Annotated in this window: 106 protein-coding genes and 3 tRNA genes (1 of these 109 cut by a window edge); 61 read left to right on the forward strand and 48 right to left on the reverse strand. The window is 68.4% G+C overall.

Annotation, left to right across the window (positions count from 1 at the left end):
* The 5 genes from KGQ91_RS10110 to KGQ91_RS10130 form a co-directional block, all read left to right on the forward strand.
* On the forward strand, positions 1-241 hold the end of the coding sequence (locus KGQ91_RS10110; protein WP_163650690.1) for an ABC transporter permease. The gene continues 533 nt to the left of window position 1, outside the view; the window shows 241 of its 774 coding nt (coding positions 534-774); its start codon lies off the left edge, out of view; its stop codon occupies positions 239-241.
* 1 nt (position 242) lies between these two features.
* Positions 243-1,073, forward strand: coding sequence for an NADPH-dependent 7-cyano-7-deazaguanine reductase QueF (queF, locus tag KGQ91_RS10115; protein WP_224415243.1), 831 nt, complete (start codon positions 243-245; stop codon positions 1,071-1,073).
* A gap of 52 nt (positions 1,074-1,125) precedes the next feature.
* Entirely contained in the window at positions 1,126-1,686 is a 561-nt protein-coding gene (locus KGQ91_RS10120) for a nitroreductase family protein (protein ID WP_163650688.1), read from the forward strand.
* 4 nt (positions 1,687-1,690) lie between these two features.
* Positions 1,691-2,197 carry a YiiD C-terminal domain-containing protein gene (locus KGQ91_RS10125; protein WP_224415242.1) on the forward strand — a complete coding sequence of 169 codons (507 nt, stop codon included), beginning with the start codon at positions 1,691-1,693 and terminating at the stop codon, positions 2,195-2,197.
* A gap of 93 nt (positions 2,198-2,290) precedes the next feature.
* A tRNA-Ser gene (locus KGQ91_RS10130) sits at positions 2,291-2,378 on the forward strand.
* 432 nt (positions 2,379-2,810) lie between these two features.
* On the opposite strand, the gene KGQ91_RS16805 is transcribed toward KGQ91_RS10130, so the two are convergent.
* Both KGQ91_RS16805 and ytfE read right to left on the reverse strand, forming a co-directional pair.
* The gene (locus KGQ91_RS16805; protein WP_163650686.1) at positions 2,811-3,950 is read right to left on the reverse strand and encodes a methyl-accepting chemotaxis protein; all 1,140 of its coding nucleotides are present in this window, start codon (positions 3,948-3,950) and stop codon (positions 2,811-2,813) included.
* Positions 3,951-4,028: 78 nt separating this feature from the next.
* Positions 4,029-4,685, reverse strand: coding sequence for an iron-sulfur cluster repair protein YtfE (gene ytfE, locus KGQ91_RS10145; protein ID WP_224415241.1), 657 nt, complete (start codon positions 4,683-4,685; stop codon positions 4,029-4,031).
* A 165-nt stretch (positions 4,686-4,850) separates the two neighbouring features.
* On the opposite strand from ytfE, the gene norR reads away from it, so the two are divergent.
* Positions 4,851-6,374, forward strand: coding sequence for a nitric oxide reductase transcriptional regulator NorR (gene norR, locus KGQ91_RS10150; protein ID WP_224415240.1), 1,524 nt, complete (start codon positions 4,851-4,853; stop codon positions 6,372-6,374).
* A gap of 119 nt (positions 6,375-6,493) precedes the next feature.
* Here the strand turns inward: norR and KGQ91_RS10155 are convergent, their stop codons facing one another.
* From KGQ91_RS10155 to tmpA, 12 genes are all read right to left on the reverse strand, one after another.
* Positions 6,494-6,934 (reverse strand): DUF411 domain-containing protein, encoded by a 441-nt coding sequence (locus KGQ91_RS10155; RefSeq protein ID WP_224415239.1) that lies wholly within the window; start codon positions 6,932-6,934, stop codon positions 6,494-6,496.
* Between the two features lie 891 nt (positions 6,935-7,825).
* Positions 7,826-9,103: a Y-family DNA polymerase gene (locus KGQ91_RS10160; protein ID WP_224420937.1), complete on the reverse strand. Its 1,278-nt coding sequence runs from the start codon at positions 9,101-9,103 to the stop codon at positions 7,826-7,828.
* Positions 9,104-9,110: 7 nt separating this feature from the next.
* On the reverse strand, positions 9,111-9,551 hold the full coding sequence (locus KGQ91_RS10165) for a LexA family protein (protein WP_224420938.1): 441 nt from the start codon (positions 9,549-9,551) through the stop codon (positions 9,111-9,113).
* A 219-nt stretch (positions 9,552-9,770) separates the two neighbouring features.
* Complete coding sequence (locus tag KGQ91_RS10170) at positions 9,771-11,228, reverse strand: aldehyde dehydrogenase family protein (RefSeq protein ID WP_224420939.1); 1,458 nt, start codon at positions 11,226-11,228, stop codon at positions 9,771-9,773.
* A gap of 15 nt (positions 11,229-11,243) precedes the next feature.
* Positions 11,244-11,975, reverse strand: a complete 732-nt coding sequence (locus tag KGQ91_RS10175) for an ABC transporter permease (RefSeq protein ID WP_224420940.1) — start codon at positions 11,973-11,975, stop codon at positions 11,244-11,246.
* Positions 11,976-11,985: 10 nt separating this feature from the next.
* Positions 11,986-12,690, reverse strand: coding sequence for an ABC transporter permease (locus KGQ91_RS10180; protein WP_163650679.1), 705 nt, complete (start codon positions 12,688-12,690; stop codon positions 11,986-11,988).
* An 89-nt stretch (positions 12,691-12,779) separates the two neighbouring features.
* Complete coding sequence (locus tag KGQ91_RS10185) at positions 12,780-13,568, reverse strand: transporter substrate-binding domain-containing protein (protein WP_224420941.1); 789 nt, start codon at positions 13,566-13,568, stop codon at positions 12,780-12,782.
* Between the two features lie 71 nt (positions 13,569-13,639).
* On the reverse strand, positions 13,640-14,419 hold the full coding sequence (locus KGQ91_RS10190; protein WP_224420942.1) for an ABC transporter ATP-binding protein: 780 nt from the start codon (positions 14,417-14,419) through the stop codon (positions 13,640-13,642).
* 111 nt (positions 14,420-14,530) lie between these two features.
* The gene (locus KGQ91_RS10195; RefSeq protein WP_224420943.1) at positions 14,531-15,727 is read right to left on the reverse strand and encodes a pyridoxal phosphate-dependent aminotransferase; all 1,197 of its coding nucleotides are present in this window, start codon (positions 15,725-15,727) and stop codon (positions 14,531-14,533) included.
* A gap of 31 nt (positions 15,728-15,758) precedes the next feature.
* Positions 15,759-17,354, reverse strand: coding sequence for a 5-guanidino-2-oxopentanoate decarboxylase (locus tag KGQ91_RS10200; RefSeq protein ID WP_163649958.1), 1,596 nt, complete (start codon positions 17,352-17,354; stop codon positions 15,759-15,761).
* On the reverse strand, positions 17,351-17,932 hold the full coding sequence (locus tag KGQ91_RS10205) for an HD domain-containing protein (RefSeq protein ID WP_163649957.1): 582 nt from the start codon (positions 17,930-17,932) through the stop codon (positions 17,351-17,353). Before KGQ91_RS10205 ends, KGQ91_RS10200 begins: the two co-directional genes overlap by 4 nt.
* On the reverse strand, positions 17,929-19,089 hold the full coding sequence (tmpA, locus tag KGQ91_RS10210; protein WP_224420944.1) for a 2-trimethylaminoethylphosphonate dioxygenase: 1,161 nt from the start codon (positions 19,087-19,089) through the stop codon (positions 17,929-17,931). Before tmpA ends, KGQ91_RS10205 begins: the two co-directional genes overlap by 4 nt.
* A 125-nt stretch (positions 19,090-19,214) precedes the next feature.
* Between tmpA and KGQ91_RS10215 the strand changes: the two genes are divergently transcribed.
* Complete coding sequence (locus KGQ91_RS10215; RefSeq protein ID WP_224415227.1) at positions 19,215-20,258, forward strand: GlxA family transcriptional regulator; 1,044 nt, start codon at positions 19,215-19,217, stop codon at positions 20,256-20,258.
* Positions 20,259-20,275: 17 nt separating this feature from the next.
* On the opposite strand, the gene KGQ91_RS10220 is transcribed toward KGQ91_RS10215, so the two are convergent.
* Both KGQ91_RS10220 and KGQ91_RS10225 read right to left on the reverse strand, forming a co-directional pair.
* Complete coding sequence (locus tag KGQ91_RS10220; RefSeq protein WP_163649954.1) at positions 20,276-21,544, reverse strand: TauD/TfdA family dioxygenase; 1,269 nt, start codon at positions 21,542-21,544, stop codon at positions 20,276-20,278.
* A gap of 99 nt (positions 21,545-21,643) precedes the next feature.
* Positions 21,644-22,618: a GlxA family transcriptional regulator gene (locus tag KGQ91_RS10225; protein ID WP_163649953.1), complete on the reverse strand. Its 975-nt coding sequence runs from the start codon at positions 22,616-22,618 to the stop codon at positions 21,644-21,646.
* A 180-nt stretch (positions 22,619-22,798) separates the two neighbouring features.
* Between KGQ91_RS10225 and KGQ91_RS10230 the strand changes: the two genes are divergently transcribed.
* Together KGQ91_RS10230 and KGQ91_RS10235 are read left to right on the forward strand one after the other, a co-directional pair.
* The gene (locus KGQ91_RS10230; protein ID WP_163649952.1) at positions 22,799-23,359 is read left to right on the forward strand and encodes a L,D-transpeptidase family protein; all 561 of its coding nucleotides are present in this window, start codon (positions 22,799-22,801) and stop codon (positions 23,357-23,359) included.
* A 136-nt stretch (positions 23,360-23,495) separates the two neighbouring features.
* A complete protein-coding gene (locus KGQ91_RS10235) occupies positions 23,496-23,759 on the forward strand; it encodes an Lpp/OprI family alanine-zipper lipoprotein (RefSeq protein WP_163649951.1) in 264 nt (87 codons plus the stop codon).
* Between the two features lie 98 nt (positions 23,760-23,857).
* Here the strand turns inward: KGQ91_RS10235 and mfd are convergent, their stop codons facing one another.
* Complete coding sequence (gene mfd, locus KGQ91_RS10240) at positions 23,858-27,307, reverse strand: transcription-repair coupling factor (protein ID WP_224420945.1); 3,450 nt, start codon at positions 27,305-27,307, stop codon at positions 23,858-23,860.
* 243 nt (positions 27,308-27,550) lie between these two features.
* On the opposite strand from mfd, the gene KGQ91_RS10245 reads away from it, so the two are divergent.
* From KGQ91_RS10245 to KGQ91_RS10295, 11 genes are all read left to right on the forward strand, one after another.
* Entirely contained in the window at positions 27,551-29,005 is a 1,455-nt protein-coding gene (locus tag KGQ91_RS10245) for a glyceraldehyde-3-phosphate dehydrogenase (RefSeq protein ID WP_163649949.1), read from the forward strand.
* 284 nt (positions 29,006-29,289) lie between these two features.
* Entirely contained in the window at positions 29,290-30,642 is a 1,353-nt protein-coding gene (locus KGQ91_RS10250; protein ID WP_224420946.1) for a Na(+)-translocating NADH-quinone reductase subunit A, read from the forward strand.
* Positions 30,642-31,874, forward strand: coding sequence for an NADH:ubiquinone reductase (Na(+)-transporting) subunit B (locus KGQ91_RS10255; protein WP_224420947.1), 1,233 nt, complete (start codon positions 30,642-30,644; stop codon positions 31,872-31,874). The genes KGQ91_RS10250 and KGQ91_RS10255 overlap by 1 nt, the downstream gene beginning before the upstream one ends.
* The gene (locus tag KGQ91_RS10260; protein ID WP_377172976.1) at positions 31,874-32,659 is read left to right on the forward strand and encodes a Na(+)-translocating NADH-quinone reductase subunit C; all 786 of its coding nucleotides are present in this window, start codon (positions 31,874-31,876) and stop codon (positions 32,657-32,659) included. Before KGQ91_RS10255 ends, KGQ91_RS10260 begins: the two co-directional genes overlap by 1 nt.
* Positions 32,660-32,662: 3 nt before the next feature.
* Positions 32,663-33,331, forward strand: a complete 669-nt coding sequence (locus KGQ91_RS10265; RefSeq protein WP_224420948.1) for an NADH:ubiquinone reductase (Na(+)-transporting) subunit D — start codon at positions 32,663-32,665, stop codon at positions 33,329-33,331.
* Complete coding sequence (gene nqrE / locus KGQ91_RS10270; RefSeq protein WP_224420949.1) at positions 33,332-33,952, forward strand: NADH:ubiquinone reductase (Na(+)-transporting) subunit E; 621 nt, start codon at positions 33,332-33,334, stop codon at positions 33,950-33,952.
* A gap of 26 nt (positions 33,953-33,978) precedes the next feature.
* The gene (gene nqrF, locus KGQ91_RS10275; protein ID WP_224420950.1) at positions 33,979-35,211 is read left to right on the forward strand and encodes an NADH:ubiquinone reductase (Na(+)-transporting) subunit F; all 1,233 of its coding nucleotides are present in this window, start codon (positions 33,979-33,981) and stop codon (positions 35,209-35,211) included.
* Between the two features lie 53 nt (positions 35,212-35,264).
* Entirely contained in the window at positions 35,265-36,275 is a 1,011-nt protein-coding gene (locus KGQ91_RS10280; RefSeq protein WP_224415217.1) for an FAD:protein FMN transferase, read from the forward strand.
* Position 36,276: 1 nt separating this feature from the next.
* Positions 36,277-36,534, forward strand: a complete 258-nt coding sequence (gene nqrM, locus KGQ91_RS10285) for a (Na+)-NQR maturation NqrM (protein ID WP_163649942.1) — start codon at positions 36,277-36,279, stop codon at positions 36,532-36,534.
* A 70-nt stretch (positions 36,535-36,604) separates the two neighbouring features.
* Positions 36,605-37,996, forward strand: coding sequence for a Si-specific NAD(P)(+) transhydrogenase (gene sthA / locus KGQ91_RS10290; RefSeq protein ID WP_163649941.1), 1,392 nt, complete (start codon positions 36,605-36,607; stop codon positions 37,994-37,996).
* Positions 37,997-38,078: 82 nt separating this feature from the next.
* Positions 38,079-38,363: a YrhK family protein gene (locus KGQ91_RS10295; protein ID WP_163649940.1), complete on the forward strand. Its 285-nt coding sequence runs from the start codon at positions 38,079-38,081 to the stop codon at positions 38,361-38,363.
* Positions 38,364-38,370: 7 nt separating this feature from the next.
* On the opposite strand, the gene KGQ91_RS10300 is transcribed toward KGQ91_RS10295, so the two are convergent.
* The 4 genes from KGQ91_RS10300 to KGQ91_RS10315 all read right to left on the reverse strand — a co-directional run bounded on the left by KGQ91_RS10300 (position 38,371) and on the right by KGQ91_RS10315 (position 42,428).
* Positions 38,371-39,237 (reverse strand): DNA replication terminus site-binding protein, encoded by an 867-nt coding sequence (locus tag KGQ91_RS10300; protein ID WP_163649939.1) that lies wholly within the window; start codon positions 39,235-39,237, stop codon positions 38,371-38,373.
* Positions 39,238-39,342: 105 nt separating this feature from the next.
* Complete coding sequence (gene trhO, locus KGQ91_RS10305) at positions 39,343-40,281, reverse strand: oxygen-dependent tRNA uridine(34) hydroxylase TrhO (protein WP_224415216.1); 939 nt, start codon at positions 40,279-40,281, stop codon at positions 39,343-39,345.
* A 178-nt stretch (positions 40,282-40,459) separates the two neighbouring features.
* Entirely contained in the window at positions 40,460-41,359 is a 900-nt protein-coding gene (locus KGQ91_RS10310; RefSeq protein WP_224415215.1) for a carbon-nitrogen hydrolase, read from the reverse strand.
* Position 41,360: 1 nt separating this feature from the next.
* The gene (locus tag KGQ91_RS10315; RefSeq protein ID WP_163649936.1) at positions 41,361-42,428 is read right to left on the reverse strand and encodes an agmatine deiminase family protein; all 1,068 of its coding nucleotides are present in this window, start codon (positions 42,426-42,428) and stop codon (positions 41,361-41,363) included.
* 155 nt (positions 42,429-42,583) lie between these two features.
* Between KGQ91_RS10315 and KGQ91_RS10320 the strand changes: the two genes are divergently transcribed.
* Positions 42,584-43,825, forward strand: coding sequence for a lipoprotein-releasing ABC transporter permease subunit (locus KGQ91_RS10320; protein WP_163649935.1), 1,242 nt, complete (start codon positions 42,584-42,586; stop codon positions 43,823-43,825).
* Positions 43,818-44,540 carry an ABC transporter ATP-binding protein gene (locus KGQ91_RS10325; protein WP_224415214.1) on the forward strand — a complete coding sequence of 241 codons (723 nt, stop codon included), beginning with the start codon at positions 43,818-43,820 and terminating at the stop codon, positions 44,538-44,540. Before KGQ91_RS10320 ends, KGQ91_RS10325 begins: the two co-directional genes overlap by 8 nt.
* A 31-nt stretch (positions 44,541-44,571) precedes the next feature.
* On the opposite strand, the gene KGQ91_RS10330 is transcribed toward KGQ91_RS10325, so the two are convergent.
* Entirely contained in the window at positions 44,572-45,126 is a 555-nt protein-coding gene (locus tag KGQ91_RS10330; protein ID WP_163649933.1) for a DUF2062 domain-containing protein, read from the reverse strand.
* A gap of 95 nt (positions 45,127-45,221) precedes the next feature.
* On the opposite strand from KGQ91_RS10330, the gene KGQ91_RS10335 reads away from it, so the two are divergent.
* From KGQ91_RS10335 to murB, 9 genes are read left to right on the forward strand one after another with little or no spacing between them, the layout of a single operon-like run.
* The gene (locus KGQ91_RS10335) at positions 45,222-47,549 is read left to right on the forward strand and encodes a DNA internalization-related competence protein ComEC/Rec2 (protein WP_224420951.1); all 2,328 of its coding nucleotides are present in this window, start codon (positions 45,222-45,224) and stop codon (positions 47,547-47,549) included.
* Between the two features lie 38 nt (positions 47,550-47,587).
* A complete protein-coding gene (locus tag KGQ91_RS10340; protein ID WP_224420952.1) occupies positions 47,588-48,241 on the forward strand; it encodes a MotA/TolQ/ExbB proton channel family protein in 654 nt (217 codons plus the stop codon).
* On the forward strand, positions 48,238-48,669 hold the full coding sequence (locus tag KGQ91_RS10345) for an ExbD/TolR family protein (RefSeq protein ID WP_224420953.1): 432 nt from the start codon (positions 48,238-48,240) through the stop codon (positions 48,667-48,669). The genes KGQ91_RS10340 and KGQ91_RS10345 overlap by 4 nt, the downstream gene beginning before the upstream one ends.
* Positions 48,666-50,408 (forward strand): lipid A export permease/ATP-binding protein MsbA, encoded by a 1,743-nt coding sequence (gene msbA / locus KGQ91_RS10350; RefSeq protein WP_224420954.1) that lies wholly within the window; start codon positions 48,666-48,668, stop codon positions 50,406-50,408. Before KGQ91_RS10345 ends, msbA begins: the two co-directional genes overlap by 4 nt.
* Positions 50,405-51,442 carry a tetraacyldisaccharide 4'-kinase gene (lpxK, locus tag KGQ91_RS10355; protein WP_224415210.1) on the forward strand — a complete coding sequence of 346 codons (1,038 nt, stop codon included), beginning with the start codon at positions 50,405-50,407 and terminating at the stop codon, positions 51,440-51,442. Before msbA ends, lpxK begins: the two co-directional genes overlap by 4 nt.
* Complete coding sequence (locus KGQ91_RS10360; RefSeq protein ID WP_224415209.1) at positions 51,435-51,650, forward strand: Trm112 family protein; 216 nt, start codon at positions 51,435-51,437, stop codon at positions 51,648-51,650. The genes lpxK and KGQ91_RS10360 overlap by 8 nt, the downstream gene beginning before the upstream one ends.
* Positions 51,647-52,420, forward strand: coding sequence for a 3-deoxy-manno-octulosonate cytidylyltransferase (kdsB, locus tag KGQ91_RS10365; protein WP_224415208.1), 774 nt, complete (start codon positions 51,647-51,649; stop codon positions 52,418-52,420). Before KGQ91_RS10360 ends, kdsB begins: the two co-directional genes overlap by 4 nt.
* Entirely contained in the window at positions 52,420-52,890 is a 471-nt protein-coding gene (locus tag KGQ91_RS10370; RefSeq protein WP_224416791.1) for a low molecular weight protein-tyrosine-phosphatase, read from the forward strand. The genes kdsB and KGQ91_RS10370 overlap by 1 nt, the downstream gene beginning before the upstream one ends.
* Complete coding sequence (gene murB / locus KGQ91_RS10375) at positions 52,887-53,915, forward strand: UDP-N-acetylmuramate dehydrogenase (protein ID WP_224415207.1); 1,029 nt, start codon at positions 52,887-52,889, stop codon at positions 53,913-53,915. Before KGQ91_RS10370 ends, murB begins: the two co-directional genes overlap by 4 nt.
* A gap of 74 nt (positions 53,916-53,989) precedes the next feature.
* On the opposite strand, the gene KGQ91_RS10380 is transcribed toward murB, so the two are convergent.
* The 9 genes from KGQ91_RS10380 to KGQ91_RS10420 all read right to left on the reverse strand — a co-directional run bounded on the left by KGQ91_RS10380 (position 53,990) and on the right by KGQ91_RS10420 (position 61,285).
* Positions 53,990-54,066 (reverse strand) — tRNA-Met (locus KGQ91_RS10380).
* A 227-nt stretch (positions 54,067-54,293) separates the two neighbouring features.
* The gene (gene ychF / locus KGQ91_RS10385; RefSeq protein ID WP_224415206.1) at positions 54,294-55,385 is read right to left on the reverse strand and encodes a redox-regulated ATPase YchF; all 1,092 of its coding nucleotides are present in this window, start codon (positions 55,383-55,385) and stop codon (positions 54,294-54,296) included.
* A gap of 166 nt (positions 55,386-55,551) precedes the next feature.
* The gene (pth, locus tag KGQ91_RS10390) at positions 55,552-56,136 is read right to left on the reverse strand and encodes an aminoacyl-tRNA hydrolase (RefSeq protein WP_224420955.1); all 585 of its coding nucleotides are present in this window, start codon (positions 56,134-56,136) and stop codon (positions 55,552-55,554) included.
* 42 nt (positions 56,137-56,178) lie between these two features.
* Entirely contained in the window at positions 56,179-56,835 is a 657-nt protein-coding gene (locus KGQ91_RS10395; RefSeq protein WP_224415204.1) for a 50S ribosomal protein L25/general stress protein Ctc, read from the reverse strand.
* 114 nt (positions 56,836-56,949) lie between these two features.
* The gene (locus KGQ91_RS10400) at positions 56,950-57,891 is read right to left on the reverse strand and encodes a ribose-phosphate pyrophosphokinase (RefSeq protein ID WP_224415203.1); all 942 of its coding nucleotides are present in this window, start codon (positions 57,889-57,891) and stop codon (positions 56,950-56,952) included.
* Positions 57,892-57,957: 66 nt separating this feature from the next.
* Positions 57,958-58,032, reverse strand: a tRNA-Gln gene (locus KGQ91_RS10405).
* Between the two features lie 71 nt (positions 58,033-58,103).
* Positions 58,104-58,955, reverse strand: coding sequence for a 4-(cytidine 5'-diphospho)-2-C-methyl-D-erythritol kinase (gene ispE / locus KGQ91_RS10410; RefSeq protein ID WP_224415202.1), 852 nt, complete (start codon positions 58,953-58,955; stop codon positions 58,104-58,106).
* Positions 58,952-59,563 carry a lipoprotein insertase outer membrane protein LolB gene (lolB, locus tag KGQ91_RS10415; protein ID WP_224415201.1) on the reverse strand — a complete coding sequence of 204 codons (612 nt, stop codon included), beginning with the start codon at positions 59,561-59,563 and terminating at the stop codon, positions 58,952-58,954. Before lolB ends, ispE begins: the two co-directional genes overlap by 4 nt.
* 3 nt (positions 59,564-59,566) lie before the next feature.
* A complete protein-coding gene (locus KGQ91_RS10420) occupies positions 59,567-61,285 on the reverse strand; it encodes a tetratricopeptide repeat protein (protein ID WP_224415200.1) in 1,719 nt (572 codons plus the stop codon).
* Positions 61,286-61,619: 334 nt separating this feature from the next.
* On the opposite strand from KGQ91_RS10420, the gene hemA reads away from it, so the two are divergent.
* From hemA to KGQ91_RS10490, 14 genes are all read left to right on the forward strand, one after another.
* Entirely contained in the window at positions 61,620-62,894 is a 1,275-nt protein-coding gene (gene hemA, locus KGQ91_RS10425) for a glutamyl-tRNA reductase (RefSeq protein ID WP_224415199.1), read from the forward strand.
* Between the two features lie 8 nt (positions 62,895-62,902).
* Positions 62,903-63,988 carry a peptide chain release factor 1 gene (gene prfA / locus KGQ91_RS10430; protein WP_224415198.1) on the forward strand — a complete coding sequence of 362 codons (1,086 nt, stop codon included), beginning with the start codon at positions 62,903-62,905 and terminating at the stop codon, positions 63,986-63,988.
* On the forward strand, positions 63,988-64,842 hold the full coding sequence (prmC, locus tag KGQ91_RS10435) for a peptide chain release factor N(5)-glutamine methyltransferase (protein ID WP_224415197.1): 855 nt from the start codon (positions 63,988-63,990) through the stop codon (positions 64,840-64,842). Before prfA ends, prmC begins: the two co-directional genes overlap by 1 nt.
* Before the next feature lie 171 nt (positions 64,843-65,013).
* Positions 65,014-65,514 (forward strand): Lrp/AsnC ligand binding domain-containing protein, encoded by a 501-nt coding sequence (locus tag KGQ91_RS10440; protein ID WP_163649917.1) that lies wholly within the window; start codon positions 65,014-65,016, stop codon positions 65,512-65,514.
* Positions 65,515-65,537: 23 nt separating this feature from the next.
* Entirely contained in the window at positions 65,538-66,287 is a 750-nt protein-coding gene (locus KGQ91_RS10445) for a HesA/MoeB/ThiF family protein (RefSeq protein ID WP_224415196.1), read from the forward strand.
* A 160-nt stretch (positions 66,288-66,447) separates the two neighbouring features.
* Entirely contained in the window at positions 66,448-67,737 is a 1,290-nt protein-coding gene (locus tag KGQ91_RS10450; RefSeq protein WP_224420956.1) for an NAD(P)/FAD-dependent oxidoreductase, read from the forward strand.
* Positions 67,738-67,811: 74 nt separating this feature from the next.
* A complete protein-coding gene (locus tag KGQ91_RS10455) occupies positions 67,812-68,942 on the forward strand; it encodes an ABC transporter ATP-binding protein (RefSeq protein WP_224415194.1) in 1,131 nt (376 codons plus the stop codon).
* Between the two features lie 15 nt (positions 68,943-68,957).
* On the forward strand, positions 68,958-69,878 hold the full coding sequence (locus KGQ91_RS10460; RefSeq protein ID WP_224415193.1) for an ABC transporter permease: 921 nt from the start codon (positions 68,958-68,960) through the stop codon (positions 69,876-69,878).
* Complete coding sequence (locus KGQ91_RS10465) at positions 69,875-70,672, forward strand: ABC transporter permease (RefSeq protein ID WP_224420957.1); 798 nt, start codon at positions 69,875-69,877, stop codon at positions 70,670-70,672. The genes KGQ91_RS10460 and KGQ91_RS10465 overlap by 4 nt, the downstream gene beginning before the upstream one ends.
* Positions 70,673-70,710: 38 nt before the next feature.
* Positions 70,711-71,775 (forward strand): ABC transporter substrate-binding protein, encoded by a 1,065-nt coding sequence (locus KGQ91_RS10470; protein ID WP_224420958.1) that lies wholly within the window; start codon positions 70,711-70,713, stop codon positions 71,773-71,775.
* 65 nt (positions 71,776-71,840) lie between these two features.
* Positions 71,841-73,205 (forward strand): glutamine synthetase family protein, encoded by a 1,365-nt coding sequence (locus tag KGQ91_RS10475; RefSeq protein ID WP_224420959.1) that lies wholly within the window; start codon positions 71,841-71,843, stop codon positions 73,203-73,205.
* A gap of 30 nt (positions 73,206-73,235) precedes the next feature.
* A complete protein-coding gene (locus tag KGQ91_RS10480) occupies positions 73,236-74,309 on the forward strand; it encodes a polyamine ABC transporter substrate-binding protein (RefSeq protein ID WP_224420960.1) in 1,074 nt (357 codons plus the stop codon).
* A gap of 59 nt (positions 74,310-74,368) precedes the next feature.
* On the forward strand, positions 74,369-75,661 hold the full coding sequence (locus tag KGQ91_RS10485) for an NAD(P)/FAD-dependent oxidoreductase (protein ID WP_224420961.1): 1,293 nt from the start codon (positions 74,369-74,371) through the stop codon (positions 75,659-75,661).
* A 209-nt stretch (positions 75,662-75,870) separates the two neighbouring features.
* Positions 75,871-76,428, forward strand: a complete 558-nt coding sequence (locus KGQ91_RS10490; protein ID WP_163649907.1) for a glycine zipper 2TM domain-containing protein — start codon at positions 75,871-75,873, stop codon at positions 76,426-76,428.
* A 64-nt stretch (positions 76,429-76,492) separates the two neighbouring features.
* On the opposite strand, the gene KGQ91_RS10495 is transcribed toward KGQ91_RS10490, so the two are convergent.
* Positions 76,493-77,872: a glutamine synthetase family protein gene (locus KGQ91_RS10495; RefSeq protein ID WP_224420962.1), complete on the reverse strand. Its 1,380-nt coding sequence runs from the start codon at positions 77,870-77,872 to the stop codon at positions 76,493-76,495.
* Between the two features lie 253 nt (positions 77,873-78,125).
* On the opposite strand from KGQ91_RS10495, the gene KGQ91_RS10500 reads away from it, so the two are divergent.
* From KGQ91_RS10500 to KGQ91_RS10510, 3 genes are all read left to right on the forward strand, one after another.
* Complete coding sequence (locus KGQ91_RS10500; protein WP_263478952.1) at positions 78,126-79,520, forward strand: aspartate aminotransferase family protein; 1,395 nt, start codon at positions 78,126-78,128, stop codon at positions 79,518-79,520.
* Positions 79,517-81,010: an aldehyde dehydrogenase gene (locus KGQ91_RS10505; protein WP_224420963.1), complete on the forward strand. Its 1,494-nt coding sequence runs from the start codon at positions 79,517-79,519 to the stop codon at positions 81,008-81,010. Before KGQ91_RS10500 ends, KGQ91_RS10505 begins: the two co-directional genes overlap by 4 nt.
* A 120-nt stretch (positions 81,011-81,130) precedes the next feature.
* On the forward strand, positions 81,131-82,825 hold the full coding sequence (locus KGQ91_RS10510) for an endo-1,4-beta-xylanase (protein WP_224415183.1): 1,695 nt from the start codon (positions 81,131-81,133) through the stop codon (positions 82,823-82,825).
* A gap of 26 nt (positions 82,826-82,851) precedes the next feature.
* Here KGQ91_RS10510 and KGQ91_RS10515 read toward each other — a convergent pair whose 3' ends face one another.
* From KGQ91_RS10515 to gatC, 4 genes are read right to left on the reverse strand one after another with little or no spacing between them, the layout of a single operon-like run.
* Positions 82,852-83,403, reverse strand: coding sequence for a cupin domain-containing protein (locus KGQ91_RS10515; protein ID WP_163649902.1), 552 nt, complete (start codon positions 83,401-83,403; stop codon positions 82,852-82,854).
* Positions 83,404-83,456: 53 nt separating this feature from the next.
* Complete coding sequence (gene gatB, locus KGQ91_RS10520) at positions 83,457-84,908, reverse strand: Asp-tRNA(Asn)/Glu-tRNA(Gln) amidotransferase subunit GatB (protein ID WP_224420964.1); 1,452 nt, start codon at positions 84,906-84,908, stop codon at positions 83,457-83,459.
* Positions 84,908-86,368 carry an Asp-tRNA(Asn)/Glu-tRNA(Gln) amidotransferase subunit GatA gene (gatA, locus tag KGQ91_RS10525; protein WP_163649900.1) on the reverse strand — a complete coding sequence of 487 codons (1,461 nt, stop codon included), beginning with the start codon at positions 86,366-86,368 and terminating at the stop codon, positions 84,908-84,910. Before gatA ends, gatB begins: the two co-directional genes overlap by 1 nt.
* Before the next feature lie 48 nt (positions 86,369-86,416).
* The gene (gatC, locus tag KGQ91_RS10530) at positions 86,417-86,704 is read right to left on the reverse strand and encodes an Asp-tRNA(Asn)/Glu-tRNA(Gln) amidotransferase subunit GatC (RefSeq protein WP_163649899.1); all 288 of its coding nucleotides are present in this window, start codon (positions 86,702-86,704) and stop codon (positions 86,417-86,419) included.
* Between the two features lie 221 nt (positions 86,705-86,925).
* Here gatC and KGQ91_RS10535 point away from each other — a divergent pair, with 221 nt between their 5' ends.
* The 7 genes from KGQ91_RS10535 to tldD all read left to right on the forward strand — a co-directional run bounded on the left by KGQ91_RS10535 (position 86,926) and on the right by tldD (position 96,898).
* Positions 86,926-87,963 (forward strand): rod shape-determining protein, encoded by a 1,038-nt coding sequence (locus KGQ91_RS10535; RefSeq protein ID WP_163649898.1) that lies wholly within the window; start codon positions 86,926-86,928, stop codon positions 87,961-87,963.
* Between the two features lie 77 nt (positions 87,964-88,040).
* A complete protein-coding gene (mreC, locus tag KGQ91_RS10540) occupies positions 88,041-88,943 on the forward strand; it encodes a rod shape-determining protein MreC (protein ID WP_224416790.1) in 903 nt (300 codons plus the stop codon).
* Entirely contained in the window at positions 88,940-89,425 is a 486-nt protein-coding gene (gene mreD, locus KGQ91_RS10545) for a rod shape-determining protein MreD (protein ID WP_224415180.1), read from the forward strand. Before mreC ends, mreD begins: the two co-directional genes overlap by 4 nt.
* A 62-nt stretch (positions 89,426-89,487) precedes the next feature.
* The gene (locus KGQ91_RS10550) at positions 89,488-90,081 is read left to right on the forward strand and encodes a Maf family protein (protein ID WP_224415179.1); all 594 of its coding nucleotides are present in this window, start codon (positions 89,488-89,490) and stop codon (positions 90,079-90,081) included.
* Positions 90,082-90,115: 34 nt separating this feature from the next.
* Positions 90,116-91,579, forward strand: coding sequence for a ribonuclease G (rng, locus tag KGQ91_RS10555; RefSeq protein WP_163649894.1), 1,464 nt, complete (start codon positions 90,116-90,118; stop codon positions 91,577-91,579).
* A 19-nt stretch (positions 91,580-91,598) separates the two neighbouring features.
* Positions 91,599-95,447: a YhdP family protein gene (locus KGQ91_RS10560; RefSeq protein WP_224415178.1), complete on the forward strand. Its 3,849-nt coding sequence runs from the start codon at positions 91,599-91,601 to the stop codon at positions 95,445-95,447.
* A complete protein-coding gene (gene tldD, locus KGQ91_RS10565) occupies positions 95,444-96,898 on the forward strand; it encodes a metalloprotease TldD (protein ID WP_224415177.1) in 1,455 nt (484 codons plus the stop codon). The genes KGQ91_RS10560 and tldD overlap by 4 nt, the downstream gene beginning before the upstream one ends.
* A gap of 171 nt (positions 96,899-97,069) precedes the next feature.
* Here tldD and yjgA read toward each other — a convergent pair whose 3' ends face one another.
* The gene (gene yjgA, locus KGQ91_RS10570) at positions 97,070-97,585 is read right to left on the reverse strand and encodes a ribosome biogenesis factor YjgA (protein WP_224415176.1); all 516 of its coding nucleotides are present in this window, start codon (positions 97,583-97,585) and stop codon (positions 97,070-97,072) included.
* 64 nt (positions 97,586-97,649) lie between these two features.
* Between yjgA and pmbA the strand changes: the two genes are divergently transcribed.
* Positions 97,650-98,990 carry a metalloprotease PmbA gene (gene pmbA, locus KGQ91_RS10575; RefSeq protein WP_224415175.1) on the forward strand — a complete coding sequence of 447 codons (1,341 nt, stop codon included), beginning with the start codon at positions 97,650-97,652 and terminating at the stop codon, positions 98,988-98,990.
* Positions 98,991-99,033: 43 nt separating this feature from the next.
* On the opposite strand, the gene mgtE is transcribed toward pmbA, so the two are convergent.
* The 11 genes from mgtE to KGQ91_RS10630 form a co-directional block, all read right to left on the reverse strand.
* Positions 99,034-100,389: a magnesium transporter gene (mgtE, locus tag KGQ91_RS10580; RefSeq protein ID WP_224415174.1), complete on the reverse strand. Its 1,356-nt coding sequence runs from the start codon at positions 100,387-100,389 to the stop codon at positions 99,034-99,036.
* Positions 100,390-100,482: 93 nt separating this feature from the next.
* Positions 100,483-100,752: an HPr family phosphocarrier protein gene (locus KGQ91_RS10585; RefSeq protein WP_224415173.1), complete on the reverse strand. Its 270-nt coding sequence runs from the start codon at positions 100,750-100,752 to the stop codon at positions 100,483-100,485.
* Positions 100,739-101,629 carry an RNase adapter RapZ gene (rapZ, locus tag KGQ91_RS10590; protein WP_224415172.1) on the reverse strand — a complete coding sequence of 297 codons (891 nt, stop codon included), beginning with the start codon at positions 101,627-101,629 and terminating at the stop codon, positions 100,739-100,741. Before rapZ ends, KGQ91_RS10585 begins: the two co-directional genes overlap by 14 nt.
* A gap of 40 nt (positions 101,630-101,669) precedes the next feature.
* Positions 101,670-102,158 (reverse strand): PTS IIA-like nitrogen regulatory protein PtsN, encoded by a 489-nt coding sequence (gene ptsN / locus KGQ91_RS10595; protein WP_224415171.1) that lies wholly within the window; start codon positions 102,156-102,158, stop codon positions 101,670-101,672.
* 11 nt (positions 102,159-102,169) lie between these two features.
* Positions 102,170-102,478, reverse strand: a complete 309-nt coding sequence (hpf, locus tag KGQ91_RS10600; RefSeq protein WP_224415170.1) for a ribosome hibernation-promoting factor, HPF/YfiA family — start codon at positions 102,476-102,478, stop codon at positions 102,170-102,172.
* Between the two features lie 126 nt (positions 102,479-102,604).
* A complete protein-coding gene (locus KGQ91_RS10605) occupies positions 102,605-104,014 on the reverse strand; it encodes an RNA polymerase factor sigma-54 (RefSeq protein WP_224415169.1) in 1,410 nt (469 codons plus the stop codon).
* A 114-nt stretch (positions 104,015-104,128) separates the two neighbouring features.
* The gene (gene lptB, locus KGQ91_RS10610; RefSeq protein WP_163649883.1) at positions 104,129-104,854 is read right to left on the reverse strand and encodes an LPS export ABC transporter ATP-binding protein; all 726 of its coding nucleotides are present in this window, start codon (positions 104,852-104,854) and stop codon (positions 104,129-104,131) included.
* A 22-nt stretch (positions 104,855-104,876) separates the two neighbouring features.
* Positions 104,877-105,392, reverse strand: a complete 516-nt coding sequence (gene lptA, locus KGQ91_RS10615) for a lipopolysaccharide transport periplasmic protein LptA (protein WP_163649882.1) — start codon at positions 105,390-105,392, stop codon at positions 104,877-104,879.
* Positions 105,392-105,976, reverse strand: a complete 585-nt coding sequence (gene lptC, locus KGQ91_RS10620; protein WP_224415168.1) for an LPS export ABC transporter periplasmic protein LptC — start codon at positions 105,974-105,976, stop codon at positions 105,392-105,394. Before lptC ends, lptA begins: the two co-directional genes overlap by 1 nt.
* Before the next feature lie 4 nt (positions 105,977-105,980).
* Complete coding sequence (locus tag KGQ91_RS10625; protein ID WP_163649880.1) at positions 105,981-106,538, reverse strand: KdsC family phosphatase; 558 nt, start codon at positions 106,536-106,538, stop codon at positions 105,981-105,983.
* A 41-nt stretch (positions 106,539-106,579) separates the two neighbouring features.
* Positions 106,580-107,560, reverse strand: coding sequence for a KpsF/GutQ family sugar-phosphate isomerase (locus KGQ91_RS10630; RefSeq protein ID WP_224420965.1), 981 nt, complete (start codon positions 107,558-107,560; stop codon positions 106,580-106,582).
* A gap of 175 nt (positions 107,561-107,735) precedes the next feature.
* Here KGQ91_RS10630 and KGQ91_RS10635 point away from each other — a divergent pair, with 175 nt between their 5' ends.
* The 5 genes from KGQ91_RS10635 (at position 107,736) to KGQ91_RS10655 (ending at position 110,848) form a co-directional block, all read left to right on the forward strand.
* Positions 107,736-108,548 carry an ABC transporter ATP-binding protein gene (locus tag KGQ91_RS10635; protein WP_163649878.1) on the forward strand — a complete coding sequence of 271 codons (813 nt, stop codon included), beginning with the start codon at positions 107,736-107,738 and terminating at the stop codon, positions 108,546-108,548.
* 56 nt (positions 108,549-108,604) lie between these two features.
* A complete protein-coding gene (mlaE, locus tag KGQ91_RS10640; protein WP_163649963.1) occupies positions 108,605-109,372 on the forward strand; it encodes a lipid asymmetry maintenance ABC transporter permease subunit MlaE in 768 nt (255 codons plus the stop codon).
* A complete protein-coding gene (mlaD, locus tag KGQ91_RS10645; RefSeq protein ID WP_163649877.1) occupies positions 109,369-109,833 on the forward strand; it encodes an outer membrane lipid asymmetry maintenance protein MlaD in 465 nt (154 codons plus the stop codon). Before mlaE ends, mlaD begins: the two co-directional genes overlap by 4 nt.
* 62 nt (positions 109,834-109,895) lie before the next feature.
* Positions 109,896-110,516: an MlaC/ttg2D family ABC transporter substrate-binding protein gene (locus KGQ91_RS10650; protein WP_377173048.1), complete on the forward strand. Its 621-nt coding sequence runs from the start codon at positions 109,896-109,898 to the stop codon at positions 110,514-110,516.
* Positions 110,513-110,848: an STAS domain-containing protein gene (locus KGQ91_RS10655; RefSeq protein WP_224420966.1), complete on the forward strand. Its 336-nt coding sequence runs from the start codon at positions 110,513-110,515 to the stop codon at positions 110,846-110,848. The genes KGQ91_RS10650 and KGQ91_RS10655 overlap by 4 nt, the downstream gene beginning before the upstream one ends.
* Positions 110,849-110,946: the final 98 nt, after the last annotated feature.

A 110,946-nucleotide genomic window follows, 5' to 3' on the forward strand; every position in this document is an offset into this window, starting at 1 on the left:
GCTGACACCGCTGACCTATCTCGGCGGGGTCTTCTACTCGATCGACATGCTGCCCGACTTCTGGCAGGGGGTGTCGATGGTCAACCCCATCCTCTACATGGTGAACGCCTTCCGCTACGGTATCCTCGGGGTCTCCGACATCCCGGTCGGTGGGGCGCTGGTCGCCGTGGCCCTGTTCATCGTGGCCTTCTTTGCCGTGGCGTTGTGGATGCTGGAGCGCGGCAAGGGCATTCGGAGCTGACATGAACCGTCCCGATACCTTGAAGGATGCCCCGCTGGGGCGCGAGTCGGATTATCCCGAGCGCTATGACCCGGGCTTGCTCTACCCGATTCCGCGTGCCGCCAATCGCGCGCCACTGGGGATCGAGAAGGGCGGTCTGCCGTTCGTCGGCGAGGACGAGTGGCACGCCTTCGAGCTTTCCTGGCTCAATGCCAGGGGCAAGCCCAGCGTGGCCGTGGCGCGCTTTCGCCTGCCGGCGGACTCGCCGAACCTGATCGAGTCCAAGTCCTGGAAGCTCTATCTCAACGGCTTCAACCAGACCCGCTTCGCCGGCCGTGACCAGGTGGCCGAGACGCTGGCGAGGGATCTCGGCGAGGCGGCGGGCGCGACCCCGGATGTGGCGCTGCTAGACGTGGATGCTCCCGAGCTGATGCCTCGCGCGTTGCCCGGCGAATGCATCGACGGGCTCGATATCGCCGTCGACCGCTACACGCCGAATCCGGATTGCCTGCGTGCCGAGGGGGAGGTCGTCGAGGAGACCCTGCACTCGCACCTGCTCAAGTCCAACTGCCCGGTGACCGGCCAGCCCGACTGGGGCAGCGTGCTTATCCGCTATCGCGGGCCGCGCCTCGACCGTGAAGGCCTGCTGCGCTACCTGATCGGCTTCCGCCAGCATCAGGATTTCCACGAGCACTGCGTCGAGCATATCTTCACCGACCTCATGGCCCGGGCGCGGCCCGAACGCCTGCTGGTGATGGCGCGTTACGTGCGCCGCGGCGGGCTGGACATCAGCCCCTGGCGGGCGACCCCGGGCGAACGGCCGCCGCAGCCGCTGCGGCTGGCACGACAGTGAGCGAATGGGGTACATTGACGAGAAATATTCTTGTTTGTAGAGAGGTTGCGCCATGGATGCACTCACGCTGCTTCACCAACGTAGCTCGATAGGCAAGCTGGCCGGCCCTGCGCCGAGCCGGGAACAGCTCGATGGCCTCTACCGGGCGGCCCTGCGTGCGCCGGATCACAAGGGCCTGACCCCCTGGCGTTTCATCGAGTTCAGCGGCGCGGGCATCGACCGCCTGGGCGAGCTGTTCGCCGAGGCGGAGTACCAGGCCAACCCGCACATCGACGATGCCACGCTCGACGCCGTGCGCAAGAAGCCCAAGCGCGCCCCGCTGATCATCGCCGTGATCGCCAAGGTGACCCCCGACCAGCCCAAGGTGCCGCCAGTGGAGCAGGTGCTGTCCGCCGGTTGTGCCGCGCATGCCATCCTGCTTGCCGCCCAGGCGATGGGGCTCGGCGCCATGTGGCGCACCGGCAGCTTCGCCTTCGACAGGACGGTGCGGCGCGGCCTGGGGCTGGGCGAGCACGACGAACTGGTCGGCTTCCTCTACCTGGGGCAGCCCGGCGGTCGCCTGCCGACGCCACCCCGGCGCGACCCGGCGGACTTCGTCGAGCGCTGGGACTGATCGTATGCGCGAAATCGGCCAACCCTACCCCCGACTGCCGCTGCCCGAGACGGCGCAGGCCGAAGACCTGGACGCCTTCCAGGACTGGCTGCAACAGGCCATCCCGCTGGTGGCGCACCTGGGGCTCAAGCGCATGACGTGGCAGGGCGACACCCTGCTCTGGCAGCTCTCTCTGGCGCCCAATCTCAACGACAAGGGCAGCGGTTTCGGCGGCTCGCTGGCGGCGCAGACCACGCTGATCGGCTGGTGCTGGACGACCCTCTGGCTGCGAGGCCAGGGCCGGGCGCAGGACGTGGTCGTCGCCAGCGCGGAGCAGCGCTACCTGGCACCGGTGACCGGCGATTACCGGCTCGAATGCCGTCCCGCTACAGCGGATGCCGTGGATGGTTTGCAGGCTCGTCTGGCCGAGCGCGGCAAGGGGCGGCTGCCCCTGGTGCAACGGCTGAGTGTCGGCGATACCTGCTGCCTGGAAGCGCAGGGCGACTACGCCATACTCCCGCTGCGGGATTGATCCAGAAAACCGCTTGCAATCGCGGGGTTAGCTCGTTACTATATGCGCCGTTCTGACGCCGAAACCAAGCCGGCGCGCAGGGCGACAATTTGCGGAGGGGTGTCCGAGTGGTCGAAGGAGCACGCCTGGAAAGTGTGTAAGTCGAAAGGCTTCGAGGGTTCGAATCCCTCCCCCTCCGCCATAGAATATCGAGAAGGCCGCTGATTCCAGCGGCCTTTTCTTTTTCCGTACCTGCAACTCTACCCACAATAAAGAAAGCCCGGACCCCTGAGGCAGGGGCCGGGCCAGTCCAGGCTTTCATCGGGCTTTCTTGAGCGCTTCGAGCGCCGTCTTCCTTGATGCTCTTTCGCGGGCGTCCTGCCCGCGCATCCCTGGCAACCTGAGCCATCCTGGCTCGTTCTTCCCTGAGCTGGGCTTCCTGCCCAACGAGGGTGATATTGCCGAATTTAAACTCGGTGATGAATAACCCATGTTATGAAGATCTGTAGGATTTTGCCTACAAGAATGAGAGGCGTCGCGTTCCAGCGCCGTGTCCCTGAGTATATGCCGCCGGACCTCCACAGATGACGAGGGTGCGAATGGCATGCGCCCGGAACCGACCGACTGGGGGCATTCATGCGCCTGCCGGCAATGCGTCGGGGACCGGGGTGGCCGACGTCGGTTCGGCCGTGGCGAGGCTGGTTTGGTGCATATCCGGACGATACTTGCGCATGATGTAGCGCAGCCGTTTCATGACATCCAGATTCGCGGACTCCATCGTCGCCAGGGCGTCCATTGCCGCATCCATGCGCCCCTCCTGGTAAAGGGTCACGGCTTCGATGGCGCGCTGGTGTACTTCACGGTGCCGTGCCTCCAGCGCCTGAAAGTCCGTGTCACTATAGAATTGCTGGCTTGCCGTTCCCGAATAGTACCAGCGGCCCAGGGCGCACTGGGTTTCGTCGGGTAGATCCGCGGCCGTCTTGTCCGAGAGACCCATGAGGATACGATAGACCTCCAGCTTGATTTCCAGCTCTTCCAGGTTGGCCAGCTCGACTTCGCTGAGCATGGCCGAGAAGGCCAGCGCCTGGCTGCTTTCGTCGCTCAGTTCCAGCAATTGGTCGGTGCGCTGCATCACGCGGCTGGCCTCGGCGCTCAGACGCTCAGCCTTGCGGGCATTGTCGTCCATCACGCCGTCGACCTGATCGGCCTGGTCCAGAATGCTGCCGTTGAACCCGCCGATCTCGTCGGTGGCGTCGTTGGTGCGCCGGGCGAGCTGACGAACCTCGGTGGCCACCACCGCGAAACCACGGCCGGCATCGCCGGCCCGGGCCGCTTCGATGCTGGCGTTGAAGGCCAGCAGGGTGGTCTGCATGGAGATGTCGTTGATGACGGTGACAAAGTTGTCGATGCGACCTGCATCGCAGCGCAGCGAGGTGACCTGTTCGGCGGCCTGACCGATGCGGGCATTGAGAGCGCGCAGCTCATCGACCATGGCATTCAGGGCGTCCTGGCTGCGCTTCGATTCGCTGGTCGTGAAGTCGGTGACCTGCCGGTTGCCCTTCAGCAGCTCCGAGAGGTCCGAGAAGGACTCGCGCAGGGCGACCACGGAGTCGCCGAACCCGGTGAGGTTGGTGAACAGGTGCTGGTGCAACCGCTGTTCGGACTCCAGGGTGTCGATGCGGGCTTGAAGATGATCGCGCTCGGCGCGCAGCGCGTCGGTGGTGGCATTCGTGGCATCTCGAGCAGACGATGGGCTACGTCGAAAGAATCGCATGCGGTCTCCGGATGGGGCTGAGGCAGGGGGCACGGCTTCCCGACAGGGGGCGCGGGGCCCCCGTCGGTGGAGGATGTGTCAGCCGGCGCGTTCGAACAGCAGGTTGTTCTCCAGGTGGATGTGCTGCATCAAGTCGTCGCGGAACTCGCGCAGTCCGGCATAGAGCGCTCGCCAGGTGGTGCAGGCGCCCTTCGGGACGGTGATGTCGTCGGTCAGTGCCATCAGCCGCTCGAGGTGTTCGCCGTGGTCGCCGTGTTCCTGGCGCATCACCGCGATGGGGCCCCGGGCCTGTGCGCCCATGCCCTGGCGCAGCATGGGGAAGAGGATTTGCTCCTCCTTCTGCATGTGGCTCTCCATCTCCTGATGGAGCTCGGTGAGCAAGTCGGCCAGGCCGTCAGGGCAGGTATCACGGCTACCGTGAACGTGTTCGACGCGGCGTGCCATGCGGATCAGCTCGGGCAGCTGCTGGCGGTGAACGTCGTGATAGCGGCTCAGGATATGGTCGATCAGCTCGTCGTTGCTGGCCGACTGCCAGTCGCGCTCGTCGCTCTCGCCCTTCGCCAGCGTTTCGAGCTCGGCGACCAGAGCCTCGGGGGCCAGGCCCGCCCGCTCGGCGGCCTCGCGCAGGCTGATGCGACCGCCGCAGCAGAAGTCGATGTTGTGGTCGTGGAATATCCGGGTCGCGCCGGGCAGGGTGAGGGCGGTGCGGCCGACGCTCTGTTCGATCAGGTTCATGGCGGTCGTTCCTTGGCTGGGTGTGTGGCAGGGAAGGCATGTACTCTTTATTAGCAATCGGCATGCCAGTTCGCGGAGGCCCATTTTGTGGGGCCTCGAGGCCGGGATGGTGAAATATACCCAGATCGATTAGGGTAGATTGAACCCTTAAAGGTATCGATCACCATGCTCGATGAGACCCTGCTGGCGGACCTGGTTGCCGATCTGCCCAGCGCCGTGCGGCTGCAGCGTCTGGTGCGAACCCTGCGCGAGGGATTTTGCTGCGGCGCCGTCTGTCTGCTGCGCCTGGAGGAGGGCAGACTGGTGCCGGTGGCCGTGGATGGCCTGGTGCGCGAGGCGCTGGGGCGACGCTTCGAGGTGGCCCAGCATCCGCGCCTCGCCACCATCCTGGCCAGCCGGCGCCCCACCCTCTTTCCGTCCGATGCCGGCCTGCCCGACCCCTACGATGGCCTGGTGGAGCAGCAGCCCGGCCAGCCGCTGCATGTCCATGACTGCATGGGGGTCAGCCTGCACGTCGAGGGCGAGCCCTGGGGGGCACTGACGCTGGATGCCCTGGAGGCCGGGACCTTCGATGCCGCCGATCGGATGGCCCTGGAGCGCTATGCGTTGCTGATCGAGGCGGCGGTGCGGGTCAGTCGCCTGGAGCGTGACCTGCGAGCCCTGCGCATGGCCCAGCCGGAGAGTGGCCTGCCGCTGGCGGTACCCGACGCCCGGGACATCCTCGGCCATAGCGCCGTCTTGAAGCGGCTGTTGCGAGAGCTCGATGTGGTGGCCGCTTCGGACCTTGCGGTGCTGTTGCATGGCGAGACCGGTGTCGGCAAGGAGCTCTTCGCCCGACGCCTTCACCGCCGCTCCGCGCGTCACGCCGCGCCGCTGGTCCAGGTCAACTGCGCCGCGCTGCCGGAGTCGCTGGCCGAGAGCGAGCTGTTTGGCCATGTGAAGGGCGCCTTCTCCGGTGCCACGGCCGAGCGCGCCGGGCGCTTCGAAGCGGCCGACGGCGGTACCCTGCTGCTCGACGAGGTGGGCGAACTGTTGTTGCCGGTCCAGGCCAAGCTGTTGCGTGCCCTGCAGGAGGGGGAGGTCCAGCGACTGGGAGAGGACGTTCCGCGGCGTGTCGATGTGCGCATCATCGCCGCCACCAACCGGCACCTGGGCGAGGCGGTGCGCGAGGGCAGCTTCCGTGCCGATCTCTATCACCGGCTGTCGGTCTATCCGGTGGCGATCCCGCCCCTGCGCGAACGAGGCAGCGACGTGCTGATACTGGCCGGCCACTTCCTGGAGATCAATCGTACCCGGCTCGGGGTACGCAGCCTGCGTCTCTCGCCTGAATCGGAGGCGGCGCTGTCGCGCTATGACTGGCCCGGCAATGTACGTGAACTGGAGCACGTGATCAGCCGTGCGGCGATCAAGGCCTTGAGCCAGGGCGCTCGGCGTGACGACATCGTGACGCTGGAGCCGGAGTGGCTCGATCTGCCCTTGATGGAAAACGGGAGAGGCGTTCTCGAAGACCCGGAGCGCACGGAGGAATCCGTTCCGGCCACCCTGCGCGAGCGCGTGGAGCATGCCCAGCGACGGGCCATTCGCGAGGCTCTCGGGGACTGCCAGGGGCGCTGGGCAGCGGCCGCCCGCCGCCTGGAGGTCGATCCCAGCAATCTGCACAAGCTGGCCCGGCGTCTGGGGTTGAAATAGAAGGTTCTTCGACAACCGACCGATGGGATCGTCCGTGCCCCCGATCATGCCGGCATTGCCGTTCGCGCCGATGCCCGTTGGCGAGCCGAGCCGACGGGCGGCGGCGTTTTACGACTGCGTCACAGCGTCATGAAGGGGGAGGCCTCCTGATTCTGGAACTGGTAGACCTTGTAGGGTTCCTGCTGCGGCCCCGGCATGCCGGGAGTGCCGTTCGGCATACCGGCCAGTCCGATGCCGTCGATTTCGGGCTGCTGCTCGAATAGGGCCTTTACCGCCGCCAGCGGCACATGGCCTTCGATGGTGTAGTCGCCCATCTTGACGGTGTGACAGGCGCCCAGGCCATAGGGGACGCCGGCGGCCTTCTTGATTCCGGCGAGTTCTCGGTCGTCGACGATGGTGACGTCGACCCCCATGTCTTCCAGGTGACGGGCGTAGCCGTCGCAGCAACCGCATTGCGGGTTCTTGTACAGAGTGGCTTCGTGCGGCAGGGCGGCATTGGCACTGGTGGCGCCCATCAGCAGGCCGGTAGTGATCAGAAGGCGAGACAGAGTGATTTTCATGCGGGATAACCCTCGTTGACGATAAACAAGTCTGTGATGTGGGGTTCGAGACGCCGCAGGGCGGCACGGAGCATCAGTTCATCCGACCGCCATGGGGCACGGCACGACAGGAGATCGTGAGCGGAGCCTGGCGCTCGCGACACGGCTGCCGGTGAGCGGATGACAGTTGGCCTTGCCCGGCCGCCAGAGGCTGTCGGGCGGGGGAACTCAGGCTCTGGGAGGGCGACGCGGGGGCTCGGGGACATGTTCGCTCACGGTGACGGCGGCCATGAGCGGGCGAGCGAACGGGGGAGTGACCGCGGGCTGTAACGAGGCCACGGGAGGCGCACAAGCCGAGCCGCAGTCCGCCTGCATGTCCGGCGTCTGTCCCTGGGCGAGCATCTTGCCCTGAAGCGGGGAACAGTCGTTCCGGCAGGTAAGCGTGGCTGCGTGGCTCGTGGGGAGCGTGACCAGGACCAGCAGCAGGACCAGCGGCAGCGCCAGCAGGCGTGGCCGGGTCTGTCGGTTCGGCAATGTCCAGGTCCGCAATGGCATGGTGGGCTCCCCCGAGGCGTCGAGATTCATTGAACCCGAGACGCCCGGACGATGCAATCCTCGGCAACCAGGGGCGCGGGCGGCGGCAGTCGTAATCCAGTCGGACGGAGGAGTGGCAAATTCCCTAAGACGAATTAACCATTTTTCGATGTTCTTAACATGGGTTATCTATAAGCGCCCGGGCAGGGCATGTAGGGTAGGACTGGACAGGGATGCCGGCCAGGGAAGAATGGGCACAGGACGCTCGCAATGCCAGGGATGCACGAGCAGGACGCTTGTGGTGAGCTTGCAGGGAGGCGCGACGATTGAAGGCCTGCTCCGAGAGGGGCAGGCCTTTTCTTTGCTCATGCATGACGCTCAGTGGACCTTCGCCACGGGCAGTTCCGCCCAGCGGGTCGTCCAGCGGTGGCTGCGGTTCGCGCAGCGCAGCGGCCAGGCGGCGCCGGGGCGGGGCATGCCGAAGGCCACGGTATCACGTCCCAGGTGCCGGTTGAGGCGGTCCAGCGTGGCCATCAGCGCTTCACTGCGTCGCCGCTCGGAATCGCCCTGCGGCGCATCGAGCAGCGACAGCTGGTAATGGTCGGCATCGATCAGGTCGAACAGCATCACGCCGCCCTTCAGGAACCGATACCCCCGACGGTGAATGCGCTCGAGCGCAGCCAGCGCCGCCTGCAGGATCAAGCGGCTGTCATCGGTGGGACGATCCATCTCGATGACGAGGCTTGGTGCGTACTGAGGCAGATCAACCCGATGGGGAGGTGTGCGGAGAAACACCTGCACCGCACGGCACAGGCTGCGCTGCTGCCGCAGCTTTTCCGCACCCCGCTGGGCGTGCTGTCGAATCGCCTCGCGCAGCTCCCCGAGTTCATGGATCAGCTGCCCGAAGCTGCGCGAGGTCATGATGCGCTGTCTGGTTGCAGCGGTGTCGTTCATCTCGATTGCCGCAATGCCGCGCAATTCCAGCACGGTACGCGAGAGCGGGGCGCCGAAGCGCCGGCGAATCGCGCGGGAGGCGGCATGGCGCAGCTGCGCGGCGGTGCGGATGCCCGCCAGGAACAGGCGTTCCGCCAGCCGTCGGCCGACACCCCAGATCTCCTTCAGGTCGGTGCGCGAAAGCAGCGCCCGGGTTTCGGGGCCGTCGGCGGTGAGCACGCAGACGCCGTCATGCTCCTCCTTCTTGGCCGCGCGGTTGGCCAGCTTGGCCAGGGTACGCGTGGGCGCGACTCCCACGGACACCGGAATGCCGGTGTACTGGCGCACCCGTCGATGCAGCCTGCGCGCCAGGGCGAGCGTGCCGTCGGCATCGAGACCGTCGAAGCGCACGAACATCTCGTCGATCGAGTAGGGCTCGACCCCCGGGGCAAGCTCCTCGAGCACCGCCTGAACCCGGGCGGACATGTCGCCGTAGAGCTCGTAGTTGGACGAGAGCAATACCGCGCCGTGGCGTGTCGTCAGGTCGCGCAACCGAAAGGCCGGGACGCCCATCCCCACGCCCAGCGCCTTGAGTTCCTCCGAGCGGGCGATGACACAGCCGTCGTTGTTGGAAAGCACGCCCACCGGGGTGCCTTCCAGGCGTGGCTGGAAGACGCGCTCGCAGCTGACGTAGAAGTTGTTGCAGTCGACCAGGCCGAACATGACCGCCTCACACCGGGTACTGGTGAATCACGGCGCGGACCACGCCCCAGATCTGGCAGTCGTGCTCGACAAGGGGGATCGGGGCATAGCGCGGATTGCCGGAGACGAGACAGGGGCGGCCGTGATGCATCTCGTAGCGCTTGACGATGATTTCGCCGTCGACGAGGGCGGCCACCATGTGCCCGGGGCGCGGGTCCAGCGAGCGATCGATGATCAGCAGGTCGTCCTCGTGCATGCCGAAGCCGTCCATGCTGTCGCCGCTCACGCGCATGAAGAAGGTGGCACTGGGGCGCTTGACCAGGTGTGCGTTGAGGTCGAGCCGGTCGCTCGCGTAGTCCTGGGCCGGCGAGGGAAAGCCGCTGAGGCCGGCGCGGATGCGGATCGTGGAGACGGGCAGGGCAAGCGGCATGGCCGGTTGCCGGGGGCGATAGAGAGCGTGTCGCGACATGGCCGAATCCCTGTCGTTTCGAAAGCTGTATTTATATACAGTATTCGGCGGAATTCCTGTCATGGCAACCCTGGCGTGCCGGGTCATCCCCCCGCTGCTCGAGCGACGTATTGTCGGCGGTGACGGACATTTTGCATGGGCCCCACCGGCGGTGGGGCTATTGAGAGTAGTCGTGAGAGTACCCGGTGGATCGCCTGCGCGGCTTCGAGCGGGCCGCGTTCAGGCGGGCCCTGTGCCGGGCCAATAAAGCTGCTGGACTTCCTGAAAGGCGGCCAGCCCCAGAGGGCCCAGCTCGCGGCCGAGGCCGCTGCGCTTGACGCCCCCCCAGGCGCCCTGGGGCGGGGCGAGCTGGTCGGTGTTGATCCACACATTGCCGGCCTCGAGCCGCCGGGCGACCGAGGCGGCGCGGTCGGCGTCACCGCCGACCACGCTGGCGGCGAGGCCGAAATCGCTGTCGTTGGCCAGCGCGATCGCCTTGGCGTCGTCGTCCACCGATCGCGTGCAGAGCACCGGACCGAAGATCTCCTCGCGCCAGAGCCGGCTGGTGACGGGGACGTCGCGATAGAGCGTCGGCGCGATGAAGTAGCCGTGCCCGGGCAGGTCACGATGGCGGGGATCGCGTACCGCCGTGAGGCCTTCCTCCCGGGCGATGGCCAGATACTGCATGACCCGTGCCCGCTGACGGTCGTTGACCTGGGGGCCGAGCGTGGTCGCGCTCTCCAGCGGGTCGCCGAGTACCAGGGCGTCGATGCGGCTCGCCAGGGCGTCGTGAAGCGGCTCGGCGAGCGAGCGATGGACCAGCAGGCGCGAGGTGGCCGAGCACATCTGCCCGGCATTGAAGAACAGGCCGTTCATCACCAGCTCGGCGGCCTGGTCGACATCGGCGTCGTCGAGCACCAGGATCGGCGACTTGCCGCCCAGTTCCAGGGACAGGTTGCGGGTGCCCGCGGCGGCGGCGCGCATGACGGCCTCGCCGGCACGGTTGCTGCCGGTGAAGGAGAGCTTGTCGATGCCGGGATGACGGCTCAACGGGATGCCCACCCCCTCGGCATCGCCGTTGACCAGGTTGAGCACGCCGGGCGGCAGGGCGATCGCCGCGGCGATCTCGGCGATCGCCTGCTCGGGCAGCGGCACGACCTCGGAAGGCTTGAAGACCACCGTGCAGCCGGCGGCCAGCGCCGGGGCGAGCTTCCAGGCGCCGGTCACCAGGGGGAAGTTCCAGGGCGTGATCAGCCCCGCCACGCCCACCGGGTTGCGATAGCCGCGAGCCCGGATGCCGTCGGCCTCGATCGGCACGACCTCGCCCTGGCGGGCATCCAGGTCTCGCGCCTGCGTGGCGTAGTAGCGGTAGCAGGCGACGGCATCGTCGACGTCGATGGCGGCTTCGCCGAGGGGCTTGCCGCCGTTGCGGGCGATGGTTTCCACGAGGCCGGCATGGCGGCCGGCCAGCGCATCGGCCATGGCGTCGAGATAGGCGGCGCGCTCGCTGCCGGGCCGCTCCCGCCAGGCGGGCAGGGCACGACGGGCCGCGGCGACCGCGGCCTCGACGTCACGGGCATCGCCGGCGGTGACATGTCCCAGGAGGGTCTCGCGATAGGGGTCGATGATCGCCAGGCGGCGGGTGGCCCGGCTGGTCACCCAGCGGCCATCGATGAACTGATGAAGGGAGTCGGACATTCTGGGGTCCTCAGGCTAGCCGGGCAGCAGGCGCCGGCGGCGTATCGCCGCCGGTCGCGCGCCCGGGAATCGATGTTCGATGAGGCGCATCGCGCCGGTGAGGATCAGCGTCAGGGCGATGTAGATGCCGGCGATCAGCAGCAGCGGTTCGTAGACCAGAAACGTCTCGTCGCGCACCAGATTGGCCGCCTTGAGCAGATCCATCATGGCGATGGTCGAGACCAGCGGCACTGACTTGAGCAGCAGGATCGCCTCGCCGGTCAGCGTCGGCAGGCACAGCTGGAAGGCGCGGGGCAGCCACAGGCGATGGAGAATCTGCCAGCGGCTCAGGCCGAAGGCGCGCCCGGCGGCCAGTTCGCCGTCGGGCACGCTGAGCAGGGCGCCGCGGATCACCTCGCCGGTATAGGCGCCGACGCTGATGGTGAAGATCAGCGCGCCGTAGAAGAAGGGATCGCGCAGCATCGGCCAGATCAGGCTGTCGCGCACGCCGGGGATTTCCGGCAGCAGGCGGCCGACGCCGTCGTAGAAGAAGAACAGCTGGACCAGCAGCGGCGTGCCGCGGATCACCGTGGTGAAGCCGTGCACCAGCATCGCCAGCGGGCGCGGCCCCTGAATCCGGGCCAGGGCCAGGGCGACGGCCAGCGCCAGGCCCAGCGTGCCGGAGACCGCCACCAGCCACAGGGTGTTGACGAAGCCCGTCCACAGGTACCGCTGGTAGAAGGGGTCGGAAAGCCAGGAAAAGTCCATCGTTGCCCTCCTAGAGGCCCGGCTGGCCGCGGCGCACGTGGCGCTCCGCCCGGGCGAAGAGGGCGTTGGAGCCCAGCGTCATCACCAGATAGAGCGCGCCGGCGGCGGCGTAGAAGAGAAAGTAGTCGCGGGTGCTGGCCGCCGCCTGTTGGGCGGTGAAGAACAGCTCCTCGAAGCCCACCACGCTGATCAGCGCGGTGTCCTTCACGAGGATCAGCCACAGGTTGGACATGCCCGGCAGGGCATTGGGCAGCATGGCGGGCACCACGATGCGGTGAAAGCGCGTCCAGCGGGTGAAACCGTAGGCATCGGCGGCCTCCAGCTGACCGCGGGGGATGGCCAGGATGGCGCCCCGGAACACCTCGGTCATGTAGGCGCCCTGGACGAAGGCCAGCACGCCGACCGCACAGACGAAGCCGCCGATCTCGACATGGGTGTCGTCACCCAGTGCATTCAGCAGGGCATTGAGTGCCTGGGTGCCGGCGTAGTAGAGCAGGATGATCAGCAGCAGTTCGGGCACGGCGCGAACCAGCGTGGAGTAGAGCGTCCCCAGGGCACGCAGTGGCGGCCAGGCGCTGAGTCGGGCGCCGGCGCCCAGCAGCCCCAGGCCGAGGCCGATGGCGTAGGCCAGCAGGGCGATCTCGAGGGTCACCAGGGCGCCGTGCAGGATCGGGGCCGCCCAGTCGAGCAGCCCGGCATTCTGATAGCTAGACATGGTTGCAGCCTTGGTCGATGAAGAGGGGCCCGCCGCCATTCACTGGCGGGCGGGCCGTTCGCCGGGGAGCGCGGCTCCGGCGGCGATCTTCAGTCGCTGCAGATGTCGGTATTGAAATATTTCTGCGAAAGTTCGGCACACTGGCCGCTTTCCAGCACGCTGGCGATGGCGGTGTTGAGCTTCTTGCGCAGGGCGTCGTCCTCCTGGCGCAGGCCGATGCCCACCCCCTCGCCGAAGGCCGGGTCGTGGGGCGCGGTGGCACGGATCTCGTAGCCCTGTGCCTCGTCGCGCTTGACGAATTCGGTCATGGCGATCTTGTCGGCGAGAATGGCATCGACGCGGCCGGCCAGCAGGTCGCGGTTGGCCTGCTCCTGGCGGTCGTAGATCTTCAGCTCGACGCCGGTGTCGGCCAGCTTGCGACGCGCGAAGGTGGCGTTGGTGGTCGAGCCCTGCACGCCGAGGATCTTGCCGTCGAGCCCGTCGGGAATCTGCAGGTCACTGTCCTTGGCGGTGACGTAGGCCGCCGGCGTGTAGTAGTACGGGTCGGTGAAGTCGATGACCCGCTTGCGCTTGTCGGTGATCGACAGCGAATTCATGATCATGTCGATCTTGCCGCTGGCGAGTGCCGGGAAGATGCCGCTCCAGCCGGTCGGCGTGATCGCGCAGTCGGCCTGCATCTGATCGCACAGGGCCTGGCCGAGCTCTACCTCGAAGCCGGTCCAGCTGCCGTCGGCGTCCTTGTAGGTGAACGGCGGGTAGGGCTCCGCCGAGATGCCGATCTTGAGCGGCTCGGCGGCCGGGGCCGTGGTGGCGGACAGCGCCAGGGCGGCGATGCCGGCGGTATGGATCAGGCTTCGGGTCAGGGTCTTGGTCATCATGGTTTCCCCATCATTGTTGTCGCGGGCCCTCGGGCCCGAAGAAAGGCAATGCCGTCGGGCATTGCGCGAAGTCATGCCGCGCCGGCGACGAACTGCCGGCAGCGCTCGCTGGCGGCGTTCTCGAACACCTCGCGCGATGTGCCGGTCTCCTCGACGAGCCCCTGGTGGAGGAACACCACCTGATGGGAGACGTCGCGTGCGAAGCGCATCTCGTGGGTGACCAGCAGCATGGTGCGGCCCTCGTCGGCGAGCCCGCGGATCACGCCGAGCACCTCGCTGACCAGCTCCGGGTCGAGGGCCGAGGTTGGCTCGTCGAACAGCAGCACGCGCGGCTCCATGGCCAGCGCCCGGGCGATCGCCACGCGCTGCTGCTGGCCGCCGGAGAGGTAGGCGGGGTACTGGTCGCGCTTGTCGGCGAGTCCCACCCGTTCCAGGTAGTGCTCGCCGATCGCCACGGCCTCGCGGCGGCGCAGGCCGCGCACGCGCAGCGGGGCCTCGATGACGTTGCCGAGCACGGTGAGGTGGGGCCAGAGGTTGAACTGCTGGAAGACCATGCTCACCCGGGCGCGCAGGTGCTGCAGCCGGCGCCGATCGAGGCCGGCGTCGCGCCCCCCGCTGCCGAAGTCCAGGGTCTCCCCGGCGATGGTCAGCCGGCCGCCGTCGGGGCGCTCGAGCAAGTTCATGCAGCGCAGCAGGGTGCTCTTGCCGGAACCGCTGGAGCCGATGATCGAGACCACGCTGCCTTCGTTCACGGTCAGCGAGATGTCCTTGAGCACTTCCAGCTCGCCGTAGCGCTTGACCAGATGGCGCGCCTCGACGGCCGGAGCGTTGTTGTCGATGTGATGGGTCATGGGCGATGTCGGGGGTGGAGTGTCGTGCTGGCCATACCCCTCCTGAATTCCGGTGGAAAGATCGCGGCCCCGGGCGCATGGCGCTCGAGGGGCCGCCCGTGTCGTTGTGGTTCAGTCCGGCGCGGCCACTGTCGCCAGGCAGGACGCGGCGCAGTGTTCCAGGCGCCGGCAGGCCTCGCGCAGGCGCTCGGCGTCGACCGTCAGGCTGAGTCGCACGAAGCCGGCGGCCGAGGGGCCGAAGGCCTCGCCCGAGAGCACCGAGACGCCGTGTTCCTCGAGCAGGCGGTCGGCGAAGTCCGCCGCGGACAGGCCGGTACGGCGGATGTCGATCATCATGAACATGCCGGCTTCGGGGCGCAGCACATCGAGTGTGGCGCTGTCGGCGAGGGCCGCGAAGACGGTATCGCGCCGGCTCCGGTAGGTCTCGCGCATGGCGGCGAGTTCCGCCGGCGGGTGGGCCAGCGCCTCGCAGGCGGCATCCTGGATGAAGTCCGGGCTGCCGTAGAGCATGCACAGCGCCAGGTTGGACAGGTGGCCGACCAGTGTCTCGGGGCCGATCACCCACCCCAGCCGCCAGCCGGTCATGGCATGGGACTTCGACAGGCTGCTGATCACCGCGGTGCGCTCGGCCATGCCGGGCAGCGCATCGGGGCAGTGGTGAGCCTCGTCGAAGATCAGCGAGGCGTAGACCTCGTCGGACAGCAGCCACAGGTCGTGTTCGCGGCACAGCGCGGCCAGGGCCGCCCAATGCTCGCGGCCGAGGATCTGCCCGGTGGGGTTGTGGGGGCTGTTGAGCAGCATCGCCCGGGTACGCGGCGTCACCGCCGCGGCGAACTCGGCCGGGTCCGGCTGGAAGGCGTTCCCGGCACGCAGCGGTACGCGCACCAGGCGGGCGCCGGCGGCCTGCAGTGCCGCCTCGTAGGTGACGTACATCGGCTCGGGGACCAGCACCTCGTCGCCCGGCTCGAGCACGCACTGGGCCACGGCGTAGAGGCCGCACTGGGCGCCGGCCATCACCGCGACGTTGGCGGCGGTGGTCGTCGCCGCGCCGCCCTGACGGCGGTGGGTGTCGGCGATCAGTTCACGAAGGCGCTGCTTGCCCTGCACGTCGGCATAGTGGGTGGCCCCGCCGCGCAGGCTGGCCACGGCGCTCTCGACGATCGGCTCGGGCGTGGTGAAGTCCGGGTCGCCCACCGAGAGGATGATGACGTCGTCGCCGCGCGCCTGGCGTTCGAGCGCCCGGTAGTGGATGTTCCAGGCGGCGGCGCCGTCGCCGGCGATGCGTTCGGTGAGTCGGGAGTAGTGCATGTCGGCTCCTTGAGGAAAGCGGGCGAATCCGTCAGACGCCCTGCCAGGCGTCGGCATCGATCTCGATCAGCGTGGGCCGGTCGGCATGCCGGGCGGTGATCAGGGCGTCATGCAGCGCCGCCGGTGTGGTCAGGCGCCGGCCATGGCAGCCGAAGCTCTCGGCCAGGCCGACCAGGTCCGGCGCCGGCAGGTCGACCCCCAGCCGGGGCACGGCGCTGGCGTCCATGTAGCGGCGAATCTCGCCGTAGCCGTCATTGTTCCAGACCACCACGATCAGCGGCACGCCGGCGTCACGGGCGGTGGCCAGCTCGCCGAGGGTGAACATCAGCCCGCCGTCGCCGACCAGCGCGACCACCGGACGCTCGGGCACGGCCAGCGCGGCACCCAGCGCCGCGGGCAGGCCGTAACCGAGGGTGCCGTAGCCGGTGGCGGCATTGAACCAGCGGCGTGGTGCGGGCATGTCGACCATGAAGTTACCGGCGTAGACCGCCCCGGTGGAGTCGCCGACGAGGGTGGCGTCGGGCAGCGCCTCGCGCAGGGTGTCGAGCAGCGCGGTGTAGGGCGCCACGTCCGCCGCATCGCGCAGCGCCAGGGCCGACCTGACGCGGGCGGCACGCTCGGCGCCCCGGCGCGCTGCCGGGGCGGGCAGGCGCGCGCACAGCTCACGGGCCACCTCGCCGGCGTCGGCGAGCAGCGCGAGGTCGGGGGCCTGGTTGCGGGCCAGCTGCTGGGCGTCGATGTCGACCCGGATCAGCCGCCCGGTGAGCCGGAAGCCCTCGTCGAAGACCAGGTCGTAGTCGGTCTCGCCGAGCTCGGTGCCCAGCGCCAGGATCACGTCGGCGTCGCGGGCTAGTTCGCGCCCCGCCGGCAGGCTGGCGCAGGCGCCGAGATCCAGCGGGTGGGCGAGCCCCAGCACGCCCCGGGCGTTGATGGTGGTCATGGCCGGGGCGTCGAGGCGCTCGACCAGCTCGCGCAGCGGCTCGGCGGCGTCCGCGCAGCCGCCGCCGAGCAGCACCAGGGGCCGCTCGGCGGCGGTCAGCCAGTCCGCGGCGCGGGCCAGTGCGGCGTCCGGCGCGGCGGGGGCGAAGACCTCGGCGACGCGGGGTGGGTGGTCGGGCGCCGGCAGGGCCATCACGTCGAGCGGGATCTCGATATGCACCGGGCCGGGGCGGGCGCCGGCGAAGATCGCGAAGGCGCGTCCCAGCACCTCGGGCAGGGCCTCCGGCGTCTGCAGGGTGTGGCTGAACACGCTCACCCCGGCGAGAGTGGCCCGCTGATCGGGCAGTTCGTGCAGGCGCCCCTGGCCGCGACCCAGGGTGTCGCGGCGGTTGACGCTGGAGATCACCAGCATGGGCACCGAGTCGGCCAGGGCCTGGGCCATGGCGGTGGCGATGTTGGTCATCCCCGGGCCGCTGATGATGAAGCAGGCCGCGGGCCGGCCGGTGGCGCGGGCGTAGCCGTCGGCCATGAACCCGGCGCCCTGCTCGTGGCGCGGGGTGACGTGGCGCAGCGGGCTGTCCGGCAGGCCGCGGTAGAGTTCCACGGTATGCACGCCGGGAATGCCGAACACGGTGTCGATGCCGTGGGCCACGAGTCGGTCGATCAGGTACTGGGCACAGGTGGTCATGCGTCGGGGGCCTTGACGGTCAGGGTTTCGCCGAAGGGCGTGCGCGCGAAGAGGCGCTCGACCATCGGCACGAAGTCCTCGAGCGGCCGCGTCGGGTAGTCGGGATCGAAGGCGCGCTGGTCCCACTCGTCGCAGAAGCGCACGGTGCGCGCATAGGCCGGGTGATCGCGATACGCCTCGCGGGCCTGCGGGTCGAGGCCGTAGAAGGCGCGGTAATGATACCCCTGAAACAGCTCGTGGTGGCGGATCATCCACACGTTGAGCGGATCGACGTAGGGCGCGAGGATCGCCGCGGCGATCTCGGCGTGGTTGGCCGGGGCCAGGTCGTCGCCGATGTCATGGAGCAGCGCACAGACCACGGTCTCCTCGTCGGCGCCGGCGTCGAGCGCGCGGGTCGCGGTCTGCAGGCTGTGGGTATAACGGTCGACGGGATAGCCGTGGGTATCCCCCTCGAGTCGTCGCAGGTGCTCGAGCACCCGGCGGGCGACATCGTTCTGGTAACGCTGGAAGTGGGCGTCGATGATCGCCCAGTCGGCGTGGGTGCTCTCCGCGAAACGGGTGAAGCGGGCCTGGTTCATGAGATGGCTCCCCGGGTGGTGGCGGTCGGCGTCTCGGCGGTGCCGGCAGTCAGCCGGGCACGCAGGACACGGCGGCGGCTGGCAGTGCTGTCGCGGTCGACGTAGCCCTGGCGAAGGTGACGTGTCCCGCCGTCCAGCTGGTAGGCGGTCCGCCCGTGAAGCAGGCGGTAGTTGTCCATGATCAGCATCTCGCCGGGCGCCAGCTTGAGGTGCACGGTCAAGGCATCCGAGGTGATCAGCCGGTAGAAGTGCTGGCGCGCGGCGTAGTAGCGCGCCAGCAGCTCGGGGGCGTGGGCGTCGATGCGTTCGGTGCGGTTGGAGTAGCGCACCCGGGCCAGGCGGCCATGGCTGTCGAGCTCGATCAGCGGGCCTTCGCTCTCCAGATCGGTGGTGGCATCGGTGTAGCGAAAGGTCGGTGACAGCCGGGTCAGGCACTCGAAGTGCTCGGGCGCCTCGTCGCGCAGGCGTCGTGCCGCCATGAAGCCGTCGGCGAGCGTGCTGTCGCCGCCCTCGGCGGCGTTGCTCAGGCAGTGCAGCCAGATGTAGCCGGGGATCGGGTCGCGATAGGGGTTGTCGGTATGCGGCTCGAGCCCGCGCCGGGTCATGGTCAGGTCGTAGGCGTCGGCCACCGACTTGACGTCGGCGATGCCGCCCCAGTTGGTGCGACGCAGCGGACCGATGCGGTCGATCAGCGGCTGCATGCCATCCTCGGTGAGCGGTACACCCTGGACCTTGACGAAGCCATGGCGGTGCAGGGCCTCGAGCATGGCGAGCAGCGCGCCGTCGTCATCGCGGGCGGCCGCGAAATCGGCCTGTGGCAGCGTCTCGAGCGTCGCATCCCACAGCGTCAGGCCGTCGTCGATGTCGCGATCGGGAGTCGCCTGCGCGAGCAGGCCGTCGAGCGAAAAGGTGGCGCGATGGCCGTCGCTGAACTGCACTTCGAGGCGGTCGCCGTCGATACGGGCCCGGGTCGCGTGGAGATCCAGCGGCAACCGGGCGGCCTCGATCAGGCGCTGCCCCGTGCGCGGGTCGAGGGTGTCGGCATCCGGTGCCCGTTCGCGCAGCCAGAGCGCGGCAAGCTGCTGTTCGCGGCCCGCCAGGCGCAGGGCCAGCTGTCGGCCGTCATCCTTGAGTTCGATCTCGGCTGCTGGGGACATGGACGATTCTCTCTACGACAATGAAGTGACGAACGAGCGCCACCGGGCGCCGTCGCTTTTCTACCCTAGGGGGTCGGGACGCAGCGGATTTGCAATAAATGGCCTTTTGATTGATTTTTATAGCCATGAGCGAATCCCTGATTCCGGAGTGGCCCTATCCACGCCCCGACCAGCCGCCGGTTCCACGGCCCGGCGAGGCGGCCCATACGGTGAGCGTGTGGCTGGTGCCCAAGTTTTCCATGCTGACCCTGTTCTGCCTGCTCGAGCCGCTGCGGGTCGCCAATCGTTTCGGTCGCGAGCTGTTCGCCTGGCAGCTGCTCTCGGCGGACGGCGACGCGGTGGTGGCCAGCAACGGGGTACGCATCGATGTCGACGCCGCGCTGGGCGAGGCGGAGGCGGGCGAGCTGCTGATGGTCATCTCGTCCTACGAGGCCGAGGCCACGGTGACTGCCGCCGACCGTGCCGTGCTGCGTCAGGCGGCGGCGCACGGCGCCCGGGTCGGCGGGCTGGACACCGCGCCCTTCATTCTGGCGCGCGCCGGCCTGCTGGAGCAGCAGCGGGTGGCGCTGCACTGGGAGAGCGTGCCGGCGTTTCGCGAGGAGTTTCCGCACATCGCGGTGAGCGAGGCCCGCTTCGAGTTTGCCGACCGGCGGCTGACCGGGTCCGGCGGTGCGGCGGGCATCGACATGATGCTGCAGTGGATCGAGCACGACTACGGGCCGGCCCTGGCCAATGCAGTGGGTCGCCAGCTGGTCCATCAGCGGGTCAGTGACGAGGAGGCGCGGGAGGCGGCGAGCGCGCGGGCCATGGACAACCTGCCCCGGGTGGTGGTGCGGGCCCTGGCCATCATGGAGGCCCATCTCGACCAGGCGCTGCCGATTCCGGAGATCTGCCGGCTGGTCGGGCAGTCGCAGCGCCAGCTGACGCGACTGTTCACCGCCGCGTTCGGCGAGACGCCCAAGCAGTGCTACCTGGGGATGCGGCTTGACCAGGCGCGATGCATCCTCGCCGACAGCCGCTGCCGGGTGACCGAGGCGGCGCTGGCCTGCGGCTTTACCCAGCTGGCGCACTTCTCCCGCGCCTATCAGGCGCGCTTCGGCGAGCCGCCCAGCCGCACGGCCGAGCGTGGCACGACCGAGCGCGGCCCGACCGAGCGCGGCCCGACCTGAGCCGCCGGGGCGAGGGCTCAGGAATCCGGGGCACCGCCCGTTTCCAGCGCCGCGGCACGCCGCTGCCGCTCGGCCCGGTGCAGCATGCGCAGCCGCGACCGCACCTCGTCGCGCTCCAGATAGCAGCCCTGCAGCCAGCGCTGCCCCGAGTCGCCCGCGAAGGCGTCACGGGCATGCAGCAGGCGGCGGTTGTCGAAGATCACCAGGTCGCCCGGCCGGTAGGTGAAGCGCATGGCGAAGTGCGGTTCATGCAGCATCCGTTGCAGCGTCATCAGCGCCGCGTAGGCGGGCTCCACCGCGTCAAACGGGGCCATCAGGGGGCCGCGCAGGAAGTCGGCGATGCGCACCTCGTCCAGCCGCCCGGCCTCGTCGAGCCGGATCATCGGCGCGTACCAGACATAGTCGGTGGTGCGGGCCGTATTGGCATAGCACCACTTCACCGTCGCGAGCGTCTCGAAGGCGTGCGGGTCGCGCTCGCGCAGGGCCTCGGCAACGGCGAAGCCGTCCATCATCACCGCCTGGCCGCCCGCGACGCTGTTCTCCAGGCAGTGCAGCAGCTGCAGGCCGGGCTGGTATTCGCGGGTGGGCAGGTCGACGTGCGGCGGCAGGGCGATCGAGGTATAGGCGTTGGAGTCCGGCTGGGGCTTGGCGCGCACATCGAACAGGCTGCCGAAGTTGGTGGCGCGCAGCGGGCCGATGCGCTCGGCGATGCGGGCCAGGGTGCCGGGCTCGACGGGCAGGTTGCGCAGCCGCACCAGGCCGTGGCTCAGCACCGCAGTCAGCGCCGACTCGAGCAGGGTCCGGGCCTCGACGGTGTCCGGCTCGTGATCGAGCCAGTCGCCGGCATCGAGGCTGCAGGGGGCGTCGAGAGTGTCGCCGGTCCAGGTGGTGACCGGCACCAGCGGGGCATCGAGGGGTTCGGCGTTCGAGTAATCGTGGGCGCGCAGCCAGCCCGGATGAAAGCGCAGGGTGCGCTGCTCGGGGGCGAAGGTCACGTTGAGCGCGCCGGTCTCGTCCAGCCAGGCGGCCTCGACGGTAGGCCAGGCGCCGAGCCGTGACAGGTCGAGGGTGCGCTCGCGGGTCGCCGGGTTGACGGTGCTGGCGTCCGCGGCGTTCTCGCGCAGCCAGACGCTGTGATAGCGGCTCGTCCGCCCGTCCTGCCAGTGCAGCGTGATGACATGGGGAGCGGAGTCGACCGCGGCGGGGCGGGTCTCGACCGGCCAGGCGTCGTAGTCGGGTGTCGGCGGCAGCTGGTGCGGGTCAGAGGAATCGAACGTGGCGGGCATCGGGGTCTCCGTCGCGAAGCGGGTATGCCAGTGAGCATGCCGGGGCGTGGCAACGACGGATTCGCCGCGCGCGACACTCTCTTGACACGAGTCGTCGTGTCAGGGGTCGCCCGGGGCCAGGCGTGTCTGGCGCGGGCTTTCGCCATAGCGCTGGCGATAGGCCCGCGAAAAGCTCGACGCCGAGGTGAAGCCGCAGGCCAGGCCGATCCCCAGGATGTCGTGGTCGGTCTCCTGCAGCAGCTGGCGAGCGCGCGCCAGGCGCAGGTGGCGATAGTAGTCGCGTGGCCGGATGCCCAGCTCCTGTTCGAAGAGTCGCTGCAGCTGGCGCAGCGACAGGGCCACCCGCGAGGCGACCCGGTCGAGGGGCAGCGGCGATTCGATATGCCGTTCCATCAAGGCGACGGCGTCCACCAGCGCCGGCTTGTGGGTGCCCAGGCGCTGCACCAGGGCCTGGCGCTGCTGGTGCTGGGGCGTGCGCCCCTGATCGTGGATCAGCTGCTCGGTCACGGCCGTGGCCAGTGCCCGACCGTGGCGCCGGGCGATCAGATCGAGCGACATGTCCATGGCCGCCGCGCCGCCGGCGCAGGAGAAGCCGTGCTCGGCGACCTCGAACAGCGACTCGACGGCGTCGATGTCGGGAAAGCGTTCGCGAAAGGCGGGCAGGCTCTCCCAGTGCAGGGTGACGCGACGTCCGGCCAGCAGTCCGGCCCGGGCGAGGATGATGCTGCCGGTATCGATGCCGCCCAGCGCGCAGCCGTCCTCGGCGAGACGATGCAGCCAGCGCAGGGTGTGCCGGGTCAGCGTCGCCTCGGGCTCGAAGCTGCTGCAGATCGCCAGGCCGGGCAGCCGTGGCGCGGTGTCGGGGGACGCATCGGCGAGCAGGGTCATGCCGTTGCTGGCGGTGATCGGCTCGCCGTCCTGGGTGATCACCCGCCAGGCGAACAGCTCGCGGCCCGCGACCCGGTTGGCGATGCGCAGCGGCTCGACGGCGGAGAAGAACGCGACCATCGCGAAGCGGGGCATCAGCAGGAACCCGAGCGTCTCGGGGAGGGGGCCGGTGTAGTGAAGTCGCATGTCGCCGTCGAAACCCTTGGCTGCCTGAAGCGGGCATGGTAACCGATGACCGCCGACAGGCAAGGTGGCGCCGCCGCTAGGCAGCGGCCCCCGCCTTGGCGTATCGTTGCCCGTTCGTGCCGGCGTGCGGCGCCGCGGCGGCAGCACGGAAACCGGGTGGCTTGCGGGTCGGGAGAGAGCATGAAACGCGCGCTGGGGTTGGTGATTCTGGGACTGCTGATTGCCCTGCCGGCATGGGCCCGAGCGGCCTCGGCAACCGACAAGGTCTGGGTGCTGATCGATCATGCCAGTTCGACCCTGACGGTCTATCGAGGGCAGCAGACAGTCGAGCGTTTTCATCCCATCGCCGTGGGACGACGTGGTGTCACTGATACGCGATTACGGGGCGACATGACCACTCCCGCCGGGGTCTATCATGTCACGCGATTCAATTATGATAGTGACTTTCATCTGTTCATCGGACTGGATTTTCCCAACCTCGCGCAGGCCCGTCGGGCGGAGGAAACCGGTGTCCTGAGCGACCAGGAGTTCGATCGTTACCTGAGCTACTATCGGCGTCACGGGCAGCCGCCACAGGACACGGTGCTGGGCGGCGATATCGGCATTCACGGGCTGGGTCAGGCCGACCCCGGCATGCATCGTCGCTTCAATTGGACACAGGGTTGCGTCGCCGTGACCAACCCGCAGATCGATCGCCTGGGCGAGCTGGTGCAACTTGGCACCAAGGTCATCATCCGCTAGTTTCTAGGGTGGAAGTGATGCAGGTTTGCTTGCATCATATAGGCGGGTTTCATGGACGACGACCATCGTTGCCCTGAAGACCTGCCGAGCAGGAATCCAACGCAAAGAACCAAGGATAGACTCTAAGGAGATCATGATGGCTAACAGCTTCAGCAGCGCTCTCAAGCTTTCCGCAGTTGGTGCCGCCATGCTGGTCATGGCAGGCTGTGCTGCACAGGGCGGTGAAGAGCAGAGCAAATGGGATCAGATGGATTCCGACGTCGCCGAGGCTCGCAGCATGTCGAGCGAGGCCCTGAACACCGCCAACCAGGCGCAGCAGACTGCCCAGTCTGCCCTGCAGATGGCGCGTGAAAACCGTCAGGCCATGGATCGCATGTTCCAGCAGTCCATGCAGAAGTAATGCGACGATCCTGCCCCTCAGGGAGGCAGTATCTGCATGACGAAGGCCCCGCTATGGCGGGGCCTTCGGCGTTTCGGGGCACGCTCGAAGCGTGACGGTCAGGCGGCGGCCGCCTTGCGATTCAGGGTCTCGAGCAGGGCTTCGACCGCCGCGAAGCGCCGGGTCTCGTCGGCCATGTCGGCCTCGAAGCGCAGGGTTTCGGCCCCGTCGAGCCGGTACTGATCGGGGTTCTGCTGAATCAGTTGCACCAGGGTCATGGGGTCGACGGCCGGCTGATTGCCAAAGATCACGCGTCCGCGTGACTCGCCGGCTTCCAGGCGCACGATGCCCAGCCGCTCGGCGCGCTGGCGCAGTCGGGTCTGGCGCATGAGCGTCTTGACCGGCGCCGGCAACAGGCCAAAACGGTCGATCATCTCGACCTGCAGTTCCTTGAGCGCGGCCTCGTCCTCGGCATGGCTGATGCGCTTGTACATGATCAGCCGCTGCTGGACATCATGCAGGTAGTCGTCGGGAATCAGCGCCGGCAGGTTGAGGCTGATCTCCACGCCTTCCTCGAGCGGCGCCTCGATGTTGGGCGTCCTGCCGGCACGGATCGCCTTCACCGCCCGGTCGAGCATCTGCATGTAGAGACGGTAGCCGATGGTCTCCATCTGGCCGCTCTGCTCGTCGCCGAGCAGCTCGCCGGCGCCGCGGATCTCCATGTCGTGGCTGGCCAGGGTGAAGCCGGCACCCAGATCCTCGGCCTGGCCGATCGCCTCGAGTCGTTTCACGGCATCCTTGGTCATCGCCCTGGGATGCGGGGTGAGCAGGTAGGCGTAGGCCTGGTGGTGGCTGCGCCCCACGCGGCCGCGCAGCTGGTGCAGCTGGGCCAGGCCGAACTTGTCGGCGCGCTCGATGACGATGGTGTTGGCGCTGGGCACGTCGATGCCGGTCTCGATGATCGTCGAGCACACCAGCACGTTGAAGCGCTGGTGATAGAAGTCCGACATGATCCGCTCCAGCGAGCGTTCGGGCAGCTGGCCGTGGGCCACCGCGACCCGGGCCTCGGGCACCAGCTCGCGGATCGCCTCGGCGCTCTGCTCGATGGTCTTGACCTCGTTGTGCAGCACGTAGGCCTGGCCGCCACGCAGGATCTCGCGCAGCAGCGCTTCCTTGATCACCCCGTCGTCGCGCTGCTGGACGAAGGTCTTCACCGACAGCCGGCGCGCCGGGGGGGTGGCGATGATCGACAGGTCGCGAATGCCGCTCATGGCCATGTTGAGGGTGCGCGGGATCGGCGTGGCGGTCAGCGTGAGGATGTCGACCTCGGCGCGCAGGTTCTTGAGCCGCTCCTTCTGACTGACCCCGAAGCGATGTTCCTCGTCGACGATCAGAAGGCCCATGTTGGGGAACTTCATCGACTTCGAGAGCAGCTTGTGGGTGCCGATGACGATGTCGGCGCGACCTTCCTCGATGCGCTTCAGGGTCTCGGCCTGGCCCTTGCCGCCGGTGAAGCGAGAGATCAGCTCGACCTGCACCGCGGTATCGGCGAAGCGGTCGCGGAAGTTGTCGTAATGCTGGCGGGCCAGCAGGGTGGTGGGCACCAGCACCACCACCTGACGGCCCGAGTGCACGGCGAGGAAGGCGGCGCGCATGGCGACCTCGGTCTTGCCGAAGCCGACATCGCCACAGACCACGCGATCCATGGGGCGCGGCGCGGTCATGTCGCCGATCACCGCCTGGATCGCCGCGCGCTGGTCGGGGGTTTCCTCGAACGGGAAGCTGGCGGCGAAGCGCTGGTAGTCCTCGCCGGGCGGCTCGCAGGCGAAGCCTTCACGGGCCTCGCGGCGCGCATAGATGTCGAGCAGCTCGGCGGCGGTGTCGCGGATGCGCTCGGCGGCCTTCCTCTTGGCCTTGTCCCAGGTGTCGGAGCCCAGCTTGTGCAGCGGGGCGAGCTCGTCGCTGGCGCCGGCGTAGCGCGAGATCAGGTGCAGGCTGTCGACCGGCACGTAGAGGCGGGCACCGTCGGCGTACTCGAGCGCCACGAACTCGGCGGCCTGGCCGCCGGCCTCGAGGGTCTCGAGGCCCAGGTAGCGGCCCACGCCGTGGGCCTGGTGCACCACCGGGGCGCCGGGCCGCAGCTCGGAGAGGTGGCGAATCGCCAGTTCGTTGTCATCGGTGGCCTTCTCGCGGCGGCGACTCTGACGGACCACGTCGCCGAACAGCTCGGTCTCGGTGATCACCGCCAGTGACGGCGCGTCGAGGCTCAGTCCTTCCTCGAGCAGCCCCTCGGTGATCGCCAGCGGCGCGTCGTCGTTCAGGAAGGCGTGCCAGCTTTCGGCGTGGGGAATGTCGCGGTGCAGGACGGCGAGGGTTTCCTCCAGGGCCTCGCGGCGCCCGCGGGATTCGGCGACGAACAGGATGCGCTGGCCGGGATGCGACGTCAGGTGCTGCTCGAGTGCGGCCAGCGGCTGCTGGGCACGGGCGTTGATCGCCACCTGGGGTGGCGGCTGGGTCGCCGGGTGACGGGCATGGGGGTGCGTCTCGTCGCGGGTCAGCTCGAGACGCGGACGCGCCTTGATGGCGGCGAACACCTCGGGCACCGGGATGAAGGCCCGCGAGGGCGGCAGCAGGGGGCGTGTCGGATCGACGCCGAGGTTCTCGTAGCGGCTCTGGATCGCCGCCCAGTGGTGGTCCGCCGCGTCGTGGACGCCGGGCATCAGGGCGATGCGGGTGCCCTCGGCCAAGTGGTCGAACAGCGTCGCGGTTTCCTCGAAGAACAGCGGCAGGTATTGCTCGAGCCCCGGCGAGGGAATGCCCTTGATGGCGTCGTTGTACAACGGGCACTGGCGCGGGTCGACATCGAACAGCGTCTCGAAGCCCTCGCGGAAGCAGGCGATCGCCGAGCGCGTCAGCGAGTACTCGTGGGCGGGCAGCAGCTCGATCGTCTCGACCTTGTCGCCGCTTCTCTGGGTGTCCGGGTCGAAGCGGCGCAGGGTGTCGATCTCGTCATCGAACAGGTCGATGCGCAGCGGCGTTTCGCTGCCCATCGGGAACAGGTCGATCAACGCGCCGCGCAGGGCGTATTCGCCGGGCTCGTAGACGGTCTCCACGGCGCGATAGCCGGCCCGCGAGAGGCGTTCGCGAAAGCCGTCGCGGTCGAGCCGGGCGCCGACTTCCAGGGTCATGACGCGTCCGGCGATGTAGTCGGTCGGCGGCAGGCGCTGCATCAGGGTGTTGATCGGTACGATGACGATGCCGTCATCGGCGCTCTGCAGTCGGCGCAGGGTGCGCAGACGCTCGGAGACGATGTCCTGGTGCGGCGAGAAACTGTCGTAGGGCAGCGTCTCCCAGTCGGGGAAGGGCAGCACCGGCACGCTCGCGAAAAAGCGCAGGGCGCTTTCCAGGCGCTGGGCGCCGGCGGTATCGGCGGTGATCACCAGCAACGGGGCATCGTCGGCGAGTCGCGCCAGGCTCAGCGGCGTGGCGGCCCCGTGGGGCGCGAGGCAGTAAAGCGTGTCGCGAGCCCCCGAGGGGCGCGGTGGATCGAGTGGCGAAAAGTCAGGCATGTTCGACAACATTTCGACGTGGCGACGGTGCAGCGATCATAACAGTTGCGAGTGCCTGCCGGGAAAAGCGTGAGCCTTGCACCTCGCCAGCCCGCGGCACAGGCCGATTTGGCGCTTGTAGTCAACCCTCGATTTCTGTAGTGGGCCTACAGCAAGTGCGACCATACAGCGATTGCAGTCCTGTCTCAGCGGCACGGATAATACGCGGGTCATTATCCACGCGATTCCGTAAGGGGCGACTACGTGAGTCAAGACAAGCTCGATACCTGTTTCCAGGAATGGCAGGACAACGAGGCACTGGCCGAAGAGATGATTCCGCTGCTCGGCCAGCTGTACCGCAAGTACAATGTGGTGCCTTCGCTGTACGGCCGCTCGCTGATCATCCGTTCGGTGATCCGGATTCTCAAGAACCACCGCTACGTGAAGAAGGTCGAGGGTACCGAGCTGTCCGTGCGGGATACCCTGCCGATGGTTCGCGCCATGCTGAACCTGGAACTGGGGCCGGCGCACATTGACCTGGGCAAGCTCGCGGTCGCCTTCAAGCGCAGCGGGCGCAGCGACGTCGAAGCCTTCCTGCGCGAGGAACTGGCCGAGATCGTCGGTGGCCACGAGACCAACGGCATGGGCGGCGAGCCCAAGGATGTCGTGCTCTACGGTTTCGGCCGTATCGGGCGCATCCTGGCCCGCATCCTGATCGAGAAGGCCGGCGGCGGCAACCTGCTGCGCCTGCGCGCCATCGTGGTCCGCGGCGGCGGCGACGACCTCGAGAAGCGCGCGAGTCTGCTGCGTCGCGACTCGGTCCACGGGCCGTTCTCCGGCTCGATCAGCGTCGACCACGAGAACAGCGCCCTGATCGCCAACGGGCACTATATCAAGGTGATTCACGCCGACTCGCCCGCCGAGATCGACTACACCGCCTACGGTATCGACAACGCCATCGTCGTCGACAACACCGGCAAGTGGCGCGACGAGGAAGGGCTATCCCAGCACCTGGCGAGCAAGGGCGTCGCCAAGGTGCTGCTGACCGCGCCGGGCAAGGGCGATCTCAAGAACATCGTCTACGGCATCAACCACGGTGACATCGGCGACGAGGACCGGATCATCTCCGCGGCGTCGTGCACCACCAACGCTATCGTGCCGGTGCTCAAGGCCATCAACGACGAGTTCGGCATCGCCAACGGCCACGTCGAGACGGTGCACTCCTACACCAACGATCAGAACCTGATCGACAACTACCACAAAGGCGATCGTCGCGGCCGCAGCGCGCCGCTCAACATGGTGTTGACCGAGACCGGGGCGGCCAAGGCCGTGGCCAAGGCGCTGCCGGAGCTGTCCGGCAAGCTCACCGGCAACGCGATTCGCGTGCCGACCCCCAACGTCTCCATGGCGATCCTCAACCTGAACCTGACGCGCGAGGCCGACCGGCAGACCCTCAACGACTATCTGCGTCGTATCTCGCTGGACTCGCCGCTGCAGAAGCAGATCGACTACGTCGACTCGCCCGAGGTGGTGTCCTCGGACTTCGTCGGCAACCGCCATGCCGGCATCGTCGACGCCAAGGCGACCATCGCCGACGGCACCAACGCCGTGCTCTACGTCTGGTACGACAACGAGTTCGGCTACAGCTGCCAGGTGGTGCGCATCCTCCAGTCCATGTCCAACGTGCGTTTCCGCTACCTGCCTCGCGCCCGCGACTGACGGGCCTTTGCGGCGCCCCGCCCGGGGCGCCGCCGGTCTCTTGCCGGCGTCGTCACTCTACGGCTGCTGGTGGCCTTTCGATCGGTGTCTCTTTATAATGGCTGCGTTTTTTTGGGCGCGGTCCGTATGGCCACGGGCTGTACATATCACAATATTCTGACAAGAAAGTTTTCGAGCACCGTGACTGTTGCCGCTCACGACGCAGGCCTGCGCGTCGGAGTCATTGCCATGCCGTGCGTCGAACCCCTTTCCTTGCTAATCAGATTCGATAACTGGGCGAGACTATGATCGAAGTCAAACGAGGCCTGGATCTCCCCATCGCGGGGGCGCCCGAGCAGCGTATCGAGGATGCGCGGCCGGTGCGCCACGTGGCCGTCCTGGGCACCGACTACGTCGGCATGAAGCCGACGATGGAAGTCCGGGAGGGGGATCGGGTGAAGCTGGGGCAGAGCCTCTTCACCGACAAGAAGATCCCGGGGGTGACCTTCACCTCGCCGGCGGCCGGCGAGGTGGTCGAAATCAACCGTGGCGAGCGGCGTCGCCTGCTGTCGGTAGTGATCAAGGTCGATGATGCCGAGGAGCAGGTGGCGTTCACCGCCCATGGTGCCGATGCCCTGGAGCGGCTCGAACGCCAGACGGTGGTCGATCAACTGATCGAGTCCGGGCTGTGGACCGCGCTGCGCACCCGGCCCTTCTCGCGCACGCCGGCACCGGATGCCGAGCCGGCCAGCATCTTTGTCACGGCCATCGACACCCATCCGCTGGCGGCCGACCCCGCGCTGATCATCAACGAGCAGCCCGAGGCGTTCACCAACGGCTTGAAGGTGCTGGGGCGTCTCACTCAGGGCAAGGTGTTCCTGTGCCACGCACCGGATGCCAGCCTGCCCGGTGCCGACGTGGCCGGTGTGCAGGCCGAGAGCTTCAAGGGGGCGCACCCGGCGGGCCTGGTCGGCACGCATATCCACCATCTGTCGCCGGTCAGCCTGACGCGCCAGGTCTGGCACCTGGGCTATCAGGACGTGATCGCCATCGGCAAGCTGTTCGTCGAGGGCAAGCTCGATGTCAGCCGGGTGATCGCGCTGGGCGGGCCGCGTGCCGAAAAGCCGCGCCTGGTCCGCACCCGGGTGGGGGCGAGCTGCCGCGAGCTGCTCGACGGTGAAATCGCCCGGGCCGACAACGACACCCGCGTGATCTCGGGCTCGGTGTTCGGCGGCAAGGTCGCCGAGGGCGCGCTGAGCTACCTGGGGCGCTTTCACCAGCAGATCAGCCTGCTCGAGGAAGGCAACAAGCGCAGCTTCATGGGCTGGCTGTCGCCGGGGCGCAACCGCCACTCGGTACTGGGCATCTACCTGTCGCGGCTGACCGGCCTGCACGACTATGCGCCGACCACCACGACCAACGGGTCCGAGCGCGCCATGGTGCCGGTGGGCGCCTACGAGGCGGTGATGCCGCTGGATATCCTGCCGACCCAGCTGCTGCGGTCGCTGATCGTCGGCGACATCGAAACGGCCATGCAGCTCGGCTGCCTCGAGCTGGATGAGGAAGACCTCGCGCTGTGCACCTATGTGTGCCCCGGCAAGTACGAGTACGGCCCCATCCTGCGCGACAATCTCACCACGATCGAGAAAGAGGCTTGATGATGGGCATCCGACAGACACTCGACAATCTCGAGCCGCACTTTCACAAGGGAGGCAAGTACGAGAAGTTCTACGCGCTCTACGAAGCCGTGGACACCATCTTCTACTCGCCCCCCGACGTCACCCGTACCACAGCGCACATCCGTGACGGCATCGATCTCAAGCGGATCATGATCACGGTGTGGTTGTGCACCTTCCCGGCGATGTTCTTCGGCATGTACAACGTCGGCCTGCAGGCCAACCAGGCCATCGCCGACGGCTACAGCGCCCTGGGCGGCTGGCGTGAGGCGGTGACCATGCTGCTGGCCAGCGGCAACGATCCGGCGAACTGGTGGGACAACTTCGTGCTGGGCGCCACCTACTTCCTGCCGATCTATTTCGTGACCTTCGTGGTCGGCGGTTTCTGGGAAGTGCTGTTCGCCGTCAAGCGTGGCCACGAGGTCAACGAGGGCTTCTTCGTCACCTCGGTGCTCTATGCCCTGATCCTGCCGGCGACCATCCCGCTGTGGCAGGTGGCGCTGGGCATCACCTTCGGTGTGGTGATCGGCAAGGAGGTCTTCGGCGGTACCGGCAAGAACTTCCTCAACCCGGCACTCACCGGCCGTGCCTTCCTGTACTTCGCCTACCCGGCGCAGATTTCCGGTGACTCCGTGTGGGTGCCGGCGGACGGCTACACCGGCGCCACTGCGCTGTCCACGGCCCACGGTGATGGCATGATGGCCCTGCACCAGCAGATGAGCTGGACCGATGCCTTCCTGGGTTTCATCCCCGGTTCGATCGGCGAAGTCTCGACCCTGGCGATCCTGATCGGCGCCGCGGTGCTGCTGTGGACCAAGATCGCCTCCTGGCGGATCATGCTCGGTGTGTTCCTGGGCATGGTGGCGACCAGCTCGCTGTTCAACGTCATCGGGTCCGACACCAACGCCCTGTTCGCCATGCCCTGGTACTGGCATCTGGTGATCGGCGGCTTCGCCTTCGGCATGGTGTTCATGGCCACCGACCCGGTGTCCGCCTCGATGACTGACACCGGCAAGTGGGTGTTCGGCGCCCTGATCGGCGTCATGACCGTGCTGATCCGCGTGGTGAACCCGGCGTTCCCCGAGGGCATCATGCTGGCGATCCTGTTCGCCAACCTGTTCGCCCCGCTGATCGACCACTTCGTGGTGCAGGCCAACATCAAGCGTCGGCAGAAGCGTGAAGCCGCTGTCACGATGAGCAAGGAGACCGCCTGATGGCCAGCAACAACTCCATCAAGAAGACCCTCACGGTCGCGTTCGCGCTGTGTATCGTCTGTTCCGTCGTGGTGGCCTCGGCGGCGGTCGTGCTGCGCCCCACCCAGCAGAAGAACCAGGCGCAGGATCGCATGCGCAACCTGCTCCAGGTGGCCGAGCTCTACAAGCCCGGCAAGGATATCCGCGACCTGTACGACGAGCTGATCACCCCGCGCGTGGTCAACCTGAAGACCGGGGAGTACGCCGAGGACAAGAACCCCGAGACCTTCAACCAGTTCGAGGCCGCCAAGGACCCGGCGCAGTCGATCACCCTGTCCGGCAGTGACGACATCGCGGGTATCGGTCGTCGCGAGAACTACGCTACGGTATATCTGGTGGGGGATCCCGACAGTCCCGACGAGATCATCGTGCCGGTCCGCGGGCAGGGGCTGTGGTCGCTGATGTCCGGCTACCTGGCCCTCAAGGGCGACGGCAATACCGTCGTCGGCCTGTCCTTCTACGACCAGGGGGAAACCCCGGGGCTCGGCGGCGAGGTCGACAACCCCAAGTGGAAGGCCCTGTGGGACGGCAAGAAGATCTATCCGGAAGACAGCATGGATCCGGCCATCAAGCTGGTGAAGGGCGGTGTCGGCCCCCAGACGCCGGACGCCATCCACAAGGTGGACGCGCTCTCCGGGGCGACGCTGACCAGCAAGGGGGTCACCCATCTGCTGCAATTCTGGCTGAGTGACGAAGGCTTCGCCGAGTACTTGGCCCGGTTCCGCGACAAGACGCAAGGAGCGTAAGCCATGGCTGCCTATACGCCCAAAGGCGTGCTGACCACGCCGATCTTCAAGAACAACCCGATCGCCCTGCAGATCCTGGGGATCTGCTCCGCGCTGGCGGTCACCAACTCCATGAGCACCTCGCTGGTCATGGGGCTGGCGGTCATCGCGGTCACGGCGTTCTCGAGTTTCTTCGTTTCGCTGATTCGCCACCAGATCCCGTCATCGATCCGCATCATCGTGCAGATGACGATCATCGCCTCGCTGGTCATCGTGGTCGACCAGGTGCTCAAGGCCTACGCCTACGAGATCTCCAAGCAGCTCTCGGTGTTCGTCGGCCTGATCATCACCAACTGCATCGTGATGGGCCGTGCCGAGGCCTTCGCCATGCAGAACGGGCCGGTGATGAGCTTCCTCGACGGTGTCGGCAACGGTCTGGGCTATGCGGTGATGCTGCTGGCCGTGGGCTTCTTCCGTGAGCTGTTCGGCTCCGGCAGCGTGTTCGGCCTGACCATCCTGCAGCCGGTCAACGACGGTGGCTGGTACGTCACCAACGGCCTGCTGCTGCTGCCGCCCTCGGCGTTCTTCGTCATCGGCCTGATCATCTGGGGGCTGCGCAGCCTGAACCCGGAACAGGTCGAGGAAAACGAGTTCAAGATCACGGCCAACACCAAGGCCAAGGAGGCAGTGTAAATGTTCGAACATTACCTGAGCCTGTTCGTCAAGGCCGTGTTCGTCGAGAACATGGCGCTGGCCTTCTTCCTGGGCATGTGTACCTTCATGGCGGTGTCCAAGAAGGTCTCCTCGGCCATCGGGCTGGGGGTCGCGGTCGTCGTGGTGCTGACGATCACCGTGCCGGTCAACAACCTGATCCTGCACTACCTGCTGCAGGAAGGTGCCCTGAGCTGGACCGGCATCGCGGGGGCCGAGAACATCGACCTGTCGTTCCTCGGCCTGCTCAGCTACATCGGCGTGATCGCGGCGATCGTGCAGATCCTCGAGATGTTCCTCGACAAGTTCGTGCCCACGCTCTATAACGCGCTGGGCGTGTTCCTGCCGCTGATCACGGTCAACTGCGCGATCATGGGTGCCTCGCTGTTCATGGTGCAGCGTGACTACAGCTTCGGTGAATCGGTGATCTACGGCTTCGGTGCCGGTGCCGGCTGGGCCCTGGCGATCACCGCGCTGGCAGGCATCCGCGAGAAGCTCAAGTACAGCGACGTGCCGGCCGGCCTGCAGGGGCTGGGCATCACCTTCCTCACCGTGGGGTTGATGTCGCTGGGCTTCATGTCCTTCTCCGGCATCCAGCTGTAAGCACAACACGACAATAGGAAACCGACATGGTCGATACATCGATTATCGTGCTCGGCGTCGTCATGTTCACCGTGATCGTCATTGGCCTGGTGGCGATCATCCTGGCGGCGCGCAGCCGGCTGGTGAGCAGCGGTGACGTGACCATCGAGATCAACGACGATCCCGAGAACACCCTGACCACCCAGGCCGGCGGCAAGCTGCTGCAGACCCTGGCCTCCAACGGCATCTTCCTGTCCTCCGCCTGCGGCGGCGGGGGGTCCTGCGCCCAGTGCAAGTGCCGGGTGACCGAGGGGGGCGGGTCGATCCTGCCCACCGAGGAATCCCACTTCACCATGGGCGAGAAGAAGGAAGGCTGGCGGCTTTCCTGCCAGGTGCCGGTGAAGCAGAACATGAAGATCGAGGTTCCCGAGGAGGTCTTCGGCGTCAAGAAGTGGGAATGCGAGGTCATCGAGAACCCCAACGTCGCCACCTTCATCAAGGAACTCAACCTCAAGCTGCCGGAAGGCGAGGAGGTCGCCTTCCGTGCCGGTGGCTACGTGCAGCTGGTGGCGCCGCCCTATGACGTCAAGTTCTCCGACTTCGACATCGAGGAGGAGTACCGGGGCGACTGGGAGAAGTTCGGCCTGTTCAACATCGCCCACAAGAGCGACGAGGAGGTCATCCGTGCCTACTCGATGGCCAACTATCCGGAAGAGAAGGGCATCCTCAAGTTCAACATCCGTATCGCCACGCCGCCGCCCAACACCAGCCATCCGCCGGGCGTGATGTCGACCTACGTCTTCAGTCTCAAGCCGGGCGACAAGGTCACGGTGATGGGGCCGTTCGGCGAGTTCTTCGCCAAGGACACCGACGCCGAGATGGTGTTCATCGGCGGGGGGGCCGGCATGGCGCCGATGCGCAGCCACATCTTCGACCAGCTCAAGCGTCTGGATACCCGGCGCAAGATCTCGTTCTGGTACGGGGCGCGTTCCTGGCGCGAGACCTTCTACAACGAGGAATACGACAAGCTGGCCGAGGAGCACGAGAATTTCGAGTGGCACCTGGCGCTCTCCGACCCGCAGCCGGAGGACAACTGGACCGGGTACACGGGTTTCATCCATAATGTGCTCTATGAGAACTATCTCAAGGACCACCCGGCGCCCGAGGACTGCGAGTACTACATGTGCGGGCCGCCCATGATGAACGCGTCGGTGATCAAGATGCTGACCGACCTGGGGGTGGAGCCGGAGAACATCCTCCTGGATGACTTCGGCGGATGATCCCGCCAAGCCGACCGACCGCAACAGGGCCGCTTCAGGCCCTGTTGTCGGTAGTGGCCCTGGTGATTCTGCTGGTCGGCTGCGACGGCCGTCCGGAGGTGGCGGCTCATCGCTTCCAGGGGCCGATCTTCGGCACCGGCTATCACGTCACCGTCTATGCCGCGCTCGACGAAACCGAGCAGAAGCGACTGGGGCAGGGCATTCGCGACACGCTCGCACATGTCGACCATCTGATGTCCACCTACAAGCCGGACTCGGAACTGTCGCGCTTCAACCGTTACCCGGTCGGCGTGCCGTTCTTTCTCTCGCCACAGACGGCCGAGGTGATCCGCGAGGCCCTGCGCATCGCCCGGCTCTCCAACGATGCCTTCGACGTCACCGTGGGGCCCGCGGTCAACCTGTGGGGCTTCGGCCCCGACGGGCGCCCGGATCGGGTGCCCGACCCGGACGCGCTCGCCGCGGCGTTGGCGCGGATCGACATTCATGCCCTCGAGCTCGACGGCGATACCCTGACCAAGCGCAAGCCGGTGTACGTCGACCTGTCGGCGATCGCCAAGGGCTATGGCACCGACCAGGTCGCCGACTACCTGGAGCAGCAGGGCATCGACAGCTATCTGGTCGAGGTCGGGGGCGAGATCCGCACCCGCGGGCACAAGCCGGAGGGCAGCGAATGGCGAATCGCCGTCGAGAAGCCGGTCTCCCGCGAGCGCAGCGTGCAGCGGGTCATCGACCTGGGGACCTCGGCGGTGGCCACGTCCGGCGATTATCGCAACTACTTCGAGCAGGACGGGGTGCGCTACTCGCATACCATCGACCCGCGGACCGGGCGGCCGATCACCAATCACGTCGCCTCGGTGACGGTGATCAGCGAGCGCTGTGCCACGGCGGATGCGCTGGCCACGGCGCTGACGGTGATGGGCGAGCGGGCGGCGCTGGATCTGGCCGAACGGGAAAACCTGGCGGTCTACTTGATTGTCAGAACGGATGAGGGTTTTGACATTCGCATGAGCTCGGCCTTCGCGTCCTATCTCGAAGGGGCGACGACGGCCGGCAAGGAGGAGTGAGATGACGACCTGGTTACTGGTACTGGGGGCCATGCTGCTGCTGGTGGCCGCGATGTCGGTAGGGGTGCTGCTCGGCCGCAAGCCGATCAGCGGCTCCTGCGGCGGGCTCAATAACCTCGGGCTCAAGGAAGGCTGCGATATCTGCGGCGGCAAGGACGAGGTCTGCGAGGAGGAGAATCGCAAGCGCCGGAGCGATGTCCGCCGCCAGGCCGACGAGCAGCGTGGCCTGGACCTGGGGTACGACGCGACCCGCCGGTGAGCGACGCCGGCTCGTCGGGCGGCGAGCCGGTGAGTCATTTGTCAGAACCAACGAGGAGACGCGAGAGCTGATGGCAGTCCATAACTACGATGTGGTGGTGATCGGTACCGGGCCGGCTGGAGAGAGTGCGGCGATCAATGCGGCCAAGCACGGCAAGCGGGTGGCCATCATCGAGAAGCAGCCGGCCGTGGGCGGCAACTGCACGCACTGGGGCACGATTCCGTCCAAGGCGCTGCGCCATCAGGTCAAGCAGATCATGCAGTTCAACACCAACCGCATGTTCCGCGACATCGGCGAGCCTCGCTGGTTCTCGTTTCCCCGGGTGCTGGAGCGCTCGCGGGTCACCATCGATCAGCAGGTGGAGATGCGCACCAACTTTTACTCCCGCAACCGCATCGACCTGTTCTTCGGTCTGGCCCGCTTCAAGGATGAGCACACCGTGGTGGTGCGCGACAACCATGAGGGCGCCGAGGAGCTCTGCGCCCAGAAGATCGTCGTCGCCACCGGCTCGCGGCCCTATCGGCCGGGGGATGTCAACTTTCGGCATCCGCGCATCTACTGCTCGGACACCATCCTGGGGCTCTCGCACACGCCGCGCACGCTGATCATCTACGGGGCCGGGGTGATCGGTTCGGAATATGCCTCGATCTTCTCCGGGCTGGGGGTCAAGGTCGACCTGATCGACACGCGTGACCGTCTGCTGTCGTTTCTCGACGACGAGATCAGCGACGCGCTGTCGTACCATCTGCGCCAGCATGGCGTACTGGTCCGCCACAACGAGGAGTACGAGCGGGTCGAGGGCGACGAGTCCGGCGTGGTGGTACACCTGAAGTCGGGCAAGAAGCTGCGTGCCGATGCCTTCCTGTGGGCCAACGGACGTACCGGCAACACCGACGAACTGGGCCTGGAGACCATCGGCCTGGAAGCCAATGGCCGCGGGCAGCTGACCGTCGACGACCATTACCGCACGGCGATCCCGCACATCTATGCCGTGGGTGACGTGATCGGCTGGCCGAGCCTGGCCAGCGCCGCCTACGACCAGGGGCGCAGCGCCAGCGACGAGTTCCTCGACGAGCCGTTTCGCTTCGTCACCGAGATCCCCACCGGGATCTACACGATTCCCGAGATCAGCTCGGTGGGGCGCACCGAGAGCGAGCTCACCGAGGCGAAGGTGCCCTACGAGGTGGCCCAGGCCTTCTTCAAGGATACCGCCCGTGCCCAGATCACCGGCGATACCGTGGGCATGCTGAAGATTCTCTTCCATCGCGAGACACTGGAGATCCTGGGCATCCACTGCTTCGGCGACCAGGCCTCCGAGATCGTTCACATCGGCCAGGCGATCATGCAGCAGCCGGGCGAGGCCAACAGCCTCAAGTACTTCATCAATACCACCTTCAACTATCCCACCATGGCGGAAGCCTACCGGGTGGCCGCCCAGAACGGGCTCAATCGCCTGTTCTGAGCCGCAGGCCGTTTTCGGGCAAAGCGTCGAGCCCGCCGTCGTGCGGGCTTTCATGTTCATCTCATCGCGACAGGAGGTCAGGATGCGCAAGGAACGTGACCCGCAGAGCAGTGACTGGATCTTCACCATCGGCCACGAGGAGCTGGTGATCCACCGGCGCTACGAGGTCCTGAGCATCATCAACGATGCCATGCTGGGGATCTGGTTCACCGTCGGCAGCATCTGCTTCTTCTACGAAGGGACGCTCAAGACGCTGGGCGTCTGGCTGTTCGTGATCGGCAGTGTCCAGCTGCTGATTCGTCCCATGATCCGCCTGCATCGCTACGTATACTTCAAGCGGATGCCCGATACCGACCAGGACTACTGACCGCCGCTTACCGGCTGCGGTAACGGTAGACGCGCAGGCTGGGCAGGAAGACGTCGTCCTCGAGGCGCTCGTCGCTGCGCCTGGCCCGGGTCCGGCCTTCCGGCGGGCGGGGCAGCGGCGTGTTGTGGCGTGGCAGCCGGGCGTCCGGGGTCGGGATGAACAGCGGCAGGGGCAGGTTCATGGCGCGCCGCTCGCGACCGTCGGCGAGCGGCTCGGCGAAGAACAGGTTGGCGCGCATCACCGGCGCCTGCTTCTGCACCTGGGCCAGTGGTTCGCTCGACGGCAGCCCGGCGAGCCGCTCCAGCTGGATGCGGATATGCGGTGCTTCGCTGTCCATCGTCAGCAGCCGTTGCTCGGCCTCGCGCACGCTGAGCCGCTTGATCGAGCGGCCGCTCGAGTACCAGGCCAGGCGCACCCGGGACAGCGGGGCGTCGGCGACGGGGATGTGCCGCCAGCACTGCTTGAGATGCAGGCGGGCCAGCCCCTGGCCGCGCAGGTGCTGGTGCAGGGCCGGGTGGCGGAAGGGCAGCACGGCCTTGGCCTCGGGAATCAGCCCGGCGGCCTGGTCGCGGATCTCTGCCAGCGTGGCGGCGAACGCGCTCTTGCGGCGGTTGACCTCGCCCACGGCGTCGAGCAGCGCGTCATCGGCGGCGATCAGGCCCACGTAGCTGCGCGTGACCCGGCCATCCTGGCCGTCGTGATACCAGAAGTCGAAGAGGGCACCCTGCAGCCAGTCGCGATCCGGTGTCGGCGTCTCCAGCGCCCAGGCCTCGCGAGGCGCGTCGGCGTAGATGTCGAGCAGCCGGTGAGTGGCGTCGATCAACGCATCGAAGGCGACTTCGAGTTCGGCCATCAGCCGGTACTGGGCTTCCATCGGTGGCTCCTTTTTATACCGTTATCTTGATGTGCCCAGAATAGCCATTGGGCCATCAGCTGTCACGCCGCCCGCCGGCATGGCGAGCGGGCGGCGAGCCGTCTATCAGGATTCGACGAGTTCCCGAGGATCACGGCCGATCGGGTGGGGCTCCCGGCGTGCCCTGGCCAGCTCGATCTGGCGCTGGCGCTCGGCGGCGCGTGCCCGGGTCTTCTCCGAGAGCGAATCCCAGCAGTGCGGGCAGCTCACGCCGGGTTCGTACTTCTCGGACGCCCGGTCGGCCTCGGAGATGGGGCGGCGGCAGGCATGACACTGGTCGTATTCGCCCTCGCTGAGATCGTGCCGAACGGTCACGCGGTTGTCGAAGACGAAGCAGTCGCCCCGCCACAGTGACTGTTCTTCGGGGACTTTCTCGAGATAGTTGAGGATGCCGCCCTTGAGGTGGTAGACCTTTTCGAATCCGGCGTCGAGCATGAAGCTCGAGGCCTTCTCGCAGCGAATGCCGCCGGTGCAGAACATGGCCACCTTCTTGTGGCGGCTGGGGTCGTAGTGCGCCTTGACGTACTCGGGGAACTCGCGGAACGACTTGGTTCGCGGGTCGACGGCGCCCTCGAAGCTGCCGATTTCCACCTCGTAGTCGTTGCGGGTGTCGATCACCAGCACCTCGGGGTCACTGATCACGTCGTTCCAGCGTTCGGGATCGACGTAGGTGCCCACCTGGCGGCTGGGATCGACGCCGGGCACGCCGAGGGTGACGATCTCGCGCTTGAGCTTGACCTTGGTGCGATAGAAGGGGTGCGCCTCGCAGTAGGACTCCTTGTGGTCGAGCCCGGCCAGGCGCGGGTCCGCCTTGAGCCAGGCGAGCAGGGCGTCGATGCCCTCGCGAGGGGCGGAGACGGTGCCGTTGATGCCTTCCTCGGCAAGCAGCAGCGTCCCCTTGACGTCGTTGGCCTTCATTACCGCGAGCAGCGGCTCGCGCAGTTCCTGGTAATCGGTGAGCGTGACGAACTTGTACATCGCCGCCACGACGATGGAATCACTCATGCAGAAGCTCCAGTCAGTCGTCCGCGTAAAGGACGGTCCGGATGGGTAACAGGGGCGGTGGACACCGCGCGGCAATATTCTACGGCAAACGGCCGAGGCGTGCAGCGCGGCGGGGTGTCGCTGGGGCAGGACGGGCGATGCCGGAGCCGTCGCCCGCCAGGAAACGGAAGACGGTCGATCAGCGGTCGCGATAGCGCCGGGTCAGGTCGCCGTAGGCATCGATGCGCCGGTCGCGCAGGTAGGGCCACATGCGGCGGACATTCTCGCTGCCGCGCATGTCGAGTTCGACCAGCAGGTTCTCGGGCTCGTCGCCGGCATGGGCCAGCAGCTCGCCCTGGGGACCGCAGATGAAGCTGCCGCCCCAGAAGTCGATGCCGGGCGTGACCTCGCTGTGGTCGGCCTCGTGACCGACCCGGTTGGCCACCAGCACCGGCAGGCCGTTGGCCACACCGTGAGCGCGCTGGATCAGCGTCCAGGCGTCCTTCTGACGGCCCTTCTCCGGCAGGTCGTCGGGCGGATGCCAGCCGATGGCGGTCGGGTAGAGCAGCAGTTCGGCGCCGGCCAGCGCCATCAGGCGTGCGGCTTCGGGGTACCATTGATCCCAGCAGACCAGCACGCCGAGCCGGCCCACCGAGGTATCGATGGGCTCGAAACCCTGTCCGGCATCGGCGTCACCCGGGGTGAAGTAGAACTTCTCGTAGAAGCCGGGGTCGTCGGGGATGTGCATCTTGCGGTAGTGGCCGACCCGACCGCGGGCCCGGTCCATCACCACGGCGGTGTTATGGTAAACCCCGGCAGCACGCCGCTCGAAGATCGAGCCGACCAGCACGATGTCCAGCTCCCGGGCCAGTTCGGCCAGGCGTGTGGCGGTGGGGCCGTCCAGGGGCTCGGCCAGGTCGAACAGCTCCGCGTCCTCGTACTGGCAGAAGTAGTGCGTGGCGTGCAGCTCCTGGAGCAGCACCAGTTCGGCGCCCCGGGCGGCCAGGTCGCGAATGCCGGCTTCGCTGGCGGCCAGGCTGCGCGCCTTGTCGGGCCAGGCGGCCTGCTGGACCAGGCCGACCTTGAGGGTCTCTTGCATCTCAACGCTCCTCTTCAAGTGGCGTCGCGTCGGCGGCGCTCAGGCTGCCTTGCGGTAACTGCATGGTCAGGCAGTGTAGGCTGCCATGCTGGCGAATCACACTGCGGCAGTCGATGGGCACGATGTCCCGGTCGGGGAAGGCCTCGGCCAGCGCGGCCAGTGCCCGGGCATCGGCCGGATCGGCGTAGGTGGGCACCAGCACGGCCCCATCGAGAATCAGGAAGTTGGCATAGGTCGCCGGCAGCCGGTGGCCGTCGTCCGGATCGAAGCAGGGCCGCGGCCAGGGCAGCGGCACCAGTCGGTAGGGCGAGCCGTCGCGCCGGCGCAATGCCTGAAGTTCGCGTTCCATCGCCTGCAGTGCGCCGTGGTGCGGATCCTGCGGGTCGTCGCAGCGCACATAGGCGATGGTCCGGGCGTCGCAGAAGCGCGCCAGGGTGTCGATGTGGCTGTCGGTATCGTCGCCCTCGAGATGGCCGTGACGCAGCCAGAGCACCCGGTCGATGCCGAAGTCCTCGTGCAGGCGCGCCTCGACTGCTGCCCGATCGAGCGTCGGGTTGCGGTTGGGGTTGAGCAGGCAGGCCTCGGTGGTCAGCAGCGTGCCTTCGCCGTCGGTCTCGATGGCACCGCCCTCGAGCACCAGGTCGCGGGATTCCACCGGAACGGCGAAACAGCCGGTCTCGGCCAGGCGGCGGGTCAGGGCGTCGTCACGCGCGGCGGGGAACTTGCCGCCCCAGCCGGTGAAACGGTAGTCCAGCAGTACCACGCGACCGTCGCGCTCGACGGCGATGGGGCCGTGATCGCGGGCCCAGGTGTCGTCGCTGGGGGCCACGGCGAAACGCAGGCGAGCGGCGGCCACGCCGAGGTGCGCGAAGCGCGTCGTCAGGCGTTCCCGGGTGGCGGTGTCGGCCACCGTGATCAGCACGGCCTGATGGCGGGCGATGGCCACCGTGATGGCTTCCAGCGTCGCCTCGATGCACGCCAGCAGGGGCGCCCAGTCGCTCTCGGCGGTGGGCCAGGTAAGCTGAATGGCATCCTGCGGGTGCCATTCGGGGAACAGACGCTGCGTCATGGTGTCTCCTGAAGCCGAGAACGCGCCCCGGGGGCGGGCGGCGGCATTGTAGATCGCGCCGTGTGCGTTGCAAGCCTTTCGTCGCGTCGGGGCTCGATGCGTCGGCGCCGAAAAAACCGTACCATGGGTCGCCTGTCGACAAGGAACCGAAGTTGATGCTGGATCGCCTACCTTTTCTGATCGGATTGCGCTATGTGCGCGCCAAGCGCCGCAATCACTTCATCTCGTTCATCTCGCTGACCTCGATGCTGGGCCTGACGCTGGGCGTGGCGGTGCTGATCCTGGTGCTGTCGGTGATGAACGGCTTCGACCACGAGCTGCGTACCCGGGTGCTGGGCATGGTGCCCCACACACGCATCGAGAAGCCCGCCGGGATGAGCGACTGGAAGCCGCTCGCCGAGCGGCTGACCCGACGCAAGCATGTCGTCGCGGCGGCCCCCTACGTGGAACAGCAGGGCATGCTGGCGGCCGGCGGCAACACCCAGGGCGCGCTGGTATGGGGCATCCAGCCCGACTACGAGAAGCGCGTGTCGATCATCGACCAGCACATGCAGCAGGGCAGCCTCGATGACCTCAAGCCCGGCGAATGGCACGTCGTGCTCGGCGATCTGCTGGCACGCAACCTGGGCGTGGGGGTCGGCGATCGGGTGACACTGCTGGTGCCCGAGGCCTCGATCACCCCGGGGGGGGTCTTCCCGCGCATGAAGCGCTTCACGGTCAGCGGCATCTTCAAGGTCGGCGCCGACCTCGATGCGCGTCTGGCCTATGCCAACATCCAGGACATGCAGAAGCTGGCACGCATGGGCGACAACGTCGGCGGGCTGCGCCTCGAACTCGACGACCTGTTCCTGGCGGGCAGCGTCACCCAGTCGATCCTCAACGAGCTGGGCTACGGCTATCGCGGCATGGACTGGACCTACACCCACGGCAACCTGTTCCAGGCGATCCAGATGGAGAAGCGCATGATCGGGCTGCTGCTGATGGTGATCGTCGCCGTGGCGGCCTTCAACATCGTCTCGACGCTGGTGATGGTGGTGACCGACAAGCACGCCGACATCGCCATCCTGCGCACCATCGGCGCCACGCCGCGCACCATCATGGGCATCTTCATCGTCCAGGGGCTGGCCATCGGCCTGATCGGCATCCTCATCGGCGTGGGGCTGGGCATCGCCCTGGCGCTGTCGGTGTCCGACATCATCAGCTGGTTCGAGTCGGTCACCGGCATCCAGTTCCTGGACCCCAACGTCTACTTCATCAGCTACCTGCCCTCGCGGCTCGAGTGGAGCGACGTGGGCCTCATCGTCGCCACGGCCTTCGGGCTGAGCTTCCTGTCGACGCTGTATCCCGCCTGGCGGGCGTCACGCGTGCAACCCGCGGAGGTCCTGCGCTATGAGTGATCCGGTTTCTTCCGTCGCCACACCCGACACGGCGGAGCGCGAGGTCATGCTGGCCTGCGCGGGGCTGACCAAGGTCTACCGCGAGGGGCCCCAGGACGTCACCGTGCTCAACGGGCTCGACCTGTCGGTGCGCGCCGGCGAGCGTGTCGCCGTGGTGGGCAGTTCCGGCTCCGGCAAGACCACGCTGCTCAACCTGCTGGGCGGGCTCGACCGGCCCACCGCAGGCACGGTGCGGGTCGCCGGCCAGTCGCTGGCCGAGCTGGGCGAGGCGGCCCTGGGGCGTTTCCGCAACCGGCATATCGGCTTCGTCTACCAGTTTCACCACCTGCTGGCCGAGTTCACCGCCTGCGAGAACGTGGCCCTGCCGTTGATGATCCGGGGCTGGAAACGTCGCGAGGCCCAGCAGCGGGCCGCCGACATCCTCGAGCGGGTCGGCATGGCGCCACGCGCCGATCACAAGCCCGGCGAACTCTCCGGCGGCGAACGCCAGCGGGTGGCGATCGCCCGGGCCCTGATCACCGATCCGAGCCTGATGCTGATGGACGAGCCCACCGGCAACCTCGACCAGACCACCGCGGCGAGCATCCTCGGTCTGATGGATGAGCTGGCGGCGACGGCGGCCTGCGCCTTCGTGGTGGTGACTCACGACCCGGGGCTGGCCGCCCATCAGGATCGGGTGCTGCACCTTGATCTGGGCCACCTGACCGAGACCTGACGGAGGCGGGCCGCGACGGGGCGCCAGAGTCTCAGGCGGAAGGCGGTCGTCCGGCGTGGGCCGTCCGGGCCCGCCGCCGGCGGCGCTGGCGACGCCGCCAGCTGCGCGCCACGTGCCAGCGCCAGATCAGGCGGATCGCCACGTTGGCCACCACCCCGGTGACCACCGCGGCGACCAGCGAGCCGAGCAGCAGCGGCGGCAGGATCTCGGCCATCTTGGCGGCGATCCAGTGAGTGCTGAACTGGTCGGGAGCGGGGCGTGCCGGGGTGTTCAGAAGCCAGGCACCCAGCCGATAGTTGCCGTAGAAGATCAGCGGCATGGTCAGCGGGTTGGTCAGCCAGACCAGCCCGACCGACAGCGGCAGGTTGCAGCGCAGCAGCCAGGCGCCGGCGGCGGCGACCACCATCTGGAAGGGCATCGGCAGCAGGGCGCAGAACAGGCCGACCATGAAGGCATTGCCCACCGAGCGGCGGGTCAGCATCCACAGCGTGGCGTTGCCGATCAGGTGGCTCATGAAACGCAGCGAGCGATTGCGCTGCAGGGTTTCCGGGTGAGGCATGTAGCGCTGGAGAAGACGGCGCGGCATGGTATCGCTCGCTGTATCGGGTTCGGTCATTATCCATAGTTGGCCCGCCTTCTGCCATGGCCGCGTGTCAGTGAGGAGCGTCGTTCATCGTCTCGTTGCACTTCCCTCGTTTCCCTGGGGCGAGCCTGGCCGCCGGCCTGGCGCTGGCCGCCGTGTCGGGCAGCCTGGCGGGCTGGCTGGCGCTTCCCGGGCTGCCGGAGTTGCTGGCGCTCGCCGTACTGCTCGCCCTGTCGGCGGGCCGCCACCGGCTGGTTGTGCTGTTGCTGGTGATGGCCCTGACGGCACTGGCGATCGGCGAGGCGCGACAAGCGCAGCTGCCCGAGGGGCTGTCGCGCCAGGACCTGCGGGTGAAGGCCACCGTCACCCGGTGGCAGCGCGACGGGTCGCTGGCCCGGCTGCGCCTGGCCGTCGCGGACTGCCGGCCGCTGGCGGCGGTACGCCCGGCCTGCCGGGACCTCGGGCGGGTGCGGGTCAGCTGGTACGATCCGCCGCCGCTGGCGACGGGCGACGTCTGGTCCCTGACGCTGCGGCTGCGACCGCCGGCCGGCTTCGCCAATCCTCACACCTTCGACTACGGTGCCTGGCTGTGGCGCGAGGGCATCGGCGCCACCGGCTATGTGCGTGACGCGCCACCGCCGCGGCGGCTGGCGGACGGCAAGCCCGGGCTGCGTGACGCGGCGCTGGCGCACCTGGATCGCCGGATCGACGATCCGCTGACCCGGCGCTGGCTGGGGGCGCTGACCCTGGGGGCTTCCGAGCGGCTGACGGAGGCCGACTGGGCTCTGCTCAATGCCACCGGTACCACGCATGTCATGGTGATCTCGGGGCTGCACGTGGGGCTCGTCGCGACGCTGATGCTGTGGCTGGCGCGCGGGGCGGCCAGGCTGGTCACGCCCGGCCGCTGGCGGCTGGCGGTATGGCCCTGGTGGGCGGCGGCGATGGCCGCGGTGGGCTACGGGGGGCTGGCGGGGCTCGAGCCACCCACGCTGCGCGCCATGATCATGACCCTGATCGGCCTGTGGGTGGCCAGCGGCCGCCATGCGCCGGGCCCCTGGCAGGGCTGGTGGCTGGCGCTCGCGCTGGTGGTGGCGATCGACCCGCTGTCGCTGTGGCGACCGGGGCTGTGGCTGTCGTTCACCGCCGTGGCGCTGCTCATCCTGGCCTGGCAGGGGCGCCGACGGCCCGCCGGCTGGCGAGGCTGGTGTCTGGCTCTGCTGCGTACCCAGCTGCTGCTGTCACCGCTGATGGCGGCGGCCGTGCTGCTCGCCTTCGGTCGCCTGGCGCCGGCGGCGCCCCTGGTCAACCTGCTGATCGTGCCGCTGGTCGGCAGCCTGCTGGTGCCCCTGGGGCTGGCCGGCTGGGCGGCGGCGCCCGTGCCGCCGCTGGCGTCGCTGTGCTGGCAGGGCTTCGCCTGGCTGGCCCATGGGCTGCAGGCCGCCCTGGCGGCGATGGCCGACACCGTTCCGCTGTGGGAGCCACCGGGCTGGGCGATCTGGCCGACGGCGCTGGCGCTGATTCTGGTCACGCTGCTCTGGGCGCTGCCGGGGGTCACGGCGGCGCCCCGCTGGCTGGGCAGCCTGACGCTGGCCGTGCTGGTCGTGACGCTCACCCCGCCCGACATGGCGAAGGGCCAGTTGCGCCTGCGGGTGCAGGATGTCGGCCAGGGGCAGCTGGTCGAGCTGCGCACGGCCCATCATCGGCTGCTCTATGATACCGGGCCACGCTTTCGTTCCGGCTTCATGCCGTTGTCCACCCTCTGGCCGGCGGGGCAGCAGTTCGATGCCGTGATCGTCAGCCACGGGGATCGCGACCATGCCGGCGGCGTCCCCGCGCTGGTGGCCCAGCATGAGGTCGCGCGCTGGTACTCGCCGCTGGCGGACCGGCCGTCGGCCGCTGGCGGGGAGGCTGATCGTCAGCCCTGTCGGGCCGGGCGTGGATGGCGCTGGGATGGTGTGCGCTTCCGGTTCCTGTGGCCGCGCGGGACGCCCCCCGACAGGCCCCGCAACGACCGCTCCTGCGTGCTGCTGGTGACGGCGGCCAACGGCGAGCGGGCCCTGATCAGCGGCGATGCCACCACGGCCGTCGAGGCACGCCTGCTGGATGCCGTGCCCGAGGGCGTGACGGTGCTGGTGGCCGGGCATCACGGCAGTGCCACCAGTTCGTCGTCGGCCTGGGTGGCGGCGACCCGGCCGCGACAGGTCGTGTTCAGCGCCGGGCGGGACAATCCCCACGGCCACCCCCGGCCCGCGGTGGTGAGACGCTACCGGCGCGCCGGCAGCTGCCTGTGGAACACGGCGCTGGATGGCGCGGTGACCCTGTGGCTGGGCGGCGCGCACGCGCCGGCGCTGGCCGTCCGGCGAGCCCTGCCGGGCGGGGTCGAGAGTGTCGAAGGGGGCTGCCATACGGTAGAATCGCCGCACTGAAATCGGCGTTGCCTTCACGAATCGGGAGACGGGACGCAATGAACGTTTACGACACCCTGGTGGCCGGCGGGGTCCTGATGATTCCCATCCTCGGCTGTTCGCTGCTGGCGACGATGATCATCATCGAGCGGCTGTGGAGCCTGCGGGCCTCGCGCATCGCGCCGCCGAGCCTGGCCGAGGAGGTCTGCGAGCTGATCCAGCAGGGGCAGGTCAACCTGTTCTGGCTGGAAAGCCACTCGCCGCTGGGCGGTGTGCTGGCGGCCGGGCTGCGCAATGCCCGGCTGGGCCAGGATGCCGTGCGCGCGCGCCTCCAGGAGTCGGCCACGGCGGTGATCCATGACATGGAACGCTTCCTCAGCCCGCTGGGCACCATCGCCTCGATCACGCCGCTGATCGGCCTGCTGGGCACCGTGGTGGGCATGATCCAGGTCTTCGCGGTGATCGTCGGTGCCGAGGGCGCGCAGCGGACCAGCGAACTGGCCGGCGGCATTTCCCAGGCGCTGGTGACCACGGCGGCGGGGCTGGCGGTGGCGATCCCGGCGCTGATGTTCCACCGCTACTTCCAGCGCCGCGTCGAGGCGATCACCGTGCGCATGGAAGAGCAGGCCGGGCGCATGGTCGAGTTTCTCGCCCATCATTCGGGGGACCTGACCCTGGCGGAGCGCCACGAGCCGCGGGGCGAGCGGGCATGAAGTTTCCGCGCCGCCAGCGCGACCCGGTGGAGGTCAACCTGACGCCGCTGATCGACGTGGTGTTCCTGCTGTTGATCTTCTTCATGGTCTCGACCACCTTCGCGCCCCGTCAGGCGCTGGAGCTGAGCCTGCCCGCCGGCGACCATGCCGCCCGGCTCGAGTCGAGCCCGGTGACCCTGGTGGTCACCCGGGACGGGACCTACCGGCTCGATGCGCAGGCGCTGGCCTCGCGTGATGCCCTGCATCGCGCCCTGGCCCAGCACGCCGACGCCGCCCGGGAGCAGGGCCTGGTCATCGAGGCCGACGGCCGGGCGACGCATGCCGCCGTGGTGGCGGCGCTCGACCAGGCGGCGGCGCTGAACATTCGGCAGGTCCGCATCGCCACGCGGCCCTCGGCCGCCTCGCAACCGCAAACGGAGACGCCGTGACACAACCCGACAGCCTGACCCTGTACCGGCGCCTGCTGGGCTATGTGAAGCCCCACTGGCGGCAGTTCGCCGTCGCCGTGCTGGGCTACGCCATCTACGCGGCCTCGAGCACGGCGCTGGCCGAGATGATGAAGCGGCTGATCGACGGCATTCGCGATCCGGATGCCGCCTTCCGGCTGTACCTGCCGCTGTTCGTGATCGTCATGTTCGCGGCGCGCGGCCTGGGCACCTTCCTGGGCACCTATTTCATGAGCGGCGTGGCGCGCAACGTGGTGCACGCCCTGCGCTGCAACGTGTTCAATCACATGCTCCACCTGCCGGGGTCCTTCTTCGACGCCCACTCCAGCGGGCACCTGATCTCGCGGGTCACCTACCACGTCGAGCAGGTCACCGGCGCGGCGAGCAACGCCATCACCGTCATCCTGCGCGAGGGGCTGTTCGTCATCGGGTTGATCCTCTACCTGCTGTGGACCAACTGGATGCTGACCCTGCTGTTTCTCGCCGTGACGCCGCTGATCGGCGGCGTGGTGCGCTACGCCAGCAAGCGCTTCCGGGAGATCTCGCGGCGCATCCAGAACTCCATGGGCGATGTCACCCATGTTGCCTCCGAGGCGCTGACCGGCTACAAGGTGGTGCGCACCCACGGGGCGGAAGACTACGAGAAGCGCCGCTTCGCCGCGGCCAGTGCCTACAACCGCGACCAGAGCATGAAGGAGGCGCTGACCAAGGCGGTCAGCACGCCGGTGATCCAGCTGTCGGTGGCCATCTCGCTGGCGGCGCTGGTGTGGCTGGCCATGGCGCCCGAGCTGATGGAGGACATGACGCCGGGCGAGTTCGTGGCCTTCATCACCGCCGCCTCGCTGATGGCCAAGCCCATCAAGTCGCTGACCGATGTCAACTCGGTGATCCAGAAGGGGCTGGCCGCCTCCGACGAGCTGTTCCGCCTGCTCGAGGAACCCGCCGAGATCGACGCGGGCTATCGCGACCCCCAGAGCGTGCGCGGCGAGGTGCGCTTCGAGGGCGTGCGCTTCGCCTATGGCAGCGATCAGCCCGAGGTGCTCAAGGGCATCGAGCTGACGGTGGCCCCCGGCGAGATGATCGCCATCGTCGGTCGCTCGGGCAGCGGCAAGTCGACTCTGGTCAACCTGCTGCCGCGCTTCTATCGTCCCACGCAGGGGCGGGTGACCCTGGACGGGGTGCCGCTCGACGCGTACCGGCTGTCGCCGCTGCGCCGCCAGATCGCGCTGGTCTCGCAGCAGGTCACGCTGTTCAACACCACGGTGGCCGACAACATCGCCTACGGCGTGCCCGGCGCCGATCGCGAGGCCGTCGCCGCGGCGGCGCGCGCGGCCTACGCCGACGATTTCATCCGGCGCCTGCCGAATGGCTACGACACCGTGATCGGCGACAACGGGGTGATGCTCTCGGGCGGCCAGCGCCAGCGCCTGGCGATCGCCCGGGCGATCTTCAAGGATGCCCCGCTGCTGGTGCTCGACGAGGCCACCTCGGCCCTGGACACCGAGTCGGAACGCTACATCCAGCAGGCGCTGGAAACGGTCTGCCGCGGACGCACCACCTTTGTCATCGCCCACCGGCTGTCGACCATCGAGCGCGCCGATCGCATCCTGGTGATGGAGCAGGGCGAGATCGTCGAGAGCGGCACCCACGGCGAGCTCATCGAGCGTGACGGCGCCTACGCGGCACTCCACCGCCTGCAGTTCCAGGAGGTGACGGCATGAGCCGCTGGGTGGACGCCTGGTACCGTGATGCCGGCTGGCTGCAGGCGCTGCGCCCGCTGGCCTGGCTCTATCGCCGCGGTGTCGAGGCACGACAGCGGGCCTATGCCGCCGGGCGGTACACGGTGTGGCGCTCGCCGGTGCCGGTGGTGGTGGTCGGCAACCTGACCCTGGGCGGCACCGGCAAGTCGCCGCTGGTCGCCTGGCTGGCGCGCTGGCTGGGCGAGCAGGGCTGGCGGCCGGGCATCGTCTCCCGGGGCTACGGCGGCCAGGCGCCGCGCTATCCGCTCTACGTCAATACCGACAGCGACCCCGCCCACAGCGGCGACGAGCCGCTGATGCTCGCCCAGCAGACCGGGCGACCGGTGGTGGTCGACCCCGACCGCCCGCGCGGTGCCCGCAAGCTGATCGCCGCCGGCTGCGACATCATCATCGCCGACGACGGCCTGCAGCACCTGGCGCTGGGGCGCGATCTCGAACTGGTGGTGGTCGATGGCGCCCTGGGCTTCGGCAACGGCCGCTGCCTGCCGGCCGGCCCTCTGCGCGAGCCGCTGTCGCGGCTGGACTCGGTGGATGCGGTGATCGTCAACGGGGCGCAAGGCGCCGAGCGTGCGGTCGCCGGTCACGCCATGCACCTCGAGCCGGCACGCTGGCGCCACCTCACCGATGACGCCTGCTATCCCATCGCGCGGGTGCCGTTCTCCGGACGGGTGCATGCCTTGGCCGGCATCGGCCATCCGGCCCGGTTCTTCGCCACGCTGACGGCGCTGGGCGTGGCGCACGATGCGCACCCGCTGGCCGACCATCACCGCTACAGCGCCGAGGACCTGCGCTTCGCCGACAACCGCCCGGTGGTGATGACCGCCAAGGATGCGGTGAAATGCCGACGCTTCGCCAACGAGCGCTGCTGGGCGCTGGACGTCGAGGCCGTGCCGGACCCGGCCTTCGCCGACTGGCTGCGCGAGCGCCTGGCGACGCTCGTCGCCGAGCGACACGACACGCTACAACCCGCCACCTGCGAGGTAAACGATGGATAAGGAACTGCTGGCCATGCTGGTCTGCCCGCTGTGTCAGGGCAAGCTGGCCTACGACCGCGAGCGCGGTGAGCTCAAGTGCCTGTATGACGGCCTGGCCTTCCCGATACGCGACGACATCCCGGTGATGCTCGAGGAGGAGGCGCGGGTGATGGATGCCGAGGAGAAGCTGGGCGAGCGCCTCGGCCCGGCGCCGGGGCCGAATGCATGAGCGAGTTCGTGGTGGTGATTCCGGCGCGCTACGCGGCCAGCCGCCTGCCGGGCAAGCCGCTGGCCGACATCGCCGGCGTGCCGATGGTGGTGCGTGTCTGGCAGCGCGCCTGTCTCAGCGGTGCCGCCCGCGTGGTGGTGGCCAGCGACGATGCGCGCGTCTGCCGGGCGGTGGAAGCCGCCGGCGGCGAGGCGCTGATGACCCGCGACGACCACCCCTCGGGGACCGATCGGCTGGCCGAGGTGGCGCAGGCGCTCGCGCTGCCCGCCGAGACCATCGTGGTCAACGTCCAGGGGGACGAGCCGCTGCTGCCGCCGGCGTCGATCGCCCAGGTGGCCGCGCGGCTGGCCGACGACCCCGAGGCCTCGATCGCCACGCTGGCGGCCCCGATCAGCGACGTCGAGACCCTGCTCAACCCCAACGCCGTCAAGGTGGTGCGCGACGTGCGCGGCCGGGCGCTGTACTTCTCGCGGGCGCCGATCCCCTGGGACCGGGCGCACTTCAGCGAGCGCCCGCAGGCGCTCGCCACCGATGCCTGGCTGCGGCATATCGGCCTGTATGCCTATCGGGCGGGCTTTCTCGCCGACTTCGTCAACTGGCTGCCCAGCCCGCTCGAGCAGCTCGAGCAGCTCGAGCAGCTGCGTGCCCTGCATCACGGCCATCACATCCAGGTGGCGCTGGCCCGCGACGTGCATCCCGCCGGGGTGGACAGCGCCGAGGATCTGGAGCGGGTGCGCCGTCAGATCGTCGAACAGGAGGGAGCCTCATGATGCGCGTGCTGTTCGTGTGCCTGGGCAACATCTGCCGCTCGCCGAGCGCCGAGGGCGTGTTCCGCGAGCAGCTGCGCCAGGCGGGGCTGGCCGACCGGGTCGAGGTCGACTCCTGCGGCATCGGCCACTGGCATGTCGGCAAGGCGCCGGATCGGCGGGCGCAGGCGGCGGCGGGTCAGCGGGGCATCGATCTCTCCGCGCTGCGCGCCCGCATGCTGGAGGCCGAGGATTTCGAGCGCTTCGACTATATCCTGGCCATGGATCACGACAACCTCGCCGCGATCGAGGCGCGCAGGCCCGCGGGTTGCCGGGCACGAATTGATCTTTTCCTGAGCTATGCCGGCCGTCCCGACGAGGCCGTGCCCGATCCCTATTTCGGCGGCGATGACGGCTTCGAACACGTGCTCGACCTCATCGAGGCGGCGAGTCGGGGGCTGATCGACGCGCTGCGGCGGCAGCTGTCGGCATGAAGGTACTGCGTGAGGTCGACCTCCAGGCGCTGAACACGCTGGGGCTGCCCGCCACGGCGGAATCACTGACCCGGGTGGCATCGGTCGACGAGGCGCGTGACGCCCTCGCCTGGGCCGAGGTGCGGGGCTGCTCGCTGACGGTGATCGGTGGTGGCAGTAATCTGGTGCTTCAGCCCTGGCTGCCGGGGCTGGTGGTGGTGCCGAGCGGCACGGACTGGCATCTCGAGCCGCTGGCCGGCGATGACGTCCGCGTGCAGGTGGCGGCCGGTGTGAACTGGCACCGGCTGGTCGTGGCGCTGGCCGAGCAGGGGCTGTGGGGCACCGAGAATCTGGCCCTGATCCCCGGCCTGGCGGGCGCGGCGCCCATCCAGAACATCGGCGCCTACGGCGTCGAGCTGGCGGAGGTGCTCGAGGCGGTGCACCTGATCGAGCGCGACACCCTCGAGGCGCGCGTGCTGACCCGCGAGGAGTGCGCCTTCGGCTATCGGGACAGCGTCTTCAAGCAGGCCCTGGCCGGGCGAGTGATCATCACGCGACTGGTGCTGCGGGTGTCGCGGCGCCCGCGGCCGCGGCTCGACTACGGCGATCTTGCCGCGCGCGTTCCCGCCTCCCCCTCCGCCGCCGATGTCGTCGCCGCCGTCAGCGCGGTGCGGCGCGAGAAACTGCCGGATCCGGCGGTGCTCGGCAATGCCGGCAGCTTCTTCACCAACCCGGTCATCGACGTGGCGAGGGCGCAGCGGCTGCTGGACGAGTGGCCCGGCATGCCGCACTTCCCGCTGGCCGATGGCCGCGTCAAGCTTGCCGCCGGCTGGCTGATCGATCGCAGCGGTCTCAAGGGACTGCGCGATGGCCACGTCGGCGTGCACGACCGGCAGGCTCTGGTACTGGTGCATCACGGGGGCGGGAGCGCCGCGGAGCTGCTGGCGCTCGCCGAGCGGGTGGCGGCGATGGTGGAGGCGCGTTTCGGTGTACGCCTGACGCGCGAGCCGCGGGTGCTGGGGGAAGCCGTGCCCGGCAAGGCGTAAGCGGGGGCATGGGGTTCAATCGACGCAACACGAAAAGGGCCCGTCGGCAAAACCGACGGGCCCTTCGCGTATTCTGGTGGCTACGCCCTGATTCGAACAGGGGACCCCATCATTATGAGTGATGTGCTCTAACCAGCTGAGCTACGTAGCCGTTCAACGAGGGCGAATACTACGCTCAAGATACTGAGCTGTCAATGAATATCGCACTGACTGGAAAACGGCGCCTGTCTGATCCCAAGGGGCCCTGGGGACAAGCTGCAGAGGAGGTCCGACGCCAGGGAGGGCGTCGGTAGCCTACAAGGATGTATTCATGGCGCCTCATCGCAAGCTTGTCGACAGGTCAGCCCCGAGCGCCATGGTACTTTCCGACGAGATCAGTCAGACGTTGAAGCGGAAGTGGATGACATCGCCATCGGCGACGATGTAATCCTTGCCTTCCAGTCGCCACTTGCCGGCTTCCTTGGCGCCGGACTCGCCACCCAGCGTGACGAAGTCGTCGTAGGCGACCACTTCGGCGCGGATGAAGCCCTTCTCGAAGTCGGTGTGGATGACGCCAGCGGCCTGCGGGGCGGTGGCGCCGACCTTGACCGTCCAGGCGCGGACTTCCTTGACGCCCGCGGTGAAGTAGGTCTGCAGGCCGAGAAGGTGGTAGCCGGCACGAATCACCCGGTCGAGTCCCGGCTCCTCCATGCCCATCTCGTCGAGGAACATCGCCCGCTCCTCGTCCTCCAGCTCGGCGATCTCGGCTTCCAGTTGGTTGCAGACCGGCACCACCACGGCGCCTTCCTCGGCGGCGATCTCGTGGACCGTGTCGAGGTGCGGGTTGTTCTCGAAGCCGTCCTCGTTGACGTTGGCGATGTACATGGTCGGCTTGAGCGTCAGGAAGCCGTAGCTCTTGAGCTGGCGCTTCTCGTCGTCGGACAGGTCGAAGCTGCGCAGCGGCAGGCCCTCGGCCAGGTGCGGCTGGATGCGCTCGAGAATCGCCTTGGTGGCGATCGCCTCCTTGTCGCCGCCCTTGACCACCCGGATCAGGCGCTGGATGGCGCGCTCGACGCTGTCCAGGTCGGCCAGCGCCAGTTCCAGGTTGATGGTCTCGATGTCGGCGCGCGGATCGACCTGGTTGGCCACGTGGATGACGTTGTCGTTGTCGAAGCAGCGCACCACGTGGGCGATGGCATCGGTCTCGCGGATGTTGGCGAGGAACTGGTTGCCCAGGCCCTCGCCCTTGGAGGCGCCCGCCACCAGCCCGGCGATGTCGACGAACTCCATGGTGGTGGGCACGACCTTCTCGGGCTTGACGATCTCGGCGAGCTTGTCGAGCCGCGGGTCGGGCATCGGCACGATGCCGGTATTGGGCTCGATGGTGCAGAAGGGGAAGTTCTCGGCGTCGATGCCGGACTTGGTGAGCGCATTGAAGAGCGTGGACTTGCCGACGTTGGGCAAGCCGACGATGCCGCAGTTGAATCCCATGGGTGTTCCTGACGATGAGAAGAGCGAGTGAACGAATGGCGGGCATTCTACGGGACACCGCGGGCGGGGGCCATACTCTCAGCTACGGGCTACGGGCTACGGGCTACGGGCTACGGGCTACGGGCTACGGGCTACGGGCTACGGGCTACGGGCTACGGGCTACGGGCTACGGCGTGAAACTGTGCAGCCGGTTCATCGCCCGGGCCCAGTCGCCGGCGAGGGCGTCGGGCAGGGTGGCGAGGCATTCGTCGAGGGCGGCGTCGATGGCCTGACGCTCGGCCTTGCCGGGGCGACCCAGCACGTAGTTGGTGACCTGCCTGGCGTTGCCGGGGTGGCCGATGCCGATGCGCAGGCGGTGGAAGTCCTTGCGGTTGCCCAGCGCGCTGATGGTATCGCGCAGGCCGTTGTGGCCGCCGTGACCGCCGCCGGTCTTGTAGCGGGCGGTGCCGGGGGCGATGTCGAGCTCGTCGTGGGCGACGAGCAGTTCATCGGGGGAGAGCTTGAAGAACTGGCAGAGCGCGGCGACAGCGGCGCCGCTGCGATTCATGAAGGTGGTCGGGTTGAGCAGATGCACATCCCGACCGGCGAAGTGGACCTTGGCGTACTGGCCGAGGAACTTCTTCTCCATGCGCAGCGGCGCGTGGCTGTCGCGCGCGATGGCTTCCACCAGCCAGGCGCCCGCATTGTGACGGGTGTCGGCGTACTCGGGGCCGGGGTTGCCCAGGCCGATGATCGCTTTCACTTGACTCATGCGGGGCCTTGTCTCGCGGGTGGTTGCCGGGCGTCCGACGTCTTACTCTTCGGACTGGCCTTCTTCGCCGCCTTCACCTTCAGCGGCTTCCTCGTCGCTGCCTTCGCTCGCAGTACCGCGGGTCGGGCGGGTGATGCTGACCACACCGGCGTCGTGCGACTCGCCGTGGCTCAGCTCGACCAGGGTCACGCCGGCCGGCAGCGTGAGGTCGGACAGGTGCAGGGTCTCGCCCAGGCCCAGGCCGCTGACGTCGACCTCGAGGTACTCCGGCAGGTCCTTCGGCAGGCAGCTGATCTGGACTTCGGTGGCCAGCACGTGGAGGACGCCGCCGTCTTCCTTGATGCCCTTGCACTCGTCCTCGCCCAGCACGTGCAGCGGGACGTTCAGGGTCATGGCGTGGGTGGCGTCGACACGCAGGAAGTCGGCGTGGGTGATCAGCGCCTTGTACGGATGGCGCTGCAGGTCACGGATGACAACCTGCTCCTTGGTGCCGTCGACGTCGATGTTGATGATCGAGGAGAAGAAGGCTTCCTCTTCGAGCGCCTTGTAGAAGGCCGGCTTGTCGATGGTGATCGGCTGCGGGGCCTTCTCGCCGCCGTAGATGATGGCGGCGACTTGCTGGTTCTCGCGACGCAGGCGGCGGCTCGCACCTTTCCCCAGGTCGGTTCGAACGTTGGCGGTCAGTTGATAGTCGGACATGGTTAACCTCTCGGGGTCGAAATAAGGAAGCGGCATCGCCCGCGACCAGACGATGCCGTTTCCGATCAGCGCCTCACGGCGCACGTTCGGGGCGAAATGCCCCGCTGCAAGCGCTCAGTGGAACATCGCGCTCACGGATTCCTCGTTGCTGACCCGGCGGATGGCCTCGGCGATCAGCCCGGCCACCGACAGCTGGCGAATCTTGCCGCTGCGGCGCGCCGGCTCGGAAAGCGGAATGGTATCGGCCACGACGAGTTCGTCAAGTACCGAGCCGCTGATGTTGTCGACGGCCGGGCCCGACAGGATCGGGTGCGTGGCGTAGGCGACGACGCGACGGGCACCGTGATCCTTGAGCGCCTCGGCGGCCTTGCACAGGGTGCCGGCGGTGTCGACCATGTCGTCGACCACCACGCAGGTGCGGTCGTCGATGTCGCCGATGATGTGCATGACCTGGGCCTGGTTGGCCTGCGGGCGGCGCTTGTCGATGATCGCCAGGTCGGCGTTGAGCTGCTTGGCGATGGCGCGGGCCCGCACCACGCCGCCGACGTCCGGCGAGACCACCACCAGGTCGTCGTAGTTCTGGCGCTCGATGTCGTCGAGCAGGATCGGCGAGCCGTAGACGTTGTCCACCGGCACGTCGAAGAAGCCCTGGATCTGGTCGGCGTGCAGGTCCATGGTCATCACCCGGTCGACACCGGCCTTGACCATCATGTCGGCGACCACCTTGGCGGAGATCGGCACGCGGGCGGAGCGCACCCGGCGATCCTGACGGGCGTAGCCGAAGTAGGGCACCACAGCGGTGATCCGGGTGGCGGACGCGCGACGCAGGGCGTCCACCATGAGGATCAGTTCCATCAGGTTGTCGTTGGTCGGGGCGCAGGTGGACTGCAGGATGAAGACGTCCTTGCCGCGAACGTTCTCGTTGATCTCGACCGCGATCTCGCCGTCGCTGAACTGGCCGACCGTGGCGTGGCCCAGCCGATTGTCGAGGGCCTCGGCTACCTTGCGGGCGAGTTCGGGATTGGCGTTCCCGGCGAAAACCATCAATTTAGACACGCGCAGCCACCTTTGGAGTCTTGGGGGATCTCAGGAGCGGGATTGTGCGGTCGCGTTCGGAAGGAATGGCTGGGGTACCAGGATTCGAACCTGGGAATGGCGGTACCAGAAACCGCTGCCTTACCACTTGGCTATACCCCAGTAGTCATGACTTCCAGAACTCATCGCGACATCGGGTCGCGATTGCAACCACGGTAGCGCCGGCAAGCCGTTCAGAGCAGGCCCAGCGCCCGATGGAGGGGTGAGGTGTCGCAGCCGCGAGCCTTGAAGGCCTGCCAGCCCTCGCCGACACGGGACAGTATCCTATCGGCCTCGGATTCCTGCGTCAAATGGCAGAACACGCAGGCGCCGGTGCCGGTCAGCAGGCTCGGTGCATGGTGCGACAGCCAGTCGAGTGCCTCGCCCACGGCCGGGTATAGCGCGCGAACGGTCGGCTGGCAGTCGTTGCGCCAGGCGATCGGCCCCTCCTGCAATGCGCGCGCCATGGTAATGGGGGGGGTGTCACGTGTCAATTCGGGCGCCTGAAACACCGCCGGCGTGGACACCGCGACGCCGGGGTGAATGACCACGAACCAGCCGGCGTCGAGGGACACCGGGACGAGGCGCTCGCCGATGCCCTCGGCCCAGGCGGAGCGGCCGCGCACGAAGACCGGCACATCGGCGCCCAGCGTCAGGCCCAGACCGGCCAGGTCGTCGAGGTCGAGCCCCAGCCCCCAGAGCCGGTCGAGCCCCAGCAGGGTGGTCGCCGCGTTGGAGCTTCCGCCGCCCAGCCCGCCGCCCATCGGCAGGCGCTTGTCGAGGCGGATGTCGGCGCCGCGGCGACAGCCGCTGGCCTGTTGCAGCAGGGTGGCGGCACGTACCACCAGGTTGTCCGCGTGGGCCACGCCGGGCACGGCCGGCGAGAGGGTGATGCGGCCGTCGTCACGGGGCGTGAAATGCAGGGTGTCGCCGGTGTCGAGCAGCTGGAACAGCGTCTGCAGCTCGTGGTAGCCGTCGGCGCGGCGCCCGGTGATGTGCAGCAGGCGATTGAGCTTGGCCGGCGCCGGCAGGCTCAGTGACGTCATGAGGACTCCGGATTCGGATGCCATTCCTTGACCACCAGGGTGGCGCGCAGCCCGGGAAAGGTCATCACCACGCGGCTGGGCAGCCACAGGCCGCCGGCGCGGGTCCAGTCACGGTAGTCGATGGTCCAGCCGGCCTGGTGCAGCTGCAGGGGAAAGCCCCGGTCGTCGCGGGTCAGGCGGTGCGCGACGATCGGCGCCGGCAGGCCGCGCACCCAGTCGTCGAGCGCCGAGACGGGCAGCGACCAGCCGAGCTGCTGTTCCATCAGCCGTTCCGGGGTGTCGGCGGTGAAACGGCCCTTGCCGGTGGTCAGCACGACCCCGTCGGGGCCGCCCTCGAGGACGCTGCGACCGCTGCCGAAGGGGCCGCTGATCAGCATGTGGTAGCGCGAGGCGCGCTGGACCCAGTCGAGGTTGGCGCTGGTGGCGTCATCGGGCGTGCGCAGGCCGACCTTGCCGGCCAGGCGCCAGTGGTCGAAGGCTTCCAGCCGGGCCTTCTGGGCGTCCCAGTCGCCGCGCTCGCGGGGCTGTTCCGGCGACGGGGCCTGGCTGGCGCAGCCCGCCAGCGTCAGCAGGGCGAGCAGCAGGGCGGGAAAGGCGAGAGATCGCATGGGTCACTCCGGTCGGGCATGGGTGGGTGCGAGGGCCGGGATGCGCTGGATCAGCGCCTCGATCTGGGGCCGCGAGTCGAAGCGTTCGAGGGCCTCGGCCACCAGGCGGCGGGCCTCCGCGCGCCGGCCCTGTTGCCACAGCACTTCCGCCAGGTGGGCGGCGATCTCCTGGTCGGGCTGGCGCCGATAGGCCTCGCGCAGGTGCACCAGCGCCTGCTGCGGCCGGCCGAGCTTGTACTGCAGCCAGCCCATGCTGTCGATGACCGCCGGATTGTCGGGCGCAAGGCGGTAGGCCTTCTCGATCAGCGGGCGCGCCTCGTCGAGACGCTCGGTCTCGTCGAGCAGGGTGTAGCCCAGGGCGTTGAGGGCTGCGGCGTCCTCGGGCTGCTGCTCGAGGATGCGGCGCAGGTCGCTCTCCATGCCGGCGATGTCGCCCTGCTGGTAGCGGCGCATGCCGCGCATGAAGCGCAGTTGCGTGTCGTCGGGACGACGCTTCAGGGCGCGGTCGAGCAGGGCGTCGGCCTCGGTCTCCTGGTGATGCTCGCTCAGCAGCTGGACCTCGATCGCCGCCAGCTCGCCGTAGGACTCGGGATGTCGCAGGCGTTCGACGTGCAGGAAGGTCCGGGCGTCGGGCAGCCGGTCGTGCTCGGCCAGCATCTGCGCGGCCCGCCGGCGGGCGTCGAGGAAGCCGTCGCCGGGCGGGACCTGGCGATAGTAGAGCAGGGCATTGTCCACCTCGCCTTCGGTCTCGGCGATCATGCCCAGCAGGATGAAGGCCGCCGGCGAGGCGTCGTCCTGTTCGATGAGCGGCAGCAGCAGGCGCTTGGCCGGGGCCGGGTAGCCCTCCTCGAGGTACAGGCGGGCCAGGGCCAGGCGCAGTTGCGGGGCGTCGGCATGGCGCTCGAGCAGCGTGTCGATGCGCGACTCGGCGGCGTCGACGTTGCCCAGGCGCAGCTGCGCCTGGGCCAGCAGCAGGGTCAGGCGGCTGTCGTCGGGCGCCGCCTCGAGCCCGCGACGGGCGGCGTCGCGGGCGGCGGCGTAGCGGTCTTCCTGCAGGGCGAGGCGCGTGCGGGCCAGCCACAGCCCCGGGAGCTCGGGATGGCGCTCGGCGAGTCGCGACAGACGGGTCTCGGCGCGCCGGGTGTCGCCGCCGGCGGCCTCCAGCAGGGCCGTGGCCAGTTGCGCCTGCGGCTGGTCGTCGTACTCGGCGAGGAAGTCCTGCAGGCGTGCGATCAGCGGGGCCGGGGCGACGTTCTGCTCGATGGCGGTCTCGGCGAAGCCGGTGAGATCCCCCTGGCCGCCACGTGCCGCCAGGGTCAGGCGCTGGTTCAGGCTGTCCAGCCAGTCGCCGCGTTCCATGGCCAGGCCGGCGAGCAGGCGGGCGGGCGCCTCGGCGTCCGGCGCCAGCGACTGCCAGCGGCGCGCGGCCTGCTCGAGCAGGTCGCGGTCGTCGGTGTAGCGGGCGGCGAGGGTGGCGCGCTCGGCCAGGGCCGCGGAGTGATAGCGTTGCGCGGCGTCCAGGTAGCCCCGGGTGGCGCGGGCGAAATCACCCCGCTGGCCGGCCAGCTCGGCGCTGATCAGGGTGGTCAGGCCCGCGGCGTCCAGCCCCGATTCCACGGGCGGGGCCGAGGCCATGGGATCCGCCGGCGGGGGCGGTGAAAGGGTCTGGCAGCCCGCCAGCCAGGTGGCGGTCAGTGTCGTCACAAGCCAGCGTGCGTGCATGCCGTCCTCTATGTCGTGAACCGCTCGTCGCGGGCCTTCCCCGGGGGCCCCGGAACGCCTCCCTGCCGGCAGGGCCGGGCCGAGCTGTCAGCATACCGGTTCGCCGGGGGCGGGCAAAGTCGTGGCGGGCCGGGTGGGGGCGTCGGGGGTTGCGTGTCGCCGGGCGCGTCCCCATGTCGGGGCGTGCTGTGATAGACTGGGGCGCCGAAAACGGCCAGTCACTCAAGGTCATGCCGCATGACCGCGCCGCCAGGTCGTGCCGTGAGCCCGTGTGGCTCCTGCCGTCCGACCCGGGGTGTTCTCGATCGCCTAGGACTCAACGACCCTGACTGCAATGACCCTTCTCGCTCTGGGAATCAATCACAAGACCGCGGACGTGGCGGTACGCGAACAGGTCGCCTTCACGCCCGAGCAGCTGGAAGCCGCCCTGGCGCAGCTCAAGGCGTTGCCGGTGGTCGACGAAGCCGCGGTGCTCTCGACCTGCAATCGCACCGAACTCTACTGCGTCATTCAGTCGCAGGGCGAGCGGCCGCTGCTGGAGTGGCTCGGTGGCTTTCACGGCCTGCCGGTCGAATCACTGATGCGCTGCGCCTACCACTACCTCGACGACGCCGCGGCCCGGCATCTGATGCGTGTCGCCTCGGGGCTGGACTCGATGGTGCTGGGCGAGCCGCAGATCCTCGGCCAGATCAAGGATGCCTACCAGCAGGCGCGCCAGGTCAAGGGGCTGGGTGGCGAGCTCGAGCGGTTGTTCCAGCACACCTTCGCGGTGGCCAAGCAGGTGCGCACCGAGACCGGCATCGGCGAGAACCCGGTGTCGGTGGCCTATGCCGCGGTCAGCCTGGCGAGCCGCATCTTCGACGACTTCTCGCGTTCCCGGGCGCTGCTGGTGGGGGCCGGCGAGACCATCGAGCTGGTCGCGCGCCACCTCCATGAAGCGGGCGTGCGGGAGCTGACCGTGGCCAACCGCACCCGCGAGCGGGCCGAGCAGCTGGCCGGCGAGTTCGGCGCCGAGGCCATCGCCCTGGGCGAGATCCCGCGTGCCCTGGAGCAGGCCGACATCGTCATCACCTCCACGGCGGCCCCGCTGCCGATTCTCGGCAAGGGCATGGTCGAGCGGGCGCTCAAGGTGCGTCGTCATCGCCCGATCTTCATGGTCGACATCGCCGTGCCGCGGGACATCGAGCCCCAGGTGGGCGAGCTCGACGATGTCTTCCTCTATACCGTCGACAATCTTCACGAAGTGATCGAGGAGAACCGCCGGCACCGCCAGGTCGCGGCCCGTCAGGCCGAGGAGCTGATCGACCAGGGCGTGGGGCAGTGGCTTCACGAGCGCCGGGTGCGGGGCGCGGGCGACCTGATCCGCCGCTACCGCGAGCAGGGCGAGGCGCAGCGCCAGGCCGCCGAGGCCCAGGCGCTGGCCCAGCTGGCGCGGGGCGGCGACCCGGAGAAGGTCCTGCGCCGGCTCAGCCAGCAGCTCACCAATCGCCTGCTGCACGGGCCGACCCTGCGCCTGCGCGAGGCCTCCGGTGCCGAGCGACACGACCTCATCCAGGCGGCCGAAAGCCTGCTGCTCGACCCCGCCGCGCCCTCCCAGGACCCGGAATAGGACACTGCATGAAAGCGTCATTGCGCCACCGTCTGGAAAGCCTTCAGGACCGTTTCGAGGAGCTGGCCGCCTTGTTGGCGGACCCCGAGGTGATCGGGGATCAGGCGCGCTTTCGCGACTATTCCCGCGAGTATGCCGAGCTCGAGCCGCTGGTCGAGGCGTGGCAGGCCTACCGGGGCACGGAGGCGGATATCGCCGAGGCCGAGCAGCTGTGCGATGACAGCGACGCCGAGATGCGCGAGATGGCCGAGACCGAGCTGCAGGACGGGCGCGAGCGGCTGGCGTCGCTGGATGCCCGGCTCAAGCAGCTGCTGGTGCCGAAGGACCCCGACGACCACCGCAACGTCTTCCTGGAGATCCGTGCCGGCACCGGCGGCGACGAGGCGGCGCTGTTCGCCGGCGACCTGTTCCGCATGTACTCGCGCCATGCCGAGAAGGTCGGCTGGAAGGTCGAGGTGGTCAGCGCCAGCCACGGCGAGCAGGGCGGCTACAAGGAGATCATCGCCCGGGTGCGCGGCGAGGGCGTCTACGCCCGGCTCAAGTTCGAGTCCGGGGCGCACCGCGTGCAGCGGGTGCCGGCCACCGAGTCCCAGGGGCGCATCCACACCTCGGCCTGCACGGTGGCGGTGATGCCCGAGGTCGAGGCGGTCGGCGACATCGACATCGACGCCAACGACCTGCGCGTCGACACCTTCCGCTCCAGCGGCGCCGGCGGCCAGCACGTCAATACCACCGACTCGGCGATCCGCATCACCCACCTGCCCAGCGGCCTGGTGGTGGAGTGCCAGGAGGAGCGCAGCCAGCACAAGAACCGCGCCAAGGCGATGGCGCTGCTCGCCGCGCGGCTCAAGCAGGAGGCGGTGGACAGCCAGCGCCGCCAGCAGGCCGATGCTCGCAAGTCGCTGGTCGGCTCGGGAGATCGCAGCGAGCGCATCCGCACCTACAACTTCCCCCAGGGCCGGATCACCGATCACCGCATCAACCTGACGCTCTACAAGCTGGGCGAGGTGATGGCCGGCGAGCTGGACGAGGTGATCGGGCCGCTGGTCAACGAGTACCAGGCCGAGCGGCTGGCCAGCCTGCAGGACGCCTGATGCGCATCGACCGCCTGCTGGCCGCGGCCACGACACGCCTGACGGCGGCCGGTTCGCCGACGCCGCGCCTCGATGCCGAGGTGCTGCTGGCCCACGTGCTGGGGCGCGACCGGACCTGGCTGTATACCTGGGGCGACCGCGAGCTCGACGGCTTCGAGCGGGCGCGCTTCGAGGCCCTGGTGGCGGCGCGCGACGGCGGGCAGCCGGTGGCCTACCTGACCGGGGAACGCGAGTTCTGGGGGCTGCCCCTGCTGACCGAGGCGACCACGCTGATCCCGCGTCCCGACACGGAAACCCTGGTCGAGGCGGCGCTGGCCGGCGACACGCCCGAGTCGGCGGCGGTGCTCGACCTCGGCACCGGCAGCGGCGCGATCGCCCTGGCATTGGCCAGCGAGCGACCGGGCTGGGAGGTTACCGGGGTCGACCGGGTCCCGGCGGCCGTGGCCCTGGCGCGGCGCAACGCCGAGCGGTTGGGCATCTTGAATGCGGCCTTTCACGAGAGCCACTGGTTCGACGCCCTGGCCGGGCGACGCTTTGCGCTGATCGTGGCCAATCCGCCCTACCTGGCCGTCGACGACCCCCACCTGGCGCGCGGCGACGTGCGCTTCGAGCCGGCTTCGGCGCTGGTTGCCGAGGACCGGGGGCGGGCGGATCTCCTGCACCTGATCGACACGGCCCGCGGCCATCTGCTGGCCGGCGGACGCCTGCTGCTGGAGCACGGCATGGCGCAGGACGAGTGGCTGCGCGAGGCGTTCCGGGCCGCCGGCTTCGCGACGGTTCACACGCATGCCGATCTGGCCGGGCTGCCTCGAGTGACCGAGGGGCGCTGGCCGGGATCCGTCGACGGGGCGTGACTGGCCCCCCTTCCCGGGAATGTGATATGAGTGTGTGGCGGCCGTGTGCCGGCATGGTGAATTCGGCTGCCCTCATGTCCTTTCGTGTGATGTATTTGCCGCCGGCTGCCCTGCCGGGCGGCAAATTCAGATGATCATTCTGCCGGTTGGCAGCGGGGAATCGACCCAACAATGAAAGCCAAGACCCGATCGCTGGACCGTATCGACCTCAATATCCTGCGCTGCCTGCAGGAAAACGCCCGTATCTCCTATGTCGACCTGGCATCGCAGGTCGGCCTGTCCACCACGCCCTGCCTGGAGCGCGTCAAGCGCCTGGAGCGGGCCGGCATCATCCGCGGCTATCGGGCCGTGCTCGATCCGCGGGCGCTCAAGGCCAACCTGCTGGTGTTCGTCGAGATCTGCCTGGAAACCCAGTCGCCGACGGTCTTCGACGAGTTTCGCCGGGCGGTGGCCAAGCTGCCGCAGATCCAGGAGTGCCATCTGGTCTCCGGTCAGTTCGACTACATCCTCAAGTGCCGGATTCCGGAGATGTCCGCCTATCGCCAGCTGCTCGGCGACGTGGTGCTGACCCTGCCCGGGGTCAAGGAATCGAAGAGCTACGTGGTGATGGAGGAGGTCAAGGAGGAGTTTGTCCTGCACGTCCCCGAGCTCGAGCAACTCGACGAGAAATAGCCACCCAGCCTGGTGCCCCTGTCATGAACGATGAATCCCTGCTGCGCTACAGTCGCCATATCATGCTCGATGCCATCGACATCGCCGGGCAGGAGCGGCTGCTGGCCGGCCATGCCCTGGTGATCGGCGCCGGCGGGCTGGGCTCGCCCGTGGCCCTCTATCTGGCCGCGGCCGGGGTGGGGCGGCTGACCTTGGCGGACGCCGACCGCGTCGACCTGACCAACCTGCAGCGCCAGATCGCCCACGGCGAGGCGGATGTCGGGCGCAACAAGGCCGAGTCCGCCGCCGCGGCGGTGCAGCGGCTCAACCCCCATTGCGAGGTGCGCCCCCTGGGTCATCATCTCGAGGGCGAGGCACTTGACGCGGCGGTGGCCGAGGCCGACGTGGTGCTCGACTGCACGGATCGCTTCGCCAGTCGCTATGCCATCAACCGGGCCTGCCTGGCCGCCGGTCGGCCGCTGGTGTCGGGCGCGGCGATCCGCTTTTCCGGGCAGCTGGCGGTGTTCGACCCGCGCCGCGCGGACTCGCCCTGCTACGCCTGTCTCTATCCCCCCGAGGCGGGGGAGGAGGAAGAGCTGCGCTGCGCGGAAAGCGGCGTGGCGGGGCCGCTGGTGGGGGTCATCGGCACCTTTCAGGCGCTCGAGGCGGTCAAGCTGCTCAGCGGCGCGGGCCACGTGCACCAGGGGCTGTCCACCTTCGACGGCCTGCGGGGGGAATGGCGGCGCTTCAACATCGCGCGCGACCCCGCCTGTCCGGACTGTGGCGGGCGCTGAGGCTACCGGCGCCAGGTCGTTATCTGTTATTGAATACTTGACATTCGACGTCTTGGTGGTGTCAGACTAGGCGTCAATTGCTGCGGTATTGATACCGCCTGGTAAAAGAATTCAACAACAATCAGGCCAACGGGATGGCCGACCTACCGGGATACTCGCGATGACTGCCGCCGCCTTGCGACGCCCTGAGTCCTACTACAATGCCAGCGTGGCCGTCAGCCTCGCGCCGACGCCTCCCCTGGACGGCGAGGCCCGGGCCGATGTCTGCGTGATCGGCGGCGGCGTCACCGGCTGCTCGGCGGCGCTGCACCTGGCCGAGCGCGGTCACCGTGTGGTGCTGCTCGAGGCCGGCGAGGTCGGCTACGGCGCCTCGGGGCGCAGCGGCGGCCAGATCCTGCCCGGGCTGGGCACCGACATCGGCGTGATCGAGAAGGCGCTGGGGCTCGAACGCGCGCGGGCCATCTGGGAGATGAGTCGCGAAGCGGTGCGCCTGACCGCCTCCCTCGTCGAGCGACACGCCATCCCCTGCGACCTGACCTGGGGCTACCTGCACGCCGCGGTCAAGCCGCGTCACGTGCGCGAGCTGCGCCATTTCCGCGACATCCTGGCCGAGCGCTACGACTATCCGGCGCTGTCGCTGCTCGAGGGCGAGGCGCTGCGCGAACACGTGGTCACCGATGCCTACCCGGCCGCGCTCCATGATGCCGAAGGCGGCCACCTGCATCCGCTCAACTACACGCTGGGCCTGGCGCGCGCCGCCCAGCGTGCCGGTGTCACCCTCCACGAGCACAGTCCCGTCGTCGCCATCGAACGCGGCGAGCCGATTCGCGTGCGCACGCCGCAGGGGCGGGTCAGCGCGGATCGGGTGGTGCTGGCCGCCAACGCCTATCAGCAGGGGCTGGTGCCGGAACTCTCCGGACGCATCATGCGCGCCGCCAACTACATCGTCGCCACCGAGCCGCTCGGCGAGGCCCGGGCGGCCCGGGTCCTGCCGCACAACGATGCGCTGTCCGATGCCAACTTCGTGCTCGACTACTATCGTCTCTCGGCGGATCGCCGGCTGATCTACGGCGGCGAGGTGAGCTACAACGGTCGCGAGCCGCGCGGGCTCCAGGCACGCATGGATGCCAAGATCGCGCGGCTCTTTCCGGTACTCGAGGGCGTGCGCATCGACTACCGCTGGGGCGGGGACGTGGCCATCACCCGCAACCGGGCGCCCGATTTCGGCTGTCTCGACGGCAACCTGTTCTACGCTCAAGGCTATTCGGGCCACGGCATGGCACTGGCCGGGCTGGCCGGGCAGCTGCTGGCCGACGCCGTCGAGGGACGCCGCGAGCGTTTCGAGCACTTCGCCGCCATGCCGCATCGCGCCTTTCCGGGCGGGGAGTGGCTGCGTACGCCGCTGCTGGTGCTGGCGACCAGCTTCTACAAGTTGCGCGATCGGCTCTGAACCGGACCGTGGACTTTCCCCCGGCACCGGTGACGGCATCGCGGCAGTCCGACAACAACAAGGGGAGTAGCGCGATGAGTGATTCGACCCCGGCGGTCACCCGAGAGGCGGCGGAAACGGCCGCGGCCGATGGCGGGGCTCCGCCGCGCGAGGCTTCATCGATACGTCTCGAGGGGCTGCACAAGCGTTTCGGCAGGGACACCGTGGCGCTCGATGGCGTCGACCTGACCATCGAGGCGGGGGAGTTCTTCACCCTGCTGGGACCGTCCGGCTGCGGCAAGACCACCCTGCTGCGGATTCTCGCCGGCCTCGAGGAGCCCAACGACGGCCGCTTGCTGATCGGCGGCCGGGACGTCACCGATACCCCGCCGCACCGGCGCAGCGTCAATACCGTCTTCCAGTCCTACGCGCTGTTCCCCCACCTGTCGGTGCGCGACAACCTGGCCTTCGGCCTGCGCATGCGGGGTGAATCGGCCGCCGAGCGCGAGCGCAAGGTGGCCGAGGTGGCCGAGTTCATCCAGCTCGGCTCGCTGGTCGAGCGGCGCGTCGACCAGCTCTCGGGCGGGCAGAAGCAGCGCATTGCCCTGGCCCGGGCGCTGGTCTGCGAGCCCGACGTGCTGCTGCTCGACGAGCCGCTGTCGGCGCTCGACGCGGGCCTGCGCAGCCAGCTTCAGGTCGAGCTGCAGCGCCTGCAGAAACGCCTGGGCATGACCTTCGTGTTCGTCACCCACGATCAGGACGAGGCGATGGTGATGTCGGATCGCATCGCCGTGCTCGACGGCGGGGTCATCCAGCAGGTGGGCACGCCCAGCGAGGTCTACGAGCACCCGGCCAACGCCTTCGTGGCTCGCTTCATGGGCCACGACAACCTGTTCGCCATCACCGCGGTCGACGGCGATCGGGTGGAGACCCGGCTGGGGCGGCTGCGGCTCGACCCTGCCGAGCAGCGCGCCGAGTCGGATGGCTGGCTGCTGATCCGCCCCGAGACGCTGGTGCTCGGCGACACGCTGCCGGCGGGCTACAACCGCCTCGAGGGCACCGTCGAGGAACGCCTCTATCGCGGCAGCCGCATCGAGTATCGGCTGGCGGTCAACGGCCAGCCGCTGATGGTTGTGGCCAGCAACCTGGGGCAGCGCATGCATGCTGTCGGTGATCGAGTGGTCATCGGCGTCTGTCCCGAGGACCTGGTGCGTGTCGCGGCCTGAGGAGGGCAACATAACATGGTGGAATCGTCCCTGACGGCGTCGCGACGGCGCGCGGTGGTCGGCGAAACCCGGCATCTGCTGTTCAGCGTGACGCCGGGCGCTGCGTGGATCACGGTCTTTCTGGTCCTGCCCAGTCTCTACCTGATGGCGGTGGCCTTCATGACCAACGGCCCCTACGGCCTGCCGGAAATGCCGCTGTCGCTGGACGCCTTCCGGCAGCTCGCCGGGTTCGGCTTTCTGGGCTGGAGCCCGGGGAACGCCTACACGCTGCTGCGTTCGCTGTGGCAGACCTTCGTGTCGACGGCACTGGTCGTCATCGTCGCCTACCCGCTGGCCTACTACATCACCACTTGCCGCGAGAAGTGGCGGCCGCTGATGCTGCTGGCCGTGGTGGTGCCCTCCTGGACCAATCAGGTGATTCGCACCTTCGGCTGGATGAACCTGCTGGCGCCGGGCACGCCGCTTTCCGATCTGGCCGAGTCGCTGGGCCTGATCGGCCCGCACATGGGCCTGTACCCCTCAGACTTCGCGGTGACACTGGGGCTGGTCTACAACTTCCTTCCGTTCATGGTGCTGCCGCTCTACGCCGCCTTCGAGAAGCTCGACGTCGCCCAGGTGCAGGCCGCCCAGGATCTCTACGCTTCGCCGGTACGGGCCTTTTGGCATGCCGTATTTCCGCAGACCCTGCCCGGGCTGCTGGCGGGCACCGTGCTGGTGGCGATTCCGGCCTTCGGCATGTACGTGATTCCCGAGCTGCTGGGCGGCGGCAAGAGCATGATGCTCGGCAATCTGGTGGCGCGGCAGTTCTCGGGCGGCTCCAACTGGCCGCTGGGGGCCGCCGGGGCGATTCTCATGCTGCTGGCGACCTTCGTCGGCCTCTACGCCATGCGCCGTATCGGTCGCCGGCTGGGCGGCGGCGAGGAGGTGGTGATATGAGAAAGCGCACCCTCAATCGCGGGCTGGCCGGCTTCTGGTGGCTGACGCTGGCCTTTCTCTACCTGCCGCTGGCGGTGGTGGTGCTGTTCTCCTTCAACTCGGTGAACAGTGCCGCGCACTTCGCCGATGTTTCGCTGCGCTGGTACCACCAGCTGCTGGGCAACGAACAGATCCTCTCGGCGTTTCGCAACAGCCTGATCCTGGCGATCGTCTCCTCGGTGATCGCCCTGGTGATCGGCTGTTTGATCGGCTACGGCATGTATCGTCACCGGCATCGCAAGCTGGGCTGGCTGATCGTGCTGATCTACCTGCCGATCGTGCTGCCGGACATCGTCTTCGGCATCTCCGAGATGGCCTTCTTCGTGCAGATCAACCGCGCGACCGGGCTGCTGGAGCCGGGGCTGGGCACCATGATCATTGCCCATGTCACCTTCCAGATCCCCTTCGTGGCGCTGATCGTCTATTCGCGGTTCGTGGGGCTCGACCCGACGCTGTTCGAGGCGGCCAAGGACCTCTACGCCTCGCCGTTCAAGCGGGCCCTGCACTTTCTGATCCCCACGCTCAAGCCGGCGCTGATCTCGGCATTCTTTCTGTCCTTCACGCTGTCGATCGACGACTTCGTGATCAGCTTCTTCACCGCCGGGCCGGAAAGCGCCACGCTGCCGATCTACATCTGGGGGGCGATCAAGAAGGGCGTGACGCCGGAGATCAACGCCATCGCCTCGCTGATGATCGGTGCCGTGCTGCTGGCGGCGCTGGTCAGCCTGCTGTTCAACCGACCGCGGCGCCGCTGAGCGTCGATGACCCTGAAACCCGAGGAGAGAGCGACACCATGACAACAATCAAGACGCGTCTCGTGGCCGCCCTGGGCGGTCTCCTGCTGGCCGGTGGCGCCCAGGCGGCATCGGAGAAGCTGTATCTGTTCAACTGGACGCAGTACATGGACCCGGCCATCATCCAGGCCTTCGAGGACAAGTACGACGTCGAGGTGGTGCAGAACTACTTCAACTCGCTGCCCGAGATGTTCGCCAAGCTCAAGGCCGGCGGGGTCTCCCAGTACGACATCATCGTGCCCTCCAACTACTATGTGCCGCGGTTGATCCAGACCGGCATGGTGCAGAAGCTCGACAAGTCGAAGATTCCCAACTTCGACAACATCATGGACAAGTTCCGCGACACGTCCTACGACCCGGGCAGCGATTACACCGCCGCCTACCAGTACGGCGTCACCGGCATCGTCTACAATGCCGAGACCTTCCCTGACGCGCCCAAGAGCTGGTCGCTGCTGTTCGATCCCGAGGTCAACCCGAGCTATCCGTTCGGCATGATGGGCGACGGCCAGGTGAGCATGGGTGCCGCCTGCGCCTATCTGGGGAATGGCTATGACTGCACCGATATCGATGCCTGGAAGGAGAGTGCCAAGCTGCTGCTCAAGACCAAGCAGCGCAGCAACTTCAGCGGCTTCGTCGACGGTACTCCGGCGCTGCAGCAGCTCGCCCGCGGGGTGACTCACGTCTCGCTTTCCTACAACGGTGACTATCTCTTCTACAAGGAAGAGAATCCCGATACCTTCAAGAACATCAAGTTCATGATCCCCGACGAGGGCACCGAGCTCTGGGTCGATTCGATGATGATTCCGGCCCAGGCACCGCACCCGGAGCTGGCCCACAAGTTCATCAACTTCATCCTCGACCCCGAGATCGGCGCCCAGCTGTCCAACTACAACTACTACTCGAGCCCCAACGCCGCGGCGCAGCCCTACCTCGACAAGGTGCTGACCGAGCCGCCGGTGACGCCCGCCGAGAGTGACATCGACAAGCTGCACTTCACGCCGAGCCTCGAGGGCGACAAGCTGCAGACCTTCAACCAGCTATGGACCGAAGTGCAATCCCGCTGACGTGTCCCGCCGCGGCGACCCGGGTCGTCGCGGCCGGTACCGGCCTTTCGAGCAAGGATATTCCGATGAGCGAGCGTAACGGCCATGAACTCAGTGAATGGTTCCATGCGCATGGCATCACCGAAGTGGAGTGCCTGGTCAGCGACCTGACCGGGATTCTCAAGGGCAAGATCATGCCCGCCGGCAAGTATCTCAACGGCGGGCGGCCGCGTCTGCCCGACTCGATCTTCATCCAGACCGTCACCGGCGGCTACCCGGACGACGAGGACATCCGCTTCTGGAACCCCGCCGAGCGGGACATGGAGCTGGTACCCGATCCCGGTGCCGTCTATCTGGTGCCCTGGGCCGACGACCCCACCGCGCAGATCATCCATGACTGCTACTACCTGACCGGCGAGCCGGTGGAGCTGTCGCCGCGCAGCGTGCTCAAGCGCGTGCTGGGGCTCTACGCGGCCCGTGGCTGGCGGCCGGTGGTGGCCCCCGAGGTGGAGTTCTACCTGGTCAAGACCAACACCGATTCCGACTACCCGCTGGAGCCGCCGATCGGCCGCAGCGGTCGCCAGGAGAGCAGTCGTCAGTCGTTCTCGATCGATGCGGTCAACGAGTTCGATCCGCTGTTCGAGGAGATGTACGACTACTGCGAGGCCATGAATCTGGACCTGGATACGCTGATCCACGAGGAGGGCGCCGGCCAGATGGAGGTCAACTTCCAGCACGGCGACCCGCTCAAGCTGGCCGACCAGGTGGTGATCTTCAAGCGTACCCTGCGCGAGGTGGCGCTGCGCCACGGCATGTATGCCACCTTCATGGCCAAGCCGATGGCCAATGAACCGGGCAGTTCCATGCACATTCACCAGAGCCTGGTGGCGATCGGCACGGGCCGGAACCTGTTCTCCGGCGAGGACAACGAGCCCAGCAAGCTGTTCCACCACTATGTGGGCGGCCTGCAGGAGTATCTGCCGGCGGCGATGCCGTTTTTCGCCCCCAACGTCAACTCCTACCGCCGACTGATGCGCAGCGAGAGCAGCGGTTCGGCACCGATCAATATCGAGTGGGGCTTCGACAATCGTACGGTGGGGCTGCGTGTGCCGGTGGGGGCGGCCGAGGCGACCCGCGTCGAGAATCGGCTGGGCGGCGCCGACGCCAACCCCTATCTGGCGATGGCCGCCTCGCTGGCCTGCGGCTATCTGGGCATGCTCGCCCAGATCGACCCGCGCCCGCCGATGGTCGGCTCGGCCTGGTCGGCCGGCCACAAGCTGCCCGACGACATCGGCCCGGCACTGGCCGCGCTGCGCGAATGCGGGCCATTGTCGGACCTGCTCGGTGAACGCTTTACCAACAGTTATCTGGCGGTCAAGCGGGCCGAGCACTCGGCGTATTTCGGGGTAATCAGTTCCTGGGAACGCGAACACCTGCTGCTGCGGGTGTGACGCAACGCATAACAACACAAGGAGACAGGCATGCAAGGTTACGGCTGGAAGGGATTGCTGGGGATGGGGCTGCTGGGCGTGGCGCTGCCGGCGATGGCGGCCGGGCAGCAGCTCAACCTGTTCAACTGGTCGGACTACATGGACCCTGCGATCATCGCCGACTTCGAGCAGGAAACCGGCATCGATGTGGTGCAGAACTACTACAATTCCAACGCGGAGCTGTTCGCCAAGCTCAACGCCGGCGGCGATTCGCAGTATGACGTGATCGTGCCCTCCGGCTACTTCATGCCGCGGCTGATCCAGGCCGGGCTGGTACAGCCGCTGGCCCCGGAAGGGCAGAGTCTGGCCGGCCGCGAGGCGATCCTCGAGGAGTTCCGCAAGCCGGCCTATGATCCCGAGGGGCGCTATACCGTGCCCTACCTGTGGGGCACCACCGGCATCGTCTACAACACCGAGATCTGGCCGGACCCCGAGCCGAGCTGGTCGCTGCTCTACGATCCCGAGGTCAACCCCGACCAGCCGTTCGCGCTGCTCAAGGGCGATGCCCAGTTCACCTTCGGCACGGCCTGCGCCTACCTCGGCGAGGGCTTCGACTGTGTCGGCCAGGACCCCTGGAAGAAGGCCGCCAGGCAGGTGATCGAGACCCGCCATCGCGACAACTTCGTGGGCTTCGTCGATGCCACGGCGACCATCGAGCAACTCGCGCGCGGCGTGATCCAGGCGGGGATCGCCTACAATGGCGACCTGGCCTCGAAGCAGGCGGAAAACCCCGACGTCTATGGCAAGATCGGCTTCTTCATCCCCCGCGAGGGCTCGCAGAGCTGGGTCGACGTCATGGCGATCCCTGCCCGGGCGCCGCACCCCGAGGCCGCGCGGGCCTTCGTGCGTTACATGCTGAAGCCGGCGGTGGCCGCCCGGCTGGCCAATTACAACTACTACACCACGCCCAATGCGGCGGCGCTCGAGCAGGTCGACGACGTGCTGCGCCGGCCGCCGGTGATGCCCGATGCCGAGGCGCGGCAGGCCCTGCACTTCGCCCCGTCGGTCCAGGGCAAGCAGCTGCAGTGGCTTCAGCAGCTCTGGTCCGAGGCGTTGAGTCGCTGAAGGCGTCACGCCCGTTCGCGTTTCGCCATCACTCATCCTGTGCTTTCTGGAGACTTGCCATGCCGGCATCCGCCGCTACCGACCACGTCGCTTCCTACTACGCCGCGTCCGCCAATCCGGCTCCCGAGCGCCCGGCGCTGGCGGGCGAGACCTGCTGCGATGTCTGCGTGGTGGGGGCCGGCTTCACCGGGATCTCCGCCGCCCTGCACCTGGCCGAGCAGGGGCGGCGCGTGGTGGTGCTCGAGGCGACCCGGGTCGGCTTCGGCGCCTCGGGGCGCAACGGCGGGCAGATCGTCAACAGCTACAGTCGCGACATGGATGTCATCGAGTCGCGCTACGGCGCCGACACGGCCCGCGCGCTGGGCGACATGGCCTTCGAGGGCAACCGCATCATCCGCGAGCGCGTCGCGCACTACGGCATCGCCTGCGATCTCAAGGAGGGCAACCTGTTCGCGGCCTGCAACGCCCGGCAGTTCCAGGCGCTGGTCGAGCACCAGGCGCTCTGGGAACGCTACGGCAACGATCGGCTCGAGCTGCTCGAGGGCAGGGCCTACCGGCGCGAGATCGGCAGTGAGCGCTACGTGGGCGCGCTGCTGGACCATTCCGGCGGCCACCTGCATCCGCTCAACCTGGTGCTCGGCGAGGCGGCGGCGCTGGAGTCGCTGGGCGGGGTGATCCACGAGCACACGCCGGTGACGCGCATCGAGCACGGCGAGCCGGTGCGTCTGCACACACCGCAGGGCAGGGTCGTCGCCGATCGGGTGGTGCTGGCCGGCAACGCCTACATGACGGGGCTGCTGCCGCCGCTGGAGGGCAGGTCGATGCCCGCCAGTACCCAGGTGGTCGCCACCGCGCCGCTCGACGAGGCTAGTGCCCGCGAGATCCTGCCCACCGACCGGGCCGTCGAGGATGGCAACTACCTGCTCGACTACTATCGGCTGTCGGCCGACCGGCGGCTGATCTACGGCGGCGGCGTGAACTACGGTGGCCAGGACCCGGCCAGCATCGAGGGCGCGATCCGGCCCAAGCTGGAGACGACCTTCCCGCAGCTCCGGGGCGTGGCGATCGACTACGCCTGGGGCGGGACCTTCCTGCTGACCATGAATCGCCTGCCCCAGTTCGGACGTCTCAACGCCAACGTCTACTACGCCCAGGGCTACTCCGGGCATGGCGTGACCTGCTCCCATCTGGCCGGGCGCCTGATCGCCGAGGTCATGGCCGGGCACGGCGAGCGCTTCGACGCCTTCGCCGGGATTCCGCACCTGCCGTTCCCCGGCGGGCGCCTGCTGCGGGTCCCGCTCACCCGCCTGGGCGCCTGGTACTACCGGCTGCGCGATGCGCTGGGCCGCTGACGGCCCGGCCGGCCAGTAATCAAACGTTGTTCGATAACTTGTTCTGGGGTATCCTTCCACTGTCTTATCGCGGCGGCGCCGACGAGCCCGGCGCCGTGCGCACATCGCCTTGCCGCAGACGCCGGATCGGTGGTCGTGTGTGTTGTCTGTTCGAAGACGGCGCGCCACGGCCATGACAATGACGTCAGTCCTGACGGAAAGGAGGCGACATGAACAAGTCCATCATCATCGGCACCACACTGTCGGTACTCGGCCTGGGTGGCCTGGCCTTCGGTGCCTATCAGATACGCGAGGCCGATCAGGGGCCGAAGTTCGCTCAGGTGACCCAGGTCGACAAGGTGACCCAGAGCGTCGCGTCGCCGCGCCAGGTCTGCAAGGACGTGGCGGTGACGCACAGCCGTCCGGCCAAGGACCCCAACCGGGTCGCCGGCACGGCCGTGGGCGCCATCGTTGGCGGTGTCGTGGGCAATCAGTTCGGCGGCGGTACCGGCAAGAAGCTGATGACCGCCGCCGGGGCCGTGGCGGGCGGCTTTGCCGGTCGCGAGGTGCAGGGGCGCATGCAGCAGGGCGATACCTACACCACGACCGAACGGCGTTGTCACGAGGTCAACGATACCCGGGAAAAGGTGGTCGGCTATGACGTCGAGTACCGCGTCGATGGCCAGTCCTATCGCACACGCCTGGACGAGGCCCCCGCGCGCCAGCAGGTCCCGCTGATCGACGGCCAGCCCCAATGGAAGGCCGAGGTGGTCGATACCCGCGGCTGAGGCCGCCCCCCCTCCGGCACCAATCATCGACGCCCGCCATGCCGGCGGGCGTCGCCTGCCGTCGTCAGACGTTTCTCAGATACCACTCGTATTCCAGCGGACTGACCGTGCGCATGGCCGCATCGCGCTCGGCCTGCCGATTGGCCAGGTAGACGTGGACGAACGCCTGGCCCAGCCGCTCGTTCAGCGGCGCACAGGCCGCCAGCAGGTCGAGGGCCTTCTGCCAGCTGTTGGTGAGGCTCGCCGGGAGCTGCTCGTAGGCATTGCCCTCGATGGGCGCGTCCGGCCCGCAGCGATGCGTCAGGCCATGCTGGATCGAGGCGAGCAGGGTCGCCACCAGCAGGTAGGGGTTGACATCGGCCCCGGCGACCCGGTGTTCCAGGCGTCGCGCGACATTGGGGCCGGAGGGGATGCGCACCGCCACCGAGCGGTTGTCGTAGCCCCAGGCGGGCGCCATGGGCACGTAGAGGCCGGGCTGGAAGCGTCGGAAGGCGTTGAGGTTGGGGGCGAACAGCGCCATCGAGGCCGGCATCAATTCCAGCAGGCCGCCCACGGCATGGCGCAGCAGCGCCGTGCCCAGCGGGTGCTCGTCGTCGCTGGCGAACACGTTGCGTCCGGTGTCATCGACCAGGCTGATGTGCACGTGGGCGCCGCTGCCGGCCTCGTCGCCATAGGGCTTGGCCATGAAGGTGGCCTCGAAGCCGTGGTTGAGCGCCACGCCCCGGATCAGGCGCTTGAGCAGCACGGCGCTGTCGGCGGCGAACAGGGCGTCGTCGCTGTGCAGCAGATTGATCTCGAACTGCCCGGGGGCACACTCCTTCAGGGCGGTGTCCAGCGGCAGCCCTTGGGCCCGGGCGGCCTGCTGGATCTCGTCGAGGAAGTCGGCGTAGTCGTCCAGCTCGTTGATCGAGTAGAGCTGGCTCTGGGTGGCGCGCTCGCCGGTACCGGGCGACAGCGGCGGCCGGGCCAGTCCGCTGTCGTCGCGTCGCCGGTCGACCAGGTAGAACTCCAGCTCCAGGGCGACCACCGGCGTCAGCCCCTGGTCGCGCAGCTGTGTCAGCTGTCGGCGAAGCAGCTGGCGCGGGTCGGCGAAGAAGGGCGAGCCGTCGCGCTCTTCCATGGTCATCAGCAGCTGGGCCTGGCGGCCGTCGCGTAGCCAGGGCGTGGTCATCAGCGTGCCGGGAATCGGCCGGCAGACCCGGTCGCTGTCGCCCGAGGCCAGCCCCAGGCCGGTTTCCTCGATGGTATTGCCGTTGATGTCGAGGGCGAAGATCGACGCCGGCAGGTTGATGCCGTGGCGATAGGCCTTGCGCAGATTGTCCCGCGGGATGCGCTTGCCACGCAGCACGCCGTTCATGTCACTGATCAGCAGATCCACCGTCTCGATGTCCGGGTGCTGTTCAAGGAAGGCGCGCGCCTCGGCCGGGTCGGTGGCGGACGACATGATCGATTTCCTCTGCTGGCGGCGAGTGGCTCGTGCTTCATCTTTTCGTTGCCGGAAAGTGTTGTCAAATCCTTTACGGTTGCAGGGGCGCGACTGGCAGGTGGAATGACAAGCGTCAGTGGCTGTCGGAAGTGGCATTCCCGGTCCATGGTCGTTATGTTGAAAATATGGCAACACGGTTCTGGAAAGGAGCGGACCATGATCGAACGTTTCCGTGTCGGCATCACCGCGTGTCACCGTGAGCGCGCGTGACATGAGCTCGACGACTCGCGAATGGCAGGCCCTCGATCGGGCGCACTACCTGCACCCCTTCACCGACCACCAGGCGCTCGGCGAGGAGGGCAGTCGCGTCATCACCCGGGCCGAGGGCGTGTACATCCACGACAGCGAGGGGCGGCGCCTGCTCGACGGCATGGCCGGCCTGTGGTGCGTCAACCTGGGTTACGGCCGCCGGGAGCTGGCCGAGGTCGCCGCCGAACAGCTGCGCGAGCTGCCCTACTACAACAGCTTCTTCAAGACCACCCACCCACCGGCGGTGCGGCTGGCCGAGAAGCTCTGCGCGCTGGCGCCGGACCACGTCAACCGGGTGTTCTTCACCGGCTCGGGCTCCGAGGCCAACGATACCGCGCTGCGCATGGTGCGCCACTACTGGGCGCTGAAGGGAAAGCCGCGCAAGCAGGTCGTGATCGCCCGCGACAATGCCTACCACGGCTCCACCGTGGCGGGCATGAGCCTGGGCGGCATGGCGCCGATGCAGGGGCAGGGCGGGCCCGGCGTGCCGGGCATCGTGCATGTGCCCCAGCCCTACTGGTTCGGCGAGGGGCGCGAGCGCACGCCGGCGGCCTTCGGGCGTGAATGCGCCGCGGCGCTGGAGGCCAAGATCCTCGAGCTCGGCGAGGAGAACGTCGCCGCCTTCATCGCCGAGCCGGTCCAGGGCGCCGGCGGGGCGATCATTCCCCCCGACAGCTACTGGCCGGAGGTCAGGGCCGTGCTGGCCCGGTACGATATCCTGCTGGTGGTGGACGAGGTGATCTGCGGCTTCGGCCGGCTGGGCGAATGGTTCGGCAGCCAGCACTACGGTCTGCAACCCGACCTGATGCCGATCGCCAAGGGGCTGTCCTCGGGCTACCTGCCGATCGGCGGCGTGCTGGTGAGCGACCGGGTGGCCGAGACGCTGATCGAGGCCGGCGGCGAGTTCTTCCACGGCTTCACCTACTCGGGGCATCCGGTCTGCGCGGCGGTAGCGCTCAAGAATCTCGAGCTGCTCGAGGCCGAGGGGGTGGTCGAACGCGTGCGCGACGACCTCGGCCCCTACCTGGCCGAGCGCTGGACGCGTCTCGCCACGCATCCGCTGGTCGGCGAGGCGCGCAGCCTGGGGCTGATCGGCGCGCTGGAACTGGTCGCCGACAAGGCGAGTGGCCGGCGCTTCGACAAGGCGCTGGCCGTGGGCAACCTGTGCCGCGACCTGAGCCTCGAGGCGGGGCTGGTGATGCGCTCGGTGGGTGACACCCTGATCATCTCGCCGCCGCTGGTCATCACCCGCGATCAGATCGATGAACTGGTGACGCGGGCCCGCCGCGCGCTGGACGAAGCGGCGCGACGGCTGACTGCCGTCGATCACGGACCTTCTGTCGGGAGAGTGTCATGAGTCATCCGTTTACCCATGCCGACTGGCAACGCCTGGCCGGCGAGTTGACCTTCGAGACCCGCGCCTGGCTCGGGGAAGCCTTCGTCGAGGCGGCCGGCGGCGAGCGCTTCGCCACCGTCAATCCCGCCACCGGCGAGATGCTCGCCGAAGTGGCCGCCTGCGATGCCCCGGAGGCCGAGGCCGCGGTGCGCCATGCCCGGGCCGCCGTGGAACGCGGAGACTGGGCCCGGGCGGCACCGGCCGAACGCAAGCGCATTCTGCTGCGCCTGGCCGAACTGATGGAGGCCCACAAGAACGAGCTGGCGCTAATCGATACCCTGGACATGGGCAAGCCGATCACCAGCTCGCTGGGCGACCTGAGCGGGGCGATCAACTGCATTCGCTACAATGCCGAGTCGATCGACAAGGTCTACGGCGAGGTTGCGCCCACCGGCGAGGAGAGCCTGGGTCTGGTGCTGCGCGAGCCGCTCGGCGTGGTGGTGGCCATCGTGCCGTGGAACTTCCCGCTGATGATGACCGCCTGGAAGATCGGCCCGGCGCTGGCCGCCGGCAACAGCGTGATCCTCAAGCCTTCCGAGAAGTCGCCGCTGTCCGCGCTGCGTCTCGCCCGGCTGGCGAAGGAAGCCGGCCTGCCCGATGGCGTGTTCCAGGTGCTGCCCGGCTTCGGCCATACCGTGGGCAAGGCGCTGGCGCTGTCCATGGGCGTCGACTGCCTGGCCTTCACCGGCTCTACCGCGGTGGGCAAGCAGCTGATGCAGTATGCCGGCCAGTCCAACCTGAAGCGGGTGTATCTCGAGTGCGGCGGCAAGAGTCCCAACCTGGTGTTCGCCGACTGCCGGGATCTCGACGCCGTGGCCCGCCACGCCGCCGAGGCGATCTTCCACAACCAGGGCGAGGTGTGCATCGCCGGATCCAGGCTGCTGGTCGACAATGCGATCCGCGAGGCGTTCGTCGACAAGCTGCTGGCGGCGGCCGAGACCATGCAGCCCGGCGACCCGCTCGATCCGGCCAGCTTCATGGGCGCGATCGTCGATCGTACCCAGTACGAGCGAGTGCTCGACTACATCCGCCGCGGCGTGGCGGAGGGCGCGGTACTGCGCCGCGGCGGCGAGCCGCTGGAGGGGGCCGGGCTGTTCATTCCGCCGACGGTGTTCGATGGCGTGACCCCGGCGATGGCGATCGGCCGCGAGGAGGTGTTCGGCCCGGTGCTGGCGGTGTTCGGCTTCGACAGCGAGGACCAGGCCGTGCACCTGGCCAACGACAGCGAGTACGGGCTGGCCGCCGGGCTCTGGAGTCAGGATATCGACCGCATCATGCGTGTCGCCCGGCGGCTGCAGTCGGGCCAGGTGTTCGTCAACAACTGGGCCGGGGGCGACATGACGGTGCCCTTCGGCGGCGTCAAGCAGTCGGGCAACGGCCGCGACAAGTCGCACCACTCGCTGGCGGAGTATTCCGAGCTGAAGACGGTATGGATGACGCTCGCGCCCTGAGGCGCCCTCGGCCTGGAGAGGACTGCGGCCTTTGGTCGAGGGTGTTTCAGACGCCGCCCGATGAGCGATCCGCTACCCTGAAAGCCAGCGTCGGGGCAGCGTTGAGGGAGAGGCGAGCGCATGCGCAATGGCATCGGGGTGACGGTCGTTCTGGGGGTGATGGCCGTGCTGGGGATTGCGGGGCGTGCCGGCGCGGCCGATGACGCTGCCGCCGTCGACCTGCTGGCGTATGACTGGTCGCACCTCGACGGCGCCGTGGTTGCCGCCGACGGCGTGCGGGTCAGCGGGCTGGGGCGGGCCATCGTGCCGCCGGCGGACATGGCCGATACGCCGCCGACCGCCAACCCGCCGATCAACCTGCGCGGGCCGGTGCTGACCCTGGCGGGGGATTTCGCGCTGACGGCTCGCCTGCGCCTGGGCACGGACGGCCCGCCGCAGGCACGGCTGACGCTCTACGGGGCGTTGCCGGTGATCCAGGACGAGTGGCGCCAGCCCGGCGAGGCGATGACTCTGGCGGTGGAGGGCGACACGCTGCGTCTGGTCGTGCAGCATGTCTCGGGCGAGCGCGAGACGTACACCCGCGCCTGGCGTCCGGCGGATTCGGTCATCCTGGCCCTGGCGCGCCGGGGCGAGCGGCTGGCGCTGAATGTGAACGGTGCCCCCGCGGTCACGATGCCGGCGCCGGCGGTGCTGGCGCGCAAGCGGCTGTGGCTCGGGCTCGATACCGGCGTCGGCCATGCCTTCACGCTGGAGAATCTGCGCCTTCGCCCGCTCGGTGAGGCGTCACGGGTCGCGGTGGCGCCCGCCACCCTGGTGAGCACGCCGCCCGCGCCGGACGGATTGCGGGCACTGGCCGCGCGCAACGCGCCGCACCTGGCGATCGGCACGGCGGTAGCGACGAACCCGCTGCTCGGCGATCCCGGCTATGCGCGAGTGCTGGCCCGCGAGTTCAGCATGGTCACGCCCGAGAACGCCATGAAGTTCCAGTTCATCCACCCCCGGCCCGGGCGCTACGCCTTCGCCGAGGCCGATGCCATCGTCGACTTCGCCGAACACAATGGCATGGCGGTGCACGGCCACACCCTGGCCTGGGGCGAGGCGCTGCCGCGCTGGCTGAGCCGGGGTGACTACAGCGACGGTGAGCTGCGCGAGATTCTGGCCGACCACATCGCCACCGTGGTGGGGCGCTACAAGGGGCGCGTCGCCGGCTGGGACGTGGTCAACGAACCGCTCGAGCCGTTCGGCCCCGGGCTGCGCCGCGACTCGCCCTGGTATCGGGCGATGGGGGCCGACTACATCGCCTTCGCCCTGCGGGCGGCGCATCGTGCCGACCCCGACGCGGCGCTCTACATCAACGAATTCGCCTGCGAGGAACGCAACGCCAAGTCGGATGCGCTCTATCGGCTGGCCCGGGGCCTGCTGGCCGACGGCGTGCCGCTGGATGGCATCGGCTTCCAGCTCCACGAGGACCTGACCGACGACTATCGGCCGGTCACTGCCGCGGCCTTTCGCGACAACGTCCGGCGGTTCATCGACCTGGGGCTTGCGGTGCGCATCTCGGAGATGGACGTCAACCTGCACGACGACGCCTCGCCCGCGCGTCTGCAGCAACAGGCCGCGTATTACGCCTCGATGCTGGCGCTGGCCCGGGACATTCCGGCCTTCTCGGCGTTTTCCACCTGGGGCTTCACCGATCGCTACTCGTCGCTGCAGGACTGGTGGAATCCGGACGGGCTGGGCAATGGCCTGATCTTCGACCCGGCGCTGCGGCCCAAGCCGGCCTATGATGCGTTGCGCCGCGTGCTGGCACGCTGAGATTGCGGCGGGCTGGGGGCGGCTGCTCAGAAGGCCCGGGCGGGGGTAGCGCAGCTGACCAGCCGGCAGTCGCGGTCGCCGATATTGCGGAAGCGGTGGGGCAGGCCGGTGTTGAAGTAGTAGGCCTCGCCGGGGCCCAGCACGCGGGTGTCGAGGCCGATGGTGATCTCGATCTCGCCCTCGAGCACCACGCCGGCTTCCTCGCCGCGGTGAACGATCATCTCGCGACCGGTGTCGGCGCCGGGCGGGTAGGTCTCGATCATGAACGACAGCGCCCGGGACGGGCGGTTGGCGCCGATCAGCCGGTAGCAGACGTCGCCGCTGCCGATGTCGGGGAGGTCGTCGGGGGAGTAGAAGACCTGGTCGCGGTTTTCCAGGTCCAGCGTGAAGAAGTCGCCGACGCTGATGGGGATGGCGTCGAGGACCTTCTTCAACGAGCTGACCGAGGGGCTGACCTTGCCCTGCTCGATCAGCGACAGGCTGGAGTGGGTGACGCCGCAGCGCTTGGCCAGCTCCCGCTGGGAGATGCCGCGCAGGGTGCGCAGGGCACGCAGTCGCGCGCCGACGTCGTCTGCCATTCGGGAACTCCTTGCCAGGCCGGCCGGCGGGCGAGCCCGCCGGCCGGGCGTCGTCAGGCGTTGTCGAGCTTGTCCTTGAGCAGGGCGTTGACCTGCTGCGGGTTGGCGGTGCCTCGCGAGGCCTTCATGACCTGGCCGACGAAGTAGCCGATCATCTTGCCGCGCTTCTCGGGGGCGGCCTCGCGGTACTGGGCGACCTGCACCGGGCTGTCGGCGATGACCTGGTCGATCATTGCCTCGATGGCGCCGGTGTCGGTGACCTGCTTGAGACCGCGGGCCTCGATGATGGCGTCCGCGCTGTCGCCCTCGCCGTCCCACAGTGCGGCGAAGACCTGCTTGGCCGCCTTGCCGTTGATGGTCTCGTCCTTGACGCGGGCGACCAGGCCGCCGAGCTGTTCGGCCGTGACCGGGCTGTCGGCGATGTCCAGGCCTTCCTTGTTGAGGCGCCCGGCGAGCTCGACCTGGACCCAGTTGGCAGCCAGCTTGGCGTCGCCGCAGACGTCCCTGACCGTCTCGAAGTACTCGGCCATGGCACGGCTCGAGGCCAGCACGCTGGCATCGTAGGCCGACAGGCCCAGTTCGTCCTGAAAGCGCGCGCGCTTGTCGGCGGGCAGCTCCGGCAGCGTCTCGCGCAGGTGGTCGACGTAGGCCTGGTCGAGCACCACCGGCAGTAGGTCGGGGCAGGGGAAGTAACGGTAGTCGTTGGCCTCCTCCTTGGTACGCATGCTGCGCGTCTCGTCGGCCTCGGGGTCATAGAGACGGGTCTCCTGGACCACCGTGCCGCCGTCCTCGATCAGCTCGACCTGACGCTCGATCTCGAAGGCGATGGCCTTCTCGACGAAACGGAAGGAGTTGACGTTCTTGATCTCGGCGCGGGTGCCCAGCGTCTCCTGGCCCTTGGGGCGCACCGAGACGTTGACGTCACAGCGCATCGAGCCCTCGGCCATGTTGCCGTCCGAGATGCCCAGGTAGGTGACGATGGCGTGGATCGCCTTGAGGTAGGCGGCGGCCTCCCTGGCGGAGCGCAGATCCGGCTCGGAGACGATCTCCAGCAGCGGCGTGCCGGCGCGGTTGAGGTCGATGCCGGTCATGCCGTGGAAGTCCTCGTGCAGCGACTTGCCGGCGTCCTCCTCGAGGTGGGCGTGGTGCACGCGGATGCGCTTGGTGCTGCCATCGTCCAGGGTGATCTCGACCTCGCCGGGGCCGACGATCGGCTGGTACATCTGGCTGGTCTGGTAGCCCTTGGGCAGGTCGGGATAGAAGTAGTTCTTGCGATCGAACACCGAGGTCTCGGGAATCTCGGCGTTGATGCCCAGGCCGAACCTGACGGCCATCGCCACGGCGCCCTCGTTGAGCACCGGCAGCACGCCGGGCAGGCCCAGGTCGACGGCGCAGGCCTGGGTATTGGGCTCGGCGCCGAAGGCGGTCGAGGCCCCGGAGAAGATCTTCGACTGGGTGGCGAGCTGGACATGGACTTCCAGGCCGATCACGGCTTCCCATTGCATCAGGCGTTCTCCTTACCGAAGGCGGGCTGGCGGCGGTGCCAGTCGGTGGCTTGCTGGAAGCGGTGGGCGACGTTGAGCAACCGCGATTCGGCGAAGTGCGGGCCGAGGATCTGCAGGCCCACGGGGCGGCCGTCCACGAAGCCGGCGGGAACGCTGAGGCCCGGGATGCCGGCCAGGTTGATGGCGATGGTGTAGATGTCCTGCAGGTACATCGACACCGGATCCTTCTTGGCGCCGAGGTCGAAGGCGGGCGTGGGCGAGGCCGGGCCCATCAGCACGTCGACGTCCTCGAAGGCGTCGAGGAAGTCCTGACGGATCAGCCGGCGGACCTGCTGGGCCTTCTTGTAGTAGGCGTCGAAGAAGCCCTCGGAAAGGGTGTGGGTGCCGATCAGGATGCGCCGCTTGACCTCCTCGCCGAAGCCTTCCGCGCGGCTGCGCTTGTAGAGATCGACGAGATCGGTCGGGTTCTCGCAGCGGTGGCCGAAGCGCACGCCGTCGTAGCGCGACAGGTTCGAGGAGGCTTCCGCGGGGGCGATGACGTAGTAGGCCGGGATCGCCAGCTCGGTATGCGGCAGGCTGACCTCGCGCACGCTGGCGCCCAGCGATTCGTAGACGGCGATCGCCTCGCGCACCGCGGCCTCGACCTCGGGGGCGAGGCCGTCGCCGAAGTATTCCCGGGGCAGGCCGATCTTCAGCCCTGACAGCGAGGCCTCGAGCTCCTCGCGGTAGTCGGGGACGCCGCGGGCCACGCTGGTCGAGTCGCGCAGGTCGTGGCCGGCGATGGCGCCGAGCAGCAGCGCGCAGTCCTCGGCGGTGCGGGCCATGGGGCCCCCCTGGTCGAGGCTCGAGGCGTAGGCCACCATGCCGTAGCGCGAGACGCGGCCGTAGGTGGGCTTCAGGCCGGTGATGCCGCAGAAGGCGGCGGGCTGGCGGATCGAGCCGCCGGTGTCGGTGCCCAGCGCCGCCGGCACCAGGCCGGCGGCCACCGCCGCGGCGCTGCCGCCGGAGCTGCCGCCCGGCACCGCGGCGAGGTCCCAGGGATTCTTCACCGGGCCGTAGTGACTGTTCTCGTTGGACGAGCCCATGGCGAACTCGTCCATGTTGGTCTTGCCGAGGCTGACGGTGCCGGCGGCGGCGAGCTTCTCGACCACGGTGGCGTCATAGGGCGAGACGAAGTTGTCGAGCATCCTCGAGCCGCAGCTGGTGCGCACGCCCTGGGTACAGAAGATGTCCTTGAGTGCCAGCGGCAGGCCGGTCAGCGGCCCGGCCTTGCCGGCGGCGCGTGCCCGGTCGGCGCGGTCTGCAGCCTCGAGGGCGGCGTCTGCCGTTACGGTGATAAAGCTGTTGAGCTCGCCATCGAGGCGGTCGATGCGCGCGAGCAGCGACTCGGTCAGCTCGCGGCTGGAGAACTCGCCGGCGGCCAGGGCCGCGGCCAGCTCGGTCAGGGTCTTGTCATGCATGGGGCGTCGGGCTCCGTGGAAAGCATGTCCGGCGAACGGGGAGGGGCGTCACTCGACGACGCGGGGGACCAGGTAGAGGCCATTCTCGACGGCCGGCGCACAGCGCTGGAAGCGCTCGCGCTGGTCGGACTCGGTGACCTCGTCGGCACGCAGGCGCTGGGTGGCATCCAGCGGGTGGGCCAGCGGGGCCACGCCCTCGGTATCGACGGCCTGCAGGCGGTCGACCATCTCCAGAATGCGGCTCAGGTCATCCACGTAGCGCGCGGCTTCCCGGTCGTCCAGACCCAGGCGGGCGAGGTGGGCGGCTCGCCGTACATCTTCGGGTTCAAGCGCCATAACGTCGGCTTCCTTCAACTATGATGCGATGCCAATGCGGATCGATCGTCGCCAAGCCAGACGACGACCGATGATGCGATCCCGGATTCAGTCCGGTTCGGAAAATAGGCGAAACGGTACCACAACTCCGGGACCCGGGCATCTCGCTTGCCGCTCTGCCCCCGCGATGATACCGTTTGCGTCCGCACAGGGTTCCGGTCTGGACTAGGTGAAAGACTTCCATGTTTAAACGTTTGAGGGGGCTGTTCTCCAGCGATCTGTCGATCGACCTGGGGACCGCCAATACGCTGATTTATGTTCGCGGCCGCGGCATCGTCCTCGATGAGCCCTCGGTGGTGGCGATTCGCCAGTCGGGCAACATGCGCAGCGTCGCTGCCGTGGGCGTCGATGCCAAGCGCATGCTGGGCCGTACCCCGGGCAACATCACGGCGATCCGCCCGATGAAGGACGGCGTGATCGCCGACTTCACCGTCACCGAGCAGATGCTTCAGCACTTCATCCGCAAGGTCCACCAGAGCACCTTCCTGACGCCGAGCCCGCGTGTGCTGGTCTGCGTGCCCTGCATGTCGACCCAGGTCGAGCGCCGCGCCATCAAGGAATCCGCCGAGGGGGCAGGGGCCCGCGAGGTGTTCCTGATCGAGGAGCCCATGGCGGCGGCGATCGGCGCCGGGCTGCCGGTCGAGGAGGCCCAGGGCTCGATGGTCGTCGACGTCGGCGGCGGCACCTCCGAGATCGCCATCATCTCTCTCAACGGCGTGGTCTACTCCGAGTCGATCCGGGTCGGCGGCGATCGTTTCGACGAGGCGATCACCGCCTATGTGCGCCGTCACTACGGTAGCCTGATCGGCGAGGCCACGGCGGAGCGCATCAAGGAGGAGATCGGCTGTGCCTATCCGGGCGGCGAGCTGCGCGAGATCGACGTGCGCGGCCGCAACCTGGCCGAGGGCATTCCGCGCAGCTTCACCCTCAATTCCCACGAGATTCTCGATGCCCTGCAGGATCCGCTGTCGTCCATCGTCACCGCGGTCAAGAGCGCGCTGGAGCAGTCGCCCCCCGAGCTGGCCGCCGACATCGCCGAGCGCGGCCTGGTGCTGACCGGCGGCGGCGCGCTGCTGCGCGACATCGACAAGCTGATCGCCGAGGAAACCGGCCTGCCGGTGATCGTCGCCGAGGACCCGCTGACCTGCGTGGCCCGGGGCGGCGGCAAGGCGCTGGAAATGATCGATCAGCACACCTTCGAACTGCTGTCCAGCGAGTGAGTCCGGCGGCACGCACGGCGTGCCGTCCCGGGTCGATCGTGTTCCGGTCATTGGCCAGCTCGTAGGGGAGTCGTGCTATCAAACCGCTGTTCTCGCAGGGTTCCGCCCCCGGCTATCGCATGCTGCTGTGCGCCTTCATCGCCTTCGCGCTGATGTTCGCCGAGCATCGCCTGCCGCGCGTGGCGGAGCTGCGGGCACATCTGTCCACCGTGGTCACGCCGGTGCAGTGGCTGGCCAGCCTGCCCAGCGAGGCGCTCTCCTGGGGGGCGCTGGCGGTTTCCGATCAACGCGATCTGATCGACGAGAATCGTCGGCTGCGTCGGCAGCTTCTCACCCTCTCCCATCGTGTGCAGCGCATGGCCAGCCTGTCCGCCGAGAATGCCCGGCTGCGTGAGCTGCTCAACGCCGCCCGGCACCGCCGGGTTCCCTATATCACCGCCGAGCTGCTGTCGCTGGACTCCGACCCCTTCACCCATCAGATGGTGCTCGATCGTGGGCGCACCGACGGCGTCTACGTCGGGCAGCCGGTGACCGATGCCTCGGGGCTGATCGGCCAGGTGATCGCCGTGTCCGCCTACACCAGCCGGGTGCTGATGGTGGCCGACGCCAGTCATGCGGTGCCGGTGCGCGTGACGCGCAACGGGCTGCGCTTCATCGTCCAGGGAACCGGCAGCTACGACACCCTGGATGTGCTCCATGTGCCGGACACGGCGGATATCCGCGAGGGCGATCTGCTGGTGACCTCCGGGCTGGGCGGTCGCTTTCCCGAAGGCTATCCGGTGGCCCGCGTGACCCTGGTGGTGCACGATCCCGGCGCCCCCTTCGCCCGGGTCGAGGCCGAGCCGGTGGCCCAGCCCGAACGCTCGCGGCACTTCCTGATGCTCTTTCCGCCCCGGCGCACGCCCGCGGCCGGGATCAGCGACGTGGCCCGACAGGCCGCCCTGAGCGTGGCCGCTGGGGCCGTCGAGGAGGCGCCATGATCGGCTCGCTGCGCAGCCTGCTGATGACCTGGGTGACCCTGGGCCTGGCCCTGTGCCTGCAGGCCATGCCGCTGCCCGATGCCTGGCTGATCTGGCGGCCCGACTGGCTGGGCCTGATGCTGATCTACTGGTGCCTGGTGGCTCCCCGGCGGGTCGGCGTCTTCCATGGGTTCGTGCTGGGCCTGCTGATCGATCTGGTCGAGGGCGCCCCGCTCGGACAGAATGCGCTGGTGCTGTCGCTGCTGGCCTATCTGTCGCTGCTGCTCTATTCGCGCATGCGCGCCTATGCGCTGATCCAGCAGGCGGTGCTGGTATTCGTGCTGCTGGGCATTGCCCAGCTGGTCGAGCAGTGGCTGCGCACCATCTTCGGGCCCTTCGCCATCAACCTGGCCTTCCTGCTGCCGGCGCTGATCGGCGCCGTCCTCTGGCCGTGGCTGTTCACCCTGCTGCAGATGCTGCGCCGCCGTCTCGGCGTGAGCTGACCCCCGGATGCGGCGCGCGCGTCGCCATGTTCACCGACTGGAATCAAAATCAGGAGGGCGCCATGTCCCCGGTTCTGCGTCTGGCGTCGGCCTCGCCCCGCCGCCGTGACCTGCTGGCCTCGATCGGCATCGCCGTCGAGGTCGCTCCCGTCGATATCGACGAAACCCCGCGGCCCGACGAGTCGGCCGAAGCCTATGTACGGCGCCTGGCGCGCGAGAAGGCCGAGACCGGGGCGCGGGGCAGTGCACTGCCGACGCTCGGCTCGGATACCGCCGTAGTGCAGGACGGGCGGATTCTCGGCAAGCCGCGTGATCGCGCACACGCCGCCGAGATGCTCTCGGCCCTGTCCGGGCGTGCTCATGCGGTGCTGACCGCGGTGGCGGTGGTCGGCCCGGCGGGGCTGCTCGAGACCTGCGTGACGACGCGGGTGGTCATGCGCGCTGTCGCGGCCGGCGAGATCGACGCCTACTGGGCGACCGGCGAGCCGGCCGACAAGGCCGGCGGCTACGCCATCCAGGGGCGGGCGGCGGTGTTCGTCGAGCGCATCGAGGGCAGCCACTCGGCGGTGGTCGGCCTGCCGCTGTTCGAGACCGCCGAGCTGCTGCGCCGCCAGGGGATTGCGCTGTGGCCGGCGGCGGGCGAGGCTGTGTCATAATCGTTCAGGAAGTTTTCAGCACAAGGACCGGCGCATGAGCGGTGAGGTACTGATCAATCTGACCCCGATGGAGACCCGCGTGGCGGTGGTGGAGAACGGGGTCCTGCAGGAAGCCTTCATCGAGCGCAGTCGGCGCCGGGGCATCGTCGGCAACATCTACAAGGGCAAGGTGGCGCGGGTGCTGCCGGGCATGCAGGCGGCCTTCATCGACATCGGCCTGGAGCGGGCGGCCTTCATCCATGCCAACGAGGTGATGCCGCCCAACACGCCGGCCGACGAGCAGGTCTCGATCAGCCAGCTGCTGCATCAGGGCCAGCCGCTGGTGGTGCAGGTCACCAAGGACCCGATCGGCTCGAAGGGGGCGCGGCTGACCACGCACCTGTCGGTGCCCTCGCGCTATCTGGTCTACATGCCCGACTCGCCGCATACCGGGGTCTCGCAGCGCATCGAGGACGACAGCGAGCGCGAACGCCTGCGCGGCCTGGTCGATACCTGCCTGGCGGGCATCGACACGCCGGTGTGCGGCGGCTTCATCATTCGCACCGCCGCCGAGGGCGTGGGCGAGGAGGAGCTGATTACCGACATGCAGTTCCTGCTGCGCCTGTGGCGCAAGGTCGAGCAGCGCAAGGGCAGCGCGCTCGCGCCCAGCTGCATCTACGACGACCTGCCGCTGTTCATCCGCACCCTGCGTGACGTGATGCGCGACGACATCGAGAAGGTGCGCATCGATTCCCGCGAGAACTACCACCGCCTGGTGGAGTTCGCCGAGGAGTTCATGCCGGGCATGGTCGAGCGCATCGAGTACTATCCCGGCGAACGGCCGATCTTCGACCTGTTCAGCGTCGAGGACGAGATCCAGAAGGCACTGGGGCGCAAGGTCCAGCTCAAGTCCGGCGGCTATCTGGTGATCGACCAGACCGAGGCGATGACCACCATCGACGTCAATACCGGCGGCTACGTGGGGCATCGCAACCTCGAGGAGACCATCTTCAAGACCAACCTCGAGGCGGCGACCACCATCGCCCGCCAGCTGCGTCTGCGCAATCTCGGCGGCATCATCATCATCGACTTCATCGACATGGAGGACAGCGAGCACCAGCGCCAGGTGCTGCGCGTGCTCGAGAAGTCGCTGGAGCGCGACCATGCCAAGAACAAGCTGACCGGGGTGACCGAGCTGGGGCTGGTCCAGCTGACCCGCAAGCGTACCCGCGAGAGCCTCGAACAGACGCTTTGCGAGCCGTGCCCGACCTGCCAGGGGCGCGGCACGCTGAAGACGCCGGAAACGGTGTGCTACGAGATCTTCCGCGAGATCCTGCGCGAGGAGCGCGCCTACAGCCCCGAGACCTACATGGTGCTGGCCTCCCAGGCCGTGGTGGACCGGCTGCTCGACGAGGAGTCGGCGGCGGTCGCCGACCTGGAGATCTTCATCGGCAAGACGATTCGCTTTCAGGTCGAGGGCCATTACTCCCAGGAGCAGTACGACATCGTGCTGATGTGAGCCCATGAGTTCGAGTCGCGTGACGCTGCGATGGGCCCTGACCGCGCTGGCCGTGGCGCTGGTCGTTGCCGCGCTGGTGGTGAGCGGGGCCCGCTGGATGCTGGGCCGGCTCGACGGGCAGCGCCTGGCCGCCGCCGTGGAGCAGTCGCTCGACGCCACGCTGACGGTGGAGGGCCTGCAGGGGCGGCTGCAGCGCCTGGATCCCGGCGTGACGGCCCGGGGGCTGCGGATCGTCAGCCGGGACGGGCCGAATGGCGAGGCGCGTCCCCTGCTGGAGGTCGGCAACGCCGCCTTGCGTCTCGATACCCTGTCCAGCCTGCTGCACTGGCAGCCGGTCTTCGCCCGCGCCCGGCTGGGCGCGGTCACCGTGCATCTCTATCAGGACGACGCGGGTGACTGGCGCTGGCCGGGTGTCGCGAGTGGCGGCGCCGCGTCGGGGGATCTTGCGGCCGGGGGGCTCGACCAGTGGCTGGGCCTGCTGCTGCGCCAGCGCCTGAGCGTCGAGGACGTGCGGGTGGTGCTCCACGGCCGCGACGGCGAGCTGACCCTGACGGCGCCACGCCTGCTGGTGGCCGGGCAGGATCGGCGCGTGCATGTCGAGGGCCAGTGGTTCGTGGAAGGGCAGAAGACGCGCTCGCTGTCGGTGGTGATGGAGGTCCAGCCCGGCGACGACGGCCTCGAGGACTTCGATGCCGCCCTCCAGGCGCGCATGGATCTGGGCAGTCTCGACCGCCTGGGGCAGCTGCTCTCCCATGGCAACGCCGTGCGCCTGGATCGCGTCTCCGGGCAGGCCTCGCTCTGGGCGCGCTGGCAGAAGGCGCGCGTCGCGGATGCCCGCCTGCAGGTCTCGGTCCCCTCGCTCAGCCTGGACAGCGACGATGGCCCGGTGGTGCTCGAGGATATCGGCGCTCGTGCCCAGTGGCGCCGTGCGCCCTCGGGCGACGGCTGGCAGGCCTGGGTGAATGCCCTGTCGCTGCGTGACGCCGACCAGGCGGCGACCGTTCTGCCGTCACGCCTGGCGCTGCGCGGGAATGACCAGGGCTGGTGGTTGCGCAGCACGCCGTTCTCGCTGGAGGCACTGGCGGCGCTGGGCGGTCGGCTGCCGCTGCCGGAAGCCGCCCGGCGGACGCTGGACGCGTTGCAGCCCCGGGGCCGGGTGCAGGGACTGCAGGTCGGCCGGCAGGCCGGCGCCTGGCAAGTGAAGGCGGCATTGCAGGGGGCGGCGGTGGATCCCTGGCAGAACGTGCCGGGGGGCGGCCCGGTGGACGCCTGGGTAGTGGCCGACGGCAAGCAGGGGCATGTCGACTTCTCGGGCGGCAAGGGAATGACGCTCCACTTTCCCGAGATCTTTCCCGATCCGCTGGTGCTGGATGCCGCCGGCGGGCGGGTCGACTGGTCGCTGGCCGAGCGCCAGCCACTGATCACCGGCAGGAATCTCCAGGTGCGCTGGCGCGATGCCCCGGTGGATGGCGGCTTCTCGCTGCGCCTCCCGGGCAACAACGCCGATCGTCGGCCGGGTCAGTTCACGCTGGATCTGGCGATGCGCGACGTCGACGCCGTGGAAACGCCGCTGGGCGAGTGGCTGCCGCTGAAGCTGTTCGATGCCGACCTGCGCGACTTCCTGACCGGCGGCATTCGCGGACGGGTGCCGCGCGGCAACCTGCATGTCGAGCAGCGCCTCGACAAGGAGGCGATGGCCGATGACGGCAATGACGGAGGCGGCGACGACCTGGGGACACGCACGCGCCTGACGCTGGACCTCGACATCGAGCAGGGGCGATTGCCCTATGATCCGAAGTGGCCGGCCCTGGAAGCGGTCAGCGGGCACCTGCACATGGTCGACGATACCCTCAAGGCGCGGGTCGACCATGCCGAGACGCTGGGGCTGGTCAGCGAGGGGGCGACGGTCTCGATGGTCGACAAGCGCCTGCGCGTCGACGGACCGGTGAGCGGCCCCGTGCAGGGCCTGCTGCAGTTTCTGGCGGCGGCGCCGATCGACGGGCTCGACGACTTCGCCGACTGGCGCGGCGAGGGGCGGGTCGCCGGGAAACTGGGTGTCGCGGTGGGGCTGGCTACCCAAGGAAAGGGCGATCCGCCGGTGACGGTGGATGTCGACGCCCGGGTCGACGCTCCCTCGCTGCGGCTGCCGCAGTCCGGGCTGGTGCTGGGCAATGTCAACGGCCGGCTGAACTACCGGCATGCCGGCGATACCGACACCCTGACCGGCCAGCTCGGGGCGCGCGCCTTCCAGGGGCCGCTGCTGGCGACCTTCGATGTCGGCGGCGCCGGCGTGACCCTGGAGGGCCGTGCCCTGGCGCGCGGGCTGCTGGCCTGGGGGGGAGTCGCCGGACTGAGCGGGTTGCTGGAGGGCTACTTTCCCTATTCGGCGACGCTCGACCTGAGCGGCGCATCCCCCCGGCTTTCCCTGGACAGCGACCTGCAGGGGCTTGCCATAAGGCTGCCGGCACCCTTCGGCAAGACCGCCGCGGCGCAAGTGCCGCTGCATTTCGAGGCGGCACAGGGGCCGCGGCGGGTCGAGGCGACCCTGAAGAATCGCCTGCGCCTGCGCTGGCGGGCGCTGGGGCCGGAGACGGGCCAGGGGCAGGTGTGGCTGGAGCAGTGGCCTGCCACGCTGCCGGCCTGGCCGGGCGACCAGGGCTGGACGGTCGACTGGCGGACCCCGCGGCTGCCGCTGACGGCATGGCAGGAAGCCCTGGCGGGCCTGGGGGGCTGGCCCGGGGGTGACGGTGGCGCCTCCGGGAGTACGGCACTGCGCCGCCTGACCCTGCAGACGCCCTGTCTTTCCCAGGCCGGGCGCTGTCTCGGCGACCTGCAGGCCCGGGCCACGCCGCTGCCGGCGCAGGGCTGGTCGGTGGATCTGCAGGGGAGTGTGGTCGCCGGACATGCCAGCTATCGTCAGCGCCGGGTGACACCGGTGTCGGTGCAGCTGTCGCGGCTCGACCTGGACGCCCTGACGCCCGACATGCCGCAGGCGACGTTGAGCGGGGAGATCGCCACCGCGCCCGAGCCGCAGCCGCTGCCCGACGGGATCGCTCGCCTGCCCGCGGGGCGTGTCGAGATCGCCACGCTGATTCGCGGCGGGCAGCGCTTCGGTCCCTTCTCGGCCAGCTGGGAGGCCACGCCGTCGCGCCTGCGCATCGCGCCGGTGTCGCTGACCCTGGGGGACATCACCGGCCAGGGCGAGCTGGTATGGGAGGCCTCGGGGAAGGAAGCGAGCCTGAGTCGTTCGCGGCTGACGCTCGAGGGCGGCGATCTGGGCAGCGCACTGCAGGCCCTCGGCCAGCCGGTGGCGGTGCGCTCGCGGCGTACACGGGTGCAGTCGCAGCTGGCCTGGCCGGGTGCGCCCTGGCAGTTCGCCCTGGCGCGCTCGCGGGGCAACATCGATGCCGAACTCGACGACGGCAGCTTCCTGACCCTGGATTCGCCCTCGGCGCGCTTGATCGGCCTGCTCAATATCGACAACCTGCTGCGCCGCCTGCGGCTGGACTTTTCCGACGTGACCGACAAGGGCACGGCTTTCGACAGCGTTCGTGGACATGCCACACTGTATGATGGTCGCCTGGAAACCCGCGGGCCGGTCAAGATCGATGGCGCCTCCACGCAGTTCAGCCTCGATGGCAGCGTGGACCTGATGGCCCGCCGGCTGGACCTGATGCTGGGCGTCACCGTACCGGTCAGCCAGAACCTGCCGCTGGCCGCCGTGCTGGCGGGCGCGCCCTACGTGGGCGGCGCCCTGTATCTGGCCGACAAGCTCTTCGGTGGCTGGCTGGATCAGGTCACGCGAATTTACTACCGCGTGCAGGGGCCCTGGACCTCGCCGCGAATCACTGTGGAAAACGCTGAATGACCCGACTCTCTCAATCGCCTCTCGATGAGGCCACGACGACCCTGCTGGTTCCCGGCGGGCTCGACGCACAGGCGCTCGAGCCGGGCCTGGCGGAAGCGCTGGGCCCGGGGATCGACTACGCCGACCTGTACTTCCAGCGCAGCTGGCAGGAAAGCTGGGTACTGGAGGACGGCGAGGTCAAGGACGCCAGTTTCAATATCGACGGCGGCGTCGGTGTGCGCGCCCTGGCCGGCGAGAAGACCGGCTTCGCCTTCTCCAACCAGATCACTGCCGAGGCGCTGGCCGAGGCCGGGCGCACGGCCTCGGGGATTGCCCGCAGCGGGGCGCGCCTGTCGCCGGTACCGATCGCCGCCGGCGGCGCGCCGGCCCGCTACGCCGGGGTCGACCCGCTCTCGGGGCTGGCTCCCGAGGACAAGATCGCCATGCTCAAGCAGGCCGATCGCGTGGCACGGGCCGCGGATCCCAGCGTGGTCCAGGTCAGCGCCTCGCTGAGCGGCGTTCACGAGGTGGTGCTGGTGCGCGCCAGCGACGGCACCCTGGCCGCGGATATCCGCCCGCTGGTGCGCTTCAACGTCAGCGTCATCGCCATGCGCGATGGCCGCCGCGAGCGCGGCAGCGCCGGGGGCGGCGGCCGCTATCCGATGTCACGCCTGCGCGACGAGAACGTGGCCGAGCGCTACGCGAAGGATGCCGTGCGCCAGGCGCTGGTCAATCTCGAGGCAGTGGATGCGCCGGCCGGGCAGATGCCGGTGGTGCTGGGTGCCGGCTGGCCGGGCATCCTGCTGCACGAGGCGGTGGGCCACGGTCTCGAGGGCGACTTCAACCGCAAGGGCAGCTCCGCTTTCGCCGGGCGCCTCGGCGAGCGGGTCGCCGCGCCGGGGGTCACGGTGGTCGACGACGCCACGCTGGCCGACCGGCGCGGCTCGCTGTCCATCGACGACGAGGGCACCCCGGGTGCCTGCACGCCGCTGATCGAGGACGGCATCCTCACCGGCTACATGCAGGACAAGCTCAACGCCCGGCTGATGGGCATGGCGCCCACCGGCAACGCACGCCGCGAGTCCTATGCCCACATGCCCATGCCGCGCATGACCAACACCTACATGCTGGCCGGCCAGGCGGACCCCGAGGAGATCATCGGCAGCGTCAAGCGCGGGCTCTACGCGGTCAGCTTCGGCGGTGGTCAGGTCGACATCACCTCCGGCAAGTTCGTGTTCTCGGCCAGTGAGGCCTATCTGATCGAGGACGGCCGGATCACCGCGCCGGTGAAGGGCGCGACGCTGATCGGCAATGGCCCCGAGGCGATGGGTCGGGTATCGATGATCGGCCACGATATGGCGCTCGACACCGGTATCGGGGTCTGCGGCAAGGAAGGCCAGGGTGTGCCGGTCGGCGTGGGGCAACCGACACTCAAGCTTGACGAGCTGACCGTCGGCGGCACCCAGTCCTGAGCCGGACGTGCCTGCGCGGCGCCCATGCGGCTACGGCGTTGGGAATCGACTCGGCCTGTTCGTTTACGGCCTGTAAGCTCCGCGGCCTCGTCGATTTCCGCCTTGTCCGGGCACCGCTCGGCGTCGTCTTGCAATGGCGCGAGGTTGGCACGGCGTGAGCGCCGGGTGCGTTTACACTCCCGCCGTGTCCCGAATCAGCTTGAACAGCTTGCGGGCGCTGGTGGGCGGCTTGCCGCGTTCACGCTCGCTGCGGGCGTTGCGGATCAGCTGGCGCAGGGTCTGGCGGTCGACGTCGGGGTAGTCGGCGATGAAGGCCTCCAGTTCGGCCTGGTCGCCGTCGATCAGCCGGTCGCGCCAGCGCTCGAGTTTGTGGAAGGCCAGGTCGTGGCGCTGGCGTTCCTGTTCGAAGCGATCGAACACGGCACGAATGGCGTCGAGGTCCTCGCGGCGCATCAGCTTGCCGACGTACTGCATGTGGCGTCGGCGCCCCTCGTGGGAGCGGATGCGACCGGTTTCCTCGACGGCGGCCAGCAGGTCGTCGGAGAGCGGCAGCTGCGCCCGCTGGCCCTCGGGGAGCGCGATGATCTGTTCTCCCAGCGCCTGCAGCGCCTGCATCTCGCGCTTGCGCTGGGTCTTGCTGGGACGTTGCGGGGAGTCGTCGTGCGACTCGGACGAATCGAAAGACATGCCATTTCCATCATGATGGGTGGGTTGGAGCAGTATACCAGCCCCCGGTAACAAGGAGATCAGGATGACTCAGGCCTTTGATGCCGAGGCGCAGCAGGCGCTTCTGGAGTCGCGGGTGGCGCTGGCGCTGGAGCAGGCGCGCCACGCCGGTGCGGATGCCTGCGAGGTCGGCGCGAGTGTCGATCAGGGCATCGAAATCAACGTGCGCATGGGCGATGTGGAATCCGTCGAACTGGCGCGCGATCAGGGCTTTGCCGTGACCGTCTATCTGGGGCAGCGCAAGGGCAGTGCCTCGTCGTCGGATGCCAGTGAGGCGTCGATCCGCGACGCCGTGGACAAGGCCATGGCGATTGCCCGCTATACCGGCGAGGATCCGGCCTCGGGGCTGGCCGATGCCGAGCTGATGGCGCGCGAACTGCCCGACCTCGGGGTGCATCATCCCTGGCGGCTGAGCACCGACGAGGCGATCGAGCTGGCGCTGGCCTGCGAGAATGCCGGGCGCGGCGTGGCGGGCATCAGCCAGTCCGACGGGGCGAGCCTGTCGAGCGGCGAGGGCGTGCGCGTCTACGGCAACAGCCATGGCTTTCTGGGCAGCCAGCGCGGCAGCCGCCACTCGCTGTCCTGCGTGCTGATCGCCCGCGACGACAAGGGCATGCAGCGCGATTACGACTACACCAGCGAGCGCGATCCGGCACGTCTGGCCTCGCCGGAGGCGGTGGGGCGTCGGGCCGCCGAGCGCACCGTGAGCCGTCTGGGTGCGCAGCGCCCGCGTACCGGGCGGATGCCGGTAATGTTTGCCCCGGAAATGGCCGGCGGTCTGGTCGGTCACTTTCTCAGCGCGATCGCCGGCGGGGCCCTCTACCGTCAGGCGTCCTTCCTCTGCGACAGCCTGGGCGAACCGCTGTTTCCCGAGTGGCTCTCGCTCGTCGAGCGGCCGCGGGAGCCGGGAGCGATGGCCAGCAGCGCCTTCGACAACGACGGGGTCTACACCCGTGACAATGTCTTCGTCGACCGCGGCAAGATCGCCAGCTACATGCTCTCGGCCTACAGCGCCCGACGGCTGGGCATGACCACGACCGGCAACGCCGGTGGCGCGCGTAACGTGCGTCTCGAGGCGCCGCTCGTTTCGCGCGAATCCCTGCTGAAGGAGCTGGGCACCGGCGTGCTGGTCACCGAGCTGATGGGGCAGGGGGTCAACGGGGTCACCGGTGACTACTCGCGTGGCGCGGCGGGCTTCTGGGTCGAGGACGGCGAGATTCGTCACCCGGTCGAGGAGTTCACCATCGCCGGCAACCTGCGCGACATGTTCGCCAATCTGCGGGCGCTGGGCGATGACATCGACACCCGGGGCAGCGTGCATACCGGCAGCTGGCTGGTCGATGGCATGACCGTGGCCGGCGACTGAGCGGCCAGGGCCACCGGGCGAGGGGGCTCCCTCGCCCGGTGGCTCAGAGGTAGAACAGGGTCGCCAGGCCCAGAAAGGCCATGAATCCCACCACGTCGGTCACCGTGGTGAGAATCACGCTGCCCGACAGGGCCGGGTCGATGTTGAGCTTCTTGAGCACCACCGGCAGCAGGGTGCCGACCAGGGCGGCGATCAGCAGATTGATGACGATCGCCGCCGCGATGATGACGCCCAGTGCCGGGTCGCCGAACCACAGTACGGCGATGGCGGCGATGACCAGCGCCCACAGAAGGCCGTTGAGCAGGCCCACCACCAGCTCGCGGTTGAGCAGCCACTTGACGTTGCCGCCGCCGACGTGGCCCAGGGCGATGCCGCGGATCAGCACGGTCAGCGTCTGCGAGCCGGCGATGCCACCCATGCTGGCCACGATCGGCATCAACACCGCCAAGGCGGTGATGCGCTGAATGGTGCCTTCGAACAGGCCGATCACCGCGGCCGCCAGGAAGGCGGTGAGCAGGTTGATGCCCAGCCACACCGCGCGACGACGGCTGGTGCGCCAGGCGGGCGCGAAGGTGTCTTCCTCCTCGTCCAGGCCGGCCATGCTCATCACCTGATGCTCGGCGTTCTCGCGGATGACGTCCACCACGTCGTCGATGGTGATCCGTCCCAGCAGGTGGCCGTCGGTACCGACCACCGGTGCCGAGACCAGGTCGAACTTCTCGAACAGCTTGGCGACCTCAGCATCGGGGGTCATGGCGGGAATGCTGACGCCTTCGGTATCCATCAGTTCGCGGACCAGCATGGTGGTATCCGAGACCAGCAGGCGCTCGATCGGCAGGCTGCCGATCAGCTTGTCGCCGCGGGTGACCACCAGCAGGCTGTCGGTGGTGTCGGGCAGGCGCTCGTGGCGGCGCAGGTAGCGCAGCACGACGTCGAGGGTGATGTCCGGGCGGATGGTCACCGCATCGGTGTTCATCAGCCCGCCGGCGGTGTCCTCCGGGTAGGCGAGCACCGTCTCGAGACGCTGGCGTTCCTGCGCCTCCATCGAGGCCAGCACCTCGAGCGTGACGGTGTTGGGCAGCCGCTGCAGCAGGTCGGCCAGGTCGTCGACGTCCAGCCCCTCGGTGGCCGAGACCAGCTGCTGGGCGTTCATCCGGTTGAGGAACAGGGTCTGTAGGTCGTCGTTGAGATACTGCAGCACCTCGCCCTGCAGTTCCGGGTCGACCAGTTCCCAGAGGACCTCGCGCTCTCGCGGCGGGGTGGATTCCAGCAGGTGGGCCACATCGACGGGCGCCAGGCCGCGATTGAGCATGCGCCGGGCCTGGTCGAGGGCGCCGCTTTCCAGTGCCTCGTTGAGTCGTTCCAGGCGGGGCTGCAAGCGTTCGGGATTCTGGCTCATGCGTCTGTCGTCCTCGACCGGGTGGGCAGGCAGGCGCCATCTTAGCATTGCCTTAACGGGGGCAGGCAGCCCCGGCGTATCGACGACGTCGGTTCATTGCTCCTCGTCGAAGCGTGCCTCGAAGAGCGCCTGGAGGGCGTCCAGGGCTTCCTCGGCCTGGGGGCCTTCCGCCTCGATGGTCAGGCAGGTGCCGCAGGGGGCGGCGAGCATCAGCAGCGACATGATGTTGGCGGCATCGCCGCAGCGGGTCTGATGATGGACGATGATCCGCGCTTCGTAGCCCTGACAGCACTGGACGAGCTTGGTGGCGGCGCGGGCGTGCAGGCCGCGCTTGTTGGTCAGGGTCAGTTCACGGCTCGGCACGGGACGCCCCCACGGCGGTGTTGATGCCCAGCTCCCGATGGCGTAGCCGTACCTGATAGCGCCCGGCGAATATCGCGGCGAGACGTTCGGTGAGATAGACCGAGCGGTGCTGGCCGCCGGTGCAGCCGACGGCCACGGTCAGGTAGCTGCGGTTGCTGGCTTGGTAGGCCGGCAGCCAGCGCTCCAGCCAGGCGCGGATGTCGTCATGCATGGCGGTGACTTCCGGGTAGCCTTCGAGGAAGTCGACGATTTCCGGGTCGCGGCCGTTGAACTGGCGCAGCCGCGGGTCCCAGTAGGGGTTGGGCAGGCAGCGGGCATCGAAGACGATATCGGCGTCGAGCGGCACGCCGCGCTTGAAGCCGAAGGACTCGAAGGTCAGGGTGAGCTGGCCGCTGCGGTGATGGGCGACCTGCTCGGCGATGCGCCCGCGCAGCTCGTGCACCGACAGCTGCGAGGTGTCGATGACGAGGTCGGCGAGGTCGCGGATGCCCGACAGTGCCTGTTCCTCGGATTCGACGGCTTCCGCGAGGGTCATCTCGCTGTCCCGGGTCAGCGGGTGGCGCCGCCGCGTGGCCGAGTAGCGCTCGAGCAGGATCTTGTCCTCGGAGGTCAGGTAGACCACCTGGCAGTCGAGGCCGCGGGCGCGCAGCGTTTCCAGCAGCCCGGGAAAGCGTTCGAGGGCGGTGGGCACGTTGCGGGCATCGATGCTCACGGCAATATTGGAGCGGCGGGTGTCGTCCTGTCGGAGTTCATCGATCAGGGGGTCGAGGAGCATGGCCGGCAGGTTGTCGATGGCATAGAAGCCCAGGTCCTCGAGGGCCTGGAGGGCGATCGACTTGCCGGACCCGGAACGACCGCTGATGATCACGAGCTGCATCGCGGCGGCTCTCCTGGTGGCGGTGGAACGAGAAGCGCGACTAGCCGAGCGTCTCGCCGGATGTGCCTTCCTGGCGGCGAATGGCGTCGAGCAGGGTCTCGTAGAGCTCGCGCTGACTTTCGCTGTGACGCAGACGGCTGCGGATGTCGGCGTCGTTCATGATGCCGGCCACCTGGCCCAGCAGGGCGAGGTGAGTGTCGTCCGCTTCCTCGGGCACCAGCAGCACGAAGATCAGGTCGACCGGCTCGCCGTCGACGGCATCGAAGTCGATGGGTTCCTGCAGCTTGAGGAAGCCGGCGATCGGCGCCTTGCAGTGAGGGTTGCGCGCATGGGGGATCGCCACGCCGTTGCCGATCCCGGTGCTGCCCAGCCGCTCGCGGCCGATCAGGCGGCTGAAGACTTCCTGGCTGTCCAGGCTCGGCGTGTTCTGCGCGATGAAGGTGCTGAAGAATTCCAGCACGCGCTTCTTGCTCCCCCCGGGCACCGCGAAGAGCGTGCGCTCGGGGGGCAGGATGGCTTCCAGTGTCATGATGGGCGGAGTCAGCGGGCCCCGGCGCCTTGCGCGCGGGCCTGGGCCTTTTCCTTGTGCTTGACGAGCTGGCGATCGAGCTTGTCGGCCAGAGCGTCGATGGCGGCGTACATGTCGCCATTCTCGGCTTCGGCATGCAAGTCGGCACCGGCGGCGTGAAGGGTGCAGGCAGCCTGGTGGCGTTCCTTCTCGACCGAGAGGGTTACCTGAACGGTCGTGATGTTGTCGTAATGACGCTCGAGACGCGTCAGTTTCTCGTTGACGTAGTCACGCAATGCATCTGTCAGTTCGACATGATGGCCGGTGATATTCGCTTGCATGGACACGCTCCTGTTCCGGCGAGTGGTGGCTCGATTGTAACCCTTTTTGCAGCTTAGCAAACCCCTGTGAGAGGGCCGACGTGAAGATGGTTCGGACCCTGTCGATCAGGACGCTTCTGCGCCCCTTCAGGCTAGTCGCTTGCGCTCGCTGGAGGAAGGGATCCCCATGGCCTCGCGATACTTGGCGACGGTGCGGCGAGCCACCTTGATGCCGTCCGCGGCGAGCAGGTCGACCAGCTTGCTGTCGGAGAGCGGCTTGCGGGGCGGTTCCTCGCCGATCAGCTTCTTGAGCCGGGCGCGGATCGCGGTGCTGGAATGCGCATCGCCCTCGCCGCCGACATGGCTCGAGAAGAAGTACTTGAGCTCGAAGACGCCGCGTGGCGTGTGGATGAACTTCTGGGTGGTCACCCGCGAGATGGTGGATTCGTGCATTTCCACCGCCTGTGCGATGTCGGCCAGGATCAGGGGCTTCATGGATTCCTCGCCGTGGTCGAGGAAGTCCAGTTGCCGGGTCATGATCTCGCGCCCGACCTTGAGCAGGGTGTCGTTGCGGCTGGAGAGGCTCTTGATCAGCCAGCGCGCCTCCTGCAGGTGCTGCTTCATGAAAGTGTTGTCGTCGCTCTTGTCGGCGCGGCGAATCAGGGCGGCATAGTCGGGCTGGATGCGCAGGCGGGGCAGGGCTTCGGGGTTGAGCTCGATGCGCCAGCCTTCGTGCGAGTGGCGTGCCACCAGATCGGGAATCACGTAGTCGTTGCCGGTGGCGTCGAAGGCCTGGCCGGGACGCGGATCGAGGGTACGGATCAGCGCGATCACGCTGTCGAGCTGGTCGTCATCGAGCCGCAGCCGGCGCTTGAGCAGCTTGCGGTCGTCGCCGGCCAGGGCCTCGAGGAACTGCCGCACCAGTCGCCGGGCCTGAGGGAGCAGGGGCGTGTCGTCGGGCAGGACGCCGAGCTGCAGCAGCAGGCATTCGCGCAGGTCGCGGGCCAGCACGCCGGTGGGCTCGAACTGCTGAAGGCGCATCAGTACCGCTTCCACCTCGGGGGCGCGCAGCCCCTCGAGGCCCTGGGCGCGCAGCCCGTCGACGAGACTGTCTAGGGGGGCGGCCAGGTAGCCGTCGGCGTCGACGGCGTCGATCAGGGTTTCGGCGATGATGCGTTCGCGCTCGTTCAGGTCGGCCATGGCGAGCTGCCAGGTGAGGTGGTCCTGAAGGCTTTCCCCGGCGGCATTGCGTTCGAGATCCGGCCCCTCGTCGCTGCGACTGCCGGAAGCCATGTCCTGATAGGTGTCGGACCAGTCGCTGTCGACGGCCAGCTCATCCGGGATGTCCTGGTTCCAGTCGTCCTCGGCCGCATCGCTGACGGCGGTCTCGCCGAACTCCTCCTCCATCTCGAGCATGGGGTTGGACTCGAGCGCCTGCTGAATTTCCTGGCGGAGGTCCAGCGTCGACAGCTGCAGCAACTGGATGGCCTGCTGCAGCTGGGGCGTCATGGTCAGCTGCGTGCCGACCCGGAGCTGCAACGTGGGTTTCATAGCCATGACGTGCCTACTTCGCTGACGGATTCGGGGATACCGTATCCCGGCCCCTCTTGCCTTGCAAGTAAATAAGCAATAACTGTGCCACAAGATGGCGGGCGCAGTGCGCCCTGCGGGCTAGAGCCGGAATTCGTGGCCCAGGTAGACCTCGCGGACCTTTTCACTGGCCAGGATCGCCTCGGCGCCGCCTTCGGCGATGATCTGGCCGTCGCCGACGATGTAGGCCTTGTCGCAGATGTCCAGGGTCTCGCGGACGTTGTGATCGGTGATCAGGATGCCGATGCCGCGGTCGCGCAGCTGGCGGATGATGCTCTTGATCTCGCCCACCGAGATGGGGTCGACGCCGGCGAAGGGTTCGTCGAGCAGGATGAAGGCCGGCTCGGTGGCCAGCGAGCGGGCGATTTCCACGCGACGCCGCTCGCCGCCGGACAGGCTCATGCCCGGATTGTCGCGGATGTGGCCGATATGGAACTCCTCGAGCAGCTGCTCGAGCTGCGCCCGGCGGCCCGCCCTGTCGAGGTCCCGGCGGGTCTCGAGAATGGCCATGATGTTGTCGGCCACCGACAGCTTGCGGAAGATCGAGGCTTCCTGGGGTAGGTAGCCGATGCCGGCGCGGGCACGCTGGTGCATGGGCGCACGGCTCAGGTCCAGGTCGTCGATCGCCACCTCGCCGGCATCGGCACGCACCAGGCCGACGATCATGTAGAACGAGGTGGTCTTGCCCGCTCCGTTGGGGCCGAGCAGGCCGACGATGCTGCCCTGGCCGATGGTCAGGCTGATGTCCTGGACCACACGGCGGCTCTTGTAGCTCTTGGCGAGATGGCGGGCGACAAGGGTCTTCATGCTATTCCTCGAAGCGGCGGGTTCACGGCGACGACTTGGGCGTCAGGGTCATGCGCACCCGCTGGCCATCGCTGCCCTGCGCGCTGGAGCGGGCCTGGACCTTGCGGCTGTCGAGGTAGTACTCGACGTAGGCGCCGTTGAAGGTGTCCCGGGCCTTGTGAAGCTCGGCGTTGCCGATCAGCTCGACCCGGCGCTCGCCGGCATGGTAGACGACGGTGTTGCCCCAGCCCTTCACCAGGGGCTCCTTGGGAGCGGGGCGCTGCTCCAGGTAGGCGCGCTGCTTGTCGCCGGTGGCGGTGACCTGGGTCACCTCGCCCTGGTCGTTGCGTTCGATCTCGACGCGTTCGGCCTCGAGCACCATGCTGCCCTGGGTCAGGTTGACGTCGCCGGTGTAGACGGCGGTGCCGGCACGATCATCGAGATCCAGGCGATCCGCCGCCACGTTGATGGGTTGCCGGGCATCGCTTTCCAGCGCCGAGACGCCGGGGGCGAACAATGCCAGTGCGGTCAGGCCGAGGCCGGCAAGATAGGGGCGCATCAGGTTCCTCCCTGTGGGCTGATCGGCGGATGAAAGCCCTGAACGTCGCCGTTCAGGCGCATGCGGCCGGTGTCGATCCAGGCGTCGAGCCGGTCGCCGCTGGCGTGCTGCCGGTGCTGGCGCAGCGTGGCACGGCTGTCGCTCCAGGCGTGGTAGGTGTCGGCATCGTAGTGGAGCACGTCGCTTTCCACCTGCCAGCCTTCTTCCGGAGCCTGCAGCCTGGCGTCGCCGACGAGCACCAGCGGGTTGCCGCCGGCCTCCAGCCTACCCTTGTCGGCGGTGGCAAGCCAGGTGCGGCCCTGCTTGTCGTCCAGCCGGGCTCGGGGCGTTTCCAGGCGAGTGATGTCGTCGTCCGGGGTGTGCGCCAGGCGCGGGGTGGTCAGGTGCTGGTAGGCCCGGCCCGTGGCATCGAAGCGGGTCAGGCGGGCATTTTCCAGATAGTAGTCCGGCTCGCCGGTCTCGCCGGTCGGCACCGGACCGGGCAGGCCCACATCGCGCTGGTCGATGAGCGTCAGCACGCCGCCCAGGCCCACCAGGAGCAGGACCAGCAGCAGGGTGGAGAGGCGTCGGCGCGACAGGGTCATGGCGTCAGCCCTGGCCGTGGAGGTAGGTGTCGAGTACCGACGCCCAGTGTCCCTGCAGTTCGAGCAGGCCGTCGCAGATCTCGCGGACCGCGCCGTGCCCGCCGCTGCGGGCGGTGACCCAGTCGGCGTGGCGGCGGATGTAGTCCGGGGCGTTGGGCACGCTGATGCCCAGACCGGCGCGCTGGATGGGGGCCAGATCGGGCAGGTCGTCGCCACAGTAGGCTGCCTGCTCCCAGCTCAGCCCCAGCTTGTCGAGCAGCTGGCGCAGCAGGTCGAGCTTGGCGTCGTTGCCCTGATAGACGTGCTCGATGCCCAGTGCGGCGGCGCGGCGGCTGACCATGGACGAGGTGCGCCCGGTGATCAGGGCGATCTCGATGCCCGCCTGGCGCAGCAGCTTGATGCCCTGGCCGTCCTGGGTGTGGAAGCTCTTGATCTCCTGGCCGTCGGACTGAAAGTGCAGCCGCCCGTCGGTCATCACGCCGTCCACGTCGAGGGCCAGCAGCCTGACGCGGCGGGCGCATTCCACGAGGCGCGGGTGATTGAGGCGCGGATCCAGAACCATGGCGTTCTCCTCCTGTCGGTGGGCGGGGTGCAGGGCTCGGCTCAGATGACGCCGCTGGCCAGCAGGTCGTGCATGTGCAGGGCGCCGATCGGGCGCTCGTCGGCATCGACCACCGCCAGGGCGGTGATGCGATTGTCCTCCATCAGCTTGACGGCCTCGGCGGCCAGCACCTCGGCGCGGATGCGCTTGCCGCCTCGCGTCATGACGGCATCGACGCTCAGGTCATGCAGGTTGGCGTGCTGATCGAGGGTGCGGCGCAGGTCGCCGTCGGTGTAGACCCCGCAGAGCCGGCCGTCGGCATCGACCACACAGGTGAAGCCCAGCCCCTTGCGGGTGATTTCCAGCAGGGCGTCGCGCAGCGGGCTGCCCAGCGTCACGCGCGGCAGCCGCTCGCCGGTGTGCATGAGGTCCTCGACCTTGAGCAGCAGTCGGCGGCCGAGGCTGCCGCCGGGGTGCGACAGGGCGAAGTCCTCGGCGGTGAAGCCGCGGGCCTCGAGCAGGGCCACCGCCAGGGCGTCGCCCAGCGCCAGGGCGGCGGTGGTCGAGGCGGTGGGGGCGAGATCCAGGGGGCAGGCCTCGCGGGACACGCCGGCGTCGAGGTGCGCCTGAGCGTAGCGGGCCAGCGTGGAGCCGGGGCGGCCGGTCATGCTGATCAGCGGGGTTCCCATGCGCTTGAGCAGCGGCAGCAGGGCCGTGACCTCGGCCGTCTCGCCGGAGTTCGACAGGGCGAGCACCACGTCGCGCGGGGTGATCATGCCCAGGTCACCGTGGCTGGCCTCGCCGGGGTGCACGAAGAAGGCCGGCGTACCGGTGCTGGCCAGGGTGGCGGCGATCTTGCGAGCGACATGGCCGGACTTGCCCATGCCGGTGACCACGACGCGCCCCTGGCAGGTCAGCATCAGGCGGCAGGCCGTGTCGAAGTCGTCCGAAAGCTTGCCCTCGAGCGCGGCGATGGCCTGCTGTTCGATGTGCAGGGTGCGGCGGGCGCTGTCACGAAAGGCGAACTGGGGATCGATGGTCATGACGTCGTCGTGGGTGCCGGTCGGGAGATGGGCGCCCGATACGGGCGTCGCGGATGAACGGTCGCCCATTAAACGGGTTGCGCGGGGGGCTTGCAAGCGCCGTCAGTGGGGTATGGCAACAGTAATATTAGTTAGGATACAATGTTCGATAATTTCCGCTCATCAGGTTGCGCCAATGGACGATTCGTTGCTCGTCGATGTGGAGGGGCTGCATTTCTCACGTGGCGAGAAGGAAATCTTTCGCGGCCTCGACTTGCAGGTCCCCCGCGGCAAGATCACGGCGATCATGGGCCCCAGTGGTACCGGCAAGACCACGTTGCTCAAGTTGATCGGCGGCCAGCTGTATCCGGATGCCGGCCGGGTGCGCATCGCCGGCCAGGATGTTCATCGCCTGCCGCGCCGCACGCTGTTCCGGCTGCGCCGGCGCATGGGCATGCTCTTTCAGAGCGGGGCGCTGTTTTCGGATCTGTCCGTCTACGAGAACGTGGCCTTCCCGCTGCGGGTGCACACCGACCTGCCGGAAGCGATGATTCGCGACATCGTGCTCATGAAGCTGGAGGCCGTGGGCCTGCGCGGGGCGCGTGCCCTGATGCCCTCCGAGCTGTCCGGCGGCATGCTGCGCCGGGTGGCGCTGGCCCGGGCGATCGCGCTGGACCCCGAGCTGATCCTCTACGACGAGCCCTTCGTCGGCCAGGATCCCATCTCGATGGGGGTGCTCGTGCAGCTGATCAAGACGGTCAATCAGGCGCTGGGGCTGACGGCGGTGGTGGTGTCGCACGACATCAAGGAGACGCTGTCGATCGCCGATTACGTCTACGTGATTTCCGATGGTCAGGTGATGGCCCACGGCACGCCCGCGACCCTGAACGTCGACCAGGACGATCGCGTTCGCCAGTTCATCCACGGTGAGCCGGACGGCCCGGTGCCCTTCCACTATCCGGCGCCGGACTATTTCACCGATATCATGACGGGGAGGGCGTCATCGTGAGTCATGAGCACGCACGTCGCCGCGGGGCGTCGCGCCGTCAGCCGGTGCGCCAGATCATGGCACTGGGGCGCGGCACGCTGGACATGATCGATGCCCTGGGGCGGGCCGGCCTGTTCCTGATGCTGTCCTGCCTGGGCATTCCGTCGCGCGAGGGCATTCGCCTGTGGCTGCGCCAGATGCACTTCGTCGGTGTCATGTCGCTGGCCATCGTGCTGGTGTCGGGGCTGTTCATCGGCATGGTGCTGGCCCTGCAGGGCTACACCATTCTGGTGGACTTCGGTGCCGAGGACGCGCTGGGGCAGATGGTGGCCCTGTCGCTGCTGCGTGAGCTGGCACCGGTGGTCTCGGCGCTGCTGTTCGCCGGGCGGGCGGGCTCCGCGCTGACCGCCGAGATCGGGCTGATGAAGGCCACCGAGCAGCTGACCAGCATGGAAATGATCGGTGTCGACCCGCTGCGCCGGGTGATCGCCCCGCGACTGTGGGCCGGCTTCGTGTCGCTGCCGCTGCTGACCATCGGTTTCAGCGTGGTGGGCATCTGGGGGGGGTACCTGGTGGGCGTCGAGTGGCTGGGCGTGTTCGAGGGCTCCTACTGGAGCAACATGCAGGGCAGCGTGGGCTTCGTCGCCGATATCGGCAACGGGCTGATCAAGAGCCTGGTGTTCGCCATGGTGGTGACCTGGATCGCCGTGTTCCAGGGCTATGACCTGATTCCCACCTCGGAAGGCATCTCGCGGGCGACCACGCGCACGGTGGTGTATTCCTCGCTGGCGATTCTGGGGCTGGATTTCGTGCTGACGGCGATGATGTTTGGAGAGATCGGATGAAGCGCAGCAAGATGATGGAGTTTGGTGTCGGCCTGTTCATGCTGGCCGGCATTCTGGGGCTGGTGTTCCTGGGGCTGCGCGTCAGCGGCCTGGGCAGCGGCGTGGGGGGCGACACCTTCACCCTGAACGCCAATTTCGCCAACATCGGCGGCCTCAAGGTGCGCTCCAAGGTGACGGTCTCGGGGGTGGAAGTCGGTCAGGTGACCGGCATCGAGCTGGACCCCAAGTGGTACGACGCCCGGGTCACCATGGCCATCGACAGCAAGCTGGAGGGGCAGCTGCCCCGTGACAGCACCGCGGCGATCCTGACCGCCGGGCTGCTCGGCGAACAGTATGTCGGCCTGTCGCTCGGCGGGGCTCCGGACACCCTGAAGGATGGCGATACCATCCGCGATACCCAGCAGGCGCTGGTGCTGGAAGAGCTGATTCAGCAGTTTGTCTCGAACATGGTGAAGAACTGAGTCACGGGAGGTTATCGATGAAGACGATCGCAAGGTACCCGAGGTCCTTCGGCTGGCTGGCCATGCTGCTGCTGACGGGGGGGCTGCTGATCAGTCAGCTTGCCCTGGCCGAGGCCCAGAACCCCGAGCAGATGATCCGCAACAGCGTCAATCAGCTGATGGACAAGCTCGAAGGGCGCAAGGACTACTACACTCAGCACACCAATGAGCTCGAGGCGCTGGTCGACGACAGCCTGCGGGACGTGGCGGATTTCCACTATATCGCCGCCAGCGTGATGGGGCGCTATTTCCGCAGCGCCTCGCCCGAGCAGCGCTCGCGCTTCGCCAAGACCTTCCGCCAGACGCTGATCGACACCTATGCCAAGGGGCTGGTGACCTTCGACTATCGCGATATACGGGTGGTCGGCAGCACCACCGGCCGCTACGAGGATCAGGCCAGCGTCGACATGGAAGTGGTCGCCGACGACGGCAAGGTCTACCCGGTCAACTACACCCTGCGCCGCACCGATGACGGTCAGTGGAAGGTGGTCAACGTGATCGTCAACGGCATCAACCTGGGGCTGACCTTCCGCAACCAGTTCGACCAGGCGATGCGCGACCAGAACCACGACTACGACGCGGTGATCAGCAACTGGGCGCCGGAGGTCGGCACCGACGAGCTGGAAAAGGGGAGCCAAGGGTGACCCTGCTGCTCGAGCAGGCCGGAGCGCGGCTCGAGGTGCGCGACATGACGCTGCTGGCCAGCGGCGAGGCGGACTTCGACGTGGCGACGGCACTGGCCGCCCAGGGCCGGGAATGGCTCGACGCGCAGGCCGCCGGGGCTCGAGTCCGTTTCGACCTGACCGGCGTCAATCGCGCCAGCAGTGCCGCGCTCAGCGTGATGCTGGAGTGGCTGCGCTGTGCCCGGCGGGGGCAGCTCGAGGTGGCCGGGGTGTGTCTTTCGGCGCCGCTGGCCCGGCTGACCGCCATGGCCGGCCTCGAACCGCTGCTGCCCCGCCTCGAGACCGCCGAATAGACCCCGGGCAGGCCGACGCCATCGCCATTCGGGGCGCTTTTCATTACCATGGGCGATTCACGAGATTCATGACCCGCCGACCGGTTCGGCGGGTGCTT

This window comes from Modicisalibacter tunisiensis (assembly GCF_020148005.1).
In the GTDB taxonomy this organism is placed as follows: Bacteria; Pseudomonadota; Gammaproteobacteria; order Pseudomonadales; family Halomonadaceae; genus Modicisalibacter; species Modicisalibacter tunisiensis.

What these genes read in the sequence shown, in the direction of transcription:
- KGQ91_RS10155 (WP_224415239.1), bottom strand. Translation starts at nt 6,934, where the DNA reads ATGAAAATCACTCTGTCTCGCCTTCTGATCACTACCGGCCTGCTGATG.
- murB (WP_224415207.1), top strand. Translation starts at nt 52,887, where the DNA reads ATGAAGGTACTGCGTGAGGTCGACCTCCAGGCGCTGAACACGCTGGGG.
- rapZ (WP_224415172.1), bottom strand. Translation starts at nt 101,629, where the DNA reads ATGCAGCTCGTGATCATCAGCGGTCGTTCCGGGTCCGGCAAGTCGATC.
- KGQ91_RS10340 (WP_224420952.1), top strand. Translation starts at nt 47,588, where the DNA reads ATGAACGTTTACGACACCCTGGTGGCCGGCGGGGTCCTGATGATTCCC.
- KGQ91_RS10320 (WP_163649935.1), top strand. Translation starts at nt 42,584, where the DNA reads ATGCTGGATCGCCTACCTTTTCTGATCGGATTGCGCTATGTGCGCGCC.
- pth (WP_224420955.1), bottom strand. Translation starts at nt 56,136, where the DNA reads ATGAGTCAAGTGAAAGCGATCATCGGCCTGGGCAACCCCGGCCCCGAG.
- KGQ91_RS10650 (WP_377173048.1), top strand. Translation starts at nt 109,896, where the DNA reads ATGCTGCTGCTGACGGGGGGGCTGCTGATCAGTCAGCTTGCCCTGGCC.
- KGQ91_RS10445 (WP_224415196.1), top strand. Translation starts at nt 65,538, where the DNA reads ATGAACGATGAATCCCTGCTGCGCTACAGTCGCCATATCATGCTCGAT.
- tmpA (WP_224420944.1), bottom strand. Translation starts at nt 19,089, where the DNA reads ATGTCCCCAGCAGCCGAGATCGAACTCAAGGATGACGGCCGACAGCTG.
- KGQ91_RS10205 (WP_163649957.1), bottom strand. Translation starts at nt 17,932, where the DNA reads ATGAACCAGGCCCGCTTCACCCGTTTCGCGGAGAGCACCCACGCCGAC.
- ptsN (WP_224415171.1), bottom strand. Translation starts at nt 102,158, where the DNA reads ATGACACTGGAAGCCATCCTGCCCCCCGAGCGCACGCTCTTCGCGGTG.
- KGQ91_RS10170 (WP_224420939.1), bottom strand. Translation starts at nt 11,228, where the DNA reads ATGTCCGACTCCCTTCATCAGTTCATCGATGGCCGCTGGGTGACCAGC.
- mfd (WP_224420945.1), bottom strand. Translation starts at nt 27,307, where the DNA reads ATGCCTGACTTTTCGCCACTCGATCCACCGCGCCCCTCGGGGGCTCGC.
- KGQ91_RS10220 (WP_163649954.1), bottom strand. Translation starts at nt 21,544, where the DNA reads ATGCCCGCCACGTTCGATTCCTCTGACCCGCACCAGCTGCCGCCGACA.
- lptA (WP_163649882.1), bottom strand. Translation starts at nt 105,392, where the DNA reads ATGCGCCCCTATCTTGCCGGCCTCGGCCTGACCGCACTGGCATTGTTC.
- KGQ91_RS10625 (WP_163649880.1), bottom strand. Translation starts at nt 106,538, where the DNA reads ATGGTTCTGGATCCGCGCCTCAATCACCCGCGCCTCGTGGAATGCGCC.
- KGQ91_RS10550 (WP_224415179.1), top strand. Translation starts at nt 89,488, where the DNA reads ATGTCCCCGGTTCTGCGTCTGGCGTCGGCCTCGCCCCGCCGCCGTGAC.
- KGQ91_RS10160 (WP_224420937.1), bottom strand. Translation starts at nt 9,103, where the DNA reads ATGTTCGGCCTGGTCGACTGCAACAACTTCTACGTCAGCTGCGAGCGC.
- KGQ91_RS10465 (WP_224420957.1), top strand. Translation starts at nt 69,875, where the DNA reads ATGAGAAAGCGCACCCTCAATCGCGGGCTGGCCGGCTTCTGGTGGCTG.
- prfA (WP_224415198.1), top strand. Translation starts at nt 62,903, where the DNA reads ATGAAAGCGTCATTGCGCCACCGTCTGGAAAGCCTTCAGGACCGTTTC.
- kdsB (WP_224415208.1), top strand. Translation starts at nt 51,647, where the DNA reads ATGAGCGAGTTCGTGGTGGTGATTCCGGCGCGCTACGCGGCCAGCCGC.
- KGQ91_RS10295 (WP_163649940.1), top strand. Translation starts at nt 38,079, where the DNA reads ATGCGCAAGGAACGTGACCCGCAGAGCAGTGACTGGATCTTCACCATC.
- KGQ91_RS10480 (WP_224420960.1), top strand. Translation starts at nt 73,236, where the DNA reads ATGCAAGGTTACGGCTGGAAGGGATTGCTGGGGATGGGGCTGCTGGGC.
- KGQ91_RS10605 (WP_224415169.1), bottom strand. Translation starts at nt 104,014, where the DNA reads ATGGCTATGAAACCCACGTTGCAGCTCCGGGTCGGCACGCAGCTGACC.
- KGQ91_RS10260 (WP_377172976.1), top strand. Translation starts at nt 31,874, where the DNA reads ATGGCCAGCAACAACTCCATCAAGAAGACCCTCACGGTCGCGTTCGCG.
- KGQ91_RS10345 (WP_224420953.1), top strand. Translation starts at nt 48,238, where the DNA reads ATGAAGTTTCCGCGCCGCCAGCGCGACCCGGTGGAGGTCAACCTGACG.
- KGQ91_RS10505 (WP_224420963.1), top strand. Translation starts at nt 79,517, where the DNA reads ATGAGTCATCCGTTTACCCATGCCGACTGGCAACGCCTGGCCGGCGAG.
- nqrE (WP_224420949.1), top strand. Translation starts at nt 33,332, where the DNA reads ATGTTCGAACATTACCTGAGCCTGTTCGTCAAGGCCGTGTTCGTCGAG.
- rng (WP_163649894.1), top strand. Translation starts at nt 90,116, where the DNA reads ATGAGCGGTGAGGTACTGATCAATCTGACCCCGATGGAGACCCGCGTG.
- KGQ91_RS10265 (WP_224420948.1), top strand. Translation starts at nt 32,663, where the DNA reads ATGGCTGCCTATACGCCCAAAGGCGTGCTGACCACGCCGATCTTCAAG.
- KGQ91_RS10190 (WP_224420942.1), bottom strand. Translation starts at nt 14,419, where the DNA reads ATGACCCATCACATCGACAACAACGCTCCGGCCGTCGAGGCGCGCCAT.
- hpf (WP_224415170.1), bottom strand. Translation starts at nt 102,478, where the DNA reads ATGCAAGCGAATATCACCGGCCATCATGTCGAACTGACAGATGCATTG.
- lpxK (WP_224415210.1), top strand. Translation starts at nt 50,405, where the DNA reads ATGAGCCGCTGGGTGGACGCCTGGTACCGTGATGCCGGCTGGCTGCAG.
- queF (WP_224415243.1), top strand. Translation starts at nt 243, where the DNA reads ATGAACCGTCCCGATACCTTGAAGGATGCCCCGCTGGGGCGCGAGTCG.
- KGQ91_RS10495 (WP_224420962.1), bottom strand. Translation starts at nt 77,872, where the DNA reads ATGTCGTCCGCCACCGACCCGGCCGAGGCGCGCGCCTTCCTTGAACAG.
- KGQ91_RS10485 (WP_224420961.1), top strand. Translation starts at nt 74,369, where the DNA reads ATGCCGGCATCCGCCGCTACCGACCACGTCGCTTCCTACTACGCCGCG.
- mlaD (WP_163649877.1), top strand. Translation starts at nt 109,369, where the DNA reads ATGAAGCGCAGCAAGATGATGGAGTTTGGTGTCGGCCTGTTCATGCTG.
- gatA (WP_163649900.1), bottom strand. Translation starts at nt 86,368, where the DNA reads ATGCATGACAAGACCCTGACCGAGCTGGCCGCGGCCCTGGCCGCCGGC.
- KGQ91_RS10420 (WP_224415200.1), bottom strand. Translation starts at nt 61,285, where the DNA reads ATGCACGCACGCTGGCTTGTGACGACACTGACCGCCACCTGGCTGGCG.
- lolB (WP_224415201.1), bottom strand. Translation starts at nt 59,563, where the DNA reads ATGCGATCTCTCGCCTTTCCCGCCCTGCTGCTCGCCCTGCTGACGCTG.
- tldD (WP_224415177.1), top strand. Translation starts at nt 95,444, where the DNA reads ATGACCCGACTCTCTCAATCGCCTCTCGATGAGGCCACGACGACCCTG.
- KGQ91_RS16805 (WP_163650686.1), bottom strand. Translation starts at nt 3,950, where the DNA reads ATGCGATTCTTTCGACGTAGCCCATCGTCTGCTCGAGATGCCACGAAT.
- KGQ91_RS10180 (WP_163650679.1), bottom strand. Translation starts at nt 12,690, where the DNA reads ATGTCTAGCTATCAGAATGCCGGGCTGCTCGACTGGGCGGCCCCGATC.
- KGQ91_RS10255 (WP_224420947.1), top strand. Translation starts at nt 30,642, where the DNA reads ATGATGGGCATCCGACAGACACTCGACAATCTCGAGCCGCACTTTCAC.
- ytfE (WP_224415241.1), bottom strand. Translation starts at nt 4,685, where the DNA reads ATGAACCTGATCGAACAGAGCGTCGGCCGCACCGCCCTCACCCTGCCC.
- nqrF (WP_224420950.1), top strand. Translation starts at nt 33,979, where the DNA reads ATGGTCGATACATCGATTATCGTGCTCGGCGTCGTCATGTTCACCGTG.
- KGQ91_RS10395 (WP_224415204.1), bottom strand. Translation starts at nt 56,835, where the DNA reads ATGTCCGACTATCAACTGACCGCCAACGTTCGAACCGACCTGGGGAAA.
- KGQ91_RS10500 (WP_263478952.1), top strand. Translation starts at nt 78,126, where the DNA reads ATGAGCTCGACGACTCGCGAATGGCAGGCCCTCGATCGGGCGCACTAC.
- sthA (WP_163649941.1), top strand. Translation starts at nt 36,605, where the DNA reads ATGGCAGTCCATAACTACGATGTGGTGGTGATCGGTACCGGGCCGGCT.
- nqrM (WP_163649942.1), top strand. Translation starts at nt 36,277, where the DNA reads ATGACGACCTGGTTACTGGTACTGGGGGCCATGCTGCTGCTGGTGGCC.
- KGQ91_RS10310 (WP_224415215.1), bottom strand. Translation starts at nt 41,359, where the DNA reads ATGCAAGAGACCCTCAAGGTCGGCCTGGTCCAGCAGGCCGCCTGGCCC.
- KGQ91_RS10200 (WP_163649958.1), bottom strand. Translation starts at nt 17,354, where the DNA reads ATGACCACCTGTGCCCAGTACCTGATCGACCGACTCGTGGCCCACGGC.
- KGQ91_RS10230 (WP_163649952.1), top strand. Translation starts at nt 22,799, where the DNA reads ATGAAACGCGCGCTGGGGTTGGTGATTCTGGGACTGCTGATTGCCCTG.
- ispE (WP_224415202.1), bottom strand. Translation starts at nt 58,955, where the DNA reads ATGACGTCACTGAGCCTGCCGGCGCCGGCCAAGCTCAATCGCCTGCTG.
- hemA (WP_224415199.1), top strand. Translation starts at nt 61,620, where the DNA reads ATGACCCTTCTCGCTCTGGGAATCAATCACAAGACCGCGGACGTGGCG.
- KGQ91_RS10535 (WP_163649898.1), top strand. Translation starts at nt 86,926, where the DNA reads ATGTTTAAACGTTTGAGGGGGCTGTTCTCCAGCGATCTGTCGATCGAC.
- yjgA (WP_224415176.1), bottom strand. Translation starts at nt 97,585, where the DNA reads ATGTCTTTCGATTCGTCCGAGTCGCACGACGACTCCCCGCAACGTCCC.
- norR (WP_224415240.1), top strand. Translation starts at nt 4,851, where the DNA reads ATGCTCGATGAGACCCTGCTGGCGGACCTGGTTGCCGATCTGCCCAGC.
- KGQ91_RS10315 (WP_163649936.1), bottom strand. Translation starts at nt 42,428, where the DNA reads ATGACGCAGCGTCTGTTCCCCGAATGGCACCCGCAGGATGCCATTCAG.
- KGQ91_RS10635 (WP_163649878.1), top strand. Translation starts at nt 107,736, where the DNA reads ATGGACGATTCGTTGCTCGTCGATGTGGAGGGGCTGCATTTCTCACGT.
- KGQ91_RS10175 (WP_224420940.1), bottom strand. Translation starts at nt 11,975, where the DNA reads ATGGACTTTTCCTGGCTTTCCGACCCCTTCTACCAGCGGTACCTGTGG.
- KGQ91_RS10440 (WP_163649917.1), top strand. Translation starts at nt 65,014, where the DNA reads ATGAAAGCCAAGACCCGATCGCTGGACCGTATCGACCTCAATATCCTG.
- lptB (WP_163649883.1), bottom strand. Translation starts at nt 104,854, where the DNA reads ATGAAGACCCTTGTCGCCCGCCATCTCGCCAAGAGCTACAAGAGCCGC.
- KGQ91_RS10630 (WP_224420965.1), bottom strand. Translation starts at nt 107,560, where the DNA reads ATGACCATCGATCCCCAGTTCGCCTTTCGTGACAGCGCCCGCCGCACC.
- KGQ91_RS10225 (WP_163649953.1), bottom strand. Translation starts at nt 22,618, where the DNA reads ATGCGACTTCACTACACCGGCCCCCTCCCCGAGACGCTCGGGTTCCTG.
- lptC (WP_224415168.1), bottom strand. Translation starts at nt 105,976, where the DNA reads ATGACCCTGTCGCGCCGACGCCTCTCCACCCTGCTGCTGGTCCTGCTC.
- KGQ91_RS10185 (WP_224420941.1), bottom strand. Translation starts at nt 13,568, where the DNA reads ATGATGACCAAGACCCTGACCCGAAGCCTGATCCATACCGCCGGCATC.
- trhO (WP_224415216.1), bottom strand. Translation starts at nt 40,281, where the DNA reads ATGAGTGATTCCATCGTCGTGGCGGCGATGTACAAGTTCGTCACGCTC.
- KGQ91_RS10455 (WP_224415194.1), top strand. Translation starts at nt 67,812, where the DNA reads ATGAGTGATTCGACCCCGGCGGTCACCCGAGAGGCGGCGGAAACGGCC.
- KGQ91_RS10370 (WP_224416791.1), top strand. Translation starts at nt 52,420, where the DNA reads ATGCGCGTGCTGTTCGTGTGCCTGGGCAACATCTGCCGCTCGCCGAGC.
- KGQ91_RS10460 (WP_224415193.1), top strand. Translation starts at nt 68,958, where the DNA reads ATGGTGGAATCGTCCCTGACGGCGTCGCGACGGCGCGCGGTGGTCGGC.
- KGQ91_RS10510 (WP_224415183.1), top strand. Translation starts at nt 81,131, where the DNA reads ATGCGCAATGGCATCGGGGTGACGGTCGTTCTGGGGGTGATGGCCGTG.
- prmC (WP_224415197.1), top strand. Translation starts at nt 63,988, where the DNA reads ATGCGCATCGACCGCCTGCTGGCCGCGGCCACGACACGCCTGACGGCG.
- KGQ91_RS10120 (WP_163650688.1), top strand. Translation starts at nt 1,126, where the DNA reads ATGGATGCACTCACGCTGCTTCACCAACGTAGCTCGATAGGCAAGCTG.
- KGQ91_RS10165 (WP_224420938.1), bottom strand. Translation starts at nt 9,551, where the DNA reads ATGTCGCGACACGCTCTCTATCGCCCCCGGCAACCGGCCATGCCGCTT.
- KGQ91_RS10490 (WP_163649907.1), top strand. Translation starts at nt 75,871, where the DNA reads ATGAACAAGTCCATCATCATCGGCACCACACTGTCGGTACTCGGCCTG.
- KGQ91_RS10215 (WP_224415227.1), top strand. Translation starts at nt 19,215, where the DNA reads ATGAGCGAATCCCTGATTCCGGAGTGGCCCTATCCACGCCCCGACCAG.
- mreD (WP_224415180.1), top strand. Translation starts at nt 88,940, where the DNA reads ATGATCGGCTCGCTGCGCAGCCTGCTGATGACCTGGGTGACCCTGGGC.
- KGQ91_RS10330 (WP_163649933.1), bottom strand. Translation starts at nt 45,126, where the DNA reads ATGCCGCGCCGTCTTCTCCAGCGCTACATGCCTCACCCGGAAACCCTG.
- KGQ91_RS10125 (WP_224415242.1), top strand. Translation starts at nt 1,691, where the DNA reads ATGCGCGAAATCGGCCAACCCTACCCCCGACTGCCGCTGCCCGAGACG.
- KGQ91_RS10450 (WP_224420956.1), top strand. Translation starts at nt 66,448, where the DNA reads ATGACTGCCGCCGCCTTGCGACGCCCTGAGTCCTACTACAATGCCAGC.
- mlaE (WP_163649963.1), top strand. Translation starts at nt 108,605, where the DNA reads ATGGCACTGGGGCGCGGCACGCTGGACATGATCGATGCCCTGGGGCGG.
- KGQ91_RS10515 (WP_163649902.1), bottom strand. Translation starts at nt 83,403, where the DNA reads ATGGCAGACGACGTCGGCGCGCGACTGCGTGCCCTGCGCACCCTGCGC.
- KGQ91_RS10470 (WP_224420958.1), top strand. Translation starts at nt 70,711, where the DNA reads ATGACAACAATCAAGACGCGTCTCGTGGCCGCCCTGGGCGGTCTCCTG.
- ychF (WP_224415206.1), bottom strand. Translation starts at nt 55,385, where the DNA reads ATGGGATTCAACTGCGGCATCGTCGGCTTGCCCAACGTCGGCAAGTCC.
- gatC (WP_163649899.1), bottom strand. Translation starts at nt 86,704, where the DNA reads ATGGCGCTTGAACCCGAAGATGTACGGCGAGCCGCCCACCTCGCCCGC.
- KGQ91_RS10235 (WP_163649951.1), top strand. Translation starts at nt 23,496, where the DNA reads ATGGCTAACAGCTTCAGCAGCGCTCTCAAGCTTTCCGCAGTTGGTGCC.
- KGQ91_RS10250 (WP_224420946.1), top strand. Translation starts at nt 29,290, where the DNA reads ATGATCGAAGTCAAACGAGGCCTGGATCTCCCCATCGCGGGGGCGCCC.
- mgtE (WP_224415174.1), bottom strand. Translation starts at nt 100,389, where the DNA reads ATGAGCCAGAATCCCGAACGCTTGCAGCCCCGCCTGGAACGACTCAAC.
- KGQ91_RS10475 (WP_224420959.1), top strand. Translation starts at nt 71,841, where the DNA reads ATGAGCGAGCGTAACGGCCATGAACTCAGTGAATGGTTCCATGCGCAT.
- KGQ91_RS10360 (WP_224415209.1), top strand. Translation starts at nt 51,435, where the DNA reads ATGGATAAGGAACTGCTGGCCATGCTGGTCTGCCCGCTGTGTCAGGGC.
- KGQ91_RS10325 (WP_224415214.1), top strand. Translation starts at nt 43,818, where the DNA reads ATGAGTGATCCGGTTTCTTCCGTCGCCACACCCGACACGGCGGAGCGC.
- KGQ91_RS10300 (WP_163649939.1), bottom strand. Translation starts at nt 39,237, where the DNA reads ATGGAAGCCCAGTACCGGCTGATGGCCGAACTCGAAGTCGCCTTCGAT.
- KGQ91_RS10195 (WP_224420943.1), bottom strand. Translation starts at nt 15,727, where the DNA reads ATGCACTACTCCCGACTCACCGAACGCATCGCCGGCGACGGCGCCGCC.
- pmbA (WP_224415175.1), top strand. Translation starts at nt 97,650, where the DNA reads ATGACTCAGGCCTTTGATGCCGAGGCGCAGCAGGCGCTTCTGGAGTCG.
- gatB (WP_224420964.1), bottom strand. Translation starts at nt 84,908, where the DNA reads ATGCAATGGGAAGCCGTGATCGGCCTGGAAGTCCATGTCCAGCTCGCC.